At 71.7% G+C, this 113996-nt stretch carries 101 protein-coding genes and 1 pseudogene (1 of these 102 running past the window's edge); 46 read left to right on the forward strand and 56 right to left on the reverse strand.

All coding sequences use genetic code 11. The annotated features are described in order from the left end of the window. A partial coding sequence (locus ACWDXC_RS33470; RefSeq protein WP_449988725.1) for a DNA translocase FtsK 4TM domain-containing protein occupies positions 1-1509 on the reverse strand: 1509 nt, incomplete at its 3' end. A gap of 295 nt (positions 1510-1804) precedes the next feature. Between ACWDXC_RS33470 and ACWDXC_RS33475 the strand changes: the two genes are divergently transcribed. Then, a complete protein-coding gene (locus ACWDXC_RS33475; protein ID WP_449988728.1) occupies positions 1805-4243 on the forward strand; it encodes a SpoIIE family protein phosphatase in 2439 nt (812 codons plus the stop codon). Here ACWDXC_RS33475 and ACWDXC_RS33480 read toward each other — a convergent pair. After that, positions 4225-5166 (reverse strand): aldose epimerase family protein, encoded by a 942-nt coding sequence (locus ACWDXC_RS33480; RefSeq protein ID WP_449988731.1) that lies wholly within the window; start codon positions 5164-5166, stop codon positions 4225-4227. The two genes, ACWDXC_RS33475 and ACWDXC_RS33480, sit on opposite strands and share 19 nt — an antisense overlap. Further along, entirely contained in the window at positions 5163-6134 is a 972-nt protein-coding gene (locus ACWDXC_RS33485) for a LacI family DNA-binding transcriptional regulator (protein ID WP_364175508.1), read from the reverse strand. Before ACWDXC_RS33485 ends, ACWDXC_RS33480 begins: the two co-directional genes overlap by 4 nt. 224 nt (positions 6135-6358) lie before the next feature. On the opposite strand from ACWDXC_RS33485, the gene ACWDXC_RS33490 reads away from it, so the two are divergent. Genes ACWDXC_RS33490 through ACWDXC_RS33505 form a run of 4 tightly spaced genes read left to right on the forward strand, consistent with a single transcriptional unit; the run spans position 6359 to position 11083 of the window. Next, entirely contained in the window at positions 6359-7246 is an 888-nt protein-coding gene (locus ACWDXC_RS33490; RefSeq protein ID WP_449988734.1) for an NAD-dependent epimerase/dehydratase family protein, read from the forward strand. After that, positions 7243-8145: a 5-dehydro-4-deoxyglucarate dehydratase gene (locus ACWDXC_RS33495; protein WP_449988737.1), complete on the forward strand. Its 903-nt coding sequence runs from the start codon at positions 7243-7245 to the stop codon at positions 8143-8145. Before ACWDXC_RS33490 ends, ACWDXC_RS33495 begins: the two co-directional genes overlap by 4 nt. Beyond that, entirely contained in the window at positions 8142-9191 is a 1050-nt protein-coding gene (locus ACWDXC_RS33500) for a mandelate racemase/muconate lactonizing enzyme family protein (RefSeq protein ID WP_449988740.1), read from the forward strand. Before ACWDXC_RS33495 ends, ACWDXC_RS33500 begins: the two co-directional genes overlap by 4 nt. Positions 9192-9196: 5 nt before the next feature. Continuing rightward, entirely contained in the window at positions 9197-11083 is a 1887-nt protein-coding gene (locus ACWDXC_RS33505) for a DUF6807 family protein (RefSeq protein ID WP_449988743.1), read from the forward strand. Here the strand turns inward: ACWDXC_RS33505 and ACWDXC_RS33510 are convergent. The 6 genes from ACWDXC_RS33510 to ACWDXC_RS33535 form a co-directional block, all read right to left on the reverse strand. Then, a complete protein-coding gene (locus ACWDXC_RS33510) occupies positions 11073-12149 on the reverse strand; it encodes a hypothetical protein (RefSeq protein WP_449988745.1) in 1077 nt (358 codons plus the stop codon). The two genes, ACWDXC_RS33505 and ACWDXC_RS33510, sit on opposite strands and share 11 nt — an antisense overlap. Positions 12150-12635: 486 nt before the next feature. After that, positions 12636-13916, reverse strand: coding sequence for a Gfo/Idh/MocA family protein (locus ACWDXC_RS33515; RefSeq protein WP_449988748.1), 1281 nt, complete (start codon positions 13914-13916; stop codon positions 12636-12638). Between the two features lie 63 nt (positions 13917-13979). Next, on the reverse strand, positions 13980-15269 hold the full coding sequence (locus ACWDXC_RS33520) for an ABC transporter substrate-binding protein (protein ID WP_357585269.1): 1290 nt from the start codon (positions 15267-15269) through the stop codon (positions 13980-13982). 42 nt (positions 15270-15311) lie between these two features. Next, on the reverse strand, positions 15312-16181 hold the full coding sequence (locus tag ACWDXC_RS33525) for a carbohydrate ABC transporter permease (protein ID WP_357585271.1): 870 nt from the start codon (positions 16179-16181) through the stop codon (positions 15312-15314). After that, a complete protein-coding gene (locus ACWDXC_RS33530; protein WP_219503367.1) occupies positions 16165-17151 on the reverse strand; it encodes a carbohydrate ABC transporter permease in 987 nt (328 codons plus the stop codon). Before ACWDXC_RS33530 ends, ACWDXC_RS33525 begins: the two co-directional genes overlap by 17 nt. Positions 17152-17425: 274 nt before the next feature. After that, positions 17426-18220, reverse strand: a complete 795-nt coding sequence (locus ACWDXC_RS33535) for an NAD-dependent epimerase/dehydratase family protein (RefSeq protein WP_449988753.1) — start codon at positions 18218-18220, stop codon at positions 17426-17428. A gap of 136 nt (positions 18221-18356) precedes the next feature. On the opposite strand from ACWDXC_RS33535, the gene ACWDXC_RS33540 reads away from it, so the two are divergent. The 5 genes from ACWDXC_RS33540 to ACWDXC_RS33560 all read left to right on the forward strand — a co-directional run bounded on the left by ACWDXC_RS33540 (position 18357) and on the right by ACWDXC_RS33560 (position 23165). Further along, entirely contained in the window at positions 18357-19676 is a 1320-nt protein-coding gene (locus ACWDXC_RS33540; protein WP_449988755.1) for a sugar ABC transporter substrate-binding protein, read from the forward strand. Beyond that, positions 19673-20560 (forward strand): carbohydrate ABC transporter permease, encoded by an 888-nt coding sequence (locus ACWDXC_RS33545; RefSeq protein WP_449988758.1) that lies wholly within the window; start codon positions 19673-19675, stop codon positions 20558-20560. Before ACWDXC_RS33540 ends, ACWDXC_RS33545 begins: the two co-directional genes overlap by 4 nt. Then, entirely contained in the window at positions 20557-21417 is an 861-nt protein-coding gene (locus tag ACWDXC_RS33550) for a carbohydrate ABC transporter permease (RefSeq protein ID WP_357585279.1), read from the forward strand. The genes ACWDXC_RS33545 and ACWDXC_RS33550 overlap by 4 nt, the downstream gene beginning before the upstream one ends. A gap of 67 nt (positions 21418-21484) precedes the next feature. Continuing rightward, complete coding sequence (locus ACWDXC_RS33555; RefSeq protein WP_219503377.1) at positions 21485-22246, forward strand: IclR family transcriptional regulator; 762 nt, start codon at positions 21485-21487, stop codon at positions 22244-22246. A 13-nt stretch (positions 22247-22259) separates the two neighbouring features. Beyond that, on the forward strand, positions 22260-23165 hold the full coding sequence (locus ACWDXC_RS33560; RefSeq protein ID WP_449988763.1) for a 5-dehydro-4-deoxyglucarate dehydratase: 906 nt from the start codon (positions 22260-22262) through the stop codon (positions 23163-23165). A 496-nt stretch (positions 23166-23661) separates the two neighbouring features. On the opposite strand, the gene ACWDXC_RS33565 is transcribed toward ACWDXC_RS33560, so the two are convergent. Beyond that, on the reverse strand, positions 23662-25131 hold the full coding sequence (locus tag ACWDXC_RS33565) for an aldehyde dehydrogenase (NADP(+)) (protein ID WP_449988766.1): 1470 nt from the start codon (positions 25129-25131) through the stop codon (positions 23662-23664). A gap of 86 nt (positions 25132-25217) precedes the next feature. Between ACWDXC_RS33565 and ACWDXC_RS33570 the strand changes: the two genes are divergently transcribed. Further along, positions 25218-26489: a glucarate dehydratase family protein gene (locus ACWDXC_RS33570; protein WP_449988768.1), complete on the forward strand. Its 1272-nt coding sequence runs from the start codon at positions 25218-25220 to the stop codon at positions 26487-26489. Positions 26490-27185: 696 nt separating this feature from the next. Further along, positions 27186-28334 (forward strand): hypothetical protein, encoded by a 1149-nt coding sequence (locus tag ACWDXC_RS33575; RefSeq protein ID WP_449988771.1) that lies wholly within the window; start codon positions 27186-27188, stop codon positions 28332-28334. A 109-nt stretch (positions 28335-28443) separates the two neighbouring features. Here the strand turns inward: ACWDXC_RS33575 and ACWDXC_RS33580 are convergent, their stop codons facing one another. From ACWDXC_RS33580 to ACWDXC_RS33590, 3 genes are all read right to left on the reverse strand, one after another. Next, complete coding sequence (locus ACWDXC_RS33580) at positions 28444-28932, reverse strand: DUF402 domain-containing protein (protein ID WP_449988774.1); 489 nt, start codon at positions 28930-28932, stop codon at positions 28444-28446. Between the two features lie 205 nt (positions 28933-29137). Continuing rightward, the gene (locus tag ACWDXC_RS33585; RefSeq protein ID WP_219503400.1) at positions 29138-29779 is read right to left on the reverse strand and encodes a response regulator; all 642 of its coding nucleotides are present in this window, start codon (positions 29777-29779) and stop codon (positions 29138-29140) included. Next, positions 29776-31194 (reverse strand): sensor histidine kinase, encoded by a 1419-nt coding sequence (locus ACWDXC_RS33590; RefSeq protein ID WP_449988777.1) that lies wholly within the window; start codon positions 31192-31194, stop codon positions 29776-29778. The genes ACWDXC_RS33585 and ACWDXC_RS33590 overlap by 4 nt, the downstream gene beginning before the upstream one ends. A gap of 878 nt (positions 31195-32072) precedes the next feature. Between ACWDXC_RS33590 and ACWDXC_RS33595 the strand changes: the two genes are divergently transcribed. From ACWDXC_RS33595 to ACWDXC_RS33610, 4 genes are all read left to right on the forward strand, one after another. After that, positions 32073-32978: a SagB/ThcOx family dehydrogenase gene (locus tag ACWDXC_RS33595; RefSeq protein WP_449988780.1), complete on the forward strand. Its 906-nt coding sequence runs from the start codon at positions 32073-32075 to the stop codon at positions 32976-32978. Then, the gene (locus ACWDXC_RS33600) at positions 32975-34006 is read left to right on the forward strand and encodes a TOMM precursor leader peptide-binding protein (RefSeq protein ID WP_449988783.1); all 1032 of its coding nucleotides are present in this window, start codon (positions 32975-32977) and stop codon (positions 34004-34006) included. The genes ACWDXC_RS33595 and ACWDXC_RS33600 overlap by 4 nt, the downstream gene beginning before the upstream one ends. Then, positions 33999-35351 (forward strand): YcaO-like family protein, encoded by a 1353-nt coding sequence (locus ACWDXC_RS33605; protein WP_449988785.1) that lies wholly within the window; start codon positions 33999-34001, stop codon positions 35349-35351. Before ACWDXC_RS33600 ends, ACWDXC_RS33605 begins: the two co-directional genes overlap by 8 nt. Before the next feature lie 725 nt (positions 35352-36076). After that, complete coding sequence (locus ACWDXC_RS33610) at positions 36077-37213, forward strand: NAD(P)/FAD-dependent oxidoreductase (RefSeq protein WP_449988788.1); 1137 nt, start codon at positions 36077-36079, stop codon at positions 37211-37213. Positions 37214-37411: 198 nt separating this feature from the next. Here ACWDXC_RS33610 and ACWDXC_RS33615 read toward each other — a convergent pair whose 3' ends face one another. After that, a complete protein-coding gene (locus ACWDXC_RS33615; RefSeq protein WP_219503416.1) occupies positions 37412-39097 on the reverse strand; it encodes a ribonuclease J in 1686 nt (561 codons plus the stop codon). Between the two features lie 65 nt (positions 39098-39162). Next, positions 39163-40080 carry a 4-hydroxy-tetrahydrodipicolinate synthase gene (dapA, locus tag ACWDXC_RS33620; RefSeq protein ID WP_449988790.1) on the reverse strand — a complete coding sequence of 306 codons (918 nt, stop codon included), beginning with the start codon at positions 40078-40080 and terminating at the stop codon, positions 39163-39165. A 534-nt stretch (positions 40081-40614) separates the two neighbouring features. Between dapA and ACWDXC_RS33625 the strand changes: the two genes are divergently transcribed. Next, on the forward strand, positions 40615-41331 hold the full coding sequence (locus tag ACWDXC_RS33625; protein ID WP_219503420.1) for a GntR family transcriptional regulator: 717 nt from the start codon (positions 40615-40617) through the stop codon (positions 41329-41331). Between the two features lie 159 nt (positions 41332-41490). Beyond that, positions 41491-42189: a JAB domain-containing protein gene (locus ACWDXC_RS33630; RefSeq protein ID WP_449988793.1), complete on the forward strand. Its 699-nt coding sequence runs from the start codon at positions 41491-41493 to the stop codon at positions 42187-42189. Positions 42190-42514: 325 nt separating this feature from the next. Here ACWDXC_RS33630 and ACWDXC_RS33635 read toward each other — a convergent pair whose 3' ends face one another. Both ACWDXC_RS33635 and ACWDXC_RS33640 read right to left on the reverse strand, forming a co-directional pair. Beyond that, positions 42515-43333: an NmrA family NAD(P)-binding protein gene (locus ACWDXC_RS33635; RefSeq protein ID WP_449988795.1), complete on the reverse strand. Its 819-nt coding sequence runs from the start codon at positions 43331-43333 to the stop codon at positions 42515-42517. A 256-nt stretch (positions 43334-43589) separates the two neighbouring features. After that, a complete protein-coding gene (locus tag ACWDXC_RS33640; RefSeq protein ID WP_357585303.1) occupies positions 43590-43892 on the reverse strand; it encodes a hypothetical protein in 303 nt (100 codons plus the stop codon). A gap of 110 nt (positions 43893-44002) precedes the next feature. Here ACWDXC_RS33640 and ACWDXC_RS33645 point away from each other — a divergent pair, with 110 nt between their 5' ends. Beyond that, positions 44003-44479: a GntR family transcriptional regulator gene (locus tag ACWDXC_RS33645; RefSeq protein WP_449988799.1), complete on the forward strand. Its 477-nt coding sequence runs from the start codon at positions 44003-44005 to the stop codon at positions 44477-44479. 43 nt (positions 44480-44522) lie between these two features. After that, positions 44523-45011 carry a GntR family transcriptional regulator gene (locus tag ACWDXC_RS33650; protein WP_449988801.1) on the forward strand — a complete coding sequence of 163 codons (489 nt, stop codon included), beginning with the start codon at positions 44523-44525 and terminating at the stop codon, positions 45009-45011. Between the two features lie 156 nt (positions 45012-45167). Here the strand turns inward: ACWDXC_RS33650 and ACWDXC_RS33655 are convergent, their stop codons facing one another. The 3 genes from ACWDXC_RS33655 to ACWDXC_RS33665 are packed head-to-tail and all read right to left on the reverse strand — an operon-like array spanning position 45168 to position 47566. After that, entirely contained in the window at positions 45168-45566 is a 399-nt protein-coding gene (locus ACWDXC_RS33655; protein WP_449988803.1) for an ASCH domain-containing protein, read from the reverse strand. Between the two features lie 23 nt (positions 45567-45589). Next, positions 45590-46612: a hypothetical protein gene (locus tag ACWDXC_RS33660; RefSeq protein WP_219503440.1), complete on the reverse strand. Its 1023-nt coding sequence runs from the start codon at positions 46610-46612 to the stop codon at positions 45590-45592. Positions 46613-46654: 42 nt separating this feature from the next. Next, positions 46655-47566, reverse strand: a complete 912-nt coding sequence (locus tag ACWDXC_RS33665) for a DMT family transporter (RefSeq protein ID WP_449988806.1) — start codon at positions 47564-47566, stop codon at positions 46655-46657. Here ACWDXC_RS33665 and ACWDXC_RS33670 point away from each other — a divergent pair. The 5 genes from ACWDXC_RS33670 (at position 47565) to ACWDXC_RS33690 (ending at position 51672) form a co-directional block, all read left to right on the forward strand. Continuing rightward, entirely contained in the window at positions 47565-48962 is a 1398-nt protein-coding gene (locus tag ACWDXC_RS33670) for an aminotransferase-like domain-containing protein (protein ID WP_449988809.1), read from the forward strand. The genes ACWDXC_RS33665 and ACWDXC_RS33670 overlap by 2 nt on opposite strands. A 24-nt stretch (positions 48963-48986) precedes the next feature. Continuing rightward, complete coding sequence (locus tag ACWDXC_RS33675) at positions 48987-49508, forward strand: CGNR zinc finger domain-containing protein (protein WP_219503450.1); 522 nt, start codon at positions 48987-48989, stop codon at positions 49506-49508. A 92-nt stretch (positions 49509-49600) separates the two neighbouring features. Then, positions 49601-50161, forward strand: a complete 561-nt coding sequence (locus tag ACWDXC_RS33680; RefSeq protein WP_308125698.1) for a GNAT family N-acetyltransferase — start codon at positions 49601-49603, stop codon at positions 50159-50161. Then, positions 50161-51036: a 1,4-dihydroxy-2-naphthoate polyprenyltransferase gene (locus ACWDXC_RS33685; RefSeq protein WP_449988813.1), complete on the forward strand. Its 876-nt coding sequence runs from the start codon at positions 50161-50163 to the stop codon at positions 51034-51036. The genes ACWDXC_RS33680 and ACWDXC_RS33685 overlap by 1 nt, the downstream gene beginning before the upstream one ends. Positions 51037-51078: 42 nt before the next feature. Next, the gene (locus ACWDXC_RS33690; RefSeq protein ID WP_364175593.1) at positions 51079-51672 is read left to right on the forward strand and encodes an XRE family transcriptional regulator; all 594 of its coding nucleotides are present in this window, start codon (positions 51079-51081) and stop codon (positions 51670-51672) included. A 37-nt stretch (positions 51673-51709) separates the two neighbouring features. Here the strand turns inward: ACWDXC_RS33690 and ACWDXC_RS33695 are convergent, their stop codons facing one another. Genes ACWDXC_RS33695 through ACWDXC_RS33715 form a run of 5 tightly spaced genes read right to left on the reverse strand, consistent with a single transcriptional unit; the run spans position 51710 to position 58664 of the window. Beyond that, positions 51710-53455, reverse strand: a complete 1746-nt coding sequence (locus tag ACWDXC_RS33695) for an ABC transporter ATP-binding protein (protein WP_449988815.1) — start codon at positions 53453-53455, stop codon at positions 51710-51712. A gap of 1 nt (position 53456) precedes the next feature. After that, positions 53457-54269, reverse strand: coding sequence for an ABC transporter permease (locus tag ACWDXC_RS33700; RefSeq protein WP_449988817.1), 813 nt, complete (start codon positions 54267-54269; stop codon positions 53457-53459). Next, entirely contained in the window at positions 54266-55219 is a 954-nt protein-coding gene (locus ACWDXC_RS33705; RefSeq protein ID WP_449988820.1) for an ABC transporter permease, read from the reverse strand. Before ACWDXC_RS33705 ends, ACWDXC_RS33700 begins: the two co-directional genes overlap by 4 nt. Beyond that, on the reverse strand, positions 55219-57078 hold the full coding sequence (locus tag ACWDXC_RS33710) for an alpha/beta hydrolase family protein (RefSeq protein ID WP_449988823.1): 1860 nt from the start codon (positions 57076-57078) through the stop codon (positions 55219-55221). The genes ACWDXC_RS33705 and ACWDXC_RS33710 overlap by 1 nt, the downstream gene beginning before the upstream one ends. After that, the gene (locus ACWDXC_RS33715) at positions 57051-58664 is read right to left on the reverse strand and encodes an ABC transporter substrate-binding protein (RefSeq protein ID WP_449988825.1); all 1614 of its coding nucleotides are present in this window, start codon (positions 58662-58664) and stop codon (positions 57051-57053) included. The genes ACWDXC_RS33710 and ACWDXC_RS33715 overlap by 28 nt, the downstream gene beginning before the upstream one ends. Positions 58665-58794: 130 nt before the next feature. Between ACWDXC_RS33715 and ACWDXC_RS33720 the strand changes: the two genes are divergently transcribed. From ACWDXC_RS33720 to ACWDXC_RS33745, 6 genes are all read left to right on the forward strand, one after another. After that, positions 58795-59031 carry a glutaredoxin domain-containing protein gene (locus ACWDXC_RS33720; RefSeq protein WP_449988827.1) on the forward strand — a complete coding sequence of 79 codons (237 nt, stop codon included), beginning with the start codon at positions 58795-58797 and terminating at the stop codon, positions 59029-59031. 65 nt (positions 59032-59096) lie between these two features. Next, positions 59097-60338 (forward strand): KAP family P-loop NTPase fold protein, encoded by a 1242-nt coding sequence (locus tag ACWDXC_RS33725; protein ID WP_246644500.1) that lies wholly within the window; start codon positions 59097-59099, stop codon positions 60336-60338. A 3-nt stretch (positions 60339-60341) separates the two neighbouring features. Then, positions 60342-61310, forward strand: coding sequence for a hypothetical protein (locus tag ACWDXC_RS33730; protein ID WP_449988828.1), 969 nt, complete (start codon positions 60342-60344; stop codon positions 61308-61310). A 9-nt stretch (positions 61311-61319) separates the two neighbouring features. Beyond that, positions 61320-63995, forward strand: a complete 2676-nt coding sequence (locus tag ACWDXC_RS33735; RefSeq protein WP_449988830.1) for a hypothetical protein — start codon at positions 61320-61322, stop codon at positions 63993-63995. A 111-nt stretch (positions 63996-64106) separates the two neighbouring features. Further along, positions 64107-65339, forward strand: coding sequence for an FxsB family cyclophane-forming radical SAM/SPASM peptide maturase (locus ACWDXC_RS33740; protein WP_449988833.1), 1233 nt, complete (start codon positions 64107-64109; stop codon positions 65337-65339). Continuing rightward, complete coding sequence (locus ACWDXC_RS33745) at positions 65336-66616, forward strand: HEXXH motif domain-containing protein (protein WP_449988836.1); 1281 nt, start codon at positions 65336-65338, stop codon at positions 66614-66616. The genes ACWDXC_RS33740 and ACWDXC_RS33745 overlap by 4 nt, the downstream gene beginning before the upstream one ends. Positions 66617-66642: 26 nt before the next feature. Here ACWDXC_RS33745 and fxsT read toward each other — a convergent pair whose 3' ends face one another. Next, the gene (gene fxsT, locus ACWDXC_RS33750; RefSeq protein WP_449988839.1) at positions 66643-69156 is read right to left on the reverse strand and encodes an FxSxx-COOH system tetratricopeptide repeat protein; all 2514 of its coding nucleotides are present in this window, start codon (positions 69154-69156) and stop codon (positions 66643-66645) included. Positions 69157-69323: 167 nt separating this feature from the next. Here fxsT and fxsA point away from each other — a divergent pair, with 167 nt between their 5' ends. Beyond that, positions 69324-69482 (forward strand): FxSxx-COOH cyclophane-containing RiPP peptide, encoded by a 159-nt coding sequence (gene fxsA, locus ACWDXC_RS33755; RefSeq protein ID WP_219503507.1) that lies wholly within the window; start codon positions 69324-69326, stop codon positions 69480-69482. Between the two features lie 165 nt (positions 69483-69647). Beyond that, on the forward strand, positions 69648-71627 hold the full coding sequence (locus tag ACWDXC_RS33760) for an nSTAND1 domain-containing NTPase (RefSeq protein ID WP_449988842.1): 1980 nt from the start codon (positions 69648-69650) through the stop codon (positions 71625-71627). Between the two features lie 3 nt (positions 71628-71630). Here ACWDXC_RS33760 and ACWDXC_RS33765 read toward each other — a convergent pair whose 3' ends face one another. Then, complete coding sequence (locus ACWDXC_RS33765; protein WP_219503515.1) at positions 71631-72920, reverse strand: MFS transporter; 1290 nt, start codon at positions 72918-72920, stop codon at positions 71631-71633. Between the two features lie 271 nt (positions 72921-73191). Here ACWDXC_RS33765 and ACWDXC_RS33770 point away from each other — a divergent pair, with 271 nt between their 5' ends. Continuing rightward, positions 73192-73971 carry an aminoglycoside N(3)-acetyltransferase gene (locus ACWDXC_RS33770; RefSeq protein WP_219503519.1) on the forward strand — a complete coding sequence of 260 codons (780 nt, stop codon included), beginning with the start codon at positions 73192-73194 and terminating at the stop codon, positions 73969-73971. 42 nt (positions 73972-74013) lie between these two features. On the opposite strand, the gene ACWDXC_RS33775 is transcribed toward ACWDXC_RS33770, so the two are convergent. The 6 genes from ACWDXC_RS33775 to ACWDXC_RS33800 form a co-directional block, all read right to left on the reverse strand. Beyond that, on the reverse strand, positions 74014-74493 hold the full coding sequence (locus ACWDXC_RS33775) for a GNAT family N-acetyltransferase (protein ID WP_449988846.1): 480 nt from the start codon (positions 74491-74493) through the stop codon (positions 74014-74016). 140 nt (positions 74494-74633) lie between these two features. Then, a complete protein-coding gene (dapB, locus tag ACWDXC_RS33780) occupies positions 74634-75371 on the reverse strand; it encodes a 4-hydroxy-tetrahydrodipicolinate reductase (protein WP_219503524.1) in 738 nt (245 codons plus the stop codon). Between the two features lie 19 nt (positions 75372-75390). Beyond that, positions 75391-76698 (reverse strand): M16 family metallopeptidase, encoded by a 1308-nt coding sequence (locus ACWDXC_RS33785; RefSeq protein WP_357585426.1) that lies wholly within the window; start codon positions 76696-76698, stop codon positions 75391-75393. Then, positions 76698-79028 carry a polyribonucleotide nucleotidyltransferase gene (locus ACWDXC_RS33790; RefSeq protein WP_449988849.1) on the reverse strand — a complete coding sequence of 777 codons (2331 nt, stop codon included), beginning with the start codon at positions 79026-79028 and terminating at the stop codon, positions 76698-76700. The genes ACWDXC_RS33785 and ACWDXC_RS33790 overlap by 1 nt, the downstream gene beginning before the upstream one ends. A gap of 276 nt (positions 79029-79304) precedes the next feature. Further along, the gene (rpsO, locus tag ACWDXC_RS33795) at positions 79305-79574 is read right to left on the reverse strand and encodes a 30S ribosomal protein S15 (protein ID WP_049573881.1); all 270 of its coding nucleotides are present in this window, start codon (positions 79572-79574) and stop codon (positions 79305-79307) included. 139 nt (positions 79575-79713) lie between these two features. Continuing rightward, positions 79714-80115, reverse strand: coding sequence for a VOC family protein (locus ACWDXC_RS33800; RefSeq protein ID WP_449988852.1), 402 nt, complete (start codon positions 80113-80115; stop codon positions 79714-79716). Positions 80116-80185: 70 nt separating this feature from the next. Between ACWDXC_RS33800 and ACWDXC_RS33805 the strand changes: the two genes are divergently transcribed. Continuing rightward, a complete protein-coding gene (locus ACWDXC_RS33805; RefSeq protein WP_219503532.1) occupies positions 80186-80761 on the forward strand; it encodes a TetR/AcrR family transcriptional regulator in 576 nt (191 codons plus the stop codon). An 8-nt stretch (positions 80762-80769) separates the two neighbouring features. On the opposite strand, the gene ACWDXC_RS33810 is transcribed toward ACWDXC_RS33805, so the two are convergent. Further along, on the reverse strand, positions 80770-81696 hold the full coding sequence (locus ACWDXC_RS33810; RefSeq protein WP_219503535.1) for a bifunctional riboflavin kinase/FAD synthetase: 927 nt from the start codon (positions 81694-81696) through the stop codon (positions 80770-80772). A gap of 85 nt (positions 81697-81781) precedes the next feature. Between ACWDXC_RS33810 and ACWDXC_RS33815 the strand changes: the two genes are divergently transcribed. Continuing rightward, complete coding sequence (locus ACWDXC_RS33815) at positions 81782-82801, forward strand: TRM11 family SAM-dependent methyltransferase (RefSeq protein ID WP_449988856.1); 1020 nt, start codon at positions 81782-81784, stop codon at positions 82799-82801. On the opposite strand, the gene truB is transcribed toward ACWDXC_RS33815, so the two are convergent. The 8 genes from truB to rimP all read right to left on the reverse strand — a co-directional run bounded on the left by truB (position 82798) and on the right by rimP (position 90634). After that, the gene (truB, locus tag ACWDXC_RS33820; protein WP_449988859.1) at positions 82798-83670 is read right to left on the reverse strand and encodes a tRNA pseudouridine(55) synthase TruB; all 873 of its coding nucleotides are present in this window, start codon (positions 83668-83670) and stop codon (positions 82798-82800) included. The two genes, ACWDXC_RS33815 and truB, sit on opposite strands and share 4 nt — an antisense overlap. Further along, positions 83670-84713 (reverse strand): DHH family phosphoesterase, encoded by a 1044-nt coding sequence (locus tag ACWDXC_RS33825; RefSeq protein WP_219503545.1) that lies wholly within the window; start codon positions 84711-84713, stop codon positions 83670-83672. Before ACWDXC_RS33825 ends, truB begins: the two co-directional genes overlap by 1 nt. After that, positions 84710-85162: a 30S ribosome-binding factor RbfA gene (gene rbfA / locus ACWDXC_RS33830; protein WP_219503564.1), complete on the reverse strand. Its 453-nt coding sequence runs from the start codon at positions 85160-85162 to the stop codon at positions 84710-84712. The genes ACWDXC_RS33825 and rbfA overlap by 4 nt, the downstream gene beginning before the upstream one ends. Positions 85163-85208: 46 nt before the next feature. Then, positions 85209-85505: a DUF503 domain-containing protein gene (locus tag ACWDXC_RS33835; RefSeq protein ID WP_219503616.1), complete on the reverse strand. Its 297-nt coding sequence runs from the start codon at positions 85503-85505 to the stop codon at positions 85209-85211. A gap of 118 nt (positions 85506-85623) precedes the next feature. Next, a complete protein-coding gene (gene infB, locus ACWDXC_RS33840) occupies positions 85624-88725 on the reverse strand; it encodes a translation initiation factor IF-2 (protein WP_449988862.1) in 3102 nt (1033 codons plus the stop codon). A gap of 126 nt (positions 88726-88851) precedes the next feature. Beyond that, entirely contained in the window at positions 88852-89148 is a 297-nt protein-coding gene (locus ACWDXC_RS33845; protein ID WP_219503585.1) for a YlxR family protein, read from the reverse strand. After that, a complete protein-coding gene (gene nusA / locus ACWDXC_RS33850; RefSeq protein ID WP_308125700.1) occupies positions 89132-90136 on the reverse strand; it encodes a transcription termination factor NusA in 1005 nt (334 codons plus the stop codon). The genes ACWDXC_RS33845 and nusA overlap by 17 nt, the downstream gene beginning before the upstream one ends. Positions 90137-90148: 12 nt before the next feature. Further along, positions 90149-90634: a ribosome maturation factor RimP gene (gene rimP, locus ACWDXC_RS33855; protein ID WP_449988866.1), complete on the reverse strand. Its 486-nt coding sequence runs from the start codon at positions 90632-90634 to the stop codon at positions 90149-90151. Positions 90635-90846: 212 nt separating this feature from the next. Between rimP and ACWDXC_RS33860 the strand changes: the two genes are divergently transcribed. Further along, the gene (locus tag ACWDXC_RS33860; protein ID WP_449988869.1) at positions 90847-91830 is read left to right on the forward strand and encodes a ferritin-like domain-containing protein; all 984 of its coding nucleotides are present in this window, start codon (positions 90847-90849) and stop codon (positions 91828-91830) included. A 434-nt stretch (positions 91831-92264) separates the two neighbouring features. On the opposite strand, the gene ACWDXC_RS33865 is transcribed toward ACWDXC_RS33860, so the two are convergent. The 4 genes from ACWDXC_RS33865 to ACWDXC_RS33880 all read right to left on the reverse strand — a co-directional run bounded on the left by ACWDXC_RS33865 (position 92265) and on the right by ACWDXC_RS33880 (position 96158). Further along, positions 92265-93056 (reverse strand): class I SAM-dependent DNA methyltransferase, encoded by a 792-nt coding sequence (locus tag ACWDXC_RS33865; RefSeq protein WP_449988872.1) that lies wholly within the window; start codon positions 93054-93056, stop codon positions 92265-92267. A 75-nt stretch (positions 93057-93131) separates the two neighbouring features. Then, complete coding sequence (locus ACWDXC_RS33870) at positions 93132-94877, reverse strand: proline--tRNA ligase (protein ID WP_219519150.1); 1746 nt, start codon at positions 94875-94877, stop codon at positions 93132-93134. Positions 94878-94946: 69 nt separating this feature from the next. Further along, the gene (locus ACWDXC_RS33875) at positions 94947-95618 is read right to left on the reverse strand and encodes a hypothetical protein (RefSeq protein ID WP_449988875.1); all 672 of its coding nucleotides are present in this window, start codon (positions 95616-95618) and stop codon (positions 94947-94949) included. A gap of 138 nt (positions 95619-95756) precedes the next feature. Continuing rightward, positions 95757-96158: a hypothetical protein gene (locus tag ACWDXC_RS33880; RefSeq protein WP_449988878.1), complete on the reverse strand. Its 402-nt coding sequence runs from the start codon at positions 96156-96158 to the stop codon at positions 95757-95759. 138 nt (positions 96159-96296) lie between these two features. Here ACWDXC_RS33880 and ACWDXC_RS33885 point away from each other — a divergent pair, with 138 nt between their 5' ends. Then, positions 96297-97598, forward strand: coding sequence for an FAD-dependent oxidoreductase (locus ACWDXC_RS33885; protein ID WP_449988881.1), 1302 nt, complete (start codon positions 96297-96299; stop codon positions 97596-97598). Between the two features lie 44 nt (positions 97599-97642). Then, positions 97643-98773, forward strand: coding sequence for a DUF6986 family protein (locus ACWDXC_RS33890; RefSeq protein WP_449988883.1), 1131 nt, complete (start codon positions 97643-97645; stop codon positions 98771-98773). 16 nt (positions 98774-98789) lie between these two features. Here ACWDXC_RS33890 and ACWDXC_RS33895 read toward each other — a convergent pair whose 3' ends face one another. The 4 genes and pseudogenes from ACWDXC_RS33895 to ACWDXC_RS33910 all read right to left on the reverse strand — a co-directional run. Further along, on the reverse strand, positions 98790-99470 hold the full coding sequence (locus ACWDXC_RS33895; RefSeq protein ID WP_449988885.1) for a copper homeostasis protein CutC: 681 nt from the start codon (positions 99468-99470) through the stop codon (positions 98790-98792). 87 nt (positions 99471-99557) lie between these two features. Further along, entirely contained in the window at positions 99558-100160 is a 603-nt protein-coding gene (locus tag ACWDXC_RS33900; RefSeq protein ID WP_357585345.1) for a GNAT family N-acetyltransferase, read from the reverse strand. A gap of 199 nt (positions 100161-100359) precedes the next feature. After that, positions 100360-100908 carry a GntR family transcriptional regulator gene (locus tag ACWDXC_RS33905; protein ID WP_308126254.1) on the reverse strand — a complete coding sequence of 183 codons (549 nt, stop codon included), beginning with the start codon at positions 100906-100908 and terminating at the stop codon, positions 100360-100362. Between the two features lie 6 nt (positions 100909-100914). Continuing rightward, positions 100915-101115: pseudogene (locus ACWDXC_RS33910) on the reverse strand (GntR family transcriptional regulator); the annotation flags it as partial. Between the two features lie 691 nt (positions 101116-101806). On the opposite strand from ACWDXC_RS33910, the gene ACWDXC_RS33915 reads away from it, so the two are divergent. From ACWDXC_RS33915 to ACWDXC_RS33925, 3 genes are read left to right on the forward strand one after another with little or no spacing between them, the layout of a single operon-like run. Beyond that, the gene (locus ACWDXC_RS33915) at positions 101807-102436 is read left to right on the forward strand and encodes a flavin reductase family protein (RefSeq protein WP_449988888.1); all 630 of its coding nucleotides are present in this window, start codon (positions 101807-101809) and stop codon (positions 102434-102436) included. A gap of 33 nt (positions 102437-102469) precedes the next feature. Beyond that, positions 102470-103774: a DUF2252 domain-containing protein gene (locus ACWDXC_RS33920; RefSeq protein ID WP_449988891.1), complete on the forward strand. Its 1305-nt coding sequence runs from the start codon at positions 102470-102472 to the stop codon at positions 103772-103774. Between the two features lie 49 nt (positions 103775-103823). After that, positions 103824-104555, forward strand: coding sequence for an SDR family oxidoreductase (locus ACWDXC_RS33925; protein WP_449988894.1), 732 nt, complete (start codon positions 103824-103826; stop codon positions 104553-104555). Positions 104556-104565: 10 nt separating this feature from the next. Here the strand turns inward: ACWDXC_RS33925 and ACWDXC_RS33930 are convergent, their stop codons facing one another. The 3 genes from ACWDXC_RS33930 to ACWDXC_RS33940 form a co-directional block, all read right to left on the reverse strand. Beyond that, complete coding sequence (locus ACWDXC_RS33930) at positions 104566-105381, reverse strand: ATP-grasp domain-containing protein (protein ID WP_449988896.1); 816 nt, start codon at positions 105379-105381, stop codon at positions 104566-104568. Between the two features lie 238 nt (positions 105382-105619). Then, a complete protein-coding gene (locus ACWDXC_RS33935; RefSeq protein ID WP_219510191.1) occupies positions 105620-105880 on the reverse strand; it encodes a hypothetical protein in 261 nt (86 codons plus the stop codon). A gap of 77 nt (positions 105881-105957) precedes the next feature. After that, on the reverse strand, positions 105958-106215 hold the full coding sequence (locus ACWDXC_RS33940; RefSeq protein ID WP_219510201.1) for a hypothetical protein: 258 nt from the start codon (positions 106213-106215) through the stop codon (positions 105958-105960). A 216-nt stretch (positions 106216-106431) separates the two neighbouring features. Between ACWDXC_RS33940 and ACWDXC_RS33945 the strand changes: the two genes are divergently transcribed. Further along, positions 106432-107085, forward strand: a complete 654-nt coding sequence (locus ACWDXC_RS33945; RefSeq protein WP_449988898.1) for an NIPSNAP family protein — start codon at positions 106432-106434, stop codon at positions 107083-107085. Positions 107086-107820: 735 nt separating this feature from the next. Here the strand turns inward: ACWDXC_RS33945 and ACWDXC_RS33950 are convergent. Together ACWDXC_RS33950 and ACWDXC_RS33955 are read right to left on the reverse strand one after the other, a co-directional pair. Continuing rightward, entirely contained in the window at positions 107821-108492 is a 672-nt protein-coding gene (locus ACWDXC_RS33950) for a pentapeptide repeat-containing protein (protein ID WP_219510189.1), read from the reverse strand. Between the two features lie 4 nt (positions 108493-108496). Beyond that, a complete protein-coding gene (locus ACWDXC_RS33955; RefSeq protein ID WP_449988902.1) occupies positions 108497-110032 on the reverse strand; it encodes a glycoside hydrolase family 3 protein in 1536 nt (511 codons plus the stop codon). Positions 110033-110245: 213 nt separating this feature from the next. Here ACWDXC_RS33955 and ACWDXC_RS33960 point away from each other — a divergent pair, with 213 nt between their 5' ends. Beyond that, entirely contained in the window at positions 110246-110917 is a 672-nt protein-coding gene (locus ACWDXC_RS33960) for a TetR/AcrR family transcriptional regulator (protein ID WP_219510187.1), read from the forward strand. Then, positions 110914-111594, forward strand: coding sequence for a DNA alkylation repair protein (locus ACWDXC_RS33965; protein WP_219510186.1), 681 nt, complete (start codon positions 110914-110916; stop codon positions 111592-111594). Before ACWDXC_RS33960 ends, ACWDXC_RS33965 begins: the two co-directional genes overlap by 4 nt. Positions 111595-111607: 13 nt before the next feature. Here ACWDXC_RS33965 and ACWDXC_RS33970 read toward each other — a convergent pair whose 3' ends face one another. Next, positions 111608-112447 (reverse strand): LysR family transcriptional regulator, encoded by an 840-nt coding sequence (locus ACWDXC_RS33970; RefSeq protein ID WP_449989090.1) that lies wholly within the window; start codon positions 112445-112447, stop codon positions 111608-111610. 88 nt (positions 112448-112535) lie between these two features. Here ACWDXC_RS33970 and metE point away from each other — a divergent pair, with 88 nt between their 5' ends. Beyond that, on the forward strand, positions 112536-113996 hold the 5' portion of the coding sequence (metE, locus tag ACWDXC_RS33975; protein WP_449988905.1) for a 5-methyltetrahydropteroyltriglutamate--homocysteine S-methyltransferase. 717 nt of this gene lie beyond the right edge of the window; the window shows 1461 of its 2178 coding nt (coding positions 1-1461); its start codon is at positions 112536-112538; the stop codon falls past the right edge of the window.

Below are 113996 nucleotides of genomic sequence, written 5' to 3' on the forward strand. Positions count from 1 at the left end.
GATCAGGTGGGGGATGCCCTCGTACACGCTGAGCTCGACCCGCTTGGGGTCGACGAGCACCATGCGCACCTCGTCCGGGGTGGCCCGCATCAGGATCGACGTGATGAGGCCGTTGACGCAGACGGACTTGCCCGCGCCGGTGGCGCCCGCGATGAGCAGGTGGGGCATCTTGGCGAGGTTGGCGACGATCGTGCGGCCTTCGACGTCCTTGCCGAGCCCGACGATCATCGGGTGGTGGTCGGCCTGCGCCACCTGCGAGCGCAGCACGTCGCCCAGGGCCACCAGGTCCTTGTCGGCGTTGGGGATCTCCACGCCGATCGCCGACTTGCCGGGGATCGGCGACAGGATGCGCACGTCGGCGGACTTGACGGCGTAGGCGATGTTCTTGGTGAGCGCGGTGACCTTCTCGACCTTGACCGCCGGGCCCAGCTCGATCTCGTAGCGGGTCACGGTCGGGCCGCGGGTGAAGCCGATCACCTGGGCGTCGATGGCGAACTGCTCCAGCACGCTGGTCAGCGCGTTGACGACGACGGTGTTGGCCTTGGTCTGCGGCTTGGGCGCGCTGCCCGGCTTGAGGAACTTGAGGTCGGGCAGATGGTAGGGGCCCGCCTGCGGGGAGAGCACGAGCTGCTCGACCTTGCGCGGCGCGGGCGTCGGCTCCGGCGGCTCGGGCTGCTTCCTGGCCGGGGCCGGCGGCTCCTCGTCCTCCTCCGTGAGGCCGGGCACGATCTCCGGCGAGTGCTCGCCCCGCTTGTCCTTCTCCGCGATGACGGGCGTGTCGTACGGCTTGACGAGGTCTTCCGGGTTGGCGGCGGGCTTCTTGACGCGCTTCTTCGGCGCCGTGGCGGGGGCGCCCTCGCCGCCCTGCCGCTCGAACAGCATGTGCCGCAGCTCGGCCAGCCGCTCGGGGATGCGGTGCACCGGCGTCGCCGTGATCACCAGCACGCCGAACCCCGACAGGAGCAGCAGCAGCGGGATCGTGATCCACGACGGCAGGATGCTCATCGGCGGCGCCGACACGATGAAGCCGACCATGCCGCCCGCCTGCGACACCTTGTCCATCGTGTTGTTCGCGTCGCCCGCCGGGTACGGGGTGCCGTTGGCGACGTGGATGACGCCGAGGATGCCGACGAGCAGCGCGCTCCAGCCGATCACCATGCGGCCGGTGTCGGCGTTCTGGTCGGGGTGGCGCAGGTAGCGCCAGGCCAGCAGGCCGAGCAGCAGCGGCATGGCCCACGCCAGCGACCCGAACACCGCGTGGACCACGGTGTTGACCGCCTGGGAGACGCCGCTGCCGGTGTCGCGCCAGGTCATCGCGGCCAGCACGATCGCGCCCGCCAGCACGGCCAGGCCCACGCCGTCGCGCCGGTGCGCCGGGTCGAGCTCGCGGGCGTTCTTGCCGAGCGCCCGCGCGGTGCTGCCGATGCCGTTGGCCAGCAGCATCCACAGCCCGACCACGAGCTTGCCGATCATGGTGAAGACCCAGCTGATCGGGTCCTGGTGGGTCATCGAGCCCTTGCGGGCCGGCGTCGAAGCCTTGGCCCGGGACCGTCCCGCCGAACCTGCGCTCCGCTTGGCGGGGGTCGAGCGAGACGGGGCCGACCGCTTCGCCGGTCCCTTCGATGCGCTTTTCGGCGTACGGGTGGCCATGATGCCAAAGGTACGTCGGAGCCCCGGCGAAATCACCGTGACTCGCCGGTGTCCCCGCGAAACCCTTCTTCGTAACTCGCCGTTCCCGAGCCGTTCAGTCTGCCACTCTGAGAGTGACCGAACTGCCACATCGAGTGATGTTCTAGGACGCACAGTGGACGCGACGCAGGTGTCGAGCACTTCCTTCGACGGCACTCCCCATGCCCCGGCAGCCGCGCGGCGGTTCGTTCGCCAGGTGCTCGGCGAGTGGCGCCTGACCCATCTGACCGAGGACGCCGTGCTGCTGACCAGCGAGCTCGTCACGAACGCCGTGGTGCACGCGGGCACCGGCATCGAGCTCACCTGCCGGCTCGACGCCGACGCCGCGCCGGCCAAGCTGGAGATCGAGGTCGACGACCACGACCCCGGGCGGGCGATCCTGGCCGAGCGTCCGCCGTCGGAGCCGATGTCCACGCACGGCCGCGGGCTCGCGCTGGCGGGCATGCTGGCCGACGCCTGGGGCGTCACCTACACCCGCACGGCCAAGCGCGTGTGGGTGCGCATGGAGTTCGCGGGCGCGTCCGACAGCCCGGCGCCCGCTCCCCCGCCGCCGGGGGCCGGGCTCGACCGGCTGCGCGTCGCCGTGCTCGTCGCCGACGCCACAGGCCGCGTCATCGCGTGGAACTCCGACGCCCGCACCCTGCTCGGCTGGACCGCCGAGCAGGCGATCGGCAGGCGCCTGGCCGACCTGGTCGCCTGGCGCGGCTCCGGCCCGTACGCGCTGCCGCTGGCCGACACGCTGGCGCTGGGCCGCTGGCGGGGCGAGGCCCGGATGCGGCACCGCGACGGCCGCACGGTCCGCGTGTACGTGTCGCACCTGCGCACGGGCGGGCGCGCCGAGGACCGGCGGTCGATCTGGATGGTGACGGGCTGGGAGCACGGGTTCGTGCTGGCCGCGCCGCCCGCGCCGGTGCGCCGGGAGGCGGGCAGGCGGATCAAGGACCTGCTCGACCGCGACCGTCCGCTGGCCGAGCTGCTCGACACGATCGCGCAGATCGTGCACCTGTCGAGCGGCGGCGAGGCCACGTACGTGCTGCTGCGCGCCGAGAGCGGCAACCGGTTGGGGGTCGCGGCGGGCGTGGGCGACACGGCCGGGGTGGTGGGCGTCCCGGCGGCGGGCGTGTTCGCGCCCGACCGCACGGCCCCGGCGGTGCTGGAGGACCTGCTGGCGGTCGACGTGGAGCTGGCCCAGCAGTTGCGGGCCAGGTCGCTGGCGTGCGCGCCGCTGGTGGCCGGGGGCGAGGTGATCGGGCACCTCGCGGTGACCTCGGCCGCGCCCGGCCGCTTCGACCACGACCTGACCGTCAGCCTGCGCCACATCGCCGACCAGGTGGCGGTCACCGTGCAGCGCGAGCGGCTGGCCGAACAGGACCGGGCGCACCGGGGCCGGCTCGCCTTCCTGGCCGAGGCGGGCGAGCTGCTGGCGGGCGTGCACGACGAGGAGGTGATCGCGGCGCTGTCCGCGCAGCTCGTGGTGCCGAAGATCGCCAGCTGGGCGGCGGTCTACCTGACCGACCTGGCCGGGATGACACGGCTGGCCCACGTGTGGCACAGCGAGGAGCGGCACAACGCCGGCCTGCGCAAGTCGCTCCCGGCCATTCCCGGCACGCCGCTGGACGAGGTGGCCTGGCCGGTCGGGCAGGAGGCGGTGCTGTCGTTCCCGCTGATGACGCAGGGCAACGCGCACGGCGCGCTGGTGATCGGGCGCCAGGAGCCGACGCTGCCGCTGGAGCTGGCCGACCTGCTGGCCGACCTGTGCCGGCTGATCGCGCTCAACCTGCACACGGCCATGCTCTACACCCGGCAGGCGACCACGTCGCGGGTGCTGCAGCGCAGCCTGCTGCCGATGCGGGTGGCGCCGATGCCGGGCCTGGAGTCGGCGATCGTCTACGAGCCCGCCGGGGAGGGCGCGGACGTCGGCGGCGACTTCTACGACCTGTTCACGGTGGCCGGTCACTGGTGCTTCGCGCTGGGCGACGTGTGCGGCAGCGGGCCGGAGGCCGCCGCGGTGACGGGGCTGGCCCGGCACGCGGTGCGGCTGCTGGCCAAGGAGAACTACACGGTGGCCGACATCCTCGACCGGCTCAACCAGCGGGTGCTGGAGGAGGGCGAGGACGGCCGCTTCCTCAGCCTGCTGTGCGGCGAGCTGACACCGTTGCCGGGCGGCGGCGCGCTGTGCACGGTCGCCTCGGCCGGGCACGTGCCGCCGCTGCTGCTGCGCGCCGACGGCCGGGTCGAGACGGTGGCGACGCCGCAGCTCCTGCTGGGGGTCGAGGACGGCGCCCGGTTCAGCGTGGAGTCGTTCGAGCTGGCGCCCGGCGAGGTGCTGCTGTGCGTCACCGACGGCGTGACCGAGCGGCGCAGCGGCCTGCGGCTGCTGGACGACGACGACGGGCTGGCACGGCTGCTGGCGGGCTGCGCGGGGCTGAGCGCGCACGCGGTGGCCGACCGGGTGCGGCAGGCGGTCGAGTCCTTCGCCGACCACCCGTCGCGCGACGACGTGGCGCTGCTCGTGCTGCGGGCGCTGCCCGCGCGTCAGGCGGGGAAGGCGTAGGTGGTGGAGGAGGCGTGGCGCTCGCCCGGCCGGAGCACGGTCGAGGGGAAGCCCGGCTGGTTGGGCGAGTCGGGGAAGTGCTGGGTCTCCAGGCACAGCCCGGCGTGCGGGCCGAACGGGGTGGCGACGCCGTCGAGCATGCCGCCCGCGTAGAACTGCACGCCCGGCTCGGTGGTCGTGACCTCCATCGTGCGCCCGCTGACCGGCTCGACCACGGTGACGCCGCCGTCGAGGACGTAGCAGTGGTCGTACGCGCCGCCGAACCGCTCCCCCACCGCGTGGGGGGTGGTGAAGTCGAAGACGGTGCCCTTGACCGGGGCCCGCTCGCCGGTGGGGATCTTGCTGTCGTCGACCGGCAGGTAGTGGTCCGCGGCGATGCGCACCACGTGGCCGAGCACGTCGCCGCCGCCCGCGAGGTTGAAGTAGGAGTGGTTGGTCAGGTTGAGCACCGTGGGGGCGTCGGTCTCGGCCGCGTAGTCGAGGCGGAGCGCGTCGCCGTCGAGCGTGTAGGTGACCGAGGCGGTCAGCGTGCCGGGGTAGCCCTGGTCGCCGTCGGGGCTGGTCAGCGTGAGCGTGATGGACGAGCCTGTGACGTCGGCCACGGTCCAGGCCCGGCGGTCGAAGCCGTCGACGCCGCCGTGCAGGCTGTTGGGGCCGTTGTTGACGGGCAGCGTGTGCTCGGTGCCGTCGAGGGTGAACCGGCCGCGGGCGATGCGGTTGCCGTAGCGGCCGACGACGGCGCCGAAGTAGCGGCTGCGGGTCAGGTAGTCGTCGAGCGTCGGGAGGCCGAGCACCACGTTGACGCCCGCCACCTCAAGCGTTTGCAGGATCGCGCCGTAGCTGAGCACCGCCGCGCGCAGGCGCCCCGACGACAGCTCGTGGCGCTCGACGGGCTCCCCCGACGGCAGCGTTCCGAAGATCATGAGTGGGTCTCTCCCGTTGACTCGCGGACGATCAGGCTGGTCTCCAGCACGGTGACGCCGCCGGTCGCGTCGGAGTCGACCGACTGGAGCAGCATGTCCACGGCGATCCGGCCCGCTGCGGCGGTGGGCATGGCGATCGTGGTGAGCTTGGGGCGGCTCAGCCGGCCGGGGACGATGTCGTCGACGCCGATCACGCTGATGTCGCCCGGCACGTCGATCCCGCGCTCGGCCAGGCCCTCCATGAGCCCGATCGCGACCAGGTCGTTGTAGGCGAGCACGCCGGTCGCGCCGGAGGCGATCACGTCGGTGACCGCGGCGAGGCCGCCGAGCTCGGTGGGCGGGTTGGGGCCGAGGAAGGTGACGTCGGCCTCGCTCATCGCGGCCGCCGCGGACTGCATCTCCTTGCTGGTCCACGACCCGCTCGGCCCGGTGACCAGGGCGAGCCTGCGGTGGCCGAGGCCGGTCAGGTGCTCGACGGCCAGCCGGACGCCGCGCCCGACGTCCATCAGGACCGTCGGCATGCCCTTGACCCGCCGGTTGACCACGACGAACGGCACCTCTTCGCGCAGCCGCTCGATCGTCCGGTTGGTCAGGCGGGGGCTGCACAGCAGGACGCCGTCGACCTGCTTGGTCAGGGTCTGGATGAGCTCTTCCTCGACCTGCGGGTCCTCGTCGGTGTCGGCGACGAACACGTGGTAGTCGCGGAGCCTGGCCTGCGCCTGCGCGGCCTTGATCAGCGGCGGGAAGAACGGGTTGGCGATGTCGGCCACGATGAGGCCGATGTTGTGGGTGCGCCCGGTGGTCAGCGCCCGCGCGGCCCGGTTGGGCCGGTAGCCGAGGTCCTCGGCGATGGCGAGCACCCGGGTGCGCGTCGCGGGGTTGACCAGATGGGGCGCGGAGAATGCGCGCGACACCGTGGAGACGTGCACGCCCGACGCCTCCGCCACGTCACGAATCGTCACCGCCACGCTAGGCCTCCGTGCATGCCCTGTACATTAATGCAAGCGCTTGTATCGCTGTCAATGGACTTCGAGAGCCTCTGCCAGAGCGCCAATGCCCACCATACCGGTTATGCGGGCATCGGCGCCCGCGTGAGCGGGGACCGTGCGGCTTGACGTTCTCCCCACCCCGCCTCGATACTTTTTGCAACCGGTTGCGGTATTCGAGCCCCTTGCGGGAAGGTGAGCGAGCGATGACACGAACACTGGTGACGGGCAGCGCCGGAAGGCTCGGCCGCAGCCTCGTCACCACCCTGGCGCAGGCCGGTCACGAGGTGATCGGCGTCGACGTCACCGCCGGCACGCCCGACGAGGCCGCCGCCGTCCTGCCCGCCGACCTGACCGACCTGGGCGAGGCCTACGACGTGCTCACGCGCTTCCGGCCCGACGTCGTCGTGCACCTGGCGGCCATCGCGACCCCGTTCAGCCGCACCGACGGCGTCACCTTCCGCACGAACACCGAGCTGGCGTTCAACGTGTGCGCGGCGGCGAGCGCCACCGGCGTGGGCCGGGTCGTGGTGGCCAGCAGCCCCACCGTGATCGGCTACGGCGCCCCCGCCGGCTGGACGCCCGACTACCTGCCGATCGACGAGGACCACCCGCCCCGGCCGTGGAACTCCTACAGCCTGTCCAAGCTGGTCGCCGAGCAGACGATGGCGGCCTTCGCGCGCTGCTCCGACACCCGCTTCGCGGCGGTGCGGCCCTGCTTCGTCGTCGCCCCCGAGGAGTGGGCGGGCGCGCCGACCCAGTCGGGCCACACGATCGCCGAACGCCTCGACCGGCCGGAGATCGCCGGCGTCTCCCTGTTCAACTACATCGACGCCAGGGACGCCTCCGACATGATCTCGGTGCTCGTCGACAAGCTGCCCGGCCTGCCCAACGGCGAGGTGTTCTTCGCGGGCGCCGCCGACGCGCTGGCCCGCGACCCCCTCGCCGACCTGCTTCCCGCCGTCATGCCCGCCACCAGGGCCGCGGCGATCCACCTGACCGGCACCCGTCCCGCCTTCACCTCGGCCAAGGCCGAACGCATGCTCGGCTGGACGGCCAAGCGCAGCTGGCGCACCGAACTGGAGATCGGATGAACCTCACCGGAGTCCTCTTCTTCCCCGTCACCCCGTTCACCGAGGCCGGGGAGCTGGCCGAGGACGTGCTGGCCGAGCACATCGGCCGGGGCCTCGAACACCATCCGGGGGCGGTGTTCGCGGCCTGCGGCACGGGCGAGTTCCCGGCCCTGTCGGAGGCCGAGCACGCGGCGGCCGTCCGGGTGGCGGTCAAGACCGCGCGCGGCCGGGTCCCGGTGTTCGCGGGCGCGGGCGGCCCGCTCGGCTCGGCGCTCGCCCAGGCCAGGGCGGCCCGCGACGCCGGCGCCGACGGCCTGCTGCTCATGCCGCCGTACCTGATGAAGGGCACGCCCGAGGGCTTCCTCGCCTACGTGCGCGAGGTCGCGGCGATCCTGCCGACGGTGATCTACCAGCGCGGCTCGGTCGTCCCGACGCCCGAGCAGGCGGTCGAGCTGGCGCGCGTCCCCGGCGTGATCGGGCTCAAGGACGGCCTGGGCGACATCGACCTCATCCAGCGCACGGTCCTGGCCGTGCGCCGGGAGGTGGGCGACGGCTTCATGTTCTTCAACGGCCTGCCGACCGCCGAGCTGACCATGGGCGCCTACCGCGGCATCGGCGTCGAGCTCTACTCCTCCGCCGTGTTCGCGTTCGCGCCCGACATCGCCACCGCGTTCCTGAACGGCGCCGACCGGCTGCTCACCGAGTTCTACGAGCCTCTGGTACGGCTGCGGTCCAAGGCCCCCGGTTACGCGGTGTCCCTGGTCAAGGCCGGGGTGCGGCTCGGCGGGCTGGACGCCGGGCCGGTGCGCCCGCCGCTGACCGACGCCGCGCCCGAGGACGTGGCCGAGCTGGCCAGGCTGATCGAGCACGCGCGGTCGATCCAGCAGGGACGGTCGATCGAGCAAGGGCGGGCGCTGTGATCCGCGACCTCAGGGTCACCCCGCGGACGGTCGCGCTGCGCCGGCCGTGGGGTCCGGACGTGCCCGCCAACCACGTCCTGGTCGTCGAGGTGACGCTGGCCGACGGCCGGACCGGCACCGGGTTCTCCTGGACGCCGCAGATCGGCGCGAAGGCCGTCCAGGCCCTGCTGGAGCACGACGTCCGCGACGCGCTCATCGGCCTGGACCCGCACCCGGAGGTGGTGTGGGACCGGCTCTGGCGGCACCTGCGCGAGGCCGGGCCCGGCGGCGTCACCACGGTGGCGCTGGCCGGGGTGGACCTGGCGCTGTGGGACCTGCGGTGCGGCGAGCGCGGCCTGGTCGACGTGCTGGGCCGGCGGCGCGACAGCGTGCCCGTCTACGGCAGCGGCGTCAACCTGCACTACACGCTGGACGAGCTGGTCGCCCAGGCCGAACGCTGGAAGGCGGCCGGGCACCCCGGCGTCAAGATCAAGGTGGGCCGCCCCGACCTGCGCGAGGACGTCGAACGGGTGGCGGCGGTCCGCGAGGTCGTCGGGCCGGACACGCTGCTCATGATCGACGCCAACCAGCGCTGGGACCTGCACCGGGCCAGGCGCGCCGCCGACGCGCTGGCCCCGTACGGGCTGCACTGGCTGGAGGAGCCGCTGCCCGCCGACGACGTGGCCGCGCACGTGGAGCTGCGCCGGTCCGTCGGCGTGCCGATCGCCGTGGGCGAGAACGTCTACACCGTCTACGGCTTCCGCGACCTGCTCGCGGCCGGGGCCTGCGACGTCGTGCAGCCGAACGTCGTCCGGGTGGGCGGCATCACGCCGTTCCTGCGCATCGCGGAGCTGGCGCGCGCCTACGACGTGCCCGTCCACCCGCACCTGCTGCCCGACCTGTCCGGGCAGCTCGCGCTCGCGCTGCCGCTGCCGTGCATGGCCGAGGTCGTCGAGGACGCCTCGTTCGCCGCGCTCGGGTTGCTGGCCGAGCCGTACCCTGTCGAGGTGTCCGGCGCGGAGCTGCGCGCCGGCGGGCACCGGGGGCTCGGCCTCCGCTGGAGGTGACGATCGTGCGTGTCGTGCTGGCCGGAGCCCACGGGTTCGGCTCCCACTACCTCGACCGGCTGCGCCGGATGCCCGGGATCGAGCTGGCCGGCGTGTGCGACGTGCGGCCGGTCGCGCCGGAGCTGCTCGACGGGCTGGGCGAGCCGGAGGTGTCCGCCGACCTGCCCGGCCTGATCAAACGGACCGGGGCGGAGATCGCCATCCTCGCCACGCCCATCCCGACGCACGCCGACCTGGCGCTGGCCGCGTTCGGCGCGGGCGCGCACGTGCTGGTGGAGAAGCCGACGGCGGCCACGCTGCGCGACTTCGAACGCATGCGCGCCGCCGCCGACGCCGCCGGGCTGGCCTGCCAGGTGGGCTTCCAGAGCCTCGGCTCGGCCGCCGTGCCCGCCGTCCGCGAGCTCGTCGCGAGCGGCGCCGTCGGCCGCGTCACCGGGATCGGCGTGGCCGGCTCGTGGCCGCGCCCGGCCGCCTACTTCACCCGCAGCCCGTGGGCCGGCCGCCGGGTGCTCGACGGCGTCGACGTGGTCGACGGGGCGCTCACCAACCCGTTCGCGCACGCCCTGGCCACCGCCCTGGCCGTCGCCGGGGCCGAGGAGCGCGGAGCCGTCGCCTCCGTCACCGCGGAGCTGTTCCACGCCAACCCCATCGAGTCCGACGACACCTCCGCGATCCGGATCGACCTCGCCTCCGGGGTGCCCGTGGTCGCGGCCGTGACGCTCTGCGCCGCCACGCGCGACGAGCCGTACGTGCTCGTCCACGGCACCAAGGGCCGCGTGCGGCTCACGTACACGACGGACCAGGTCCAGGTGGACGACGGGCCCGCGCGCTCCTACGAGCGGGCCGACCTGCTGGCCAACCTCGTCGAGCACGTCCGCTCCGGCGCCGAGCTGCTCGTGCCCGTGCACCGGACCGGGGCGTTCATGGAGGTCATGGAGGCCATCCGGCTCGCGCCCGACCCGCTGCCGATCGACGACGCCCACCAGGACCTGTCCGGCGAGGGGCGGGTGCTGCCCGGCATCGCCGGCGTCGTCGACGCCTGCGCCGACCGGCTGGCGCTCTTCTCCGAGCTCGGCGTGAGCTGGGCGACCCCGCTGACCGTCTCCGGAACCGTCGTGGCCGAGTACACCACCGTGAGCGACCTGCCGCTGGAAGCCGCCCCCCGGCCGTTCCTGCATCCCGTACGGACGCTCGGCGGGACCGTCGTGACCGAGATACGGCCCGACGACCATCCGCACCACCTCGGCGCCGGAGTGGCCGTCACCGACCTCGGCGGACGCAACTTCTGGGGCGGCCGCACGTACGTCCGCGACCGGGGGCCCGCCTGGCTGGACGACCACGGCACGCAGCGGCACCTGTCGTTCCCCGTGCGGGAGGCGTCCGGGTTCGCCGAGCGGCTGGTGTGGGAGCGGCCCGGCGAGCAGCCGATCGTGCGCGAGGAGCGCACCGTGCGCGCCGCGCCGCTGTCGCGCGGGTGGGCGCTCGACTTCGCGTTCACGCTGCACAACCTGACCGATCGGCCGCTGACCGTGCGCAGCTCGGCCACCAAGGGCCGGGCCGGGGCCGGCTACGGCGGCTTCTTCTGGCGGGCGCCCGCCGGATCGCCTGGACTGCACGCGTTCACGGCCGCCGAGGAGGGCGAGGCTCGGGTGCACGGCTCGCGGGCGCCGTGGCTGGCGCTCGCCTCCGACGATTGGACGCTGGTGTTCGCGCAGGACGACGACCCGTGGTTCGTGCGCGTCGCCGAATACCCCGGCGTCGGCACCGCGCTCGCCTGGGACACGCCGCTGGAGTTCGGCCCCGTGCTGGCCCGGCGGGTCGCCGTCGTCGTCGCCGACGGGCGGCTGACCCGCGCGGAGGCCGCCGGGCTGGTCGCCGAGCTCAGGTCCTGAGCCGCTTCGCCAGCCAGGCGAAGGCGGCCTCCTGCATCGGGACGTCGAAGGAGTGCGGGGCGTCGTGGAAGACGCCCTCGTAGCCGCCCCCGGGGTAGCGGCGGGCGATCGCCTCGTGCGCCCGCCGCATCCCCTCCAGCGGGAACAGCGCGTCCCGCTCGGCGTACTGCACCAGCAGCGGACGCGGCGCCCGCGCCGCCACCAGCGCCGGCCAGTCGCACAGGCGGGACAGGCCCGGCGGGTAGAGCATCCACGTGTGCGAGGCCACGTACCCGTCCAGCAGATCCGCGTACGCCGACACCATCGCCACCACCGCCACCGCGCGCACCTCCGGGTCGAACGCGCCCAGCAGCGCCGCCCGCAGGCCGCCGCCCGACACCCCCACGCAGCCCACCTCGCCGACGTCCGGACGGCCCCGCAGGTACGCCGCCGCCGCCAGGTCCTCGCCCGCCACCACGCCCGCCATCGACGTGCCCAGCAGCGTGCAGTACTTCTCCAGCACGTGCTCGTGGTGGCCCGCCGCCGCGTCGTAGCGGTCCGCCTCCGACAGCGCCGGATCACCGGCGTACGCGGCCACCCGGTCCGGCATGTCCGCCAGCGGGAACCGGCGGCTGCCCCAGCCGAACACGTCCGGCACCAGCACCGCGAGCCCGCGCCCGGCCAGCTCCCCCGCGTAGGCGCGGCCGCCGTAGATCTCCTCCCGCAGCCGCCGCACCTCCGCCGACGGACCCTCCGGGCCGTCGGCGACCTTCTCCTTGCCCGCCCACTTCATCCCGGCATGGCAGTGCAGCGCCACCACCCCCGGCAGCCTGCCGCGCTCCCCGCGCGGCCTCAGCAGGTACGCGCGCGTCCGCGGGCCGAAGCCCACGTCCCACGACAGCTCCTCCCCCGCCAGGTCACCCGCCTCCCAGGTGCGCTCCGTCCTGACGTCGGCCGCCACCAGGTCCAGCGTCCCGATCGTCTCCCGCGCCGCCTCCGCCAGCGCCGCCCCGGGCACCGCATCCGCGAACAGCCCCCGCCGCCCGGCCACCTCCACCAGCCCCGAGAACACCCCAAGATGCCGCACTACCCGTCCTTTCGCTCCGCCTGATCGCCCCTTTCGGGGCCCGCCCTTCAGCCCTCCACCGGCCAGCCACCCCGCGGAGCCCCAGGACGGGCACCCTTCCCAGGCCCGCCCTTCCTGGGAGGCACCGGATCCTCCCGAGCAACCCTGTGAGGGCGCGGCCCCCCGGCGAGCGCGCGCCTCCCCGGGGAGCCGCAGCCCCTCAGAGGCGGACGACCAGCCCGAGGGCCCGCACCGCCTTCCGTGAACGACCAGCCCGGGGATGGCCCGCACCTCCCGGAGCGCCCAGCCCGGGGATGGCCCCTGCCTCTCGGAGGCGGCCAGCCCGGAGGCCTGCGCCTCCAGGGCGCCAGTCCGGGGGCCCGTGCCTCGTGGGGGCGGGGTGCCCCTCACGGGCATCGGCCTCCCGAGCAAGCCCCCAAGGCGCAGCCCTTCGTGTGCGCGGCTTCTCGGAAGGGGCGGGGCGCTCATGGGGGTGGGGCGCGGGGTTCAGGGGGTCAGGAGGGCGGTGCCGTCGGGGGTGAGGGGGACGGGGTGGCCGGTGGCGGCGGCGCGGGTGGCGGCGACGCCGACGAGGACGCTACGGATGCCGTCGCGGTAGCCGGCCGGGCGGCCGAGGGGGTCGTCGCCGGGCCCGCGGAAGACGTCGTCGAGCAGCAGCCGGTCGCCGCCGCCGTGCCCGCCGGCGCCCTGCTCGATGGGCACCTGTTCGGGCTGCTCCCAGTGACGGTGCAGGGTGAGGCGGTCCCAGGCGCCGGCGGCGTGTTCCTTGCTCGCGGCGCTGGGGTCGACGGCGGCGTGCGGCGGCGTCCAGGCCCGCTCGCACACCTCCAGCTCGATCCGCCCGCGCGTGCCGTTGAAGGCGACCCGGTAGCCCTCGAAGGGCGCGTGGGCGGTGAGCGAGTAGGTGAGGACGGCCCGGTTGGCGTAGCGGACCATGACGGCCATGGTGTCGTCGATGGTCACGCCGGGCGCGAAGACGTCCTGGTCGCGGATGTAGCCGTCCTCGTGTTCGGCGTCCAGGTAGAGCCGCTTGAGCCGCTCGTCGGCGGAGATGTCCAGGATGTACGGGTCGCTGCCCAGCCCGGGTGCGCCCTGGCCGCGGGCGGGGCGCTCGCCCCGGGGCAGCGCGTCGCCGTAGAAGCGCAGGTCGGTCTGGGCGAAGACGAGCTGCGGGGCGGCGTCGAGCCACCAGTTGACCAGGTCGAAGTGGTGGGTCGACTTGTGCACGAGCAGCCCGCCGGAGCTTGCGCGGTCGCGGTGCCAGCGGCGGAAGTAGTCGGCGCCGTGGATGGTGTCGAGCGCCCATTCGAAGTGGACGGAGGTGACGTCGCCGATGGCGCCCTCGCTAAGCAGCCGTTTGACGGCGGAGTTGCGCGGCGAGTAGCGGTAGTTGAACGTCACGACGAGCTTGCCGGTGCTGCGCTCGGCGGCCTCGGCGATGGCGGCGCAGCTCTCGGCGTCGACGGTGAGCGGCTTCTCGACGATCACGTCTCGGCCGGCGTCGAGGGCGGCGATCACGTACTGGGCGTGGGTGGCGTCGACCGTGCAGACGATCACGGCGTCGGCGAGGTCCAGGAGCTTGCCGTACTCCTGGGGGCCGAAGCAGGGCACCGGGCGGCCGATGCGCTCGGCGTAGTAGTCCATGCGGGTCCGGTTGGTGTCGCACAGGCCGGCGATCGTCCCGGTGTCCTGCCAGTCGCCCAGCAGAGCGTCGACGTACATCTGCGCCCGGTGGCCGAGGCCGACGAAGGCGTACTTGGTGCTCAACTGCTCTTCTCCCCGAGTCGAGGTGGCGGCCGGGGGCCAGGCCGGCCCCCGGCGGTGATCGCGTCAGCCGGCGATCGCGGCGTTGGCCTCCGTCAGGAACTTCTGCGCGGCGGCGTCGGGGGTGGCCCGGCCGAACATGACCTCTTCGGAGTTGCGCTTGAGGATGTCCTCCATCTCCAGGGCGCCCTTCGGCGGGACCTGGATGGGGCTCAGCTCGCTCCTGACCTCGTCGATGAAGGCGAGGGTCTTCTGGTCGGTTTCGGGGAGCTTGGTCTTGACGGCGTCGAGCACCTTGGTGTTGGTGGGCAGGCCGCGGTCGCTGAGCAGGATGGCGGCGGCGTCCGGGTCGTTGACGAGGAAGTCGATGAGCTTGGCGCCCTCGGCGGAGTGCTCGGACTTGGCGGAGGCGGCGTAGAACATGGCGGGCTGCAGGAACATGCCGCCGGTGGTGGCGCCTTCGAGCTTGGGCATGCGCAGCAGCGTCATCTCGGAGCCGGACGACTTGGTCAGCGCGTTGAGCTGGTTGCTCCACCACATGCCCATGGCGCCGGCGTTGGTGCCGAGCAGCGACTGTTCGGGGCCGGTGGCGCCGATCTCGGCGCTCTTGGCGGCGTCGGGCGAGCCCTTGGTCTCGATGAGCTTCTGGTGGATGGCCCACCAGGACTTGAGCGTGTCGGGCGAGACGCCGATCTTGTTGCCGTCGTAGAACTTCTCGCCGCGCTGGGCGGCGTAGATCTGCAGGAAGGCCGGGTTGAAGTTGTACTCGGCGCCGGTGACGCCGCCCGCGCCGGAGATCTCCTGGGCGAGGGCCATCCACTGGTCCCAGGTCCAGTCGGTGTCCTTGGGCAGCTCCTTCTTGGCCTTCTCCAGCGCCGCGGTGTTGGCGACCATGGAGAAGGCGTTGACGCCGGTCGGGATCGCGTACTGCTTGCCGTCGATCTGGCCGCTGGCGAGGACCTGCTGGTCGAGGTCGGCGGTGGGCACCTTGCCGGCGAGGTCGGCGAGCGCGCCGCGGCCCGCGTACTCGCTCAGGCCGCGGATCTCGATGCTGAGCACGTCGGGGGCGTCGTTGGCGGCGACCTTGGTGGCGAGCTTCTCGTAGTAGCTGTCCCAGTTGGAGAAGTCGCCTTCGACGTCGATCGTCGGGTTCTTCTCCTCGAACTTGGCGATGACCTGCTCGGTCAGCTTCTGGCGGGCGTCGCTGCCCCAGTAGGCGAAGGTGATGGTGGTCTTGCCGCCTTCGCCGCCACCGCCTTCGCCGCTGTCGCCGCTGCCGCAGGCGGTGACCGCCGTGAGCACGGCCACCGAGAGCGCGGCGACCTTCCACATGGTCTTGCGAGAGCTGAGGTTCACAGCTCTACCTCCTCTTGGAGAGTTGCAGGGGGTGAAGAGGAACTACTTCAAACCGGTCGTCGCCACGCCCCGGATCAGGTACTTCTGCCCCGCCAGGAAGAACCCGAAGATCGGTCCCAGCGACACGATCGACATCGCGAACATCGGCCCCCACGAGGACTCGCCGCTGGAGTCGAGGAACTGGCGCAGCGCCACGGCCACCGTGAGGTTGTCGGAGTTGGTGAGATAGAGGTTCTGGCTGAAGAAGTCGTTCCACGTCCAGATGAAGGTGAAGATGCCGGTGGTGGCCAGGGCGGGCATGCACAGCGGCAGGATGACCTGGAGGAACACCCGCCAGTAGCCGGCTCCGTCGATGGCGGCTGCCTCGTCCAGCTCCCTGGGCAGGGTCCTGATGAACTGCACCATCAGGAAGATGAAGAACGCGTCGGTGGCCAGGAACTTGGGCACGACCAGCGGCCAGATCGTGTTGATCCAGTCGAGTTCGGCGAACACGATGTACTGCGGCACGACGGTCACGTGGTGCGGCAGCATGATCGAGCCCAGCATGACCGTGAACCACAGCTTCTTCAGCGGGAAGTTCAGCCGGGCGAACGCGTAGGCGGCCAGTGAGCAGGCCACCAGGTTCGCCAGCACCGACAGGCCGGTGATCACGGCGGAGTTCCACAGGTAGTAGCCGAAGGAGTGCTTGAGCGCGGTCCAGCCGTCGCCGTAGTTGTCCAGCGTCACCTCGCTGGGCCACAGTCCGGGCTCCCGGAAGATGAGCTCCTCCGGCTTGAGCGAGCTGGAGATCATCCAGAGCAGCGGGTAGAGCATGACCAGCCCGAAGGCGATCAGCAGCAGGTGCTTGAGCAGGCGGCTCCCTCGCGGCATCGGCCGGAACAGGAGCGGGACCTGCTTACTTCGAGTCGCCATAGAAGACCCAATACTTCGACGCGAGGAAGTTCACGCCGGTCAGGCCGGCGATGATGAGCAGAAGGACCCACGCCATGGCGGCCGCGTAGCCCATCTCGTAACTCTTGAAGCCCTTCAGGTAGAGGTAGAGCGTGTAGAAGAGCGTGGAGTCGACCGGGCCTCCGCTGCCGCCGCTCACGATGAACGACTGCGTGAAGGACTGGAACGACTTGATCACCTCGAGGACGAGGTTGAAGAAGATGATCGGGGTGAGCAGCGGCAGCGTGATCGAGCGGAACTGGCGCAGCTTGGTGGCGCCGTCGACGGCGGCCGCCTCGTAGTAGCTCTGCGGGATCTGGCGCAGCCCGGCCAGGAAGATCACCATCGGCGCGCCGAACGTCCACACGTGCAGGAGGATCAGCGTGCCGAGCGCCGTGTCGGGGTCGGAGACCCAGCCGGGCCCCTGAATGCCGAAGACCGCGAGCAGGCCGTTGACCAGGCCGTCGGTGCCGAAGATCTTGCGCCACAGGATGGCGATGGCGACGCTGCCGCCGAGCAGTGACGGCAGGTAGTAGACCGAGCGGTAGAACGACAGGCCGCGCAGTCCGCGGTCGAGCGCCAGAGCGAGCCCGAGGGCGAAGGCGAGCTGCAGCGGCACCGAGACGACCACGTAGACGGTGGTGACCTTCAGCGAGGTGATGAAGCGGTCGTCCTCGAAGAACATCTTGGTGTAGTTGTCGGTCCCGACCCACTTGGCCTCCTCCAGGAGGCTGTAGTTGGTGAACGACAGGTAGAGCGAGGCCAGGATCGGGCCGACGGTGATGACGAAGAGGCCGATGAACCACGGCGCGAGGAAGACGTAGGCCGCGCGGGCCTCACGCCGCCTGTGAACGTTAACGTGGGGGGTCCTCCTGCGGCGTCCTGGTGGCTGATCGGGCGCACGCTTCGGGGCGAGTGCTCGCTCCGGCGTCACAGAGATTGATTCGGACATACATCCCTCTTCCAGGCCCTGCCCGGCACGGCGGGATCGGATAGCGCCTTCCTATAGGCAGGCGAAAAGTTTCGTCAACCCTTTGCAGGTGTTACAAAGCCGTTACCGATATATCGTCAACGCCGTCGTCGCAGGTCAGATGGCCAGGATCCCAGATGACGGAATCACAACATTTTGCCGTTGGCTCAGATCCACTACAACCGGTTGCATCATGGGAGGGCAACAGAAAGCCGCCCCGTCCTGTCCGGCCGGGGCGGCTACCGAGCGGTAACGCTCACCAGGATCCGCCGAGCTCCTTCATCGTGAACACCCCGCCGGCGCGGTCGTGCACCGGGTCGCTCAGGTCCGGCTCGCCCAGCTCGGCGACCAGGGGACCGGCGAACACCTCGGAGTCGTCGCGGGAGACGTACCCGATGGCCTCGGCCTCGCGCAGCGACCACCAGCGGCGCGCGTTGTCCGAGACGCCCCAGACGACGTGGAAGCCGGGCGCGACGAGCGCGGCCTCGACCAGGCGCGCCAGGTCGTCCGGCGAGATCCAGGTGGCCAGGCCGCGCGTGTCGGCCGGGCCCTCGTTGCAGGTGCCGAGCCTGATCACGGTCACGTTCATGCCGAACCTGTCGTGGTAGAGGCTGCCGAGCCCTTCCATGACGACCTTGCTGACCCCGTAGAAGGTGTCGGGGCGGGGAAAGGCGTAGTCGGGCAGGTCCTCGCCGGACGGCGGCCTGGTCTGGAACCCGGCCGCGTGATGGCTGCCCATCAGCACCAGCTGCCGTACGCCCTCCCGCCGCGCGGCCTCCATCAGCACCTGGGTGCCGTCGATGTTGGCCCGGACGATGTCCGCCCACGGGTGCTCGCGGCTCTGCCCGCCGAGGTGGAGCACCGCGTCGACGCCCGCCATCGCCTTGGCCATGGCGGACTCGTCGGCCAGATCGGCGACGGCAGCCTCCTCGCCGGGCCCCGGCTCCAGCGGGAGCAGGTCGGACAGGCGCAGGGTCCGGCCCTCGCGGGCGAGACGGGGACGGAGCAGCGTGCCGACCTTGCCGGCGGCGCCGGTCATGAGAATGCGCATGACTTCTGTTGTACACAAGCCTGGCTTGAATTCACATTCTTGAATATTGACCGTGATGTGCGTCACTCGTTACGTTCGCAGGTACCAAATTCACGTCCGCGATAGATGTCCACATATGTGAACAGGAGGCGGTCTGATGTCACGTCATCTGCTCGGGGTCGCGATCGCGACGGCCCTGACCGTAACGCTGACGGGCTGCGGCTCCGGATCATCGGGTTCGGGTTCCGGTTCGGACGAGGCTCTGGAGATCTGGATCAGGCAGACGCCCGACTCCGACTCCGCCAAGACGGCCCAGCGCCTGGCCGAGGCCTTCACCAAGGCCGCGGGCGTGCCGACCAAGGTCGTCGCGCTCTTCGACGACTTCGAGACCAAGCTGCAGCAGCAGGCGGCCCAGCGCAAACTGCCCGACATCGTCATCAACGACACCGCCCAGATCGGCAACATGCACACCCAGGGCTGGCTCACCGAGGTCGACCGGGCCTCGCTCGCGGGCGGGGACAAGCTGTCCGACCTGGCCTGGAAGGCGGCCACGGCCGCCGACGGCAAGACGTGGGCGGCGCCGTTCTCCGCCCAGGCGTTCGCGATCATCGCGCGAAAGGACTGGCGCGAGAAGCTCGGCATGGACGTCCCCCGCACCTGGGCGGACCTGGCCGCGCTGGCCAAGGCGTTCACCGAGAAGGACCCCGACGGCAACGGCGAGAACGACACCTCCGGCTTCGTGATCCCGGCCGGCACCAAGCGCGGCTACGCCTCCTGGTACGCCTCCTCGTTCATCTACGCCAACGGCGGCGACTTCCTCAGGACCACGGGCAGCGGCACGTTCGCCGCCATGACGAGCGACCCCAGGACCGTGGAGGCCGTGCGGTTCCTCCAGGACCAGTTCTGCACCGCCAAGACCGTCAACCCGGGCGCGGTCAGCAACGACACCACCGTCACCCACGAGGTGTTCGAGAAGGGCCAGGGCGGCCTCTACCTGACCGGTCCGTACGTGCTCGCCCGGTTCGTGGAGAGCATCGGCACCGACAAGATCGAGGTCTTCCCGGTGCCCAAGGGCCCCTCCGGCGGCCCCGGCACGCTCGGCGAGGGCGAGAACGTCTACCTGATGGCCGGGTCCGGGAACCCCGAGGGCCAGAAGAAGTTCGCCGAGTTCGCGATCTCCGCAGAGGGCCAGCGGATCGGCATGAACAAGGACAACAACGGCGCCATCGTCCGCCTGCCGGTCAACTCCGAGGTGGACCTGGCCGCCGAGCGGAAGGACCCGCGCTGGAAGGTGTTCCAGGACGCCTACCCCGACGCCGTCTACGCCCCGCCCGTGCCGAACTGGGCGCCGATCCGCCAGACCTCGGCCGACTCCATCAACTCCGCGTGGGCCGACTGCGGCATGGACGTCCAGGCCGAGATGGACACCCTCAACACCGAACTCACGCGGGAACTGCAGGGCCAGAAGGCATCATGACGCCCACGCCCACCCGGGCGCGGCGGCGGGGCGCGCTGATCGCCTGGGCCTTCCTGGCGCCCGCCCTGCTGCTGTTCCTGTACTTCAAGTTCATCCCGATGTTCACCGGGCTGACGATGAGCTTCCAGGAGATCCGCTACGTCGACAGCCGGTGGGTCGGGCTGGACAACTACCGCACGATCCTCACCGACGACGCCTTCGCCTCGGCCATCTGGCACAGCCTGGTGCTGGCGCTGGGCACCACGGCCGGGTCGCTGGTGCTGGGCCTGGGCTTCGCGCTGCTCATCGAGGGGCCCGCGCGTTACCTGTGGTTCGTCAGGACCGCGGCGTTCCTGCCGGTCGTGACCACGATGGCGGCCGTGGCCGAGGTGTGGCGGATCATGTATCACCCGGGCGACACCGGCATGCTCAACAGCATCCTCGGCTGGGTGGCGCTGGACCCGCAGCCGTTCCTGGCCAGTGAGGACTCCTCCCTGCTGTCGATCATGGGCATGAGCATCTGGCGCGGGACCCCGTACGACATGATGATCTTCCTGGCCGGTCTGGTCGGGGTGGACCGGACGCTGTACGAGGCCGCCGCGGTCGACGGGGCGTCCACCTGGCGGCGGCTGCGGCACATCACGCTGCCGGCGCTGCGGCCGGTGTTCTGGATCCTGTTCACGCTCGCCGCCATCCGCGGCCTGCGGGTGTTCGTCGAGGTGTACGTGCTCACGAACGGCGGGCCGAACGGGTCGTCCGAGGTGCTCATGACACTGATCTACAAGCTCGGCTTCCAGACGGGCGAGCTGGGCATCGCGTCGGCGGGCGGGATCGTGCTGTTCGCGGCCACGCTGCTGCTGACCGTGCTCGTCCAGCTCATGCGCAGAAGGCAGGCGGCATCATGAGGTTCGACAGCGCGCTGGGGCTGGAGGCCAGGCGCGGGCCGGTGGCCGTGGCCGTGAAGGTCCTGCTCTACTCCGGCATGGTGCTGATCTTCACCGGGCCGCTGGTCGCGTTGCTGATCAGCGCGTTCAACGAGACGCTCGACCCGACCGCGTTCACGCTGTGGCCGGACTCCTTCACGTTCGAGAACTTCGTCCAGGCGGGCGAGCGCAACGTCTACCTCTATCTGTTCAACTCCTTCGTGGTCGTCGGGTTCGGGCTGCTGCTCCAGGTGATCGTGAGCGTGTTCGCCGCGTACGCGCTGGCGCGCAAGAAGTTCCGCGGCATGTCGATCGTCATGCTGATCATGCTGACCACGATGATGCTGCCCGAGGAGATCATCGCGATCCCGCTGTCGCTCGTGCTCGCCGACCTGCCGGTGCTGCACCTCGACCTCATCGGCACGTACGCGGGCATGATCCTTCCGGTGGGCGCCTGGGGGTTCTCCATCCTGGTCATGACCGAGTTCATGAAGGAGGTGCCGGTCGAGCTGGAGGAGGCCGCGCGCATCGACGGCGCGGGCGAGCTGCGCACGTTCTTCACGATCATCCTGCCGCTGTGCCGGCCGGCGCTCGGGGTCATCGGCGTCTTCGGCTTCACCATGATCTGGGACCAGTACCTGCTGCCGCTCATCGTGGCTCCGGAGTCGAGCATGTGGACGCTGCCCATCGCGCTGCGCTCGCTCCGCTCGGACGAGGAGGTGGGCATCGGCGTGGTGCTCGCGGCCTCGCTGCTGGCCCTGCTCCCGTCGATCATCGCGTTCCTCGCCTTCCAGCGTCAGTTCATGCGTGGCCTGACAAGCGGCGCCATCAAGGGGTAGGTGTCCATGTATCTGAACGCCATCCCGTATGCTGACTGGTCGAAGCCGCCGTCGAGATGGGATGATCATGGAGCCGCAGCTGGTCAAGTCCGCCGAGCGGACGGTTCGCATCCTGGAGGCCCTGGCCGCGTCCCCCACCACACTGACGCTGTCGGAGCTCCAGCAGGCGACCGGGTTCCCGCGCAGCAGCCTGCACGCGCTGATGCGCACGCTCGTCGAGCTCAACTGGGTCGAGACCGACACCGCCAGATCCGCGTTCGGCATCGGGCCCCACGCGCTGCTCACCGGCACCGCGTACCTGGACAAGGACCCCGCACTGCCGTTCGCGCAGGAGACGCTCGAAGACCTGCGGGAAGAAGTCGGGCAGACCGCTCACTTCGCCCGGCGGGACGACGCGCACGTCCTCTACCTGGCCACCCGCGACTCCCGCGAGGCGCACCACGTGATCCCCAGGGTCGGCAGGCGCCTGCCCGCCCACGTCACGGCACTCGGCCAGGTGCTGCTCGCCCAGCTCACCGACGACGAGGTCGCCGCCCTGCTCCCGACGCCGCTGACCGCCGTCACCGAGCACACGATCGTCGACCTGGAGAAGCTCACCGATGAGCTCGACCAGGTCCGCACCCGAGGCTGGGCCTACGAACGCGAGCAGGGCACGCCCGGCGTCGCCTGCGTGGCGGTCGCGGTCGACTACCGGATCCCGGCCACGGACGCGATCAGCTGCTCGATGCCGGTGGGCCTGCCGCCCGCCGAGATCGAGCGGGTCACCCAAGCGGTGATCAGACACACCCGAAAGCTGGCTGCCACTCTCCGCCGAGAGGGCATCCGCTGACATGGAGGCATAGATGCGGCTAGATGGTGTTCTCTTCTTCCCGGTGACCCCGTTCACGCCCGACGGCGGCGTGTCCGAGGAGCTCCTGAGGCGGCACGTCGCCCAGGGAGTCGAAGCCGGGGCCGGAGGCGTGTTCGCCGCATGCGGCACCGGCGAGTTCAACGCCCTCGACCCGGACGAGTACACCCAGGTGGTGACCACCGCCGTCACCGCCACGGCCGGCCGCGTCCCGGTGTTCGGCGGCGCCGGAGGCGCGCTGCCCGCCGCCCGGTCCGTCGCCAGGGCGGCCGCCGCCGCCGGGGCCGACGGGCTGCTCCTCATGCCGCCGTACCTGGTCAGCGGGCCCCCCAGCGGGCTCGTCGCCTACGTGCGCGACGTGGCGGAGGCCGGCGGGCTGCCCGTGATCGTCTACCAGCGCGGCACCGCCCGCTTCACCCCCGAGGCCGTCGCCGAACTCGCCCAGGACCCGGCGGTGATCGGCTTCAAGGACGGGCTCGGCGACCTCGACCTGCTCCAGCGCATCATCCTGCGCGTACGCGAGGCGGGCGCCGCCGGCTTCACGTTCTTCAACGGGCTGCCCACGGCCGAGTTCACCGTGCCCGCCTACCGGGGGCTGGGCGTGGACCTCTACTCCAGCGCGGCGTTCGCGTTCGCGCCCGAGGTCGCGCTCGCCTTCCACCGGGCCGTCACCAGCGGCGACGACGCGCTGGCGCGGCGGCTGCTGACCGGCTTCTACCTGCCGCTCGTCGAACTGCGCGACCTGGTGCCCGGGTACGCGGTCTCGCTGGTGAAGGCTGGAGTGCGGCTGCGCGGGCTCGAGGTGGGCGGCGTCCGCGCCCCGCTGGCGGACCCGGCGCCGGAGCACGTGGCCGAGCTGGAGAAGATCATCGCAGCGGGCTTGGAAATCGTCGGCTCCTGACCAGGCAGCGAACGGGCCCCCGGTCTGCCGGGGGCCCGTCTCGTGCGTGCGGGGGGGCCGTTCCGTCCGCTCTGGGTCTGGGGGCCGCCCGGCCCCTGCGGGCCGCCCGGCCCCTGCGGGCCGCCCGGCCCCTGCGGGCCGCCCGATCCCTGCGGCCCCCTCGGCCTCTGGGGCCCGCCGCCCGTTCCGGCTCCGGCCGTTCGGCCGATTGGCCCGTTCCGCCCGCTCGAGCGTTTGGCCCGCTCGGCCGCTGAGCCGTTCGGCCCGTTCCGCCCATACGGGCGTTTAGCCGTCTGGCCCGTTGGTCCGTTTGCGCCGCTCGGACGCAGGGACCGTTCGGCCGCTGCGGCCCGCCCGGCCGTTCGGTCCACTGGGCCCGTCGGACCCGTCCGGACCGCTAGCCGTGCGGGCCGTTTGGCCCGCACAGCCGTTTGGCCCGCACAGCCGTTTGGTCGCGTTGGGCCGGTCCCCTTTATCAACCCTTGCCCCTACGCCGCTAGGCCCGGAGGGTACCGTCCTCGCGGCGGGGGATGCCCAGCGGGTTGCCGTCCTTCAGCTCGTCGGGCAGCAGCTCGGCAGGCCAGTCCTGGTACGCCACAGGCGCCAGCCACCGCTCGATGGCCGTGGCCCCGACCGAGGTGGTCGCCGACGTGGACGCCGGCCACGGCCCCCCGTGGTGCATCGCCCAGGTCACGGCCACCCCGGTGGGCCAGCCGTTCCAGATCAGCCGCCCGGCCTTGCGCGAGAGCACCTCGGCGACCTGCGTCGCCTCGTCGGGGTCGGTGCCGTGGATGGTGGCGGTCAGCGACCCGTCGAGCCGCTCCAGCACGGGCCGCAGCTCCGACACCTCGCGGTAGGTCACCACGACCGAGGCGGGCCCGAAGCACTCCTCCGCGACCCCCGGCAGCTTGTCGGCGAACGACTTCACGTCGGTGGTGAACACCTTGGGCGTCACCGCCCAGCCGCCCTCCCCCGGCTTGCCCTCGGCTAGCAGCGTCAGCTCACCCAGCCGCTCGACCCCGCCCAGGTAGCCGTCCCTGATGCGCTCACCCAGCATCGCGCCGCCGCTCGTGCCCTCCACGGCCGAGACCAGGGCCGTACGCAGCTCCTCGTCCTCGGGCACGAACATCAGCCCCGGGTTCGTGCAGAACTGCCCCACGCCGAGCGTCAGCGATGCCGCGAACCCGCTCGCCACCTCCCCCTTCGCCGCCGACGGCAGCACCACGACGGGGTTGACACTGCCCAGCTCGCCGTAGAACGGGATCGGCGTCTCGCGCTGGTCGATGAGCCCCTGGATCGCCTTGCCTCCGGCGATGGACCCGGTGAACCCGGCCGCCACCACCCCCGGGTGCTGAACCAGGTTCACACCCGCCTGCATGCCCTGCACCAGCCCGAGCAGATCCGGATACGGCAGCGCGTCCCGGACGATCCTGGCCACCCGCGCGGAGGTGCCCGGGTGCCCCGGGTGCGCCTTGACCACGACGGGACAGCCCGCGGCCAGCGCCGACGCGGTGTCGCCACCGGCCACCGAGAAGGCGAACGGGAAGTTGCTCGCCGCGAACACCGCCACCACCCCGGCCAGCGGCTGCTTCATCCGCCGCACGTCGGGCCGGGGCGGCGTGGCCGAGGCGTCGGCGTGGTCGACGATCGCCTCGAGGTAGCCGCCGTCCCGGATCACCTGGGCGAACAGGCGGAACTGCCCCGCCGTGCGCGCGACCTCGCCGCGCAGCCGGACCTCACCGAGCGCGGTCTCCCGGTCGGCGAGCTGCCAGAGCTCGTCGACGTGGGCGGTGAGCGCGTCGGCGACGGCTTCGAGCGCCTCGGCACGCTCGGCGGCCGGTGTCGCACGCCACGCCGAACCGGCGGCGGCCGCGGCGGAGACGATCAAGTCGACCCCGGCACGATCCGTCTCAGGAACCGCGTCACCCACGGTCTCGCCGGTCCTGGGGTCGTATCCATAGATCATCGAATGGTCCTTCGGTCTTGACACCTTCTCCGGCTCATTCTTACAGTTGCCAGAACTGTCCACAATCCTGACCATCGTTCACATACATGGACGGCGAACATATGATCATCACGCAGGTCCACGTCACCCCCGTCGCGTTCCGGGACCCGCCCCTGCTGAACGCCGCAGGGGTGCACGAGCCGTGGGCCCTGCGCACCGTGGTCGAGATCGTCACCGACGAGGGCCTCAGCGGCCTCGGCGAGACGTACGGCGACCTGGGACATCTGTCGAAAGTACGCGAGTGCGCCCAGGCCCTCGTCGGCCTGGACGTGCACGCGACCAACGAGATGTACCGGCGGATCGCCGCCACCGTCGGCGACGCGGTAACCGACCTGCACGGCCTGACCGGCGTCGCGACCAAGGAGAAGAGCGTCGACCGGGTGTTCGCCGCTTTTGAGGTCGCCTGCCTGGACATCCGCGGCAAGGCAGCGGGCGCGCCCGTGGTCGACCTGCTCGGCGGCCGGGTCCGCGACGCCGTCCCGTACAGCGCCTACCTCTTCTACAAGTGGGCCGGCCACCCCGGCGCCGAACCGGACCGCTTCGGCGAGGCCCTCGACCCGGCGGGCGTGGTCGAACAGGCAGCGCTGCTCATCAAGGAGTACGGGTTCCGCTCGATCAAACTCAAGGGCGGCGTCTTCCCCCCGGCCGACGAGGTCGCGGCGATCCGGGCACTGCACGAGGCGTTCCCCGGGGTGCCGCTGCGCCTCGACCCGAACGCCGCCTGGACGGTGGAGACCTCCACCTGGGTCGGCCGCGAACTGGACGGCATCCTCCAGTACCTGGAAGACCCCACCCCGGACATTCCCGGAATGTCGGAGGTAGCAGCCCAGGTCTCCATGCCGCTCGCCACCAACATGTGCGTCGTCACCCCCGAACACCTCCCCCCTGCCATCGCCTCCCGCGCCATCGGCGTCCTCCTGCTCGACCACCACTACTGGGGCGGCCTCGTCCGCTCCTCCCACATCGCCGCGCTGTGCGAGACGTTCGGGCTGGAGCTGTCCATGCACTCCAACTCCCACCTGGGCATCAGCCTCGCCGCCATGACCCACCTCGCCGCCGCCACCCCCAACCTCACCCACGCCTGCGACACCCACACCCCCTGGCAGGACGGGCAGGACGTGGTCGCCCCCGGCGCCCTGCGCTTCGTCGACGGCGCCGTCCCGGTGCCCACCGCCCCCGGCCTCGGCGTCGAACTCGACCGCGACGCCCTCGCACGGATGCACGAGCAGTACGTGAAGTGCGGCATCACAGCCCGGGACGACACCACGTACATGCAACGCTTCAACCCGGACTACACCGCCCAACGCCCCCGCTGGTAACCCCGGCAGCCCCCGTTGCCCACACCCACCACCCCACGCACGGCTGGTGTCCCCTCCTCGCACGGCGACCACCCCGCGTCCTGCCACACCCCCGCCACGGCCACCGCCGTACATACCGTCCCCGCCCTAGGCACAGTCACCACCCCGCCTCCGATCACCGCCCCACGTACGGTCACGGGCCTACGCTCGGTCACCACCCCACATACGGCCCCGGTCCTACGCTCGGTCACCACCCCACATACGGTCCCGGCCCTACGTCCCGTCACCACGCCGCATACGGTCACCACCACGCCCACGCGCGCCGTCACCACGCGCACGGCCACCCCCACCCGCACGGCCACCCCCACGCGAACAGTGACCACCACGCCCACGGCCGCCCCATCGCGCACGCTCACCGCACCGCCGCGTATGGCCACCACCAGCGCTACGGCCCCCGCGCTTGCGTACGGTTACGGAAGTCCGCATGGTTGGCCATGCCCAGCGGTCGCCGACGCCCCACGTCCCGACGCGCCAGCGCGGTTCTCGCCGGAACGGCACGCTGCACTGACCGACGCCCCGCGCCCCAAGCCGTCGATCCCGGTGTCCACGGCCCCACCACCGGGAAGACAAGCATCCGCCCAAGCCGTAGACACCCACCCCAATCCATAAGTCCACCGCATCAAGGAACACCCGCCACACCCTGAGGAGACCAGACCCATGAGGATCGCCTACGCCTACCCCTGGGACATCGCAGGCGACCCCGCCGCCCCTGACCGCCTCGCTGCCCTCGGCGTCGAGGCGGTAGCCCTGGCCGCCTCCTACCACTCCACCCGCGCCGCAACTCCCTTCCACCCCGCACACCGCATCCTCGACGTTGCCCACTCGGCCTTCTACCTGCCGATACGACCGGCCGCCTGGGGCCGCCTGACCCCGGCCGCCCCCTCCTGGACCTCCCCTGACGCGTACCTGGTCGCCCAGGGCGCCCTGCGCCGCGCCGGCCTCCGCGTCCACGCGTGGACCGTCCTGACCCACAACGCCCACCTAGGCGGCGCCCACCCCGACCTGGTGGTGCGCAACGCCTTCGGCGACCCGTACCCGTACGCCCTGTGCCCCGCCTTCGAGGACGTCGTGGACTACTGCTCGCGCCTCGTCCACGAGGTGCTGACGGCCGGCGAACCGGACGGCCTCATCCTCGAAGGCTGCGGCCCCATGGGCTTCTCCCACCAGGGAGTACACGAGAAGACCTCCGGCGCGGACTACGACGCCGACCTGCTGTCCCTCTGCTTCTGCACCGCCTGCACCCCCCGCTACCCCGAAGGCACCCAAGCCAGAATCCGCACCGCCATAGACTCACCCCTCACCCCAGAACGCCCAGCTTCCCCCTCCCCGGAACCCCCCGTCTCGCCCATCGACGCCGCACTCGGCCCGCTCGCCGACGAGGTTCGCGCCGCCCGCGTCTCGTTGTCCGCCTCGCTCCGCACCCGCCTGATCGCCACAGCCCGCGAGGTCGCCCCGAACATCCCCCTCACCCTGCACGCGAACCCGGACCCCTGGGCCACCGGCCCCTTCGCCGCACTCCCCACCGGCGAGCCCGAAGCCGACGTCCTGGTGGGCAACTGCTGGGGCGATGCCACAACGGACGCTGCCCGCCTGTCCCACCTCCGCGACCTCTGCACCCCCGGCCAACGAGTCGGTGCCTACGTCCTGGCCCTCCCCCCTCGCCCCGCCGACGCCACCGCCCTGGCGGAGCTCCTCACCACCTACACCAAGGCAGGCGCCTCCGAAATCCACCTCTACCACGCCGGCCTGGCCGGCCCCGAACGCCTAGCAGCCATGACGGCCGCCCTCCGCCAAACCAACCAGTAACCACCCGGGCCTCCAGCGGCTTCGCGTCAGACCCTCATGCTCTGGCTCACGCCACCAGCCCACCCTCGGCGGCGGCTCCCGCTCCAGCCCTCACCAGATCAGCCCATCCCTAGCCCAGCCAGCGCAGATGCGCGCCCCCGAAGACGCCTTGCCGCCGCCCGACCTCATCCATCAGCCACTTGGCGGTCTCTTCCGCACGACGGATCACATCTTCCGGATATCCCAGTACGACCTGATGCTCGGCGAACTCGTCCTCGTCATCCAGGATCAACCGCCCATCCCGCATCCTGATCACATCGAGATCCAGGTCGATCATGGACACCTCCCCGTCCCGCCACTCGGGAACGGTGGTGACGTCCACATAGACCTCAGTCTTGTGCGGCGGCGAGTGGAAAGTCGCAGCCCACCAGGCATCACGCGGGAACAGCATCAAGCAGTGGTTCTCCCAGACCACCGGCGGCCCCTCCCCTTTACGAGCGACCGTCCCGGCCGGCACCGTCACCCAAAGCCCGTACTCGTCCTCGCCCAGAACCTTCGCCGCATGGTTCCAATGCAACGCGCCGCCGTATTTCCGGTAAACGATCCTCACATCATCCACAAACTGGAACTTATCGCCCCGCCGCATGCCCACCTACAACCACTCAGCCACTACAGCCGACACTCACCCAGCCCCTATAACGCTCCTGCCCTTCACCCCCGCAGCCGACGAATAACCGGCCAGCGGAGAACGCAGGAAGGTGGGCCCCACTCGATCACGTACGACAGCCAGCCCCACCCCAGTGACCGATCCCGCAGGTGCCATCTCACCGTGCCGCGGTCACCAACCCGCTCTCGTACGCCGCAATGACGAGTTGCGCCCGATCACGCGCGTCCAACTTGGCCAGCAGGCGCGTGATATGGGTCTTGACCGTCGCCAGAGTCACCTGGAGATGGTCGGCGATCTCAGCATTGGACAAACCACGCGCGATCAGCGCCAGCACCTCGCGCTCCCTTTCCGTCACCCCGTCCAGCCCGCGAACCGCCGGTAAAGCAGGCGTGCGCGCGAACTCCTCGATCAGCCGTCGCGTTACCGTCGGCGCAAGCAACGCCTCGCCACCGGCCACGACCCGGATGGCGGCGAGCAGGTCCGTCGGCGGCGTGTCCTTGAGCATGAACCCGCTCGCCCCGGCCCGCAGCGCATCGTAGACGTAAGCGTCGATATCGAACATCGTCACGATGAGGATCCGCGACACATCCTTGATACGCCTGGTCGCCTCGATGCCGTCCATCTCCGGCATCCGCACATCCATCAGGACGACGTCAGGCTGCGTCTCCTGGACGACCGCAATGGCCTCGACTCCCGTGGCCGCCTCACCCACGACCTCAAGATCGGGCTCGGAGTTGACCAGCACCCTGAAGCTGCCTCGGAGCAGCGCCTGATCGTCGACGATCACGACCCGGATCATGACGCGGCCCCGTACGGCAGGTGGGCCGCCACCCGGAACCCGCGCCGCGGAAGCCCGCCGGCCTCGAACGCGCCCCCGTACATCGTGACCCGCTCCCGCATCCCGATCAGCCCATGCCCCGGCACCACAGCGCTCCCCTGCCCCACCCGCGGCCCCGGACCGTCATCCCGAACCTCGATGCGTACCGCCCTCCCATCGTCGATCACCGACACCCAGCAGCGAGCAGGTGCCGCATGCTTCACCACATTGGTGAGCGCTTCTTGAACGATCCGGTACACGGACAGCTCAACGCCTTCTGGGAGCCTTCGCCCTTCGGCTGGATCGGCTCCGCCACCGCCATGTCCCGACCCGCTCGGAACCCCATCCCTAGCACGCCTCTCCCCCGCGCCGTCTGCAGAATCGTCGCCTTCCACGGCATCGTCATCGCCCCGCCTGCCACGAACTCCACTGGCAACATCCACGTCTCGAAGATCGCCCACAGCCTCAGGCCGGCCCGCCTGCCCAGCAGGCCGCTGACGATCTCTCGCACTCACGCGGTCAGGGCGACCGGCCTCACGAGACCTGACGCGTACGTCGAGATCCACGTCCACCCCCGAGAGTCGTGCCTGGTCCGCCAACTCGCCCAGGCCGCTGAGGCCCGGCGTGGGTCCACGCGCGGGCGGGTCGGCCGAGCGCAGGACTGCCAGCAAATGCCGCATCTCCCGCAGCGCGCTTCTGCTGGCTCTCTCGATCACGCGCAGGGCGTCATGCGCTTCGTCCGGATCGGAGGTGAAGACGTGGTTGGCTACACCGGCCTTCACGGCGATCAGCCCCACATTGTGTGTGACGACGTCGTGCAGCTCGCGGGCGATGCGCAGGCGCTCGTCCGCCACCGCCTGAGCCGCGATCCGCTCCGCGTCGTGCGCCATGTAGATCCTCCGCTCGCGCACGGCGCGCCCCACCGTCCAGGCTCCTCCCAGCGCCGCGACGCCGAACAGCAACGTGTCACTGCGCAACAGCCACTCCGGCACCCCTGGCTGAGGCACGCCCCCGACCATCACGAGGGCTGCCCCGGTGATCGCCGCGAGCATCCCGATGGCCGAGGTCGGGAACCAGGCGCCGCGGTTCTCCGACACGGCGACCAGGTAGATCGCATACGCGGGAGCAACGTACGCGATGCTCACGACGTCGACCACGACGGCCACCATTGCGATCGACAGCGTGACAAGGAAGACCGGGACAGGCCACAGCCTCCGCACGGCCAGCGGGAGACCCAGGCCGAGCGGAAGGACGATCCGGGCCCACGGCGGCAGCACCGCGGCGGAGGCCGTCAGCGTGAAGAACACGAACGAGAGGCCAAGCCCGGCAGCCAGATCCAGCATGATCAGCTGCCGGCGGGCCAGGCGCCTGGCGAAAAGAGGGTGCGACTCGTTCACGCGATGAAGGTAGCCGGTAGGCCGGACTTCGCACGTCAACCCGGGGTCTGATGTTGAGGTTCGGACTGTGGTCCGATGTGGCGAAGGCCTCGCATGCCGCACCCTTTACGGCGTGATCGAACTCCAGCGCCCGACGAAACGCCACGGCGGCACCCTGGCCGTCTGCGACCTCTCCTTCAAGGTCATGCTCGCCCGGTCGGTTGGGCTCGGGAGGGAGAGGCCACGCTATAGCTTCCTACCAGCGAGGACTACGATGAGTAACTTAAAGTAACGATAGGTAATCTATAGGTGGGCGATAAATCTGGTGTCGGACTGAACAGCCACTACAAGGAGGCTGCCACCGCGCCTGAGCCACACGTTCACCACACCGGGGGCCGACAGATCCCGCCTCGCTCATGAAGTGGCCGTTCATGAAGTGGCCGAGGCGCTCGCCATGCCGGCACTCCGCTTCGTAACACCTCACGTCATGCCGCCGTCGTCCGCGCCGGCTTCTGCCGTTGCCCGGGTCGAGCTGGGCGAGACAGGGCGGCAGGGCGGCCCGAGTCGTGCCGATGGCAAGCCCGTCCGGATCGGCCATGCCTGATCCGGGCGCACGTGTCCGGCCGCCGACCCCCTCGAGCGGCTGGATCAGGGCCGGTGCAGCGCACCTGCTTCCGGCCGCGTCCACCACTATCACCGAGAGGAGGCAAGGATGTTCTCCACCATCACGGCGAAGGAAGACCTGAGCGCCCGCCCGATCAAGGCGGACGACGACAGGCTGCTGGTCGCCCCGCTCAGCACCACCACCATCGCCCTCACCAGTGAGGACTAGCACGAGAGACGGTGCCGCCCCGGCCAGGGGCGGCACCGGCCGGACCACCTCGCGAAGGGAGGCGTCAGTGGAGCCGTCGCCAGGGCTGGGCCCTGCGCTCAGCGCCAACTTCTACCGTGCGGTCAGCGCCTGGCCGGACAGCACGGCGTTCCACACCCACCAGGCGCGCCACGCCCAGCTCGGACTCGCCCGACAGGTGTCCGCGGCCGAGCAGTTCCTGTACGAGACCCGGATCAGGCGTCACGACCGTGAGCTGCAACGTTCGGTGGCCGACTATCTTCGCCCCGAGATCATGCAGGTGCTGAGCCACACCGACGAGGAAACCATTCCCGCCGCGCACCGCGTCGAGCTGCCCGCGTCGGCGCCCGCCCGGGCAGCGCTGGACGACGTGTTCGCGGCACGGCGCAGCATCCGATCCTTCAGCGGCGCGCCCGTGACCCTGCCGGAAGCGGCGGCGGTGCTGCGGGCGGCCGGAGCGCACCACGAGCACGAGGCCGGGCGGCCGCATCGGGCCGTGGCCAGCGGTGGCGGCCTGTATCCGGTCGAACTGCACCTGGCCGCGCGGAGCGTGACGGGTCTCGACTCCGGTTTGTACCGGTATGCGCCCCGTCTGGATGCGCTGGACCGGTACGGCGGCCCGGCGGAGGTGACCGCGCTGCTGGCCTGCGGTCCAGGCGAGCACCCGGACCTGCTGGCCATCGACCGCGCGGCACTGCTGGTGCTGTTCGTCGCCCGGCCGTGGCGTTCCATGCGCAAGTACGGGCCGCGCGGCCTGCGGTTGGTGCTGCACGAGGTGGGCGCCATGGCACAGCACGTGCACCTGACCGCGACCGCGCTCGGTCTGGCCGGCACCGACTGGTCCACCTACTACGACGAGGAGGCGCACGCCGTGCTCGGCATCGACGGGCTGCGTACTGCTCTGCTGCACCTGATCGTCCTGGGCCGCCCGCGAATCGCGAGGAGCGCAACGTGACGGCCGGACCGACGCCCCGGGTCAAACGCTCCTTCGCGATCATCGGTCATGATCCGGACACCGTCGAGCTCAGGTCCGGCGTGTGGAACGCCACCTCGCACACCATCACCGACGAGGCCCGGCGCGGCTGGCTGTTCTCCGCCGTCAACGGGCTGGACGGGTCCCGCGACATGACCGAGCTGGCCGCCGACATCGGCGTCGGCACGCAGGAGATGTCGGAGCTGGTCTCCCATCTGCGCGAGCTCGACGCCTTGGAAGATCGCGCCACAACCGCGCTCGATCACTACCTCGACCACTACGCGGGCGTGCTGGCCGGGCCGCCATCCCCTGCCCGGCCCGTACGAGTGATCGGCGAGCCCGTGATGGCCGCGCAGGTGACGCGGCTGGTCGCGGCCAGCGATCCGCACCTCGACGTGGCCGACGCCAGCGCCGATCCCGTCCTCGGCGTGCTGGACGATCCCGACACCGGCTGGACCACCCACGGGCTGCGGCTGCACGAGGTGGCCGAGGCGTTCGCCGCCTGGCGCGAGGACATCGTCGTGTGGGCCGGCTCGCGAATGGATCCGCCCGCGGTGAGCTTGTTCAACAGGATCGCCCTGCAGGCCGGCATGACATGGCTGCACGGCGCGATCGACGGACCCTTCCTGTTCGTGGGGCCGACCTTCCATCCCGGCGTGGGCCCCTGCTACGCCTGCCTGGAGACGCGTGTCACCATGAACCTCACCGACGGCGCGGCCTACCACCGCTACAAGAACGCGCTCACCAAGGCCAAGGCGTCCGGCGGTCAGGCGCCCATCCTGCCCGCGCTGTCGGCGCTGCTGTGCTCCCACCTTGCCCTGGAAGCCATCAATCTGGCTCGGACCGGCGCCTCGTTCACCGGCGGCAAGATGTTCGGCACATACCTGCCGACGTGGGAGACCACCGTCAGCGAGGTCCTGCAGGTGCCCGGCTGCCAAGCCTGCTCGCCCGTCGCCCACCGCGACGAGCCCGAGCTCTACTTCCAGGCCAAGGAATGGCTCCATGGCTGAGACGCGGCTGAGCCGCCGGACCCTGCCGTTCGACGCGACCACCCGGAAGCTGATGCGCCGGATGCTGAACCCCGTGTGCGGCCTGACCCCACGGCTGAAGTTCAGCGTCCGCTCTCGCGGCGAGCCGCGCGTCGCCATCGCCGGCACCGAACTGACCGGCGTGCACGTTCTGAACGGCGGTCCCCCGATCCCCGCCGAGCGGCACCACCTCGGCGGCGCCGGCATCCTCCTCGACGAGCCCCTCATCAAGTCGCTGGGAGAATCGGCCGAACGCTATTGCCACCACTCCTACCTCGCTCACCATCCCGAGCGGCTGCGCTACGACAGCTACCGGACGGTCAGCCGCGAGCGTGCCACGCTGCCGCCCGAACAGTGCCTGACCTTCTTCTCCGGCGAACAACTCGACCGCGACGGCTTCCTCTTCGGGCGGTTCGACGCTGACACCCCGATGAGCTGGCTGCCAGCCGACTCACTCACGACGGACACCCCGTACTGGCTGCCAGCGCAACTCGCCCTCGTCGGCTACCGGCCACGGCGCCGGGACGGCGAACGGTGGATCAACTCCGCCGTGACGACCGGCACCGCCGCCCACAGCGACCCGGGCAAGGCCCTCCTCGGCGCCCTGGAAGAGCTCGTTCAGCTCGATTGCGTCGTCGGCCACTGGTACGGAGCGCTGCCGTCGGTCAAGATACGGCTCGACCGCCGCCTGCGCGTACTCGACCGGCTGATCGAGCACCACTGGACCCGTGGCACCCCGCCCCCGGAGTTTCACCTGCTGCCGAGTCCTGACCTGCCCGGTTTCACCATCGCCTGCCTGTACCGTCACGGTAATCCGGCCATCGCGCCCGTCGTCGCCGGTCTGGGCAGCGACCAGCGTCTGGCGTACGCGATGTACAAGGCGCTGCTCGAAGCCGTGGCCGTGTTCCGCTACGCGACCTGGATGACCGTCAAGACGGCCATCGACGAGACCGGCCACGCCGACAAGACGCGATTCTTCGACCTGGACGACAACGTCGCCTACTACACCGCCCCGGCCAATGCCGCGCTGATCGAGAAGCGCTTCGCCGCCCATACCGTGACCGCCGCGGCCGATCTGCCACCCGACGGCCCCGCCGACTCCCGGAGCTGCGCGCGCCGGCTGGTCGACGCCTTCGCCGCGACCGGCAAGCAGCTTGCCTACCTTGACCTCACCACGCCCGACATCCGCCATCTGGGGCTCACCGTCTGCCGTGTCTGGTCGCCCGACACGCTGAGCCTGTGCCTTCCCAGCGCACCGCCGCTGCTGCATCCCCGCTTCGCCGCCTATGGAGGAGCCGTCAACCCTGAACCCCATCCCTACCCTTGATCACCGGTGTGCCCCAAGCCCCGGCCCGGTCGCCCCGCGCGACCGTTGCCCTCCGCGCGACCACCACGCTCTGCGCACGGCCACGCCCCTCCGCACGCGGCCCCGACCTCGGCGCGCTGGCTCGGCCCTGCGAGCTGGCTCGACTCCGCGCGCGCTCTCGCCCTCAGCGCGGTCCTGGCCCGCCGGGCGCGACCCACGGCCCTCGGCGCGACCAGATCTTCCGCGTGCGACCACGACCGTCCGCATGCGACCTCGCCTCAGCGCGGTCTTGGTCCTCCGTGCGCGGCCACGGTCCTCTACACGATCTCGCCCCCCGGCGAGGTCCCGGCGCTCCGCGCGCGGCCACTGTTCTCGCACGATCGCTCCCTCGGCGCGGCCTTGACCCGCTGCGCGCGACTTCGGGCGTCCTGCACGGCCTCGGCCCTCGGCGCGGTCCTGGCCCGCCGGGCGCGCCCTCGGCCGTCGGCGCGGCCCTCGCCTACTGCGCGTGACTTCGGCCCGCAGAGCGGCGCTCGCTTGCCGCGCGCCCTCGGCCCTCAGCGCGGCACTGGCCTGCCGCACGCGGCTTCGGCCCTCGGCGCGCCCCCTCGCCTACCGGGCGCGACTTCGGCCCTCGGCGCGGCATCTGCTCTCGGCGTGGCCTCTGCCCTCTGCGCGACCTCGGGTCTCTGCATGGCACCGGGCTTCTGCTTCGGCTGGCGGGTCGGTTTCGGAAAGGACGCGGCATGTATGACGTGATCATTGTCGGTGCGCGCTGCGCGGGAGCGGCCACCGCGATGCTGCTGGCACGTGCCGGGCACAAGGTTCTGCTGCTGGATCGCATGTCCTTCCCCAGCGACACCCTGTCCACCCTCTACATTCACCAGCCAGGCGTGGCCCGGCTGGACCGGTGGGGAGTGCTGGACCAGGTCCTCGCCACCGGCTGCCCGTTGATCACCCGCATCACCTTTCACCTGCCCGGCGCCTGCCTGTCCGGCCCGGCACCGGCATTCGGCTCGATCAGGGGCGGGTGCGCTCCCCGCCGCAGGACGCTGGATCACCTCCTGGTGCAGGCCGCCGTCGCCGCCGGTGCCGAGTTCCGGCCGCGGACGACCGTACTGGACCTGGTGTGGAAGGACGGGGCCGTAGCAGGCGTCCGCCACGGCAGCCGGCGCGGCGGCCAGGTGGTGGAGCGCGCGCGGCTGACCGTGGGCGCGGACGGGCGCCACTCCACCGTGGCTCGCCTGGTCCGGGCCCCGTACGTGCGTCAGGACCCTGCGCTCACCTGCTTCTACTACACCTACTGGAGCGGCATCCCCGATCGGGGCCTGCGGCTGCACTTCCTCCACGGGGCCGGCACCGCCTGCGTTCCCACCCAGGACGGGCTGACGCTGATCGCCCTGCAGTTCCGCCCGGACGGGCCTGTCGCGCCTCAGGACCGGGAGCGTCTCTACCAGGGACGGCTACGGCGCAACGGCGAGCAGTTTTGGCGGCAACTGGCCGACGGCCGCCAGGAGGACCGCCTGTACTGCTGCGCCGATCAGCCCAACTTCTTCCGCCGCGCCCACGGCCCGGGCTGGGCTCTCGTGGGTGACGCCGCGCACAACAAGGATCCCATCACCGCCCGCGGGATCACCGACGCCTTCCTCCAGGCCGAGATGCTCGCCGACCGGCTGTCCATCCCTCTCGACGATCCCCGCGAGGTGGAGGCGGCACTGTCCCGCTACGGTCGGGACCTTCTGTGTCAGTTCACCCCGCCGTACGAGTCGGCACTGCGCACGGCCCGGCTCGATGCCGACGAACTCCCGCCGGACCTCGTCCGGCACCAGCACGACCCCGGATACGTCGACCGCTTCCTCCGCCGCTACGGAGGCATCCCCTGACGCCGGCGTCGAGGCGGAGGCGCGAGGACCATGCGATCTGGGCAATGCTTCAGCACCGTGGCCCCACGGGACGTGCTGCGCTGCGGCCGTCGCGGCCCCGGGTGAGGGCGGGCTCTCCCGGGGCCCCGCTGAGGGGTTGGGATGCGCCCGCCACACCTTTCGTTCGAGCCGGATCTGCCGGCTGCGGCGACCCTCGGGTCAGACCTCGACCACCACTGGGATGATCATCGGGCGTCGGCGGTAGGTGTCGCTCACCCAGCGCCCCACCGTACGGCGGACCACGCGGCGGATCTCCTGCATGTCGATCACCCCGTCGGCGGCCTTCTCCTCGAGGGCCTTCTCGATCTGCGGGATGAACTGCTCGAACTGCGCAGGGTCTATTCCCGAACCGCGGGCGTGTATCTCCGGTCCGGCCGTGAGCTTGCCCGTGGTGGAGTCCACGACCACGACCACGGAGATGAAGCCCTCGTCACCCAGTATGCGCCGGTCCTTCAGCGAGACGTCGGTGATCTCTCCCACCGACGACCCGTCGACGTACACGTACCCGGCGTGGACCGCACCGACGATCTTCGCTCGGCCGTCGACCAGGTCGACCACGACGCCGTCTTCGGCGATGACGATGTGATCGTCCGGCACGCCGGTGAGCGCGGCGAGCTTGGCGTGCGCCCGCAGGTGCCGCCACTCGCCGTGCACCGGCATGAAGTTGGACGGCCGGGTGAGGTTGAGCACGTAGAGCAGCTCGCCGGCCGCAGCGTGGCCGGACACGTGCACCTTGGCGTTGCCCTTGTGCACCACGCGGGCGCCCCAGCGGGACAGGCCGTTGATCACCTTGTTGACCGCGGTCTCGTTGCCCGGCACCAGCGACGAGGCGAGCAGGACCGTGTCGCCCTTCGCGATGCGGATCGGGTGGTCGCGGTTGGCCATCCTCGACAGCGCGGCCATGGGCTCGCCCTGCGAACCGGTGCAGATCAGCACCACGTCCTGCGGCGGCCACGCCTCGATGTCGCGGGAGTCGACGATGAGCTCCGGGGGCACCTTGAGGTAGCCGAGATCGCGGGCCACCCCCATGTTGCGCACCATCGAGCGGCCGACGAGGGCGACCTTGCGGCCGTGCTTGGCCGCCGCGTCCATGACCTGCTGGATGCGGTGTACGTGAGAGGCGAAGCTGGCCACGATGACGCGCTGCTCCGACGTACGGATGACCTCGTCGATGACCGGCGCGATCTCACGCTCGCTGGTGACGAACCCCGGCACCTCGGCGTTGGTCGAGTCGGACATCAGCAGGTCGACGCCCTCGCTGCCGAGCCGGGCGAATCCGCCCAGGTCGGTGAGGCGGCCGTCGCTCGGCAGCTGGTCCATGCGGAAGTCGCCGGTGTGCAGCACTATGCCGGCGGGCGTCCTGATGGCGACCGCCAGGGCGTCGGGGATCGAGTGGTTGACCGCCAGGAATTCGCAGTCGAACGGCCCGAAGGAGTGTCGTTCGCCTTCCGTGACCTGGACCTTGGTCGGCTGGATTCGGTGCTCGCTGAGCTTGGCCTCGATCAGGGCAAGCGTCAGCTTGGAGCCGATGAGCGGAATGTCGCGCCGCTCGCGCAGGAGGTACGGGACCGCTCCGATGTGGTCTTCGTGCGCATGCGTCAGCACCACGGCCTCGACCTGGTCGAGCCGATCTCTGATGTACTCGAAGTCCGGCAGGATCAGGTCCACGCCAGGCTGGTCGGGCTCGGGGAAGAGCACCCCGCAGTCGACGATCAGCAGGCGGCTGTCGTATTCGAAGACGGCCATGTTGCGGCCGATCTCGCCGAGCCCGCCGAGTGCGACGATGCGCAGGCCGCCTTCCGGCAGCACCGGAGGAGGGCCAAGATCAGGATGCGGATGGCTCATACCCGGCTCCCAAGGTCGACCCCATGGTCAAATCGTGTTCTCAAACTCCCGGATCCTCCCCGTTCCTATACGTCTGTCAACTTCACCCCGCCGGCCACCAGGCAAGCACGCAGCTCGGCGATTTGCTTCTCAGTCGCGGGCACGAGCGGCAGGCGTACCGGACCGACCGGTATTCCCACCATGCTCAGCGCCGCCTTTGCCATGATCGCGCCACCCGCGCTCATCATGATCCCCTCGACGACCGGCGCCACCTGGCGGTGGATCGCGCGCGCGCCGTCGATGTCACCGTTCGCGTGGAGCCTGATCATGTTGGCGAGGTCGCTGCCGACCACGTGCCCGACCACGCTCACGAACCCCGCCGCGCCAAGCGAGAGCCAGGCCATGTTGAGCAGGTCGTCGCCGGAGTAGTAGGCGAGATCGGTCACCGTCATCATCGTGTTGCCGGCGAACAGGTCTCCCTTGGCGTCCTTCACCGCCACGATGCGCTCGTGCTGGGCCAGCCGGATCAGGGTCTCAGTCTTGATCGGCACGCCGCTGCGACCGGGGATGTCATAGAGCATAACCGGCAGTTCCGTCGCGTCTGCCACGGCGGTGAAATGCCGGTAGAGCCCTTCCTGCGGGGGCTTGCTGTAATAAGGGGTCACGACGAGCAGGCCGTGGGCGCCCTCGCGGGCTGCGCGCTTGGCCAGTTCGACGCTGTGACGCGTGTCGTTGGTGCCGGCTCCGGCCACCACGGTCGCCCGGTCGCCCACCGCTTCGAGCACCGTGCCGAGGACGCGGGCCTTCTCCTCGTCGGTGGTGGTGGGCGACTCGCCGGTGGTGCCGCTGACGACCAGCCCGTCGTTGTGCTGCTCGTCCACCAGGTAGGTCGCGAGGCGTCGCACGGTCTTGTAGTCGACCTCGCCGTCGGCGGTGAACGGCGTGACCATGGCGGTCAGCATGCGGCCGAAGGGCGCGTCCGTGGTTCCAGTTGGCGATGCCATAGTGCGAACGCTACCTGGATTCCGAAATCCGTTGGACGCCGCCACCCCGAATTGCCTGCCTGGAGCCGCTTTTTGTCACACCGTTCTCCGGCATCTCAGGGCACATCCGACTACGCTCCACCGTTGTCGATCGCTCCCCCATCCATGCCCGCCCTCCACGGGCCCACTCCTGGCACCCGTGACGACTTCCGGGGGATCAGAGCCCGTTCACGGGAGCCGGCGGTCGTCGCTTCGCTCCGGGGGCGATCACGGAGGGTCGCGGCCGGGGATCGCCCGCGCGCCCGGCGGGCAGGCGCGGACAGGGCCTGTACCAGGGGCGGGCAATGGAAGAGGTCGCCGATATGTGCTCGGGGGTACACACATCGACGACCTCTACCGGAGAATCGGCGGGCCTTACGCCCGCGTTACAGGGTTTCTCCGATAATTTTCCGCTATCGCAAAGTTGGGGCTCCAGCGGTCCTCGATGACGGTCGGTTACCTGCCGAATACGGCAACATGGGGCAACGCCTCACACGAACCCCCAGGGATGGACTAGTGACGACCTCAGATCCGGTCTACCTGCGTGTCGTTGAAGACATTCGACGGCAGATCAACGACGGTACCCTTCCTCCTGGCGCGCCCATTCCTTCGCGGGCGCAGCTGACCCGCAAGTATCAGGTCGGCGAGACCGCGGCTCGTCACGCTCTGCGTGTGCTGGCGGGTGAAGGTCTCATCATCGGCCGCGTGGGTTCGGGCCATTACGTCAAGGAACGGCCTGATCTCTCATCGCTGCACCGATGGCGGTTCCTTGATCACCCTACGCCCTTCGCAGCGGATCTCCAGTCCCAGGGGCGGCGCGTGACGTGGGATTGGTACAGCGAACCCGCCGAGGCGGGGCCCGACCTCGCCCGGCGGCTCCGGGTGGATCGGACGGCCACCTTGACCAAGACGCGTTACGTCTTCCGGGGCGACGGGCGGCCGCTCCAACTCGCGACCGCGTACGAGCCGCTGGAGTTCGCGCCGCACACCGAGGAGGAGCGGCGCAGTCTGGCCGCCAGGCTGGACGCGCACGGGATAAAGATCACCGAAGTCGTCGAGAGCATCCACACCCGGGTTCCCGAGCCCCGGGAGAGCGAGGTTCTGGACCTGTCGGCCGGTGTCCACGTCCTGCATGTCGAGCGGACCCACTGGGCGGGCGACCGGCCGGTGGAGACGAGCGACATCATCATCCCGGGCGACCGGTTCAAGATGGTGTACAGCATGCCCGTCTGAGGCACCCTGGGCCACTGCCGTGTCCCGACATCTCCGCCTATCCGCCGCTGCCCGCCACACCGGCACGTCCCCGAACGCTGGCGCCGGCCGGCCAGCAGGCAGACGCCCGCCCAGAGGTTGTCGGTGGTCGTTGATAGAACCGTGCAGGAGGTGGGGGATGTGCGCGTCAAAGACCTGCCGCGGCGGGAGCGGCCCCGTGAGCGGCTCATGGACAGCGGCGCCGGGGCGCTGGCCGACCGCGAGTTGCTGGCGGTGCTGCTCGGCTCGGGGTTTCGCGGGATGAGCGCGATGGACCTGGCCGCGCGGGTCATCGCACACTGTGGCGACCTCGACGGGCTGGCCAGGTCGGAGCCGCATCGGCTGCTGGCCGTTCCGGGGGTGGGGCCGGCGAAGGCGGCGCGGGTGGCGGCGGCGTTCCATCTCGTACGGCGGGCCGACGCCGAGCCCGAGCGGGTGCGCATCACGGGCACACCCGACCTGGCGGCGGTCGCGGCGCCGCTGCTGCGCGGGCACGCGTACGAGAGGCTGGTGCTGGTCGTGTGCGACGGCCGGGGGGCGGTGCTGCGACGGACGGTGATGAGCGAGGGCGGCACCGACCACACGATGGTGCCGGTACGGGAGATCGTCACGGCGGTGCTGACGGCGGGTGGCGCGGCGTTCGGGATCGCGCACAACCATCCGAGCGGCTGCCTGGAGCCGAGCGACGACGACGTGGTGGCCACGGGGCGGCTGAGGGATGCCGCCGAGACGGTGGGGCTGCGGTTCCTCGACCACCTCGTCATCACGGACACGGCCTGGCGGCGCGTGGCGGGTCCAGCAAGTCCAGCAAGTCCGGCGGGGGACGTGATGGCGGCATGACGGGACCACCGCCCGGTGGGGCGGCTGACGTCCGGGGGTTGCGCACGCGGGTGATGAAGGCGGGTCATTGCCGCAGGTCACCCGATAGCGCGCGATCCCTACGAAAGCGCTGAAGCCCCGTCGGCCCGCATACCCCCGTGGCATCCTGAGTCCGCGGGTCGGCCGTTGAGGACGTCAGGCGGCCGATTACTCGTAGTGTGTGGCCGCACGGCCTCCCGGAAGGACGTGCGGCCATGTTGCCTGCTGCCGGGCACCCATCAGCCGCATCCGAAGGCAACCGGCCCGGTTGATGGTGACGGGCCAGTCGGCCCGGCGGCAGGCATTCCTACGCGAACCGCTCGGCATGCCTGCTGACCCAGTCGGCGAACGTACCGGGCGGCCTCCCGGTGAGCTCCGCCACGGTCGGCACCACCGTGTACGCCTCGGGCGGCGGGTTGCCCTGCCAGGCGGCGAGCAGGTCGATGAGCTCCTCCGCGTGCCCGGCCCGCCGCCAGCGCTCACGGGCCTCAGCCTCGGTGAGCTCGGCGAACTCCAGGTCCCGGCCGATCGTCCTGGCGATCACCGCCAGCCGTTCGCGCGGGGTCAGCGCCTCCGGGCCGGTCAGCGTGTAGACCTTGCCGGCGTGCCCGGGCTCGGCGAGCGTCACCGCGGCGACGGCCCCGACGTCGGCCTCGTCGACCATCGCCGCCGGCACGTCGCCGAACGGTTCACGTACAGTGCCCTCCTTTCGGATGGCATCTGCCCATCCGAGGGTGTTGCCCATGAAGTCGACGGGCTGGAGGCGGGTCCATTCGAGCGCGCTCGACTCGACGGCCTCCTCCACCGGGCCGAGCCGGCCGTTCCACAGCACGGTGGCGCGTCGTACGCCGGCCTTCAGCGCCAGCTCGACGATCTCGGGGCCGGTGGTGAGCGTGGCGTAGTCGTCGCCGCCGACGGTCAGCAGGTGTACGCCGACGACGCCGGCCAACGCGGGGCCCAGGGTCTCGGGTCTGGTGAGGTCACCGGCCACCACGTCCACCTCTGGCGGCAGATCGGCCGTGGCCGGGTTCCTGGTCAGGGCGCGGACCTGGTGTCCGGCTCGGAGCAAGTGGCTGACGACGTGGCGGCCGGCCTTACCGGTGGCGCCTGTCACAAGGTAGGTCATGAGCATTCTCCATCTCGTCGGTCGATGTGACCGTAGAACCCCGACCTAACTTGAGGTCAACTGTGTCTTCTGTGGTTCGGAGGGGGCTCCGGCGGACAGAGCGATGGAGGCGCCGGAGCCCCCCAAGGCCCTCGTGAGGCCCGGGCCCGTATCCAGACCTCACGAGGGCGATGGACCCGGCAGGTGCTGACGCGTTGGGATGACACCTGCCGGGGGAATGGACAAGCCTGGACCTGAGCTTGCCCGGCGGTCATGGTCAACGTGCTGCCCCGAGCAGCAGCCGAGCCCACAGGTCGTCGATCTCCGCGGCCCTGCCTGGCAGGCACTCGTCGGAGATCAAGCCGCTTCGTCTGATGCGGATCCAGCGGATGAACCGCATGCCGCCGATCTGGCACAACTCGTAGTACGTCTTCTCGCAGTCGCAGGTGAAGTCACGCACCCGCACCGACGTGATCAGCGGACGCCCGGGCCACCATTCGATGGCCACGCAGTCAGCCCGCACGGGGGCCGGATGAGGGCTGAGGCACCTGTCGTTCAGGTGGACCCATGGATCGATCACGCGAGAAGCATACGTCTAGTTGTATCGCTCTGCCTATTCATAACGGAAACTCGGGCTCAACAGACGAAGCGTTATGGGAGGCCTCGTACACCTTCGTCTATCTTTCGACTGTGCTCGACTACGATGGGGACACCCACATCTATCTGCAGATCGCCGAGATCCTCCGGCATCGGGTCGCCGGGCTCTCGTCGGGGCATCCCGTGCCGAGCGAGGCCGATCTCCAGAGCGAGTTCGGGGTCGCCAGGACCACCGCGCGGCGGGCGATCCACGTTCTGCGCGAGGAAGGTCTCATCTACACCGTCCAGGGCGAGGGCACGTTCGTCGGAGCTCCGGACGCGGCGCCCCGCAAACAGCGGAAGATCCCGCTCTATCAGCAGATAGCGCTGGACGTCGCGGAGGAGATCAAGGCCGGGCGCTACCAGCCTCGCCGGCCGATCCCGGGCGAGACCGCGCTGGTCCAGCAGTACGACGTCGCCCGCGAGACGGTGCGCCGCGCCATGGCCCTGCTGCGCGAGCAAGGCTGGATCTACACCGTCCCCCAGCGCGGCAGCTACGTCTCCCCCAAGGAATCGTGGCCCCAGGATTAGCATCCGGCCCGCCTAGCCCTGTGCGCACGCCTAGGCTCCTCCCATGCTGGATCGCGAGGGCCCCGTCCCCATCTACCGCCAGATCGCGGATGTCATCGCGGGTCGCGTCAACCGGGGAGAGCTGCTTCCGGGCGAGCCGGTGCCGAGCGAGGCGCTCATGGAGACGGAGTTCCGGGTTTCCAGGAGCACGGCCCGCCGGGTGGCACGTGAACTCAGAGAGCGCGGCGTCGCGTACACGATCCAGGGCGAGGGGACGTTCATCGGCCTGCCCGACACACCCCGCAGGTCGAGAAAAGGCCCGATTTACCGAGAAATAGCAGCCGACATTTCGCGGCAGATTACTCAAGGCGGCATCGCGCCGAACAGGGCCATTCCCGGCGAGAAGGCGATGATGCGGAAGTACGGCGTCGCGAAGGCGACGGCACGCTCGGCGGTCTCGCTGCTCAGGGAGCAGGGCTGGGTGTTCACGGTCCCGCAGCGGGGCACCTTCGTGTCGGCCCAGGAGCGGTGGCCTGCCGGCGGCGAGGACTAATCACCCGCATTGAGGACGATCCAGCCCGGCGAAGAAGTCTTCTCCGGTGAATGCCTGCGCGAGGTGGCGGGCAGGGAGGACAATCTTTTGCGCGGCCATCGGTCCGGTCCCCTGTTGTACTGCGCCTTTCGAGGGGGGATCGCGATGGCCGCGCCGCTATTCGGAAATTAGGCGGAACGACAAACACACCACCGTCGTGTCGTCGTTCACCTCGTAACCCTCGGCGCGCCAATAGCGGCGGTGCGATTCCCGCCAGCCGTCGATCGACGTGTAGCCCTCGCCTTCCGATTCGGCGAATTCCCAGGAGACCTCGGCGAAGGGGACCTGGGTGACGGCGGTGACCTCGACGGTGGCGACCTGGGCGCCGGCGTCGCCGACCAGGGCCAGGCGCTCGCCGACGTGTTCCAGGGGCTCGTTCTCGGCGTGGTAGTCGAGTTCGAGCAGGCCGGCCGTGCCCTGCTTGGCGCCGGACAGGGCAAGGCCGGTCAGCCAGGTGCGCATCTCGCCGGGCGTGCCCAGCTCCAGCACCCGCAGGCCGTTCATACGTCCCCACATGCGCGGCATCGTACGCCACGAGGTCAGAACACCGGGATGATCTCCTCGGGGTCGACGAAGTCGACGGGGACGCCTTCCAGGTCGAGCTCGGGGATGGCGGGGAAGGCGATGCCCCAGCGTTCGACGATGGCGCGGACGCGGGCCATCGCCACGCGCCAGTTCTCCGCCTGCTCGTCGTAGGACAGCAGGCCGAGGCCGGCGTCGCGGGCGTGGTCCATCAGGACGCGGTGGTTGGCCAGGAAGTACGGAGGCAGCTCCCAGAACCCCTCGGGCGGCTCCCAGAGGATCATGGACAGGAAGACGAACCCGGCGCGCAACTGGCGGGTGATGAGGACGCGGGTGTCGTCGGTGAGGCCGGGCCATTCGTTCTCCAGGATCGTCATGCAGATCTGGAGGTGACGGGATTCGTCACGCCCGATGCGCTGGAACATCTCCTCGAACACCGGGTGCCGGGTGCCGGACGCCATTCCGCGGAACAATGTGGAGGCGGCCATCTCCCCCATCATGAAACTGGTGAACAGCACGGGCAGCGAGTATTTGCCGACGGCGCTGTTGTAGCCGTTCCAGTAGCGGCCGCCGTTGTGGTAAAGCCAGCCGATGTTGTTGTGGGCGGCCTTTTCCAGGTCGTCGGACGGGGTCCAGTCGAGGGGGCCGCCGGGCCAGAGCTTGGCGATGGCGCGCTGGCAGCATTCCTCGTGGTTCATCTCGTCACGGGTGATCGAGAAGAAGCATTTCCTGACCGGGTCCTCCTCGTGCTTCTCGAACGCCTGGATGGTGGCGCGGGCGAAGACCGCCGGCCCCGAGGCGTCGAAGTTCGCCAGGACCGCGAACCAGTACATGATGCCGAGCCGCTGCTCACGGGTGAAGTCGGCCGGGTCGAGCTCGTCCCAGGGCAGGTCGGCCGGGTTCCAGAGCATGCGCTTGGACTTCTCGTAGATGGCGGCGAGCTTCTCGGTCTCGACGCGCCATTCCATCGGGTAGATGTTCGGTTGCGGGATTTCCGGCGCGGGCCAGAAGCCGCCTTCGGGGATCGTGAGGTCCGCCATGTGACACCTCCACCCCCATCCTGCGGCCAGGCGTCACGGCTTTCAAGTACGGGCGCGCTGCGTGATGGCGACGCACACGAGCACGGCCAGCGCCGCGGCCACGGTGGCGAGGCCGAACCGCTCCCCCATGAGGAACCACGCCCACACGAGCGTGAGCAGCGGCTGGGTGAGCTGGGTCTGTCCGGCTCTGGCGATGCCGCCCCTGGCGAGGCCCGCGTACCAGGGGAAGAAGCCGAGGAACATCGAGACGAGGCCGACGTAGGCGAGCCCGGCGAGGGAGACGGGGGTGGGTGCGACGGGGGTGGTGAGGGCCAGCACGGCGGTGACGGGCGCGGTGACGGGGAGGGACAGGACGAGCGCGTACGAGATCACCTGCCAGCCGGGGGTGGTGCGGGAGAGCGTGCCGCCCTCGGTGTAGCCGACGGCGGCGGAGAGCAGTGCGCCCACCAGGAGGAGGTCGGGCCAGACGGCGCCGGAGCCACCCTGGGTGAGGGTGAAGACGGTGATGGCGACGGCGCCGGCGGCGCAGGCGGCCCAGAAGAGCGGGCGGGGGCGCTCGCCGGCGCGCAGGACGGCGCAGGCGGCGGTGGCGGCGGGCAGCAGGCCGATCACGACGGCGGCGTGGGCGGTGCCGGCCCCGAGGTCGAGGGCCAGGCCGCTGAGGACGGGGAAGCCGAAGACGACGCCGAGGGAGATGAGCAGGTACGGGCGCGGGTTCGGCGGGATGAGGGGCAGGCGGGCGGCCTTGAGGCAGATCACGGCGACGACGCCGGCGATGAGGGCGCGGCCGATGGCGACGAGCCAGGGGTCGAAGCCTTCCATCGCGTAGACGGTGGCGGGGAAGGAGCCGGAGAAGGCCAGGACGCCGAGGAAGGCCAGTGCGGTGCCCCGGCGGGCGTCGGGGGCGGGGACCGCTACTGCGGTCGTGGCGATAGCGCTATCCTGTTCCTTCATGGACAACGATAGCAGTATCGCCACGATCGCCGCGATCCTGCGGGAGGAGGCGGGGCGGCTGCGGCCCGGCGATCGGCTGACGCCGAGCCGGGAGATCGTGCGGCGGCACGGCGTGAGCCCGGTGACGGTGTCGCGGGCGCTGGGGCAGCTCGCGGCCGAGGGCACGGTGGTGACCCGGCCGGGCAGCGGGGCGTTCGTGGCGGCCCGGCGAGAGTGGGCGCCCGACGCGGCCGACTTCTCCTGGCAGACGGTGGCGCTCGGCGACCGGGCGGTGTCCGGGGAGCCGGTGGAGGCGCTGCTGGGGGCCGCGCCGGAGGGGGTGGTGCCGCTGACGGGCGGCTACCTGCATCCGGGCATCCGGCCGGACCGTCAGCTCGCGGCCGCGGCGGCGCGGGCGGTGCGCAGGCCGGACGCGTGGGCGATGCCGCCGCTGAGCGGGCTGGCGGAGCTGCGCGGCTGGTTCGCCAAGCAGGCGGGCGGCGACGTGACGGCCGCCGACGCGCTGATCGTGAGCGGCGGGCAGGCGGCGCTCACCCACGCGCTGCGGGCGCTGGCCGCGCCGGGCACACAGGTGCTGGTGGAGACGCCCACCTATCCGGGCGCGCTGGCGGCGGCGAAGGCGGCCGGGCTGCGGGCCACCGGCGTGCCGATCGACCGCGACGGGGTCCGGCCCGACCTGCTGGCGGAGGCGTTCGCGGTGTCGGGGGCGCGGGTGTTCCTGTGCCAGCCGACCCTGCACAACCCGACGGGCGCGACGCTGACGGAGGAGCGCCGCCGGCAGGTGCTGGAGGTGGCCAGGGCGGCCGGGGCGTTCGTGATCGAGGACGACTACGCCCGCTACCTGACCGCGTCCGCGCCGCCATCCCTGGTGTCGGCGGACGCGCACGGGACCGTGGTGCATATCCACTCGCTGACCAAGATCCTGTCGCCGAGCATGCGGGTGGCGGCGCTCGTCGCCCGGGGCCCCGCGGCGCACCGGCTGCGGGCCGGGCAGCTCGTGGAGTCGTTCTTCGTGGCGCGGCCGTTGCAGGAGACGGCGCTGGAGTTCGTCGGCTCGCCGGCCTGGCGGCGGCACCTCGGCGCGGTGCACGCCGAGATCGCGGCCCGGCGTGACGCGCTCGCCGCCGCGCTGGCCGCGCGGATGCCGCAGGCGCCGCCGTTCCTGGTGCCGGGCGGCGGCATGCACCTGTGGCTGCGGCTGCCGCCGGAGACGGACGAGCACGCCCTGGTGGAGGCCGCCAAGCGCCACGGCGTGCTGGTGAGCCCGGGGCGCATGTACTACCCGGCCGAGCCGCCCGGCCCGCGCGTGCGCGTCACCCACATGGCGCCGGCGAACCTGCCGGAGCTCGCCGAGGGCGTGAGCCGGCTGGCACGGGCCCTGCGCGCGCTCGGCTGATCACTCGGCGAGTAGAGTGGCCCCATGCTGGTGGCGGCGGAGTTGGTGCGTGACTTCGTGAACACCTATGACGTCGAGTCCGACGCCGACGATCTGGGCACTCCCTCCGAGCTGGGCGTCTGGCTGCGCGAGCGCGCGCTGGCCGGGCCCCGCGACCGCGCCACCGACGACGACCTGGCGACCGCGATCGCGCTGCGCGAAGGGTTGCGCGCGGCGCTGCGGCGGCTGCCCGGCGCCGGCCCGCCCGAGCTGCCGCGCCTGCCGCTCACCGTGGTGATCGGCTCGCGGCCCGGCCTGGCCCCGGTGGCGGGCGGCGTGCCCGGCGCGCTGGCCAGGATCGCCGCCGCGGCGACCGACGCCTCGTGGGACCGGCTCAAGGTGTGCGCGGAGGACACCTGCCAGTGGGCGTTTATCGACGCCTCCAAGAACCGTTCCCGCTCGTGGTGTTCGATGAGGGTCTGCGGTAACCGCACCAAAACGCGCGCATACCGGGCCAGGAAGCAGGGTTCGCGTCGTCTCCAACCTTCAAACACCGATACGGTGTAACTCGTGCCTCGTGGCATGAACAGCAGTCGAAGGAGCGGGCCGAGATGGCAGACGTAGGCGTCCGGGCGGCCCGGCGCGAGGATGTTCTCCAAGTGGCGAATGTTCAGGTCCGCGCCTGGCGCTACGGCTACCGGGACTTCCTGCCCGAGGGTCCCCTCGAGCAGATGACCGGCCCGGCGGCCGAGAAGATGTGGCTGCGCCAGTGGGACGAGGCGATCGTCGCCCCGCCGACCTCACGGCATCGCGTGCTGGTGGCGGTGGAGACCATCCTCGACACCGAGGGCTTCCCCGCGCTGGGCGCCGGCGGCAACGCCGCCCCGGCCACGCCGCGCGGCGGCGAGCGGGTGGTTGGCCTGGCCTCCCACGCGCCGGCCGAGGACCCCGACCTCGACCCGACGGTCGTGGCCGAGATGCTGACGCTGCTGGTCGACCCCGACTTCGTCCGGCGCGGCCACGGCAGCCGCCTGCTCAACGCCACCGTCGACCACCTGCGTGAGGACGGCTACCGCCAGATCGTCACCTGGGTGTTCGCCGACAACTACGCGGTCCTCGGCTTCCTGGAGTCGGCGGGCTGGGGCGAGGACATGGCCGAGCGGGTGCTCGACATGGGCCGCCCGATCCGCATGGTCAGGCTCACGACGGACATCAGCTGATGCCCACCCCCGCACAATGGCTGGCCGGCGCACGCCCGCGCACGCTGCCGAACGCCGTCGTCCCCGTCATGGCGGGCACCGGCGTGGCGATCGGCGAGGGCGGCTTCGTCTGGTGGCGCGCGATCCTGGCGCTGCTCGTCGCGCTGCTCCTGCAGATCGGCGTCAACTACGCCAACGACTACAGCGACGGCATCCGCGGCACCGACGACCAGCGGGTCGGGCCGATGCGCCTGGTGGGCTCGCGGGTGGCCACGCCGCCGCAGGTGCTCGCCGCCGCGCTCGGCAGCTTCGCCGCCGCGGCGGTGTTCGGGCTGGTGCTGGTGCTGGTCACGCAGGCGTGGTGGGTGCTCCTGGTGGGCGCCGCCGCCATCGCCGCGGGCTGGTTCTACACCGGGGGCAAGAGGCCGTACGGCTACCGCGCGCTGGGCGAGTTGTCGGTGTTCGTGTTCTTCGGGGTGGTGCCGGTGGTCGGCACCGCGTTCGTGCAGACCGAGCAGCTCACCTGGGCGGCGCTGGTGGCGTCGGTGCCGGTCGGGCTGCTGTCGTGCTCGATGCTCGTGGTCAACAACCTGCGTGACGTGGGCACCGACGCGGACTCGGGCAAGCGGACGCTCGCGGTCGTGCTCGGCGCGCCGCGCACCCGTCACCTGTACGCGGCCTGTCTCATCCTGCCGTTCGCGGTGGCGCTGGCGATGACGCCGGTCGCGCCGGCCGCCGCGCTCGCGGTGCTGGCCGCCCCGCTGGCGATCGCGCCCGTGCGCGCGGTGCTCGGCGGCGCCGCCGGCCCGGCGCTGATCACGGTGCTGCAGCAGACCGGCAAGCTCCAGCTCGCCTACGGGCTGCTCCTCGCGATCGGCCTGGCCCTGACGCTGTAGCCGTCCGGCATGATGGAGTCAGTATCCAGGGAGGGGAGCCACGTGCGCCACGACAAGACCCCCGATCTGGGCGTGACCGCGGGGCCCGGCGCCGGGGTGCGAGGGGCGATCGCGGGCAACCTGCGCCGCACCCGGCTGGCGCGCGGCCACAGCGTGCGGGAGCTGGCCGACCTGACCGGGGTGAGCAAGGCGCTCATCTCGCAGATCGAGCGCGGGGTGGCCAATCCGACGATCGAGGTGCTGACCCGGCTGGCGGCGGCGCTGCGGCTGACGTTCGCCGAGCTGACCCGTACGCATCCGGCGGGGCCCGAGGTGATCCGGCGCGGTGAGGGCGAGGCGGTGATGACCGGCGACACGGCGGTGCGCAGCCTGTTCGACGCGCCGGACCGGCGGCGGTTCGAGCTGGCGGAGGGGCTGCTGCCGCCGGCGACGCGCAGCGCCAAGAGCGCGCACGGGCGCGGCTCGATGGAGCACGCGTACGTGGTGTCGGGCGAGGTGACGGTGGCGACCGACGCGTGGTCGGTGACGCTCGGCGAGGGTGACGCGCTGCGCTTCGCCGCCGAGTACGACCACGTCTACGCCACCGGCGAGCTGGCCTGCCGGGTGCTGACGCTGATCTCCTTCTCCGACGACTGACGACTGACGACTGATGGCTGACGACTGAGCTCCGGGATCAGCCGGGCCAGCGGCTGGTCCCGTCGGGCACGCTGGCCAGCAGGTCGCGCGTGTAGGGGTGGGCGGGCTCGTCCAGCACCCGGTCGACGGGGCCGCTCTCGACGCACTCCCCCGCCTTCAGCACGTACAGCCGGTCGGCGAGCTGGCGGACCACGGCGAGGTCGTGGGTGATGAACAGCATGCCGGTCGACAGCCGCTCGCGCAGGCCGGCGAGCAGGCCGAGGACCTGCGCCTGGACGGAGACGTCGAGGGCGGAGACGGGTTCGTCGCAGACGAGCAGCGCGGGCTCGCCCGCCACGGCGCGGGCGATCGCGACGCGCTGGCGCTCGCCGCCGGACAGGTTGGTGGGGCGCAGGGCGGCCAGGGCGGGGTCGAGGCCGACGAGCTCCATGAGCGCGGCCACGTCGGCGGGGCGGCCGTCGGCGACGAGCGCCTCCTTGAGCGTGGCGCCGACCGTGCGGGCGGGGTTGAGGGTCGAGTACGGGTCCTGGAAGATCATTTGTGCGGTGCGGCGGGCCTGGCGGACGGCCTCGCGCGACATGCGGGCGTAGTCGGAGCAGTCGCGTCCGCCCAGCAGGATCGTCCCGGCGTCGGGGCGTTCGAGGCCGGTCACGCAGCGGGCCAGCGTGGTCTTGCCGGAGCCCGACTCGCCGACGACGGCGACGATCTCGCCCGGGGCGACGGTCAGGCTCACCCCGGCCAGCGCGGGCCTGGTCGAGCCGGGGAAGGTCTTGCGCAGATCGCGCAGGTCGAGCACCGGCTCTGCGGCGGCCCGTACGGGCGCGGCCACGCCGAGCGGGGGCGCGGGGGCGGCGGGCAGGTCGCCGGCCCGCACGCAGGCCGACAGGCGGCCGGCGTCCCCGGCCGGGCGGAGCGGCGGGACGCCCGCGCGGCACTCGGCCAGGGCGAGCGAGCAGCGGTCGGTGAAGGCGCACTGCCCGGCGACCGCGTCGTGGGCGGGGACCGAGCCGGGGACGGCCGGGATGGCGGCCAGGCGGCGGTCGGCGGGCGGCTCGGCGGCCAGCAGCGCCCGCGTGTAGGGGTGGCGCTGCTCGCGTCGCAGGTCGGCGGCCCGGCCCACCTCCATGACGCGCCCGGCGTACATGACCACGACGCGGTCGCACATGCTGAACGCCAGCCGCAGGTCGTGCGTGATGAGCAGGAACGTCATGTCCCGCTCCCGCTGCACGCGCCGGATGAGGGCCAGCACCTCCCGCTGCGTGGTGGCGTCCAGGGCGGTGGTCGGCTCGTCGGCGAGCAGCACGCGGGGCGCGGCGGCGAGCGCGGCGGCCAGCCCGACACGCTGGCGCATGCCTCCGGAGAGCTGGAACGGGTAGCGCCCGGCCACGTCGGCGGGCAGCCCCACCTCGGCCAGCAGCCGGGGCACCTCGGTCTTCGGGTCGGCGCCGCGCGGCAGCCCGTCGGCGATCTGCTTGCCGGCCTTGCGCAGCGGGTTGAGCAGCGTGAACGGGTCCTGCATGAGCAGGGAGACGGTGGAGCCGCGCTGCCGCCGCTGGGCGCGCGGGTCGTCGTCGACGCGCCGCCCGCCGACCTCCACCAGCCCGGACGCCTCCAGCCCGGCGGGCAGCAGGCCGAGCACGGCCCGCGCGGTGAGCGACTTGCCCGATCCGGACTCGCCCACGATCGCCACCGACTCCCCCGGTGCGACGTCGAAGGACACCTCGGAGAGCAGGGTCCGGCCGGTGGCGGGCTGGCGTACCGACAGTCCCTCGACGCGCAGCATGTCAGCGTGCCCTTCCGCGCCGGTCGACGCGCTCGTGCAGCCAGTCGCCCACGATGTTGAGCGCGGCGGCGGTGGCGATGACGGCCAGGCCGGGGGCGATGACGGCCCACGGGTTGGCCAGGAGCTGGGTGCGGTTGTCGGCCAGCGTGCGCCCCCAGTCGGGCGACCCGGCGGCCACGCCGAGGCCCAGGAAGGACAGCGACGACAGCGACACCAGGGCGTAGGCGAAGTTGAGGAAGGCGTTGGCCAGGGCGACGGAGGCGATGTTGGGCCAGATGTGGCGGGTCATGATGCGCCAGGAGGACAGGTTCTTGAGCACGGCGGCCTCGATGTAGGGCCGGTGACGCTGTTCCAGCACGGCGCCGCGCACCACCCGGGTGTCGGTGGGCGCGAACAGGACGACGAGCACGGCGATGGCCAGGCCGTAGCCGCCGCCGAGCACGCCCGCGACGACGATGGCGACGAGCAGCGCGGGCAGCGAGAACATCAGGTCGGCCCAGCGCATGGCCAGGGTGTCGGCCCAGCCGCCGAAGTAGCCGGCGGCCAGCCCGATCAGGTTGCCGATGAGCATCGACCCGGCGGCGACGGCGAACGCGCCGGGCACGGCCGTGCGCGCCCCGGCGATGAGCAGGTCGAGCACGTCGCGGCCGAGGTCGTCGGTGCCGAGCGGGTGGCCGGGTCCGGGGCCGGTGATGCCGGTCATCAGGTCCTGGTCGGTGGCGCCGGGCACGAGCCAGGGCGCGAACGCGGCGGCGGCGGTGACGGCGGCGAGCACGGCCAGGGCGGCCCACACGCTGACCGGGGTCCGCTTCACGACGCGCCTCCGCCGAGCCGTACGCGGGGGTCGGCGAGCGCGTACCCGATGTCGACGAGCAGGTTGACGGCGGCGATCAGCAGGGTGAGCAGGAGCGCGAGCGCCTGCACGACGGGCACGTCCTTGAACGTGACCGAGTCGACGAGCAGCGATCCGAGGCCGGGCAGCGCGAAGACGACCTCCACGAGCACGGTGCCGGCCAGCATGCCGGTGACGACGAGCCCGGCGGCGGTGAGCATCGGCACGATCGAGTTGCGCAGCGCGTAGCCGAGCACGACGGGCGCGGCCAGGCCGCGGGCGCGGGCGAAGACCACGTAGTCCTGGTCGAGCTCGCCGACGAGGGCGGCGCGGCTGAAGCGCAGCAGCATGCCGACGGCGCCGACGGCCAGCGCGGCGGCCGGCAGCGTGAGGTGCCAGAGCTGGTCGGCGAGCCCTTCTCCGGTGCCGTAGCCGGGGAACCAGCCGAGCCACCCGGCGAACACGACGAGCAGCAGCAGCCCGACGGCGAACGGCGGCGCGCTCAGCCCGGCGACGCCGGCCGTCACCACGAGCCGGTCGGCGGCCCGGCCGCGCCGCAGTGCGCCGAGCACGCCGAGCGGGATGCCGGCGAGCGCGGCCAGCAGCGTGCCGTAGGCGGTGAGGGCGAGCGTGAGCGGCACCCGGTCGGCGAGCATGCCGGAGACGGGGGCGCCGGTCCTGATGGAGGTGCCGAGGTCGCCGCGCAGCACGCCGCCGAACCAGCGCAGGTACTGCACGGTGACGGGGTCGCCGAGGTGGTAGCGGGCCTGGATCGCGGCGATGGTCTCGGCGGTGGCGGGCCGGGTGCCGAGGAGCGTCTGCTGGACGGAGCCCGGCGCGAGGTAGAGCAGCCCGAACACCCCCGCCGACAGGAGCAGCACCACGACGGCGGTGCCCGCGAGCCTGCGCAGGGCGAAGCGGCCCCACCCCATCACAACACCCCGCCCCCGGTCAGCCAGCCGATCACGCGCTTGGCCGCGTCCGCGCGGTGCGCGTCTTCCACCAGCTCGTGACCCTCCCGAGGGTAGACGACGAGCTGGGTGCTCACTCCGGCCACCGACCAGGCGCGATAGAGCTGTTCGGCCTGGCCGACGGGGGTGGTCCGGTCCTGGTCGCCGTGCAGGACGAGCGTCGGGGTGGTGACGTTCGCGGCGTGGTGGACGGGCGAGCGGGCGGCCAGGAACTCGCGGCCCTCGGGGGTGGCCGGGTCGGCGCCCGCGTGGTAGAGCGGGTCGAAGCCGCCGCCCAGGTTGCTGCCGGTGGAGAAGCTCAGCCAGTCGCTCACGCCCGACAGCACGACCGCCGCGCGGAAGCGCCGGGTCCGGGTGACCGCCCAGGCGGTGAGGTAGCCGCCGTAGCTCAGGCCCATGATCGCCATCCGGTCCGGGTCGGCGACGCCGGTCGCGGTCAGGTGGTCGACCCCGGCGAGCACGTCGGCCAGGTCCGCCTCGCCGAACCGGCCGATGACGGCGCGGGCGTAGTCCTGGCCGCGCCCGCTGCTGCCGCGCGGGTTGGGCAGCAGCACCGCCGCGCCGGCGTGCGCGAGCGGCACGGCGAGCTGGTTGGACTCGGCCGGCGCGAACGAGCTGGACCACAGCCAGGTGGGCCCGCCGTGCGCGATGACGACCAGCGGCCGGGGCCCGTCGCCCGGCGTGGTGAGCAGCAGGCCGGAGACCGGCAGGCCGTCGTGGCCGGTCCAGGTGATCTCCTCCTGGCTCACCGCGAGCCGGGCCAGGGCGGCGTTGAGCGCGGTGACCGGCTTCCAGTCGCCGTCGGCCAGCGCGGCGACGGCGACCTCGGGCGGCTGCCCGGGGCTCTCCCAGCAGGCCGCCACCAGCGTGCCTGACCGGTCGGGCGACAGGGACGGCTGGCCGTCGCGCCCGCCGATCGTGCCCCGGGCGGTCCAGCGGTGGATCACGCGGCCGCCGGTGTCGAGCACGCCGCCGTGCACGCCGGTGCCGTCCCAGCCGGTGAACCAGAGCGTCCGCTCGTCCAGCCAGCCGAGGTCGGTCACGTCGTCGATCTCGCCCAGACGGCTCACGCCGCCGCCGTCCAGGTCCACGTACAGGACGCGCCCGGAGACGATCGACAGGCCCTCGACCACGACGGCGGCGCGCCCGCCCGGGGCCAGCCTGGGCCTGCTGAGCTGCCACGCGGTGCGGTGCAGGGTGCGGAGGCCGGTGTCGTCGATCAGGTCGAGGCGGGGCCGGTAGTAGCCCGCGGGGGTCTCGTCGGCGGAGGTGACCGCGAGCGCGCGGCCGTCGCGCCAGTCGGCGTCCCACACCGTGGGGGCCGGCAGCGGCCGGGGCGTGGCGTCGCCGACGCGGAACCGGACCAGCCGCCGCAGCCGCCCGCCCGGCACCCGCACGAACGGGTCGCCCGGGTCGGGCACGCGCAGGCCGAGGTGGCTGCCGTCGCGCTCGCTGCCGGGATCGGCCAGGCGGACGAGCACGGTGCCGTCGCCGCCGGGGATCAGGTCCTCGATCTCGCCGGTGACCCGCGCCTGCCAGAGCGGCTCCAGCGTGATGCCGTGCCTGACCTCGACCCGGTCGCCACCGGCCGCCAGCAGCAGCCGTCCGTCGGGCAGCCAGCGGGTCAGCGCCTGCGGCTCGCCGCCGGGCACCGGCCGCCGCTCGCCGTCGAGGGCCAGCATGTACGCGCGCGTCCCCAGCACGCAGGCCACGCGGTCGCCGTCCGGGTGCAGCGCCACCGACTCCGGGTAGCGCAGCCCGGCCAGCTCCCGGTGGACGTCGAGCGGCCCCATCAGCGGGCGGTCAGGTTCGCGGCCCACGGGCCGACGAAGAAGTACGGGCCGAACTCCCCGGTGGTGACGGCCGGGCCGAACGCGGTCGCGGCCTCGCCCCACCACAGCGGCTGGTACGGGACGCCGGCGGCGGCCTTGACCAGGGCCTGGCCGAGCAGCTTGCCCCGGGCGGCGTCGTCGGTGCTCGCCTTGGCCGCGTCCAGGAGCCTGCTCACCTCGGCGTCGTCGTACTCGGCGATGTTGGTGCCGTTCTCGCCGCGGGCCGAGCGGTGCAGGAGCTGCTGGGCGTACTCGGCGGGGTCGCCGGTGGTGGCGAAGTACCAGCCGAGGTAGATGCCGGAGGCGTGCTTGCCGAGGTCGGCGATCCACTGCTCCAGCGGCACCTCCTTGACCTCCAGCGTGATGCCGAGGCTCTTGAGGTTCTGCGCCAGGGTGAGGGCGGCGCGGCCGAGCTGGGGGCCGCTGCTGGGGTAGGAGAGCACGTCGGTGAAGCCCTGCGGGGTGGCCGACCGCGCCAGCTCGGCCTTGGCCGCGGCCAGGTCGAACCCGTACTGGGGGATGCTCGCGTACAGGGCGGTCACCTCGTCGGGCGGCAGCACGCCGCCCCACTGGGCCGGGTCGGGGATGGTGGCGGCGACCTGGGCGTGGCCGCGCAGCACGCTCCTGACGACGCCCTCGCGGTCGATGGCGTGGGCGACGGCCTTGCGGACGTGAATGTCGTCCCACGGCGCCTTGGCGGTGTTGAAGGCGAGCGTGACGAGGGAGCGGTCGGCGGCCGTCCTGAGCTCGACGCCGGAGATCGTCTTCCACTGGTCGATCTGCTCGGCGGGCACGTTGAGCGCGACGTCGAGCTCGGCGCCGCGCATGGCGAGCAGCCGGGTCGACTCCTCGGGGATGAAGTCGATCCTGATCTGTCGGAACGGCGCCTTGCCGCCCCACCAGCCGTCGTTGCGCTCCAGCGTCACGTGGGAGTCGGGGGCGAACTCGGCCACCTTGTACGGGCCGGTGCCGAGCAGTTTGCCCTCGGGGGTGCCGATGCGCTCGCCGGTGGCCTGGATGAACTTCTCGCTCGTCACCAGGAGCGTGCCGGGCGAGGGCGTCCAGGCGAACGACGCGTCGGGGTTCTTGAGCCTGATGGTGATCTCGGCGTCGCCGGTGGCCTCGATCGTCTCGACGCCCGCGTACGCGTAGGCGAAGCCGCTGGTGGAGCCCTTCTTGGCGTGCAGGTCGAGGCTGGCCAGGACGTCGGCGGCGGTCATCGGGCTGCCGTCGGAGAACGTCACGCCCTTGCGCAGCGTGTAGACGTAGGTGGTGGCGTCCTTCCTGGTCCGGGATTCGGCCAGGGAGGGCTGGAGGCTGCCGTCGCGGCCGACGCCGACCAGGGACTCCTGGACGAGCAGGGCGACGACGTAGTTCATGATGCCCGACTCCTTGGCGGCGTCGAGCGAGCCGATGGACGACGGCAGCGCGACGCGGAGCACGTCCCGGCTCTGCCGCTGCGGCTCGGCGCCGCCGGGGGCGTCGTCGCTGCCGCAGGCGGCCAGGGCCGCAAGACCGCCCACAAGGGCGGCCGCCCGCAACAGAGAGCGCCGGGAGAGGGGGAGTTCGGTCACCGGTGGACCCTACTTTCACGTGTCCGGTCAACCCGCCTAGCTGCAGTGTCTACCGGTAACATCCAATTGGCACATGAGAGTATTCGCTGCCTCGCCCGCGGGTCAAACCCACCGTTCGAATGGGGAATACATGATCACCATCTACAGCGCCCCCTGGTGCGGCCACTGCCAGCGCCTCAAGGGACAGCTCGGCCGCGCCGGCATCCCCTACACCGAGGTCGACGTGGACGAGACGCCCGGCGCCATCGAGCTGATCACCGAGCTGGGTGGCGGCTCCTGGCTCATCCCCACCGTCGTGCTCCCGGACGGCTCCGCCCTCGTGAACCCCTCGATCCAGGAGATCCAGGACGCGATCACAGTTCGATAACACGCGGTATTGGGCCTCCGGAACGATGCATCCTCGTTTCTGGAGGGACAATGCCCGATATCGCAATGCTCTCGGACGCTCCCGCCAATTGGCGCGGCGACCTTCTCCAGTTTCGGCGTTACGTCGATCCGCTCGTTTCGGTCATCACCAATCCCCAGACGGAAACACCCTTTACGATCGGTGTTTACGGCGCGTGGGGCAGCGGGAAATCCACCCTGCTCGACATGGTGAACGAACGGCTGCTCGACCGGCACGGCGACGCCTTCGTCCGGGTGCACTTCAACCCCTGGGTCCACCGGCGCGAGCCCGAGATGCTGCTCCCCCTCCTCAACGCGCTGCACGACGAACTCGACAAGGACCCCGCCCGCCGCTTCGCCGGCACCGTCAAACGCCTCGGCCTCATCATGCTCAACCTCGCCGCCGACGAAATGCTGAAGAAACTCAGCCTGACCTCGGTCAGCGTCGAGAAGATCGGCAACCTGGCCCGGCAGTACGCCGAGATGCGCGGCCGCGTCGACAGCCAGACCGGCCGCCTGCGCGGACTGCTCCAGGAGGAGGCCGACCGCCTCGCCGCCCAGGGCAAGAAGATCGTGTTCTTCGTCGACGACCTCGACCGCTGCGAACCCGACCAGATCATCGACGTGCTGGAGTCCATCAAGCTCTTCCTCGACCTCAAACACGTCTTCGTCCTGATCGCCCTGGCCAAGGACGTCGTCAACCGCGGCATCTCGGTCAAGTATCAGCCGTTCGGCTTCCCCGAGGCCGACCACGCCGCCATCGGCGACGACTACCTCGACAAGATGATCCAGCTCCCGCTGCACCTCTACCCGCTCGGCCCCGCCGAGGTCGGCCGCTTCATCCACGCCTCAGGCCCCGGCGCCCTCGCCGCCAGGCACGCCGCCACCCTGGAGAAGATCGTCACCCCGAACCCTCGCAAGATCAAACGGGTGCTCAACCTCCTGCGCGTGACCGAGGCGGTCATCGAGGCCACCCCCGGCCTCGCCGCCCTCCACACCGACCTCATCGTCCGCCTCGTCGTGCTCCGCGTGCAGAGCCCCGACCTGTTCGCCGACGTCGTCCGCCACCCCGACCTCCTCGTCGCGCTCGAACTCGTCCACCAGGACCGGCTCGTCCTCGACGTCGCCCAGGGCTTCCAGACCCGCTTCCGCGGCCGGGCCGACCAGATCCAGCACCTGGCCAGGGCCTACCACGGCAAGCACGACTTCTACCCGCACCTGTTCACCGGCTCCGCCTTCGAGGCGTCGGCCGCCGACCTGCCGGCCTACCTCACGATGATCGGCGGCTGAGGCATGGACATCGGCGAGGTCCGCTACGAGCTGTACGGCCTCCGGTCCGGCAACCCGTACGTCTGCCGCCCGCTGGACGCCGTCAGCCTGGACGCCGACCACGAGCTGTTGCTGCCGCTGGCCGGGTTCATCCAGCTGCCCGCGATCGAGACGGCCGTGCGGGAGGCCGCCGACGCCGGGCGCCCGGCCTTCTTCCTCATCACCGGGGTCGGCAAGAGCGGGCGGACCTCGCTGGCCAACCACATCATGCACCTGTACCGGAAGGCCACCTCGACGGGCCCCGGGCACACGTTCGTCACCCACCGCGCCGGGCGCACCGACATGACGCACGACGCCTACGCCATGATGTGCTCCACCCTGCTCTCGCTGCGCAACAAGATGAACGCCGCGGCCATCAGCGTCCCGCCCGACCTGCGCGCCCGCTTCACCGAGCTGAGCCGGCGCACCACCGCCGACCGGATGGACGACTACGACCTCCAGGACATCGCCGGTTCGATCGGCGCCACGTTCGCGGGCCGCGAGGCGGGCTTCGGGGTCTGCTACGAGGACGTGCCCACCAAGAAGCTGATCACCCTGGCGACCCGGGTCTTCGAGGGCACGGCCTGCGTCGTCGTGTTCACCGTCGAGACGTACGACCACGCCAACACCGTCCAGCTCACCAAGGCGGACCGGGAGCAGTTCGCCGGCCATGTCGTCGACCTCGGCACGCTGACCCCGGAGCAGATCTGCGAGCTGGCCACGGGCCGCTGGAACGGCCGGCCGCCCGCTCCCTTCCAGCCGGAGGGCGTCAAGAGCGCCTTCAGCGGACGCCCGTACACGATCGGCCAGGCCATGCGGCACCTGCAGCTGCTGCTCGACTTCCGGCTCAGCGAGTACGACAAGGACGATCCCTGGCCCACCGAGGGGCTGCACATGAGCGAGAGCTGGTTGCGGCTCAGGATGTGGCAGGGCGAGAAATGGAAAGCGGGCTAGGAGGCTCCCATGGCCGGTCACCCCACGAGGAACCCGTTCCCCGCGCGCGGCACCTCCAGCGCGGAGGAGACCTCACGACGCGACTTCCGTGACGACTGGGCGCGGCACACCCCGACCGCGCTGCTGCCCGGCGTGCGCGGCGCGGTCCGTCTGTCCGGCGAGTACCTGCGCGCCTTCCGCGGCGGGGCCGCCGGCGAGGGCGGCCTCGGCTGCCTGTACGGGGCGCACGGGGTGGGCAAGACGCACGCCGCCCGGCACATGATGGCGCAGGCCGGGCGGGAGGCTCCCGAGGCGGTCCAGCTCTACCTGCGGTTCCAGGAGGACGACTTCGTCGCCGCCTACCGCCGGCTGGTATCGCAGCTTCCGCAGACTCTGCTGACGGATCTGAACGAGCGCTACCTCGACCGGGTGTGGGAGGACCTGGTGGCCCGGGCCGGCGACCCGGATCTGGTCCCGTCCGGGCAGGTGCTGGAGGAGCAGGCCAAGGAGATCTCCGCGGTCGCGGGCAACGGGGCCGAGTTCCAGCGGGCGCTGTCGTTCCTGGCCAATCCCGGCTTCTCCGAGGCCGCCTACGACTGGCTGTGCGGCAGGCCGATCAGCACGGAGGCGGCCCTGGCCATCGGGGTGCGCGGGCAGCTCGACGACCCGGTGATGTGCCGCTACGGCGTGCAGTTGCTGACGGCGCTGATGACCGGGAGCGGCCGCCCTTTCATGGTGGTCCTGGACCAGTGCGAGAAGTTCCTCCTGGAGGACGGCGACCCGATCCCGGCGAACGTGGGCCTCCTGCAGAGCCTGGTCGAGGCGATCCCCCGGGCCGGCGGGATGCTGCTCCTGGTGACCAGCGAGGCGGGCTGGGACTGCGTGCCGCCCGACTTCCGCCAGCGGATCGGCGCCGGCGCCGTGCGGCTGCTGCCGCTCACCCCGGACGAGGCCAGGCTGGTGCTGTCGGCGTATCTCGCGACCCCGGCGCCGGACATCCGGCCGTTCACCGACTCCGGCCTGCTGGCGCTGCTGCGCCACAGCGGCGGCAACCTCCGCCTGTTGCTGCAGCTGAGCTGGGCGAGCTTCGAGGACGCCGAGCCCGGCGCGGCCGTCGGCGCCACGGCGGTCGACGCCGCGGCGGCCCGGCACGGCCGCTCGCCCGACCTCCCGGGGCTGGAGATGCTCGTGGAGGCGAAGCTGCTGGCCGCCGGGCTCACGGCGGAACGCGGCAGGACCGACGGCGGGACGACCGAGTTCTGCTTCCCCGGCGGGCGCGCTCCCCGCGCCGTGATCAGGCTGAGCGAGGCCATCTTCTTCGACGACGAGGCGGCGCGCGCGACCGAGCTGGTCCGCCTGAGCAGGAAGGCCAGGTCGGGCGGCAACCCCGTCTTCACCGCGCTCGTCGTCACCGGCTACGTCAGCCCCGCCGTGCTGGACCATCTGCGCAAGGCCGTGCACCGGGTGCTGGTGGCCGACGGCTCGGCCGTGTTCTCGCGCGGGCTGGACGCGGTCCTGGCGGAGATCGGCCACGTGCTCGCCGGCGACGAGCAGCCCGTACGGGATCCCGGTGAGCTCGACGAGACCCTGCGAGCACTGACGGCCTCGCTGGAACAGCTGAACTCCGTACGCCGCGAGGAGGCCGTCACGCTGCAGCGGAGCCTGGCCGAGGTGGCCGATCGGCTCGAACGCGGCGAGGAGAAGCCGGCGTCCGGCTGGCCGGCCAGGCGGGCGGAGCTGGCGGCGGCGATCGCCGAGGCCAGGCGGCGGCGCGCGACGTCCGACTGGGAGGAGTTCCGCAAGATCCGCGACGCGGTCGTCCTGTTGCGGCTGAACCGGATCAGGTGGCTGGCCGGGGCCTTGACCGCGGCCGTGGCGCTGGCCTTCGTGACGCTCGCGACCGCGTCGCAGCACCCCGGCCTGCTCGGGGCCGGTCTGGGGGCGGCGCTCGTCGCGGCGGCCGTGGCCGCCTACCACGGGAGCCGGTTGATCACCTCGCGCATCCGTCTCGCCGCCGTGCCGCTGGAGTCCAGGCGCGAGCTCGACCTGGTCGCCCGGGAGCTGCGGCGGTACGCGGACCCGCGCTCCGCCGATCCCGTCTGCCGCTACGCCTACGCGCTCACCGAGGACCCGGACGACAACTACCGGCGGCTGGCGGCGGCCATGCTGGGCGAACCTCTCGCCCTCGTCCGGCAGGCCATCGGCCACCGGATGGCGGTGACCGAACGCTCCCCCGCGGACTGCGTGCCGGAGGTGCAGCGCGGGCTGCGCGAGCGGACCCCCGAGGTGCTGCTGCTCCTGGCGCGTGCCCAGCGGCACAGCGAGGTGGACCGGCCGCCGCGGGTGCTGCGCGACCTGCCTCCCGAGCTGCGCGTGCTGGTGGCGCTGGCCAACCCGGGCGCGCCCGACCTGGCCGACGGCGCGATCTCCCGGCATCCGGCGGAGCTGGTGCTGGCCGCGCTGGGCGTACGGGGCCCCGGGCACCCGCTGGCCAGGGCGCGCGGCGGGCCGCCCGGCAGCGTGCCGATCGAGATCCCGCGCAACGAGCTGAGAGCGGCGGCGCATCTCCTGTCGCCCCTGGAGCCCGACGGGCTGGGCACCTACGACTGGCTCCCGCTCGTCGCCGAAATCGACGGCCTGTACCTATTCTTCGAGGAATTGCTCTACCACCAGGAAGAAATGACTTCCAACCGGCCCAAATCTTGACTTGTCTTCCCTGTCGTGAGAGATAGGGAGGGGCGTAGCGCACAATCCGCGAAAGCGGAAGTCCTTGTCAGAAGGGCACAATGGCGTGCACGACGCATAATGAGGTAGCCGTTGCTGGGAAGGCCTGATTCGGAGCCACTGCTCACGCGGAGGTTCCCGGAATTCCTCGACGTTGACGCACTGCTGGCCGGCGGCTGGACCCCGCTGGCCTTTCAGCAGTTCATCCTGAAGATCCACAGCCGCTGCGATCTGGCCTGCCGCCACTGCTACGTGTACGAGATGGCCGACCAGAGCTGGCGCGGCCAGCCCCGGCGCATGTCCGACGCCATCGCCGACCGCGCGATCGAGCGGATCGGCGAGCACACCGCCCGCTACGACCTCCCGGAGATCGACGTCATCCTGCACGGCGGCGAACCCCTGCTGGCAGGCCCCGACCTCATCTCCCGCCTGGTCCTGGGCGTCCGCGGCGCGGTGGGCACCGGCACGCGGGTCAACGTCACCGTCCAGACCAACGGCGTCCGGCTCGGCCCGGCCTTCCTGGAGCTGTTCGACTCGCTGGAGGTGCACGTCGGCGTGAGCCTCGACGGCGACGCCGAGGGGCAGGACCGGCACCGGCGCTTCGCCGACGGGCGCGGCAGTCACGCGCTGGTCAGCGAGTCGCTGCGCAGGCTGACCTCGGGCCCCTACCACCATCTGTTCAACGGCATCCTGTGCACGATCGACGTCCGCAACGACCCGCTGCGCACCTATGAGGCGCTGCTGGAGTTCGACCCGCCGGCGGTCGACTTCCTGCTGCCGCACGGCAACTGGGCCACCCCGCCGCCGTTCCGCACCCCGGGCTCGCCGGCGACACCGTACGCCGACTGGCTGATCCCGATCTTCGACCGCTGGTACGACAGCCCGGTCCTGCAGACGGAGATCCGCCTGTTCCGGGAGATCATGCGGCTGCTGATGGGCGGGGCCTCGCGTGCGGAGGCGGTGGGCCTGTCGCCGGTGCGCATGGTGGTGATCGAGACGAACGGCGGCATCGAACAGTCGGACATCCTGAAGAGCGCCTTCGAGGGCGCCACCGCCACCAGCCTGCACGTGCTCACCGACCCGCTGGACAAGGCGCTCCTGCAGCCGCCGATCGTGGCCCGGCAGATCGGCGAGCTGGCGCTGTCCGGCACCTGCCGCGCCTGCGACCTCGTGAACGTCTGCGGCGGCGGCCAGTACGCGCACCGCTACAGCCCGGACACCGGGTTCGCCGAGCCTTCCGTCTACTGCCCGGACCTGTACCGGTTGATCAGCCACATCTCGGCCAGGTGCGAGCGGGACATGGCGCGCCTGAGAGGAGCCGGGTGAGCGCGGCAGGCCATCGGATCTCGGCCGCGGCGTTCGCGACGCTCGCCACGGGGACGGGCACGGGCGGAGCGGCGGCGGTCGCGGAGTTGTGCGCCGCCCAGGCGAGCAAGCACCGCCTGCTGGCGCGCTTCCTCGTGGACGAGACCCGCCGGATCGGCCACCGCGACGCGGCACTGGTGGCGGCCGCCTACGAGACGCTGTCGGAGCTGGAGGAGCGCTTCCCCGAGCAGGTCGACCGCTGCCTGCGCTATCCGGTGACCGGCGCGTGGCTGCTGCGCACCTGCCGGGCGCTGCCCGGCGGGTCCCCCGGCGAACTGGCGGCGCTCGCGCTCGCGGCGGCCGTGCGGGCGGGCGCGCCGTGCCGCCTGCGCGTCCCGGCGTCCGACGGCACGCTCATGCTGCCCACGCTGGGCCTGGTGACGCTGCCCGGCGGCCTGCCCGAGGTCACGGAGGTGGCCGTGGAGCCGGCGTCCGGCGGCGCCGAGCTGCGGGCCGGCAGGCACAAGATCGAGATCTCCCCGGTACGTGACGGTCCCGGCTGGCAGGTGCTGCACCAGGTGCCGGGGACCCCCGGGCTGTCGCTGACGATCGACGACCTGGACCCGTGCCGCTGGCCGGGCGACGACGTCGACGGGCGGCTGACGGACGAGCGGCGGGAGCGGTGGTTCGCCTGCGCGCGCGGCGCCTGGGAGGTGCTCACCAGCCGGCACCCGGCGGTCGCGGCGGAACTCGGAGCCGCCGTCTCGGTCCTCACCCCCGTGCTGGCGGGCGAGCGCGACCAGCACAGCGCCTCCGCACGCGACGCCTTCGGCGCGATCGCGCTGTCCGACCCGCTGGACGGGATCGGCATGGCCGTCACGCTGGCGCACGAGTTGCAGCACGCCAAGCTGAACGCGCTGAGCGAGGTGGTGGAGCTGGTCCGTCCCGACGACGGCCGCCGCTACTACGCGCCCTGGCGCCCGGATCCGCGTCCGCTGTTCGGCCTGCTGCACGGCGCGTACGCGCACGCCGCAGTCGCCGGGTTCTGGCGGGTGCACGCCGCCGACGCCGGGATCGGCCCGCGGGCCCAGGTGGAGTTCGCCCGCTGGCGCGAGGCCTCCTACCAGGTCTGCGCGACGCTGCTCGGCAGCGGCGGCCTGACCCCGGCCGGGGAGGAGCTCGTCGGCGAGCTGCGCGGCCTGCTCGGCCGCTGGCGGGCCGAGCCGGTCACCCCGGCCGCGGCCGCCCGCGCGGGCCTGCTCTCCGAACGCCACCGCCGGCAGACCCGCCTCCGCTGAGACGCCGGGGTCAGAGGGGCGGCGGGTCAGAGGGGCGGCGGGTCGAAGTCCGTGTCGATGCGCAGGCCGGACGCCGCCGCCAGGCTGTCGGGATGGTCCTGCCCCATGTGCAGGGCGAAGCGCTTCATCGTCTCGGCGTGCAGCCGGTCGGCCTCTTCCGTCGCCCCCGTCTCGCGCAGGTCGATGCTCAGGTTGGCGGCGCAGATCATGCTCAGGTAGTGATCCTCGCTGAAGTGTGTACGGATCGCCCGGTAATTCTCCTCTCCGAGCTGCCGGGCCCTGTCGTGCTCACCGAGCGCGGCCAGGTCGTTCTGCAGGTTGACGGCGCAGGAGACGGTGTAGTCGTGCGCGCGGCCGACCCGCTCGGTGAGACCGGCCAGCGCGCGCTGGTTCATCTGACGCGCCGTGGTCACGTCGCCGCTCAGCCGCAGGAGCAGAGCCTGGTTGATCCGTACGGCGTGGGTGAAGGGGTGGTCGTCGCCGAACACCGACGGATAGTAGGTCAGCGCCTCCTCGGCCAGTTGCCCGGCCGCCTCTAGGTCGCCCGCGGCGCGCAACGCGTTGGACAGGCCCAGCGCCGCCGCCATCGTGTCGCCGTGCCGGTCGCCGTACAGCCGCTGCAGGCGCTTGTAGGTGTCACGCATGAGCTCCACGGCCTCGCCCACCTGTCCCGTCCTGCGCAGCGAGATCGCGTAGTCCTTGGCCGCCAGCAGCGTGTTGGGATGGTCCTCGCCAAGGTGGGTGCCGCCGTAGGTGTGCAGGTCCTCGCCCATGTCGGCAGCCGCCTGGAACCGCCCGCTCAACCGGACCGCCCGGTTGAGGTTGCTCCAGATCTGCAGGAAGAACCGGCTGCCCATGTTCTCCTCGACGCTCACCTTCCGGTAGACCTTCTGCAGGATCTCGCGCGCCTGGTCGTAGTCGCTGGTGAGCGCGTAGTCGACGGCCAGGTTGTTGCGGGAGCGCAGCGTCAGGATATCGTCCTCGCCGTGCAGCCGCTCGTAGGCCTCCACCGCCTCCTGGTCGACCTCCCGCGCCCGGCTGAACTCGCCGCGGCCCCGCAGGGTGGCGGCGTAGCTGCTGGTGGCCCAGATCGTGTCGGCGTGGTCGTGGCGCAGGGACTCCCGCATCAGCTCCCAGGTCACCGAGTCGAGGTCGTAGGCCTTGTCGTAGAGGGCCAGCGCCCGGTAGACGTTGCCGAGATGGACGCGCGCCGACAGCACGTTGGGATGGCGAGCCCCGCTCTTCTCGGTCCACTTCTCGATGTACTCGTCGAGCAGTGCCTGGGCCTGGGTGTAGCTGCCGCGCACGTACATGTAGCGCACCAGGTCGAGGGCGAACTTGCGCACCCCGGGATCCACGCAGTCGATCAGCCCGGAGGGCCGCAGGTGCGCGGCCAGCTCCTCGAAACTGGCCCACTTGCTCGTGTCGTCCGGGTTGTCCGGCGCGCTGCCGGCCAGGAGCAGGTGCACCTCGTGGCGGAACTCGCCGCGTTCCTTCTCCGGCGTCTCGTCGCGCAGCAACGCCTGGTTCAGCCGGTGGACCTGGAGGGTGCGGGTGTTGGGCTCGGCCTTGACGAGCGCGTAGCGTTCGAGGTTGCTCAGGGCGCTGGCCAGCAGGATCGGGTCCGACAGGATGGGCGCCAGCCGCGGGCCGACCGACCGGTTGCCGCCGCGCCGGAAGACGTCGCGCGGGATGGGCTCAGGGCCGAAGAACGCGCAGCAGCGCAGCACCTCGACCGCCTCGGGCACCCGGTCCTCCAGCTGCGACACCGACAACTGCCAGGCGGCCGTCATCGACTGCGGATACATCGGCGCCTTCTCCAGGCTGAGCAGCCGGCTGGTCTGCTCGTCCAGCAGCGCCACGTACTCCTCCACCGGCATGAGCGTCCTGGCCAGCAGGGCGCCCGCCTGCTCCAACGCCAGCGGGAGGTCGCCGAGCTTCTCGGCGATCAGGTCCGCGTCCGCCTCCCCGACCGTGCCCCTGAGACGCTTGCGCAGGAAGTCGACGCTCTCCTGGCGCTCGAAGACGTCCACCTGGATGGTCGGCTCGTGGTCGCTCCAGCGCGAGTTTCGCGAGGTGATGAGGACGTGGCCGGGACCTCGCGGGATGAAGTCCTTGATGTACTCGGGCTCCTCCGCGTTGTCGAAGATCACCAGCCAGCTCCGGTACGGCGTGCCGCTCTCCAGCGTGCGCAGCACCGCCTGGGTCGCCTGCTCCACCCCGGTGGCCGGGGGCAGGCCGAGCGCCGGGCCCATCGCGGCGAGCGCTGACGGCACGAGCACGGGCTGGTCGGCGGAGATCCACCAGACGAACTCGTAGTGGGCGCGGTACTGCCACGCGTACTCGATCGCGAGCTGGGTCTTGCCCACGCCGCCGAGCCCCTGCAGGGCCTGCGGCTGCGCCACGACGGCGGTGACGGTGTTGATGCTCTTGCGAAGAGCGGTCAGAAGATCGTTGCGGCCGGTGAAGTTCGGATTCCGTTTGGGCACCTTTTCCCAGACCTTCGGTCCCTGCGCCATGGAGTACGAATTCTCCGTCACGTCGATCCTCCGCTCCGCACCCGGACGCGCCGGGCAATCATATGGCTCATCCTAGAGCTTGATTACTCGACCCGCTTATCACAGAATCATAATCAGAAGTATCACGCACGCTCATAATTGCCATCGCGCCAATCGGTATTCGGGCAGGCCGAAACAGAGGAGTGCACATGCGTGACCGGCAGTACGGATCAGGTCAGCTGATCGACGTCACCTCCGTGTCGCTACGCAACCTGGAGGACCTGGAGAGCGCGGCCCTGCGTGCGGCGGTGGCCTCCTGCCTGGGCGACGACAAGGAGCAGGTCGCCGCATTCTCGAATTCGATCTGACACGCCTCCCCGGAGGGGCGGTAAAACCGCGTTCCGGAGAACACTTTGTCCCCGCGGGCAGGTGTGCCGGTCCGACCGCACGTGCGAGGATATCGCGCACCATTACACCGGGGACCTGTGCGGTGAAACGCGGCTGCGGATGGGATCGACATGGTGACTTCCGGCATGAGAACGCGGCGGGCGGCGGGACCGTACAAAGGTTTACGCCCCTATCACGCCGAGGATCACCACGCCTTTTTCGGACGCGACGGCGAAGCCCGTGACATCCGCGAGCTCTGGGAGAGCCGGCCGCTGACGGTCCTGTACGGCGCGTCGGGCACGGGCAAGACGTCCCTGCTCCAGGCGGGGGTCATCCCGCTGCTCAGCCCCAACCGGACCGACGTGCTTCCTGTCGGCCGGGTCACGTACGGCTCGGCCTATCCACAGGCCGCGCTGCCCGACCACGATCCGTACGTGCTGGCCCTTCTGCTGTCGTGGTCGCCGATGGCGCCGCCCACGCGGCTGGCCGGTCTGACGATCCGCGCGTTCCTGCGGTCCCGTCCGGTCAAGCGCGACGTCCACGGGGAGCGCACGCTCACCATGCTGAGCATCGACCAGGCCGAGGAGCTGTTCACCGCCGACGGGCGGGACCAGCCCTACCGCGACTGGTTCTTCGGCCAGCTCGCCGAGGCGCTCCAGGCCGATCCGGGCCTGCGCGTCCTGCTCTCCGTCCGCGCCGACCACCTCGCCGACGTCGAACCGTACGAGCGGGCGCTGGCCGGCTCCGCAGCGGCACGTTACGAGCTGGGGCCCCTCGGGCCCGACGCCGCGCTGGAAGCGGTCACACGGCCGATGGCCGGCACCGGCCGCGCCCTGTCCGAGGCCGCCGCCGAGCAGCTGGTGAACGACCTGGCCGACATCAGGGCCCGTTCGGACATCGCGCGCCACGGGGAGGGCGTGGAGCCGGTCCAGCTCCAGGTGGTCTGCGAGGCGCTGTGGAAGGCGCTGCCGCCGCACGGCGGGACGATCTCGGTACGCGACGTGCTCCGGCACGGCGACGCGGACTCGGTGCTCGCCCGCCACTACGACCGGCTGATCGCCGACCTGGCCGCCGAGCGGTTCGACGGCGACGAGCACGGGCTGCGCACCTGGCTGCGGCTGACCTTCGGCGCCTCGCCTGCGGGCGGGCGGCCGGTCGGCCAGGGCCTGGCCGGGGTCACCGGGATCGGCGAGCCCGCGTTCGAGCTGCTCGTCAAGCGCCACCTGCTGCGAGCCGGCCGGCACAAGGGCGAGGGATGGTACGAGCTCGCCTACGACCGGCTGCCGCGCCCTCAGGACGTCCAGCCCGTGCACGCCCCTCCCAGGGCGCCGTCACCGCCCGAGGACTGCCTGCGGGCCGCCGAGGGGGCCCTGCGGGAGGGCGACCTGGCCCTGGCCGCCAGGCGCGGCGAGGAGGCGCTGGCGCGTTCCCAGGACGACGAGCTGGAGCTGCGCGCCGAGATCGAATCGCTGCTGGGCAACGTCGACCACCGGCGCGGCAACCTGGCCGCCGCCGTCTCCCGCTACAGCAGAGCCGCCAAGGGCTTCGAGAGCGCCGGGGTGGCGACCGCCGTCGGGCCGCTGCTCACGGCCATCGGCCGGCTGCGGCTGGCTCAGGGCTCGCCCGAGGAGGCGGTCCGCGACCTGCGCGCGGCGATGATCCGCCTGCCCGCCGACCTCGCCGTCCAGACCGAGCTGGCCTGGGCGCTGTGGCACGGCGGCCATCCCGAGGCCGCCCTCGGGGTGCTCGACGGCGTGCTCGACCGCGAGGGCAACAACCTCGACGCGCTGCTCGGCCGGGGGCAGATCCTGGCCGGGATGGGCCGGGGCCGCGACGCGCTGCGGGACCTGGAGCGGGCCCGGCCGCTCCGCCGGCCGTTCGCCCGGGTGGCGCACGCGCTCGCGCTGGCTCAGGTCGACAGCCTCGCCGAGGCCGAGCGGGAGATGGCCGACGCGCTGGCCGAGGTCGCCGACCACGGTCCGCTGCTGCTCTACGCGGCCAAGGTAAAGGAGCTCGCGGGGCAGACCACGTCCGCTGCCGACCTGGCGCGGCGGGCCATCTCCGCCTCGGCGCCGCCCCTGCCCGGCCACATGGAGAAGGACGCCAGACGGCTCGTCAGCGTGTAGCGGTCACACGGCCTGTGCGGGGGTGTGCTGCTCGTACAGCCTGCTCGGCAGGGGTGGGGTCAGCCAGTTCCGCACGCCCGGCAGGTAGGTCGCCGCGAGCGCCAGGACCAGCATCAGCACGAACAGCACGATCGACCCGCCCTCGATGCCGCACCAGGTGACGAGCAGGCCGCCGAGCGGCGCGGCGAAGCAGAGGGCGCCGTAGGACGACAGTCGGGAGACGCCGATCACCCGCGCCAGCTCGCGGGGCGCGATGTGCTCGACCTCCGTCACCCTGATCGCCACGTTGCTCATCGCGCCGCCGTAGCCGGTGGTGATGAAGGCGAGGGCGAAGAAGATCGGCCACAACTGCCAGGTGGTGCCCAGCACCGCCTGCAGCAGCGCGCCGACCATCGCCAGGAACATCGCTCCGGCCCAGATCCACGCGTGGACCAGCAGGGTGGAGCCGCTCGGCTTCCTGTAGTGGGCCCGCAGGGCGCCCAGCGCCCCGCCCACGCCGCCCACGGCCAGCACCAGCCCGATGGTCAGCGGCGACATGCCTTCGGAGCCCGCGATGAAGATCATCACGAGCGTGTTGACGAGCAGGTTGGTCAGCGTCACCAGCGTGATCGCGCCCCGCAGGAAGACCTGCCTGCGCAGCACGCGGAACCCTCCCGACAGGTCGTGCAGCAGCGACGCGCGGGGCGGCCGGGGGCCGGAGCGGCGCAGCAGCGGAAGCGTCAGCAGCGAGGAGAGGAAGAACAGGACGGCGTTCAGCACGAACGGGACCATCGCCCCCAGCCCGAACAGGTAGCCGCCGAGCGGCCGGCCCGCCAGCGAGGCCAGATGTCCCGCCCCCTCGCTCTTGGCCAGCGCGCTGCGTACTTTCACCGGCTCCACCAGCGACGGCAGGAGCGACGTCTCCGCGAGGTTGTACATCACCCAGAGCGTGCCCTCCAGGAGGGCGGCCAGGATGAGATGCACCAGATGGGGCTCGCCGAACGCCAGCGAGGCCAGCACCGACAGCACGGTGAGGAAACGGCCCAGCTCGGCGACGAACATGATCGTCCGTGGTGACAGGCGATCGACGACGAGGCCACCCGGGACGTAGAAGACCAGAATGGGAATGGTCAGGGCGAACCCGGTCCAACCGGCGGCGGTGGGCGAGCCGGTCTGCGCGAGGGCGAGGAGCGGGTAGGCGACGTGGAGCGTCCGGGTGCCGACCGTGGACAGGGCGGAGCTGGTCCAGGCGACCGGAAATTCCAGCCGCTTGGGCAGACGCGGGCGGCCGCGTGCCCCACCCGTACTCCTCAATCCCCTCGCCTCACCCCGTTCTTTCCCGGAGTTGACCTTAGGCTCACAGGAGGCGATTGCCACGGCGACGACCCGCCTCAGTGGGGAGTGGATACAGGATTTTGGCCGCGTACGGCCCGTCGAATTATATGGGAGCGATCAGGACCCGTCAGCCGTCTCTCACCCCGGAAAGCACGCCTCACCAGCACGAAATATGGCCATTTGCTTGCGAAAGATCATTTATTCGACTCTCGTGTATAGAAAGCGCCATTGAGCAGGAATGAGGTGTTAGATGCCCAATTATCACCATTTAAGGCACGCTTTCGCGGCACTGGGCGTCGCGCCCGGACAGGTCGTCCTGGTGCACTCCTCGCTCAGTGCCATCGGCCGGGTTCACGGCGGTGCTCCGGCCGTCGTCGCCGCGCTGCGTGACCTGCTGGGTCCCGGCGGCACGCTCGTGGTCCCCACCGGGACCCCGGCCAACTCCGACACCTCCTCCTGCTATCGCGCCCTCGTCGCCGGGATGAGCGCCGAGGAGGTCGCCCGGCATCGGGCCGCCATGCCCGCGTACGACCCGGCGACGACGCCGACGGCGCTGATGGGACGCATACCCGAGCACGTCCGGCAGCTTCCCGGAGCGCGGCGCAGCGCCCACCCGCACACCTCGTTCGCCGCCGTGGGGCCGCACGCCGCCGCCGTCATCGACGGTCACGCGCGTGACTGCCTGCTCGGCGAGCGTTCGCCGCTCGGCAGGCTGTACGACGCCGGGGCGCTCGTGCTGCTGCTCGGCGTCGGCTACGACCGGTGCACGGCCTTCCATCTGGCCGAGTACCGCTTCCGTGACGATCCGCCGCGCCGGTCGTACCGGGGGGTGGTGGACGACGGGCGGGGGCGGGAGTGGTGCGAGTTCGAGGACGTGGACCTCGACGCGGGCGACTTCGCCGCGCTGGGCGCCGCGTTCGAGCGGGCCTGCCGGGTGCGGCGCGGGCCGGTGGGGGACGCTACCGCGCGGCTGTTCCCGCTGAGGACGGCCGTGGACTTCGCCGTCGCCTGGCTCACCGCCAACCGCTAGAAGCACCCCACCGTTGCCGGAAGCTCGGAAGCACCACCGCCGTCAGGGGATGGCGCTCATGACGACGCGGGGGGCCACGTCGAGGCCCAGGGTGCGCTCGTGCTCCACCAGGGCATGCAGCTCCGGGCCCCAGTCCTCGGCGGGCAGGACGTGGAAGCCGTGGCGCTCGTACCAGGGGGCGTTCCAGGGCACGTCGCGGAAGGTGGTCAGCGTCACGGCGGGGGCGCCCGTGGCGCGGGCGTAGTCGAGGACGGCGGCGACGAGGCGGCCGCCGATGCCCCGGCGCATCCGCTCGGGGCGTACGGCGAGCTGTTCGAGGTGGAGGTTGCCGTCGACGTGGCCGACGAGGGCGAAGCCGTCGGGCGGGTCGCCCTCCACCAGCACCGGGCCGGGGTCGGTGACCTCCTCGATCATCGTCGTGCCCGGCGGGAACGTGATGCCCACCTGCTCGAACAGCCCGTCGGCGGCCAGCTCCACAGCCGTCAGGCCGGGAAGATCCGCGGATTCAGCCCATCGCACCATGCCGACACGGTCTCATGATTGCCGACGCGGACGCCCGCGAATATTAGTGTGATGATCGTAGGCTCGGCTGTGCGGAGCCGGGAACCCCTCCTTCACCCGTGCCCGCGACCTCGTCCCGAGGTGGCGGGCACGGCCTCCGTCTAGAGGTCGAGCAGGGGCTCCAGGCCGACGGTGAGGCCGGGCAGCTCGCGCACCCGGCGCACGCCGAGCAGCACGCCGGGGGCGAACGCGGAGCGGCTCATGGTGTCGTGGCGGATCGTGAGCGTCTCGCCGTCGCCGCCGAGCAGCACCTCCTGGTGGGCGATCAGCCCGGCCAGGCGCACCGCGTGCACCCTGACCCCGTCGACGTCGGCGCCGCGCGCGCCGTCGAGCTCGGTGGTGGTGGCGTCGGGCATGGCGGGGGACCCGGCCTTGGCGCGCGACTCGGCCACCAGCTCGGCGGTGCGCCGGGCGGTGCCCGACGGGGCGTCGGCCTTGCCGGGGTGGTGCAGCTCGACGATCTCGACCGACTCGAAGTGACGCGCCGCCTGGGCGGCGAAGTGCATCATGAGCACGGCGGCGATGCCGAAGTTGGGGGCGATGAGGCAGTTGGTGCCCGGGGAGGCGGCCAGCCAGCCGCGCACGGTGTCGAGCCGCCCGGCGTCGAACCCGGTGGTGCCCACCACCGGGTGCACGCCGTGCGCGATGGCCCACTCCAGGTTGCCCATGACCACGTCGGGATGGGTGAAGTCGACCACCACCTCCGCGCCGTCGAGGCCCTCGATGGGGTCGTCCTTGTCGAGCGCGGCCACCAGCTCCATGTCGGCGGCCGCCTCGACCGCCCTGCACACTTCGACGCCCACGCGGCCTCGCGCGCCGAGCACACCTACCCTGATCACGGGGTCAACCTTATACCGCTCAGGCGATCGCGCCGGAGAAGTCCTTGTCCCCGTACGGGCCGATGACGGCGAGCGTGAGCGGCCGGTTGAACACGTCGGCGGCCACGCCGGCGATCTCGTCGGCGGTGACGGCCTCGATGCGGGCGAGCACCTCGTCCACGGAGAGCAGCTCCTCGTAGACGAGCTCGTTCTTGCCGATGCGCGACATACGCGAGCCGGTGTCCTCCAGGCCGAGCACGAGCCCGCCGCGCATCTGGCCCTTGCCGCGGACGATCTCGTCCTCGGTCAGGCCGTCGGCCACCACCCTGGCCACCTCGTCCCGGCAGATCTTGAGCACGTCGTCGATCTTCGACGGCAGGCAGCCGACGTAGATGCCGAACTGGCCGGTGTCGGCGTAGGCCGAGGTGTAGCTGTAGGCGGAGTAGGCCAGGCCGCGCTTCTCCCGGATCTCCTGGAACAGCCGCGACGACATGCCGCCGCCGAGCGCGGCGTTGAGCACGCCGAGCGCGAAGCGGCGGTCGTCGGTGCGCGACATGCCGGTGGTGCCGAGGACGAGGTTGGCCTGTTCGGTCGGCCGGTCGAGGACGCGGACGCCGGAGCGGGCCGGGGCGCCGGGGCCGCTGGTGCGCGGCGGGGCGTAGTCGGCCGGGCCCGTCAGGGCGCCCGAGCGCTCGTAGGCCCGCATGACCAGCTCCACGACCTCCTCGTGGCGCACGTTGCCCGCCACCGAGACGACCGTGCGCAGCGGCCGGTAGTAGCGATGGTAGTACTCGGCGATGCGGTCGCGGCCGAGCGCGTTGATCGACTCGACCGTGCCGAGGATGGGCCGCCCGATCGGCGAGTCGCCGTAGAGGGCGGCCGCGAACTGCTCGTGCACCACGTCGGACGGGTCGTCGTCGTGCATGGCGATCTCCTCCAGGATCACGCCCCGCTCCGACTCGACGTCGTCCTCGGTGACGAGCGAGCTGGTCACCACGTCGGCGAGCACGTCGACGGCGATCGGCAGATCCTCGTCGAGCACCCGCGCGTAGTAGCAGGTGTACTCCTTGGCGGTGAAGGCGTTGATCTCCCCGCCGATGCCCTCGACGGACGCCGAGATCTCCATGGCGTCACGGGTGGGCGTGCCCTTGAACAGCAGGTGTTCGAGGAAGTGGGTGGCCCCCATGTGCTCGGGGGCCTCATCACGCGAGCCGATGCCGACCCACATGCCGACCGCGACACTGCGCACGGTCGGCATGGTCTCGGTCACCACGCGCAGCCCACCGGGGAGGACGGTGCGCTTGACGACCCCGGCCCCGTCCCGGCCGGGATGCAGCGTGGTTGTGATCACGAGTTGCGGTCGTCCCCGTCGTCGGCGCGGGGCGCGCGGACCCGGGTGCGGGTGCGGCGCGGACGCTCCTCGCGCGGCTTGTCGTCGGCTGCCGGGGCCGCGGCCTCGGGCTCGGCGTCGCCGCCGGCCTCGGCCTTGGCCTCCTTCTCGGCCGCCTCCTTCTCGATGACCTCGACGGGCACCAGGGAGAGCTTGCCGCGCTGGTCGATCTCGGCGATCTCCACCTGGATCTTCTCGCCGACGCTCATCACGTCCTCGACGTTCTCGATGCGCTTGCCGCCGTGCAGCTTGCGGATCTGCGAGACGTGCAGGAGGCCGTCCTTGCCGGGCATCAGCGAGATGAACGCGCCGAAGGCGGCGATCTTGACGACCGTGCCCAGGTAGCGCTCGCCGACCTCCGGCATGTGCGGGTTGGCGATGGCGTTGATCGCCGACCGGGCCGCCTCGGCCGAGGGGCCGTCGGTGGCGCCGATGTAGATCGTGCCGTCGTCCTCGATGGTGATCTCGGCGCCCGTGTCGTCCTGGATCTGGTTGATCATCTTGCCCTTCGGGCCGATGACCTCGCCGATCTTGTCCACCGGGACCTTGATCGTGATGATGCGCGGCGCCGTCGGGTTCATCTCCGCCGGGGAGGCGATGGCCTCCTGCATGACGTCGAGGATCGCCAGGCGGGCGCCCTTGGCCTGCTTGAGCGCGCCGGCCAGCACCGAGGCGGGGATGCCGTCGAGCTTGGTGTCGAGCTGGAGCGCGGTGATGACGTCACGGGTGCCGGCGACCTTGAAGTCCATGTCGCCCATGGCGTCCTCGGCGCCGAGGATGTCGGTCAGCGTGACGTAGTCGTCACCCTCGCCGATCAGGCCCATCGCGATGCCCGCGACCATCTCCTTGAGCGGCACACCGGCGTCGAGCAGCGCCATCGTGGAGGCGCAGACCGAGCCCATCGAGGTGGAGCCGTTGGAGCCGAGCGCCTCGGAGACCTGGCGGATGGCGTACGGGAACTCCTCGCGCGAGGGGAGGACCGGGATGAGCGCCCGCTCGGCGAGCGCGCCGTGGCCGATCTCGCGGCGCTTGGGCGAGCCCACGCGGCCAGTCTCACCGGTGGAGTAGGGCGGGAAGTTGTAGTTGTGCATGTAGCGCTTGGTCCGCTCGGGGTTGAGCGTGTCGATGACCTGCTCCATGCGCAGCATGTTCAGCGTGGTGATGCCCAGGATCTGGGTCTCGCCGCGCTCGAACAGGGCCGAGCCGTGCACCCGGGGCACCACGTGGACCTCGGCCGACAGGGCGCGGATGTCCTTGGTGCCGCGGCCGTCGATGCGCACGCCCTCCTTGACGACGCGCTCGCGCATGAGCTTCTTCATCACCGAGCGGTAGGCGGCGGAGATCTCCTTCTCGCGCCCCTCGAACTCCGGCAGCAGCTTCTCGGCGGCGACCGCCTTGATGCGGTCGAGCTCGTTCTCGCGCTCCTGCTTGCCCGCGATGGTGAGGGCGGCGGCCAGCTCGGTCTTCACCGCGGCCTCGACCGCGGCGTAGACGTCCTCCTGGTAGTCGGGGAAGACCGGGTATTCGGCCGTCTCCTTGGCGGCGACCTGGGCGATGCGGCCCTGGGCCTCGCACAGCACCTTGATGAACGGCTTGGCGGCCTCCAGGCCCTCGGCGACCGTCTCCTCGGTGGGGGCGACGGCGCCCTCGGCGACCAGCTTGAGTGTGTCGCGGGTGGACTCGGCCTCGACCATCATGATCGCGACGTCGCCGTCGTCGAGCAGGCGGCCGGCCACGACCATGTCGAACGTGGCGCGCTCCAGCTCGGGGTGGGTCGGGAAGGCGACCCACTGGCCGTCGATCAGCGCGACGCGCACGCCGCCGATCGGGCCGGAGAAGGGCAGCCCGGCGAGCTGGGTGGACAGCGACGCGGCGTTGATGGCGACCACGTCGTAGAGGTGCTCGGGGTTGAGCGCCATGATCGTCGCGACGACCTGGATCTCGTTGCGCAGGCCCTTGACGAACGAGGGGCGCAGCGGCCGGTCGATCAGGCGGCAGGTGAGGATGGCGTCCTCGGAGGGACGGCCCTCACGGCGGAAGAACGAGCCGGGGATGCGGCCCGCGGCGTACATGCGCTCCTCGACGTCGACCGTGAGCGGGAAGAAGTCGAAGTTTTCCTTGGGGTTCTTGGACGCGGTGGTCGCGGACAGGACCATCGTGTCGTTGTCGAGATAGGCGACGGCGCTGCCGGCCGCCTGACGCGCGAGCCTGCCGGTCTCGAACCGGACCGTGCGCGTGCCGAATGAGCCGTTGTCGATGACGGCTTCAGCAGTGTGGACACCCTCCACGGGGGACCTCCTTGGTCAGTCGGTCTCCCGCGCCCATTTCACCGGCACCCTCGTTAGGTGCAGCGCCGGTCTTCGATCGAAGCGCCCGGTCTTGGTTACCGGAAGCCACTACCGAGGACCGGCCCGCAGGCGTCGCGGGTCGCATGGTGCTGAGCGGACGCGGGGGCTCTCAGTGTCTCGGATATTCAGTTGTACGTCAGGCGCGTGCGGCGGTGCCGCTCGACGCGCCGGACCATATGAGAAGGGAGCGGCGAGGCACGCCGCTCCCTTTCCATGTTATCGGCGCAGGCCGAGCCGCTCGATGAGCGAACGGTAACGCGCGATGTCGACCTTCTGCAGGTACTTCAGCAGGCGACGACGGCGACCGACGAGCAGCAGCAGGCCACGACGGCTGTGGTGGTCGTGCTTGTGGGTCTTCAGGTGCTCGGTGAGCTCGCTGATGCGCTTGCTGAGCAGCGCGATCTGCACCTCAGGCGACCCGGTGTCACCGTCGACGGTCGCGTACTCCGCGATGATGGTCTTCTTGGCAGCGGTGTCGAGGGACACGGCTCTCCTTCTTCTACGGGCACGCGTGAATGAAACAGAAATGTTGCGAACGACCGTGCGTGCCTACAGTCGCCGCGCGAAGGCCGTCAGGGCAGCGCACAGCACCGCCGTTACAGAGCCGACATGCAAGGTTACCACCTCATGCGTACTGCGCGGCGTACTCCTCCGTCGGCTCGATGTTGGTGATCACGTCGATGAGCACGCCCGTGGGGTCGGCGACGATGAAGTGGCGCTGGCCGAAGTCCTCGCTGCGCAGCTCCAGCTCGGGCTTCAGGCCGCCGTCGACGACGAGCCGCCGCCATTCGGCGTCGACGTCGGCGACCTCGAAGTTGAGCAGCACGCCGGCGGCCCTCTTCCGGTACGCCTCGGGCAGCGTCGGGTGCGTGTGGTCGAGCAACGCCAGCTCGTACGCGCCCCGGCGCAGGCTCACGTACCAGTCTGCCTCGAACGTCACCTCGAACCCGAACCGCTCGACGTAGAAGTCACGCGACTCGGCCACCTTGTCGGTGCAGATGACCGGATAGTAACTGCTGAGCTCCATGCCCAACTCCTTTCACATACCGATGGTACGCTAATTGGCATACCGACGGTATGTCAAAGAGGAGCGCAGGATGACCAGGGCAGAGCAGCGCGAACGCACCAGGAAGACGCTGATCAGCGTGGCCAGGCGGCTGTTCGCCGGGCACGGCTACGCGGCGGTGGGGCTGGCCGAGATCGTGCGCGAGTCCGGCGTCACCAAGGGCGCCCTCTACCACCACTTCGACGGCAAGGCCGAGCTGTTCAGGGCCGTGCTGGAGGAGGTGCAGCAGGAGGTCGCGGCCCGGGTGGCGGCCGCCGCCGACGCCGAGTCCGGCGCGTGGGCGCAGCTCAAGGCGGGCTGTGCCGCGTTCCTGGCGGCGGGCGCGGACCCCGAGGTGCAGCGCATCATGCTGGTCGACGGGCCCGCCGTGCTGGGCTGGAGCGAGTGGCGGGCGATGGACGAGGCCGCCTCGGCCCGCCACCTGGCCGAGGCGCTGACCGCGCTGATCGACGAGGGCGTGATCGCGCCCCAGCCGGTCGCCCCGCTGACCCACCTGCTGTCAGGGGCGATGAACGAGGCCGCGCTCTGGCTGGCCGGATCGGCGCGGCCCGGCGACCTGGCCGACACCCAGGCCGCGCTGTCGAGGCTGCTCGACTCCCTGCGTTGAGGAGCGCGTCAGGAGGTCAGCCGCCTGGCCTCGTCGACGTCGGCGTGGATCTGCGCGACGAGCTCCTCGATCGAGTCGAAGCGGGTGTTGCCGCGCAGCCGCGCCGCGAACTCCACCGCCACGTGCACGCCGTACAGCTCCAGGTCGTCGCGGTCGAGCGCGTACGCCTCGACGGTGCGCGGCACCCCCTCGAACGTGGGGTTGGTGCCGACGGAGATGGCGGCGGGCCAGCGCTCGCCCTCGTAGAGGGCCGGCAGGTTGGCCACGGGCACGCACTCCAGCCAGCCGGCGTAGACGCCGTCGGCGGGGATGGCCGTCTGCGGCGGGGTCTCGACGTTGGCCGTCGGGAAGCCGAGCTGACGGCCGCGCTGGTAGCCGCGCACCACGACGCCCTCCACCCGGTGCGGGCGGCCCAGGTCGGCGGCGGCGCCCGCGACGTCGCCGTCGGCCACCCGCCTGCGGATCTCCGTCGAGGAGACCGCGTCGAGCAGCGGCACCTCCTCGACCGTGAAGTCGAACTTGTCGCCCAGCGCGCGCAGCACCTCGGCGTCACCGGCGGCGCGGTGGCCGAACGCGAAGTCCTCCCCCACCACGACCACGGCCGCGCGCAGGTCGTCGGCGAGCACCTCCTGGGCGAACTCGGCCGGGCTCAGCTCCGACATCTCCACCGTGAACCCGAGCACCCGCACCTCCTGCACGCCCAGCCCGGCCAGCAGGCCGGCCCGGCGGCGCGCCGCCGTCAGCCGCAGCGGCCGGTAGCCGGGCCGCACGACCTCCTCCGGATGCGGCTCGAACGTGAGCGCCACGGACCGCATCCCGCGCTCGCGGGCGATCTCCACGGCCCGCCCGGCCACCCGCTGGTGACCCCGGTGCACCCCGTCGAACACGCCGATCGTGACGACAGACCTCTCCGAATCCCGCACGCCCGGCCCCATTCGCTTCGTGGCGGATCAATCCCTGAACAAGCCTGCCATGCGCGGCCCCGTTACCCGCAATCGGGCGGGTACGATCGTCCCCACCATGCCTCAGTACGCCTTTCTCATCCTGCCTGCCTTCAACCGCGTCTACGGGGAGAGCGCGCCCCGGCTCACCCGCTCCGAGCTGGCGGTCTTCGCCGGACGGGCGCTGCCGGGCGGCGTCTCGGGCATCGAGGAACAGCTGATCGGCGGCCTGCCCTACGTCACGTTCGAGACGGCCGGGCCGCTCGGCGCGGACGAGGTCGCGCGCCTGTCCAACCTGTCGTCGGTCTACGCGCTGTTCGAGCGGGAGGGCGAGCTGCTGCGCCCGCTGACGATGCGCCCGCTCGACCGGCTGAGCAGCGACCTGATCACGATCCAGAAGTACGCCGGCAAGACGAACGAGCACTTCACCAAGCTGCTGCTCAACGTCACGGCGCTGGCCACCGACTTCCCGATGGACGACCGGCTGTCCGTGTTCGACCCGATGTGCGGGCGCGGCACGACGCTCAACCAGGCCCTCATGTACGGATATGACGCCTATGGCGTCGACGTCGACGCCAAGGACTTCGAAGCCTACTCCGGCTTCATCAAGAAGTGGCTGCGCGACAAGCGGCTCAAGCACACCGCCGAGACCGTCCCCGTCCGGCGCGAGCGCGCCCTGGTCGGGCGGCGGCTGCAGGTGACGTTCGGGCTCACCAAGGAGGCGTTCAAGGCGGGCGACACCCAGCACGTCTCGGTGGTCAACGCCGACACCCTGCGCTCACGCGAGTTCTTCAGGCCGGGCACGTTCCACCTCATCGCCACCGACGCCCCCTACGGCGTGCAGCACGGCAGCAAGGGCGGCAGCGGGCTGTCCCGCAGCCCGCTGGAGCTGATCGCCAAGGCCGCGCCCGTCTGGGCCGGCCTGCTGCGCCCCGGCGGCGCCCTCGGCATCTCCTGGAACACCTACGGCGGCACCCGCGACGACCTCGCCGCGATCCTCGCCTCCGCCGGCCTCGACGTGGTCGCCTACCCCGACTTCGAGCACTGGGTCGACCAGGCGATCGTGCGCGACATCATGGTCGCCCGCAAACCCGCCTAGGAGACGAACACCGCGAGCGGCTTGGCCAGCCTGCCCTGCTCCTCCACCAGCGCCAGCAGCTCCCCGTCGGGCCCGAACATGCCGATCGGCCCCTTGCCCAGGCCCGCCGCCGGCAGCCGGCCGCCGTGCCGCACCACGCGCGCCTCCTCGGGCGTCACGTCCCGGCGCGGAAACGCCGCCGCGACCGCCTCGCCGATCGGCAGCACCACGCACTCCTCCGTGAGCTGCTCGATCGTCCTGGCCCCGCTCAGGTCGTACGGGCCCACCCGGGTGCGGCGCAGCGCCGTCAGGTGGCCGCCGACGCCGAGCCCGGCGCCCAGGTCACGGGCCAGCGCCCGGATGTACGTGCCGGACGAGCAGCGGATCGTGGCGTCCACGTCCACCAGGTCGTCCTTCACCCGGACGTCGGTGACGTCGAAGCCGTGCACCGTCACCGGCCGCGCCTTCAGCTCCACGTCCTCACCGGCGCGCGCCAGCTTGTAGGCGCGCTGCCCGTCCACCTTGATCGCGCTCACCTGGGGCGGGATCTGCATGATCTCCCCCGTGAGGGCGGCGACGCCCTTGTGGACGGCCTCCGGCGTCACGCCCGACGCCGAAGCCGTCGCCGTCACCAGCCCCTCGGCGTCGTCGGTGTTGGTGGTGACGCCCAGCCGGATCGTGGCCTCGTACACCTTCTCCGTCAGCGCCAGGTGCCCGAGCAGACGGGTCGCCTTCTCCACGCCCACCACCAGCACGCCCGTCGCCATCGGGTCGAGCGTGCCCGCGTGGCCGACGCGGCGGGTGCCCGCCAGGCGGCGCAGCTTGGCCACCACGTCGTGCGACGTCCACTCGGCCGGCTTGTCCACGATGATCAGGCCACTTTCGGCCATCACGCCTCTCTCAGCAGTTCCCGGAACTTCGCCACGGTCTCCTCGACACTGTCGTGCGAGGTGAACCCTGCCGCGTTGTGATGACCGCCGCCGCCCAGCGCGGCGCAGACCGCCGCCACGTCGACGCGGCCCTTCGACCTCGTCGACACCTGCCAGGCGCCCTGGTCGTCCTCTTTCAGCACCGCCGCCACCTCCGCCTCGTCGGTGCGGCGGATCACGTCGATCAGCCCTTCGAGCTCGGAGTACGGCAGGCCGCGGGCGGCCCGGTCGACCCGGGTGACGTACGTCCACACCAGGCCGTCGTCGAGCACCACCCGGTCGAGCGCGGCGGCCATCACCTTGAGATAGCCGAACGGGGAGCGGTCCCACAGCTCCCTGGCGATCTCGTCGGTGTGCAGCCCGGTCGCCACCAGCCGCGCCGCCATCTCGTGCGCGGCGGGCGTGGTCGAGGAGTGCCGGAACGACCCGGTGTCGGTCACCAGCCCCGTGTAGAGGCAGGTGGCGATGTCACGGTCGAGCGAGCCGCCCAAGCGGTAGATCAGCTGCTCGGCCAGCATCGCCGTCGCCGGGGCGCCCGGGTCGATCAGGTCGAGGGTGCCGAACCCGTCGTTGGACGGATGGTGGTCGACCACGATGAGCTGGTGCGCCCGCCTGACGCTCTCGCCGAGCAGCCCCAGCCGGGCGACCGACGGCGAGTCGAAGGTGATCATCAGCTCGGGCTCGGCCGGGTAGTCCGCCGGCGGCACCAGCATCTCCTGCCCCGGCACGAACCGCAGCAGCCTCGGCACCGTGAAGTCGTGGTCGCCGAACGAGGCCGCCACGCGCTTGCCCATCGACCGCAGCACGAAGCCCACGGCCAGCATCGACCCGAGCGCGTCACCGTCGGGCGACACATGGCAGGCCAGCGCGATGTCCTCGGTCTGCGAGATGAGCTGGACGGCGCGCCGCCACGCCGACTCGGGCACCGGCGAGCTCGCCGGCTGCGCCGTATCGGCGTAGACGCGGGGCGGGCGGTCCAGCCTGTCGCGCACGTCGGGTGTCACGCCGCGGGTCCCGCCTGCTCGTCGTCCTCCTCATCGGGCTTGCGATAGGGGTCGGCCTCGCCCGCGTAGGCGGCGCCCGCCGCCTTCGCCGCCACCTCGGCGTCCCGCGCCCGCGCGGCGTTGATCAGGTCGTCGAGCTGGCGGGCGCTGTCGGGCAGCGGGTCGTGCCGGAACGTGAGCGTCGGGGTGAAGCGGACGCCCGTCTGGCGGCCCACCTCGGAGCGGATGATGCCCTTGGCGCTCTCCAGCGCGGCCGCGCTGTCGGCACGCTCGGCGTCGGAGCCGAACACCGTGTAGAACACCGTCGCCTCACGCAGGTCGGCGGTGATCCGCGTGTCGGTCACGGTGACGAAGCCCAGGCGCGGGTCCTTGATCCGGCGCTCCAGCATCTCGGCGACGATCTGCTGGATGCGATCGGCGAGCTTGCGCGCTCGTGCGGCATCCACCATGTTCGCTCCCCCCTCACGCACGACGGGGCGGCCGTCGTGCTGTCGTTCACTCTTCGTCGTTGTAGAGCCGCTGCCTGGCCGACAGCAGCTCGATCTCGGGGCGGAAGGCCACCAGCCGCTCGCAGGAGTCCATCACCTCTTTGCAGTTACCCGCTGAGGCGGAGACCACCGCTATGCCGACCTCGGCCCTGCGGTGCAGGTCGTGATGGCCGGTCTCGGCCACGGCGACACCAGGAAAGCGCCGCTGGAGCTCGGCGACCAGAGGCCGCACGACAGATCGCTTCTGCTTCAGCGAATGCACGTCGCCGAGCAGGATGTCCAGGGTAAGGGCACCCACATACATCGTTGGCAAGCGCCGCTTGTGCTGGTGTCCTGAGCACGCCCGGCCTGGTGCGGCGGCAACCCTGCCCAGGCGTGCGGAAGGCGCCCGGCGGATGGTCCGCCGGGCGCCCGGCCACGGGTCAGGCCCGCGGCTTCTCCCGCATCTCGAACGTCTCGATGACGTCGTCGACCCTGATGTCGTTGTAGCCGACCCCGATGCCGCACTCGAAGCCCTCACGGACCTCGGTCGCGTCATCCTTGAAGCGGCGCAGCGACGACACGGTCAGGTTGTCCGCGACGACGACGCCGTCGCGGATGATCCGGGCCTTGCTGTTGCGCACGATCAGACCGGAGCGGACCAGCGAACCGGCGACGTTGCCGATCTTCGGCACCTTGAAGACCTCGCGGACTTCGGCGGTGCCCATCTGGACCTCTTCGAACTCGGGCTTGAGCATGCCCTTGAGGGCCGCCTCGATCTCCTCGATCGCCTGGTAGATGACCGAGTAGTAGCGGATGTCGACGCCCTCGCGCTCGGCCAGGTCGCGGGCCCGGGGCTCGGGCCGGACGTTGAAGCCGATGATGACCGCGTTGTCGTCGGCGACGGCCAGGTTGACGTCGTACTCGGTGATCGCGCCGACCGCGCGGTGCAGGACACGGAGCCTGACCTCGTCGCCGACGTCGATCTTGAGCAGGGCGTCTTCCAGGGCCTCCACCGAACCGGACACGTCACCCTTGATGATGAGCTTGAGCTCGTCGACACGACCCTTCTCAAGGTCGCTGAACAGCTCTTCGAGGGTGCGGCGACGGCTCGACTTGGCCATGTCGGCGCTGCGCTTGCGCGCCGCGCGCTGCTGGGCGATCTGCCGGGCCATCCGGTCGTCGGTGACCACGATGAAGTTGTCACCGGCGCTCGGCACCGCCGTCAGACCCATGACCAGGACCGGACGCGACGGCGTGGCCTCGTCGACCGCGTCGCCGTTGTCGTCGAGCATCGCCCGGACGCGGCCGAAGGCCTCGCCACAGACGATCGAGTCGCCGACGCGCAGCGTGCCGCGCTGGACCAGGACGGTCGCGACAGGGCCGCGGCCCTTGTCGAGGTGAGCCTCGATCGCGATGCCCTGAGCGTCCATCGTCGGGTTGGCCCGCAGGTCGAGCTCGGCGTCGGCGGTCAGCAGGATCGCCTCGAGCAGAGCCTCGATGCCGGTGCCGTTCTTCGCCGAGATGTCGACGAACATGGTCGAGCCACCGTACTCCTCGGCCACCAGGCCGTACTCGGTGAGCTGGGCACGGACCTTGTTCGGGTCGGCGCCCTCCTTGTCGACCTTGTTCACCGCGACCACGATCGGCACGTCGGCCGCCTGGGCGTGGTTGAGAGCCTCGATCGTCTGAGGCTTCACACCGTCGTCGGCCGCGACCACCAGCACCGCGATGTCGGTGGACTTGGCGCCTCGGGCACGCATGGCGGTGAACGCCTCGTGACCCGGGGTGTCGATGAAGGTGACCCGGCGCTCTTCGCCCTCGTGCTCGGTGGAGACCTGGTAGGCACCGATGTGCTGGGTGATGCCGCCGGCCTCGCGCGCCGCCACGTTGGTCTTGCGGATGGCGTCGAGCAGCTTCGTCTTACCGTGGTCGACGTGACCCATGACGGTCACGACCGGCGGACGCGGGGCCAGGTCGGCCTCGTCGCCCTCGTCCTCACCGAACTCGATGTCGAAGGCCTCGAGAAGCTCGCGGTCCTCCTCCTCCGGGCTGACGACCTGGATGTTGTAGTCGAGCTCGGCGCCGAGGAGCTGCAGCGTCTCCTCGTTGACCGACTGGGTCGCCGTCACCATCTCGCCGAGGTGCAGCATGATCTGCACGAGCGAGGCGGGGTTGGCGCCGATGCGGTCGGCGAAGTCGGACAGCGAGGCGCCGCGCGGCAGCCTGATCGTCGCGCCGTTGCCACGGGCGACCTGCACACCGCCGATCGCCGGAGCCGACATGTTGTCGAACTCCTGGCGCCTCTGACGCTTGGACTTGCGGCCACGCGCCGGACGGCCACCGGGACGCCCGAAGGCTCCCGCCGTGCCGCCGCCACGACCACGGCCACCGCCGCCGGGACGACCGCCGAAGCCGCCGCCACCGGGACCGCCGGTGCCCGTGCGCTGACCGGTGCCGCCGCCACCCGGGCGACCGGCGAAACCGCCGCCGCCACCCGGACGGCCACCGCCGCCACCCGGGCGGCCACCGCCGCCACCGGGACGGCCGCCGCCACCGCCACCGCCACCCGGACGGCCACCGCCGCCGGGACCGGCAGGACGGCCCTGCGGCATCATCATCGGGTTGGGACGCGGCCCACCCGGACGCGGGCCACCGGCGCCGGGACCCGGACGCGGACCCGCCGCACCGGGCGGGCCCGGACGGGGGCCGGGCGTCGGCCTGGCGTCGCCGCCCGCGCCGCGGTTCTGCGGCGGACGCGGGATCGCGCCGTCACGCGGCGGACCCTCACGACGCTCACGCGGGCCGCGGTCGCCGCCCTCACGGTTGCCGCCGGGACGCGGCGGACGGGACTGGCCCATGCCGCTGGCGTTCGACGAGAACGGGTTGTTGCCCGGACGCGGGCCACGCGGACCCGGCTTGGGGCCGGGACCGGGGCGCGGCCCGCCACCGGCCGGGGCACCCGGACGCGGGGCCTGACCGCCGCCGCCACCACCGGACGGCGTGCCCGGACGCGGCGCCGGACCGGGCTTGGGACCCGGACGGGCGGCAGGGCCCGGACGCGGGCCCGGAGCCGGCGGACGGGTGCCGCTGTCGAAGCGCGCCTGCGGCGCACCCGACGTCTCGCCGCGCGCGGCCTCAGGCTGCTCCTGCTGCTGCTGCGGCGGCTGTTGCTGCTGCTGAGGCATGGGAACCGACGGACGCGGCGTGCCGCCGCCCGCGGGACCCGGACGGGGACCCGGCTTGGGAGCCGGACCCGGACGCGGACCTGGAGCAGGCGCCTGCGGGGCGCCGTTGCCTGTCTGGCCGTCAGCCGGCCGAGGCGCAGCCTTCGGCGGCTGCGGCCTGTTGGACGGCGAACCGCCGCCTCTGGAGGGCCCACCCTTCGATGCGCCCAGAGCTTCGGTGAGCCTGCGGACGACCGGCGCCTCGATGGTCGAGGACGCCGAACGGACGAACTCTCCCATTTCCTGGAGCTTGGCCATCACGACCTTGCTCTCTACGCCGAACTCCTTAGCGAGCTCGTATACCCGGACCTTCGCCACTGCACTCCCTTACTCGGCCCGGGAGGCTGGCTGTGCCGTCCGGACCGTCGCTACCTTGACGTCTTCATCGCCGCGTGCTCATCAGGCGCTCATAGCAATCTGACTCCGCCCCATCAACTCGGCGTCCTACATGACATGTGGTTCTCCTTCTAGGTGCGCCCGCACTCGCGAGACGTCAAGCGGCCCCAGCACGCGAAACGCGCGCGGGAACGCTCGGCGACGCTCGGCGAGCTCAAGACAGCTCACGGACAGGTGCAGCGATGCGCCCCGGCCGGGAAGCCGTCCTCGCAGGTCAGGGACCACCTGGTCCTCGACCCGCACCAAACGGAGCAGCTCGGACTTTGCCGTGCGAACCCTGCAGCCCACACAGGTGCGCTGTGGGGCCGCGTGGCAACCATATTCCAGCTTACCGTGTCGACGCATCTACGGAACCGGCGGCATCCTCGGCTTGGGTGTCGGGACGGATGTCGATCCGCCAGCCCGTCAGCCGCGCGGCCAGGCGGGCGTTCTGCCCCTCCTTGCCGATGGCCAGCGAGAGCTGGTAGTCGGGCACGATGACCCGCGCCACCCGTCCGTCGAGATCGAGAACCTCGACGTGGGAAACACGGGCGGGAGACAGGGCATTCCCCACGAACTCCCCCGGGTCCTCCGACCAGTCGATGATGTCGATCTTCTCGCCGTGCAGCTCGGTCATCACGTTGCGCACCCGCGACCCCATCGGGCCGATGCAGGCGCCCTTCGCGTTGACCCCCGGCTTGCGGGACCGTACAGCGATCTTGGTGCGGTGGCCGGCCTCGCGCGCCACCGCGGCGATCTCCACGGTGCCGTCGGCGATCTCCGGCACCTCCAGCGCGAACAGCTTCTTCACCAGGCCGGGATGCGTGCGCGACAGCGTGACCGACGGGCCCTTGTGACCCTTCTTCACCTGCACCACGTAGGCGCGGATGCGCTCCCCGTGGCCGTACTCCTCACCCGGGACCTGCTCGTGCGCGGGCAGCACGGCCTCGATCTTGCCGAGGTCGACCAGCACCACGCGCGGGTCCTTGCCCTGCTGGATCACGCCCGAGACCAGCTCGCCCTCACGGCTGGCGAACTCGCCGAAGTTGATCTCGTCCTCGGCGTCACGCAGCTGCTGCAGGATGACCTGCTTCGCGGTGGTCGCCGCGATCCGGCTGAAGTTGCCAGGAGTGTCGTCGAACTCCCGGACGATCTCGCCGTCGTCGTCGAGCTCCGCCGCCCAGATCGTCACGTGACCGCTCGCGCGGTCGAGCTCGGCCCGCGCCTTGGGAGCCGCGCCGTCCGTGCGGAAGTACGCGATCAGCAGCGCGTCCTCGATCGCCTTGACGACCAGGTCGAAGGAGATGTCCTTCTCCCGCTCCAGGCTGCGCAGGACGCTCATGTCGATGTCCACGAGGCTTCCCCCTTAGCCTTCGTCGCCGTCGACGTCGTCGATCCGGCGGAACTCCACCTGCACCCTGCCCCGGGTGAGGTCCTGATAGTCGAGCCTGCGGCCGGCTCCTTCGACATCGAGGTCGACACCGCTGTCGTCGGCGGCTATGACCCTGCCCTCGACCACCGTGCCGTCGCGCAGCTCGGCCTTCACCAGCCGCTTGGCCGCCCGCCGCCAGTGGCGCGGCTCCGTCAGCGGCCGGTCGACGCCCGGCGAGGACACCTCGAGCGTGTAGGCCGACTGGCCCATGGTGTCGTCCTCGTCGAGGGCCGCGGACACCGCCTGGCTCACGTCGGCCACGTCGTCGAGGCTCACGCCGCCGTCACGGTCGACGACCACGCGCAGCAGCTTGCGCTTCCCGGCCTGCGTGACCGTCACGTCCTCGAGATCGAGGCCCTCCGCGCCGACCACGGGCTCCAGGAGCTTCATCAGGTGGTCGCGGGGTGATGCGCTGCCCATATCGACCTCCCCTATTGTCATGTCTCAGCCGGGCGGACCTCGCCCCTGGCTCTCCCGTCGTCTGGCCGCTCAGCCAGCGACGACAGTTGACACCCTATCTGTAGGAAGGGGCGGAGGAAGCGTCACTCGGCACGGCTCGCGCCTGACCGCGAGCGGGGGTACGAGCCCGTACGATGCTTTCTTGCGGTCCGTAACACTGGAGGTCCCTGCCCGTGCGCCAGCCACACCTCTCCCGGCGCACCGCGCTGGCGGCCGGAGCGGTCGTCCTGGCGCTCGCCGGGTGCAGCGCACCGCGCGAGGCCGGCCCGCCGTCGCAGGCGCCGGACACCCCTGACCAAGCACTTGCCCGCGTGCTCATGGCCGAGAAGCAGCAGACGATCTCCCTGTACGCGGCCGTGATCGCCAAGGGGTCCGCCAAGCTCGTCCCGTACCGGCAGCGCCACGAGGCCCACCTGGCCGAGCTCCGCCGCCGCTTCCCCGCCCTCCGCCCGGCCACCACCGGGACCGCTTCACCGGGCCCCACCGCTTCCTCTTCGGCCACGCCGACGCCGCCGAAGGTGACGCTGTCGCAGCTGCGCGGCATCGAACGCAAGGCCGCCGCCGCCCGGCCCCGCCAGATCGCCGGCGTCACGCCGTCGCTCGCCCAGCTCGTCGCCAGCATCGGCGCCTGCGAGGCGCTCCACGCCCGCACCTCCGTCAAGGCCCCCGCCCCGCCGGCCGCCGCCGGCACCACCAGCGCCGCCGACCTCGGCAAGCTCCGCAAGGCACTCGCCGCCGAGCACGCGGCGATCTTCGCGTACGGGGTGCTCGGCGCCCGCACCACCGGCCCCCTGCGCACCCGCCTCGCCGGCAACTTCGACGCCCACCGCGAGCGGCGCGACGAACTGCGCGTCCTCATCACCGCCCGCGGCGACCGGCCCGTCGAGCCCGAGGCCTCGTACGCCCTCCCGTCGGTCCCCTCCAGCGCCACGGCCGCCACCCGGCTCGCCGGGCAGGTGGAGTCCGGCCTCATGGCCGCCTACCTGGAGCTGACGGCCGCCACGGACGCCGGCCTGCGCCAGTACGGGGCCGCGGCCATGCAGGAGGCGGCGGCCCGCGCCCACGCCTTCACCCCGGCCATGACGCCCTTCCCCGGCCTGCCCGCCCCCGCCACCCCGCCCCCACCCGCCACGGCCACAGCCACCCCAAGCGGCTGACCCCCGCCTTTACACCCGCCCTGCCAACCCCACGCCCCCATCCCCCAAGGACGGTGGGCCGGTGCCGCACACGCCCCATCCCTCAAGGGCCGGCAGGCCGATGCCGCACGCGCCCCGAAGCGCCGTACGCGTTGCGCCGGACTCCGCCGTCCCCCTCCTCGCCGCACCGGCGCCGGGGAGGGGCGGACGGGCGCGCGGTCGCCGGCCCCGGCCACGGCGGGCCGGCGCCGTACGCGCCCCATCCCTCAAGGGCGGGCAGGCCGATGCAGCACGCGCCCCGAAGCGCCGTACGCGTTGCGCCGGACTCCGCCGCCCTCCTCCTCGCCGCACCGGCGCTGGGGAGGGGCGCGGTCGCCGGCCCCGGCCACGGCGGGACGGCGCCGGGGCGGGAGTGTCGGGCGGGTCCGGGGCGGCGGGTGGTCAGCGGCGGGTGGTCAGCGGCGGCGGCAGAGCATGAGTTCGGTGGTGGGGCTTTCGCGGAGGACGCGGACGAGGCAGCGTTCGAGGGGGTGGAGGAGGGCGCCGGCGAGCCAGCCGGTGACCTCCGTCAGGGTGACGGCGCGCAGGAGGCCGCCCCAGAGCTTGCGCCAGAGGGGGTGGGCGTCGACCTGGGCGTTCATGAGCACGAGCATGGGGACGCGGCGGATGACGTCGAAGCCGGCCTCGTCGAGGGCGGCGGTGATCCACGGGAGCGTGTGGTTGACCTGGTAGTCGGAGCGCTGCTCGGGCCGGTGGAGGAAGTTCTCCGACAGGACGAAGACGCCGCCCGGCCGGACGGCCTCGCCGATGGAGCGCAGCGCGGCCTTGTAGCGGTCGTCGTCGGTGATGTGGAAGAGCATGTCCATCGCCGACACCACGTCGTAGGAGCCGGGTTCGAGGGCGCCGGCGGGGTCGGCGATGTCGAGGCGGAGGAAGGAGGCGCTGGGGAAGCGTTCGCGGAGCCGGTCGACGGCGGCCTGGGTGAGGTCGCTGCCGGTGATCGTCTCGACGCCGAGGGCGCGCCACTGGCGGATGTAGAAGCCGGTGCCGGAGCCGACGTCGAGGACCCGGGCCTTGGTCAGGTCGAGCGGGATGGCGGCGGCTTCACGGCGGAAGCCTTCGGCGCGCACCCGGTACATCCAGATGTTGAACGCGCGGCCGAGCGCCTTGTAGCCGACTCCGCTCTCGGTCCAGTCCGACTGCAGGCGTGATTCCCAGAAGTCTTTCAGTTCGGCGTGTGGCTTCATCGGATGAGATTTGCAGCACACTCCCGAGCCGTCAAACCGGGACGGCCCCGATGGGGACCGTCCCGGAGGAATGGGTCAGGCGGTGCAGGCGGCGTGGACGCGGTCGGCGGCTTCGGCGAGCGGGATCTCGCTCTTCTCGCCGGTGGCGCGGTCACGCAGCTCGACGACGCCCTGGGCGAGGCCGCGGCCGACGATGAGGATGGTGGGCAGGCCGAGGAGCTCGGCGTCCTTGAACTTGACGCCGGGCGAGACCTGGGGCCGGTCGTCGACGAGGACGCGCAGGCCGCGGGACTCCAGCTCGGCGGCCAGCTCCAGGGCGACTTCGACCTGACGCTCCTTGCCGGTGCCGACGATGTGCACGTCGGCCGGGGCGACCTCGCGGGGCCACACGAGGCCGAGCTGGTCGTGGGCCTGCTCGGCGATGACGGCGACGGCGCGGGAGACGCCGATGCCGTAGGAGCCCATGGTGATGCGGACGGGCTTGCCGTCGGGGCCGAGGGCGTCGAGGCCGGCGGCGTCGGCGTACTTGCGGCCGAGCTGGAAGATGTGGCCGATCTCGATGCCGCGGTCGATGGACAGCCCGGAGCCGCAGCGGGGGCAGGGGTCGCCGGCGCGCACCTCGGCGGCCTCGATGAACCCGTCGGGGGTGAAGTCGCGGCCGGCGACGACGTTGACGGCGTGCTTGCCGGGCTCGTTGGCGCCGGTCACCCAGGAGGTGCCGTCGACGACGCGGGGGTCGACGAGGTAGCGGATGCCGAGGTCGCTCAGCACCTGCGGGCCGATGTAGCCGCGGACGAGGCCGGGGTGCTTGGCGAAGTCGTCGGCTTCGAAGATGGCGGGCTCGCCGGGGGCGAGTGCGGCCTCCAGGCGCTTGAAGTCGACCTCGCGGTCGCCGGGGACGCCGACGACGAGGGTCTCGACCTTGTCGGAGCCGGGGGTGGTGACCTTGACGACGACGTTCTTGAGGGTGTCGGCGGCGGTGACGGACAGGCCGTGGTGCTCGTTGAGGTGGGCGACCAGGGTGTCGATCGTGGGGGTGCCGGGGGTGTCGAGGACCTTGAGCGCGTCGAGGCCGTCGAGGGCCCGGGCGGCGGGCGCGGGGGTGGTGACGGCTTCGGCGTTGGCGGCGTAGCCGCAGGAGTGGCAGGCGACGAAGGTGTCCTCGCCGGTGGGGGTGGGGGCGAGGAACTCCTCGGAGGCGGAGCCGCCCATCGCGCCGGAGGTGGCGAACACGATCTTGTACGTGATGCCGAGGCGGTCGAAGGTGCGGATGTAGGTGTCGCGGTGGGCCTCGTAGGAGCGCTTGAGGCCGTCGTCGTCGAGGTCGAAGGAGTAGGAGTCCTTCATGATGAACTCGCGGCCGCGCAGGATGCCGGCCCGGGGCCGCGCCTCGTCGCGATATTTCGTCTGGATTTGGTAAAGGGTGACCGGATAGTCCTTGTAGGAGGAATATTCGCCCTTCACCAGATCGGTGAACAGCTCCTCGTGCGTGGGGCCGAGCAGATAGTCGGCGCCCTTGCGGTCCTTGAGCCGGAAGAGCGTGTCGCCGTATTCGGTCCAGCGGCCGGTCGCCTCGTAGTATTCGCGGGGCAGCAGGGCGGGGAAGAGCACTTCCTGGCCGCCCATCCGGTTCATCTCCTCGCGGACGACGCGGGCGACGTTCTCCATGACGATCTTGCCGAGCGGGAGCCAGGAGTAGATGCCGGGCGCGACGCGGCGCACGTAACCGGCGCGGACGAGGAGCTTGTGGCTCGGCACTTCCGCGTCTGCCGGGTCGTCCCGCAGGGTGCGAAGAAACAACGACGACATGCGCAGCAACACGGCCACTCCTCGGTCGAGCCTGATGTGAGGGCTACAGGCTATCGACTCCGGGACGCCCGCCGCGCGCGCTCAAACCGCTACGGTGATCCAGCCGCCCATGGCCGCGGCCAGCCCGGTGGCGAACAACCCCGCGAGCCCCACCGCGCACACCAGCGCCCGCGCCCGGCCGCCGGCGCCCCGGCGCAGGGCGAGCACCACCCCGATGGCCCCCGCGCCGATCAGCACGGCGGGGATCGGCCAGAAGGAGCGCTCGTCGCCGATGAACCCGGGCGTCGCCCGGTCCACGACGTCGGCCAGCACGAGCGCGCCGATGACGCCGGCCGCGTAGTCGCCCCACCGGTCCTTCCTGCGGGTCACGTACGCGAGCAGGCCGGTGCCGACGAGCAGGGCGACGGTCCAGTTGAGGCCGGCGGGACTGCCGCCGATGATGTCGAAGTCGAGGTCGCCCCGCAGCGCGCTGCCGCCCATCGCGGCGACCAGCATCGACACGGCGGCCAGGAACGTGGTCAGCAGCGCCCAGCCGAACCCGGACGCGCTCGCCCCGACGGCCAGCGCCATCGCGAGGTAGACGTACGGGTCGTAGACGTGCTCCAGCCAGCCCGGCCCCCGGCCGGCGGAGATCATGCCGATGAAGCCGACGGCCAGTCCGCCCAGGAAGGCCGCCAGCAGATGACGTTCGATGCCCCGCTGCCGCCGGTCGTATTCGGCGAAGTCGGCATACTCGATCGCGGTTTTCTCCATCCCCATTCCCTGGTCATCCCACCCCCGGCGATTCTCCAGGGACGACCACATCCAGATTATGTGATCGTACATAAAAGGCAAATTTCGGTTAACCGTAAGCAATCTTGGCGGCGGAAACCGGCGGGAATGGGAAAAGGATCAACCGCCGAGAAGTTCTTCCCAAGGGTGGCGGGTGTTGGTGCGGCGGGTGGTGTCGAGGGCCTCGGCCAGCCGCCAGAACCCCGGGCGGGCGCGGTCGCGGACGCGGCCCACCGGGTCGACGGCGCGCAGCTCGAAGCGGACGCCCATGACGTCGAGCACCGCGCGCGAGTCGCCGCAGGGGCCCGCCGGGGTGGCGTCGAGCAGGGCGGCGACCTCGGAGGCGTAGGGGCCGTCGCGCCATTCGATGTGCCAGCTGTGGTCGGCCCCCCGCCACCAGGTCAGGTCGCGGGCCGCCTCGATGAACTCCGCCTTGGTCGCCAGCGCGGCCATGACACGGCCGAACGCCTCGAATCTCAGCGATTCGGTCAGATGCCTCCGCGGCCCGTGCTTTCGCCTCACGAACAACCACTCTGATCGCGACCGCACCCATCCCGCAAGCCCTGGCGACCTTGAGGCCCGGGGCCCGGGAGAGGAGGATCGGGGTGAGGCGCCAGCGGATCGGGGATACATCGGATCTGGCGGGCATAGGGAGGCAGCGTGACGTTGCGCGTGGCGGTCATCGGTTCGGGACCCGCCGGGATCTACACGGCCGAGGCGCTGGTCAAGCAGTCGGCCGAGGACGTCGAGGTGGACGTGCTCGAACGGCTGCCGACGCCGTACGGCCTGGTCCGCTACGGCGTCGCGCCCGACCACACCTCGATCAAGTCGATCGCCGGCTACCTGCGCAGGGTGCTGGAGCTGCCGCAGGTGCGCTTCCTGGGCGGCGTCACGCTCGGCGAGCACCTGTCGGTGGCGGACCTGCTGACCTGCTACGACGCGGTCGTCTACGCCACCGGGGCGATGGTCGACCGGCGGCTCGGCATCCCGGGCGAGGACCTGCCGGGCAGCGTGGCGGCCACCGACTTCGTCAACTGGTACTGCGGGCATCCGGACGTCGACCCGTCGCGGTTCACTCTCGACAGCCCCGAGGTCGCGGTGATCGGCGTCGGCAACGTGGCCGTCGACGTGGTGCGGGTGCTGGCCAAGACCGCCGAGGAGCTGAGCGCCACCGACGTGCCGCACGACGTGCTCGAACGGCTCGGCGACAGCCAGGTCAAGGCCATCCACATGATCGGCCGGCGCGGCCCCGAGCACGCCAAGTTCACGCTCAAGGAGCTGCGCGAGCTCGGCGCGCTGGCCAACGCCGACGTGTGCGTGCGCCCGGAGGAGGCCGCCGTGCTCGGCGGCGACTTCCCGCGCCAGGTGCGCGGCAACATCGAGGTGCTCCAGTCGTGGGCGGGCCGCGAGCCCGCCGGCCGGCCGCGCCGCCTGGACGTGCGCTTCTGGCTGCGGCCCGTCGAGATCCTCGGCGCCGAGCGGGTCGAGGGGCTCCGGCTCGAACGGACCCGCCTGTCGGACGAGGGCCGCGTGGTGGGCACCGGCGAGTACGAGACGCTGCCGGTCGGCATGGTGCTGCGCTCGGTCGGCTACCAGAGCGTGCCGCTGCCCGGGGTGCCGTTCTCGCAGGAGACGATGACGGTGCCGAACGTGGCGGGGCGGGTGCGCGAGCGCGAGTACGTCGCGGGCTGGCTCAAGCGCGGCCCGACCGGCGTGATCGGCACGAACAAGTCCGACGCCGCCGAGACCGTCCGCACGCTGCTGTCCGACCTGGCCGGCGCCCGTCCCGGCGGGCTCGCCTCCGTCGACGGCCTGCTGGCCGAGCGGGGCGTCCGCCCGGTCACGTACGCGGAATGGCTGGAGATCGAGGCCGCCGAGGCCGAGCTGGCCAGGACCCTGGGCCGGGGCGAACGGGTCAAGCTGGTCGGCCTGGACGCCATGCTGCGAGCCTGCCGCCCCTGACCGGCCCTGTTCGGCCCTGTTCGGCCCCGTTCGGAAGGCATCGGATGCTCGACTTCGACCAGGTTCACCGCGAGCAGCAGGCGCTCTACCCCGCCACCGAGCCCGGTTGGCAGCCCGGTTGGCAGCCCGTGCACACCGTGTACGTGCCGGCCGACCGGTTCACGGCGGGCACCGTGGCCGCGTGGGGCGAGGAGGCCCTGGGCCTGGTCAAGGCGCATCTGGCCGGGCCGGACGAGCTCGCCGGGGTGTTCGGCGTGCCGGACGGGATCGCGGGTGACGTGCACGGCAGGCTGGTGCGCAAGCTGGCTGTCGAGCCGGTCGAAGATCTGCGGGTGGACTTCGAGGACGGCTACGGCGGCGGGCCGGACGACGAGGACGGGCACGTCGACCAGGCCGTGGAGGCGCTGGCCGCGATGCACGCGGCCGGGACGCTGCCGAGGCGGTGGGGGCTGCGGGTGAAGTCGTTCGCCGACGGCGACCCGGCACGCTCGACGCGGACGCTCGACCGGTTCGTCACCGGGCTGGCGGGGCGGGCCGGCGGGCTTCCGGAGGGTTTCGTGGTGACCTTCCCAAAGGTCCTGATGGAGGCGTACCTGGGGATGTTCGCCGGGTTCCTCCAGGGGCTGGACGACCGGGCGGGGCGGCGGCTGCGGTTCGAGATGCAGGTGGAGGCGCCGCAGACGGTGCGGTTCCTGCGCGCGGGGCTGACCTGCGGCGGGCGGCTGGCCGCGGCGCACTTCGGCGTGTTCGACTACACGGCGGCGATCGGGCTGCCGCCGCACGAGCAGCGGCTCGACCATCCGGCGTGCGACCACGCCAGGCACGTGATGCAGACGGCCTACGCGGGCACCGGCGTGGAGCTGTCGGACGGGTCGCTGGCCGCCTCGCCCGCCTCCGGCTCGGCGCAGGACGTACGGGCGCTGTGGCGGCGGCACGCCGGGCTGGTGCGCCACTCGCTGGCGCACGGCTTCCACCAGGGCTGGGACATGCATCCGTCCCATCTGGTGAGCAGGTTCGCCACGGTCTACTCCTTCCACCTGGCGACCTACGACTCCTACCGCGAGCGGGTGCGGGCCTGGCGGGAGCGGCGGCCGGTCGGCGGCGTCCTGGACGAGCCGGCCACGATCCGCACGCTGGAGTCGGCCCTGCGCAGGGCCGACGCGGCGCTCGGCTGACCGGTTCGGCGGCGGCTCAGTCGCGCTCGACGAGCGCCCGCCAGCGGCGGACCATGTGCGGGTCGACGGGCTCCGACCAGTCGCGGCGCACGGCCGAGCCGACGTGGAAGGCGCGCACGCCGTAGTCGAGCAGGTCGGGCACGTGGTGGGGCTTGAGGCCGCCGCCGGCCAGGATGATGGACCCGTCGCCGGCGTCCGCGCGTCCCTTGAGCACGGGCAGGCCGTCGCCCACGCCGAGCGGCGAGCCCGCGGTGAGCACGGTCGCCAGGTTGGGCAGCAGCCGCACGGCCCGCCAGGCCGCCTGCACGTCGGCGGCGTGGTCGACGGCCCGGTGGAAGGTCCACGGCAGCGGCGAGACGGCGTGGATGAGCGCCTCCGTGGCCGCCAGGTCCACCGCGCCGGCCTCGTCGAGGAACCCGAACACGAACCCGGCGGCGCCGGCCTGCGCCAGTTCCCTGGCGTCCTGGCGCAGGCGTTCCAGCTCCTCGGGGGTCCCGGCGAACCCGGGGCCGCCGCGCAACATCACCATCTGCGGCAGCGGGCACGCGGCGGCGATGGCCGCGACCGTCTCCGGGGCGGGCGTCAGCCCGTCGGCCGCCATGTCGGCGACGACCTCCAGGCGGTCGGCGCCGCCCTCTTCAGCGGCCACGGCGTCGCGCACGTCAAGCGCGATCACCTCAAGGAGGGATCCGGTCATGCAGCAGAGGTTATATGGTGCTCTGCACCTTTTTGCGCGAATAGAGATCCCCGCGTTCGCCCGGCCAAAGAACCCCGGGGACCGGCGTCAGGCGCTGATCAGCTCGGGCAGGGTCAGATCACGGAAGGCCGTGATCGCCGAGTCGGCCGCCGGGCGCTGGAAGAGCGCGCCGGACGCGCGATGCGGCAGGTCCACCGTGCGCACGTGCCGGAAGCCCCGGCCCCGGTAGTAGTCCTGCAGCCGCCGGTTGCCCTTGGCGCAGTCCAGCCGCAGCCACGGCAGCCCCGCCGCGTACGTGGTCGCCCCGGCCCAGTCGAGCAGCGCGTCGCCGAGGCCGCTGCCCGACCAGGGGCGGGCGATGGCCAGCTTGTGCACGTACAGCGCGGCGCCGGGGTCGTCGTCCGGCGCCCAGAACTCGGGGTCGGCGTGGCCGTCCAGGGCGATGGTGGCGACCGGCCGGGCCGAGCCGTCCGGGTCGAAGTAGCGCAGCTCGTCGTCAAGCAGGAACAGCACCCGCTCCTCGATCAGCGGCTCGATGCGCTCGGGGCCGAAGCCCGCCCGGGGCCACTGGCGTACGCCCCGGGTGTGCAGCCACTCGGCGGTGTCGGCGAGGAGCGTGAGCACGCCCGGGAGGTCGGCGGGCTCGGCGCGCCGGAGGGTCAGCGGGTGCAGCAGCGTGTTCGCGTGCATGGGTCTGCCTTTCGTTGCGAGGGGTGGCCGAATCGACACAGAGCGTAATCGCTCAATGGGACACAAACCCGACAGGGCTAGATAACCCGATATATGCGGATAAATCGCTATTAGGGAGCGGTGCACCACTCCCCAACGCTCAGCGAGACGGCAAGCTCACTGGGCCGCGGCCGGCGGGATCACCCCCAAGCGAGGCCGCTCAGCGGCGGTCGAGCTCGTATCTGATCAGATGCTTGTCGGCAGGCAGCACCGACACCGCGACGCGCACCGGCATGTCGCCCTCGTCGTAACCGACCCGGACATAGACCACAACAGGCGTGCCGAGCTCCAGCTGGAGCCGCTCGGCCTCCTCCTGGTTCGGCATGCGGGCCCAGATGTCGTCCACCACGCGCACCTGCGCGTGGCCCAGCTCCTCCAGCACCCGGTTGGCGCCGCGCTCGATGTCCCCGGGCCGGGCGATCTCGGAGTTGGCGACCAGGTCCCGGGGGAAGTAGGAGTCGTTCGTGTTGTACGGCTGGCCGTCCACGAACCGCAGGCGGCGGCGCACCACCGCGAGCTGTCCGTCGGCCAGCTCGAGCCGGCTGGCGATCTCCTCCACGGGGGAGACGGTCAGCACCTCGATGTACTGGCTGGGGGCACGGCCTTCCTGCGTCACGGCGTAGGCGAAGGCTTCACGCAGCTCTCCCGTGGGCTGCGGTTCCAGCTCCCGCTGCGGATAGATGAGCAGCGGCCTGCGGTCTCTGACCACCGTTCCGCGTCGTGGCGTACGCGTGACAAGCCCCTCATTGACCAACTCCCCGAGGGCCAACCTGACGGTGTTGCGGCTCACCCCATGGTCTTCCATGAGCTGCGCCTCAGTCGGCAGCTGCGCTCCGGGGCCGAGTACGCCGGAGTAGATGGCCCTTCGTAGCTCCGAAGCCACCTGCTGATACAGCACCGACCTTGCCACTTTCACCCCTTTTGTTCCAACAATTTAGACGATCTGGTTCTAGCAGGCCATCACCCCTTGACCGGACGGCATCGGGAGCCGCATCATCCATTCGTTGGTACAAATCCATCGAAAGGCCGGTGAGGGGGTGAGGGCCGGTGGTGCCGGTCCACGCGGGTACGCCGTACCTGCCCTGGGACTCCCCCCGTGATGCAACACGTTTACTGCGTTACGCGTTGCCTCGCCAGGGATTCACCCACACCTACCAGAGCAGCGGGTACGGTATGTCCGCACTTTCCGAGTCAGCCGGGCTGAACGTGTGGTGCGAGGACGGGTCCCTCGTCTGGCACGAGGGGAGCGCCCCCGTCCGCCACCCCATCGACGACCCGGCCGGCGCGGCGGATCGCATCGCCGCAGGTTACCGACACCCGGAGTCCTCGCAAGAGGGTCACTCCCCCACCATCTCCGTGCGCGAACCCACGGTCTAGGACTCCATCCCTCGCCGGAGTCCTGGCGCCGCCGCTCACGGGGCAGGAAGCGCGCCCTGGCGGGTCCCCCACGCCCGCCAGGGCGCGCGATCCACTCCAGAGGCCCTAGCAAGCGCTTGGGCCTCTTTCGCGTTACGATGAGGCCGGCGCGGCGGGCGTACCGCTTGACAGTCTTCCGGGGGCGAGCCTAACGTCCAAGCAAGCGCTTGGTTCATACGAGGAGGCGGCCCATGACCCCCCACGCTGCCCGGCCCATCGCGCCGAGCCGGCACCCGGGCCTGGCGATCCCCCGGCCGCGCCGCACCCCGGCCGCCGCCACTCCCCCGGTGCCCGCCGTTCCGATCACTCCCGCGGTCCCGGCGGTTCCCGCGCCCCGGCCCGACAGCGCGCGATTCCGGTCGGTGCTCGGCCGGTTCGCCACCGGCGTCGTCGCCATCACCGCGCTCGACCCGGTCGACGGCAGCCCGTGCGGCCTGGCGGCCAACTCCTTCACCTCGGTGTCGCTGGACCCGCCGCTGGTGGGTTTCTGCGTGGCCCACACCAGCACGAGCTGGCCACGGCTGCGCGCCACCCGCGCCGTGACCGTGAACGTGCTGGCCGAGCACCAGCGCGCGGCCTGCGCCCAGCTCGCCTCGCGGGGCGGCGACAAGTTCGCCGGCCTCGGCTGGACGCCGTCGCCCGCCGGCAACCCGGTGCTCGACGGCGCGCTCGCCTGGTTCGACTGCTCGATCGAGGCCGAGCACCGGGCCGGCGACCACATGATCGTGGTGGCCCGGGTGCACCGGTTCGACACGCTCGGCGACGGCGGGCCGCTGCTGTTCTTCCGAGGCGGTTACGGAGCGTTCACGTCCGCCCCCTAGGCGCGGGACCCGGGCCGCTCTACTGTCCGCAGTATGGGCACACGCTCCTCGTACCTGCTCGACGTCCTGATGACGGAGTTCGGTGAGTCGATCACCACCGATCCGCCCGCATTCAGGCGCAAGTTCCGGAAGATGGCGGCCTCCCCCTTCGCGTTCTACCGGGGCAGCGCCTGCCTGTTCTACGCCGACCTCACCGGGCCGTTCGCCGACGACTCCTACCTGGACGAGGCCACCAGCCGGGTGTGGATCCACGGCGACCTGCACGCGGAGAACTTCGGCACGTACATGAACGCCTCCGGCGTGCTGGTCTTCAACGTCAACGACTTCGACGAGGCGTACGTGGGCCCGTACGTCTGGGACCTCAAGCGGTTCGCCGCCAGCGTCGCCCTGCTCGGCTACGCCAAGGCGCTGTCGGACGCGGCGATCGGCGAGCTGGTCGGCGGGTTCGCGGGGGCGTACCTGACCGAGCTGACGGCGATCGCCCGGGGCGGCGACGACGCGATCGGCTCGCTCACCCTCGACACCACCTCGGGCGTGCTGCACCGGGTGCTGCAGACGGCCCGGCTCAGCACGCGGGTGGCGATGCTGGACGTGGAGACCGTGGTGGAGGACTACGACCGGCGCTTCGCGTTCATGGAGGGGCGCGTGCCGGTGGCCGACGAAATGCGGGCGGCGGTGCGGGCCGCGTTCGAGGACTACCTGACCACGCTGCCCGCCCCGGCCGCCCCGGCGAACCCGGTCGAGCACGTCATCAAGGACATGGCGCTGCGCAAGGGCGTGGGCATCGGCTCGGCCGGACTGCCCTCCTACAACCTGCTGCTGGAGGGCCGTTCGCAGGCCCTGGAGAACGACGTCATCCTCTACATGAAGCAGGCCCAGGTCCCGGCCGTGGCCCGGTATGTCACCGACGAGAAGGTCTCCCGCTACTTCCGCCACCAGGGGCACCGGACCGCCGAGTCGCAGCGCGCCCTCCAGGCGTACGCCGATCCGTGGCTCGGCCACACCACGCTGAACGGCGTCGGCCAGCTCGTCGCCGAGGTGTCCCCGTACTCGGCCGACCTCGACTGGGACGACGTGAACGAGCCCGCCGAGCTGCACGCGATCATGCGGGACCTGGGGCGGGCGGTGGCGCGCATGCACGCGGTCGCCGACGACGACTCCAGCCACGACCTGGTGAGCTTCTCGACGGAGGCGGCGATCGTGGCGGTGGCCGGCGGCGACGCGGGCGGGTTCACCGCGATGCTGGTGGAGTTCGCGCACCGCTACGGGGCGCAGGCCCGCGAGGACCACCGGCGGTTCGTGGACCTGTTCCGCAACGGCCGCCTTCCAGGGGTGTGACGACCGACCGGTCGGTATGGCATGCTTCCGGAATATGACTCTGTTCTCGGTGGAAGGCAAGACAGTCGTCGTCACGGGCGGGTCGCGCGGCATCGGCCGCATGATCGCGGCAGGGTTCGCGGCGGCCGACGCGGAGGTCCACATCACCGCCCGCAAGGCGGCCGAGGTCGAACGGACGGCCGCCGAGCTGGGCTGCTCCTCGGTGGTCGCCGACCTGTCCACCCCCGAAGGGGTGGCCGCGCTGGAGGCGGCCGTGGACGGCCCGGTGCACGTCCTGGTCAACAACGCGGGCGCCACCTGGGGCGCGCCGCTCGCGGACTACCCGGAGAGCGCCTTCGACAAGCTCTGGAACATCAACGTCAAGGGCGTCTTCTACGTCACCCAGCGCCTCCTGCCCCAGCTGCGCGAGGCCGCCACCGCCGACGACCCGGCGCGGGTGATCAACGTCGGGTCCATCGACGGGATCAAGGTGCCGTCGATGGAGACGTTCGCCTACTCGGCCACCAAGTCCGGCGTCCACATGCTGACCCGGCACCTGGCCAAGCAGCTCGCCCGCGAGCACATCACGGTCAACGCGCTGGCCCCCGGGCCGTTCGAGTCCAAGATGATGGCCTTCGCGCTCGACGACCCCGCCACGCGCGACGCCATCTCGGCGAGCGTGCCGCTGGGCCGGATCGGCCGCCCCGACGACATGGCCGGAGCGGCGATCTTCCTGGCGTCGCGGGCCGGGGCCTACCTGACCGGGACCGTCATCCCGGTGGACGGCGGCATCTCCTGCTGACCGGCCCAGGTCAGAGCAGCTCGCGCAGCGCCGTGGCCAGGCTCGCCGCCGCACCCGGCTCGTAGCGCAGATAGAGGTACGGCTCCGTCAGCTCCAGCTCGATGACCGCCGGGCCGCCGTCGGGGAGCCGGACCAGGTCGATCCGGGCGTAAAGAAGGGCCTGGGGGATGGCGGCAAGCACCTTCTCCGCGAGTTCGACCTGGTCCGGGGCCGGGGTGCGCACCTCGGCCCGTGCGTTGTCGGCACCGGTCATGCCGGGCGTGAGCATCGGGGTGCGCCGGACGGCGTGGCTGAGACGGCGGTTGAAGTAGAGGAGCGAGGTCTCGCCCTCGGCCTCGACCATGTCGAGATAGGGCTGGACCATGGGGGTGCGGCCGGCGGCCTCCAGGGCCGCGGCGTGCGCACCGGCCCGGTCGCGGTCGGTGGTCCTGATCGTGTCGCGGGCGCCCGCGGAGATCGCGGGCTTGACGACGTACTCGTCCCAGCGCGGCAGGTCGTGCGCCGACCAGTGCGTCGGCACCGTCGGAACGCCGAGGTCGCGCAGATAGGTCTTGTCGGTGTTGGCCTCGATGACGGAGGCCGGGTTGAGGAGCCGGGAAACCTGCTCCACCCGCCTGGTCCAGGCCAGGAACTCCGCCCTGCGGTCGACGTAGTCCCAGACCGAGCGGACCACGACGGCGTCGTAGGCGCTCCAGTCGACGCCGGGGTCGTCCCAGCGTTCGGTGCGACCTTCGATGCCCTGTTCGCGCCAGGCGGCCAGGGCGAGCTCGCGCTCGTCGTCGTGCGTGTCGGGGTCGTCAAACGTCGCATATGCACAGGTAGCCATCCGCTGATGCTAATAGCGGACAGAACAAATGCCGATTGCGGGCTTGCTGGTTGCGGGGTGGCTGGTTACGGGGTTGGTCGTTGCGCGGTTGGTGATCGCGCGGGTCGGTGATCCGGGATTACTGGTTGCGGGCTTGCTGGTTGCGGGCTTGCTTCTTGCGGGGCTTACTGCGGAGGGGTTGATGCCGGAGAAGGGCCCACGCGCCCGTGCCCAGGCCCGGGCGCGTGGGCGGAGGTCACTAGTCGACCTCGACCTCCTGGCGGGCGGCGCTGTCGTCGGTCGCCACGTTGGCGTTGCCGTTGATGTTGTTGACGTTGGTCGAACCCCAGCCGCCGACGTTGCTGGTGCCGATGTTGGCGAAGTTGTTGCCCGTCTGCGACGACTCCTCGTTCCAGCTCGAGTTGTCGTTACGCGTGTCGGCCTGGGCCGGGGCGGCGAGCAGGGTGGCGCCGGCAGCGGCGGCCACGACGAAACCGGTCACGCAGAGCTTCTTGATCATGTCGATGTTCCTTCCGATGAGTGTTGCTGTTACGGGCCCGCCGGACGGGGCCGGCGGAATCGGGGAAGGCGGATCGCCTAGTAGAAGATGTAGGTCACGGAGATGCTTCCGTCGGAAGCGGTCGTGGCGATGCCGTTGAGGTTGTTGACGTTGACCGAGCGTCCCCACCCTTTGTTGGAGGCGCCGACGTGCGCGAAGTTGTTGCCGGCCTGGGAGGACTCGGAGTTGGTGCTCCAGTTGTCACTCCAGGTGTCCGCGTGAGCCGGGGCGGCCAGCAGCGTTACGCCCGCCGCCGCCGCGACCACGGCACCCGCCGCGCACAGCTTCTTGATCACTACAGCTCCTTCGCCAGAGGATTGGCTTCCAGGGGCAGCAGGCATGGGCCCGAGGTGCACTACCGCCCCTTTGACCTGTCTTGACCCGGAGAGGTCAAGGTCAAAGCGAGCATATAACTATGGGTTGCCAATCGGTAGCTTTGAGTAATTAGAAGATTCTTCTGTGCCATGCTCGCTGACAGGAGGTGTCAGCGAGGGCCGTCTAGCGTCCGGCGCATGATCTACGAGTTGCGCCGCTACACGCTGCGGCCGGGGCGGCGGGAGACTCTGCTGTCGCTGTTCGAGCGGGAGTTCGTCGAGACGCAGGAGGCCGTCGGCATCGACGTCATCGGCCAGTTCCGCGACCTCGACGACCCCGACGCCTTCCCCTGGATCCGGGCGTTTCCCGACATGGAGGCCAGGAAGGCCGCGCTCACCGCGTTCTACACCGGACCGGCGTGGCAGGCGCACCGGGAGGCGGCCAACGCCACCATGATCGACTCGACCGACGTGCTGCTGCTGCGGCCCGCCGGGGGTCGCCTGCCCCGCTGGGACCGGCCTCCCCTGGGTTCCGGGGAGGCGGCTTCGTCACTGTGGGTGGCCACGATCTACCACGTCGGGCCGGGGTTCGAGGCGTTCTTCGCCGACGAGGTGGCGCCGGTGCTGGCGGCCGGCGGGACGCCTCCGGTGGCCTGCTTCGCCACCGAGCACGCGGAGAACACCTACCCCTTGCTGCCCGTCCGTACGGGGGAAGAGGTGTTCGTGTGGTTCGCCCGCTTCGCGAGGGAAGCGGACGAGCGGGTGGTCGACGTCCCGGCGCTCGCCCAGCGGCTCACCGCGCCATCCCGCCGCCTCCGCCTCACCCCCACCCCCCGCTCCACCCTCCGCTGACCCCGGCCCCCCGCACCCCACTGGAACGGCCCCAAGGCGGGGCGCGGACCAAGGCGGGGGCGCGGACCAAGGCGGGGGCGCGGACCAAGGCGGGGGCGCGGACCAAGGCGGGGGCGCGGACCAAGGCGGGGGCGCGGGCCAAGGCGGGGGCGCGGGCCCGAGAGGGAGTAAGCGCCCGTCCGACGGCCCAGCCGCCCACCGGGGCGGGCGCGGAGGCACACCCCCACAGGGCCGCCGAGGGCCGAGACGGGCTGGGGGCGCCCCAGGCAGAGCGGCCCCGGCGCGGGCCCCAACGCGGAGGCGGACGCGAACACGGGCGTCGCGGCGTGTGGCGCCCCCAGGCGGGGGTCGGCGCGGGAGGCGGACGCGGTCGCCGGGCAGACGTGGGGGTCGGGCCGATGTGGGGGGTCGGGCCGATGTGGGGGGTCGGGCCGATGTGGTCGGCTGATGGAGTGAACGCAAGGGCGGGGCGAGGGCCGGGGCGGTGCCGGGGGGCCGCTGCTGACGTGGTCGCCGGCGAGCGGCGGGGGCGGCCGGGGCGGCGGGCAGGAGTTCGGTTTCCACCATTTCGGGCTGTGGTTGTGGCCGGCTGAGCCGGTCGAGTTCGCGGTGGAGTGGCCGGCCGGGGGTGTGGGGCTGACGATCGTCGAGCTCGACGGCGCGGCGATCACGGAGGCCGCCGCCCGGTCGGCGCGTTACTGGCCCGATCACTGCCCCAAGCCCGGGGCTCCGCGGTCAGAGGACGGTGATGCCGCGGGCGGCGAGGATGGCGTCGGCCTGGGCGCGGTTGACGATCGCGCCGCCGAACGCCCGCAGCCGGGCGTCGTCGATCTCGCCCAGGTCGGCGCCGCGCAGGTCGGCCCGGGTGAAGACGGTCTTGAGCAGCTTGGCCTCGCGCAGCCGGCAGTCGGTGAACGTGGCGTCGGTGAAGTCGCAGCCCGACAGGTCGGCCTCGTCGAAGCGGACGCCTTCGATCTCCTCGCCGCGCAGGGAGCAGCCGCCCAGGTTGGCCATGGTCAGGTTGGAGCGGGTGACGCGGAAGCCGGTGCCGCGGCTGCCGGTGAGCGAGGCCCCGATCAGGCGGCAGCCGGTGAACGACGCGTCGGTCATCAGCGCGCCGCCGAACTGCGCGGACGACAGGTCGACGTCGGTGAACACGGCGTCGATGAGGTCGGCGTCGCTGAACCTGACCCGCATCCCGCCGCCGCCCGTGAAGACGGCGCCGTCGAGATCGGCCTTGCGGAAGTCGGCCTGTTCCAGCACGCAGGACTCGAACCGGGCCCCGGCCAGCGAGGCTCCCCACAGGTCGGCCTCGGTGAGGTCGCAGCCGCGGAAGACGTGCGTCTCGTCCGGGGCGAGCCGGTCGGTGAGGGATGTGCCGGAGAGGTCCTCGCCGTCGAAGTTCACGGTGTCACAGGCTACCGGTGATCACCTCGGCGGCGGCCCGGCCGCAGACGGGGGCGGAGCCGTACGTGGCGATGTGCACGGCGCCGAGGTCGGAGCGCTGGGGCAGGCCCATCTCGACCACGACGGCGTCGGGGCGGGCGCTGAGCAGGTGCCGTACGGCCTCGCCCTGCCAGGGGTAGCGGTGCACGTCGCGTACGACGACGACCAGGGGGCGGGAGGCGGCCAGGGCGACGAGGTCCTCGATGGCGGCCCCGGACGCCTCGCCGGCGGCGAAGCGGGTGACGGCGGTGCCGGGCATCAGCTCGGCGAGCGGGCCGGCGACGCCCCACGGGGTGGACTTGTCGATGGCCAGGTTCATCTCGGGGGCGAGTTCGACGACGTGCGGGGGCGTGCGGAGCGGCAGGACGGCGGCTCCGGTGCGGCGGGTGACCCGCACGGCCCGCCGGGCGGCCGCGAGTCCGGCGTGGCCGTTGTGCGTGGCCCGCTCGGTGGTGACCGACATGCCGTCCGCCCCGGCGCCGACCATGTTGTCCGTTGGTGTGCTGCCCGAGGAGGCGGCCCAGACGGCCAGCTCGCGGACCCGGCGTGCGGCGTCGGCCAGTCGCTCCTCGGGCAGCAGTCCATCGGCGACCGCCGTGACGATCGCGTCCCGTACCTCGATCGCCGTGGCCTCGTCGGCGTGCTCGCCGCCGACGCAGATCGCGTCGGCTCCCGCGGCGATGGCGCGGGCGGCGGCGCCGCCGATGCCGTACGCCTCGGAGACGGCGGCCATCTCGATGCCGTCAGTGACGATCATGCCCTCGAAGCCGAGCTCCTCGCGGAGCAGTCCGGTGAGCACCTTGGGGCTGAGGGTGGCGGGCAGGTCGGGGTCGTACACGGGCACCAGCAGGTGGCCGGTCATGACGGACCGGACGCCCGCGTTGATCGCCTCCCGGAAAGGGCGGAGCGCGTCCTCGATCCCGCCGGGGGCGACGACCGGCACGCCGTGGTGGGAGTCGACGGAGGTGTCGCCGTGGCCGGGGAAGTGCTTGGCGCAGGCGGCGACGCCGGCGGACTGCAGGCCGCGTACGAAGGCCCGGGTGTGGCGGGCGACCAGGTCGGGGTCGGCGCCGAAGGCGCGCAGGCCGATGACCGGGTTGTCGGGGTTGGAGTTCACGTCGGCGGAGGGCGCGAAGTCGATCGTGATGCCGCACGCGGCCAGGTCCAGGCCCAGGTCGCGGGCCAGGGTCTCGGTGAGCGCGACGTCGTCGACGACGCCGAGGGCGTAGCCGCCGGGGCGGGTGCTGCCGGTGGCGACCTCCAGGCGGGTCACCTCGCCGGTCTCCTCGTCGGTGCCGACCAGCGCGTACGGGTTCTCGGCCCGCAGCGCCGTGGTCAGCCGGGCCACCTGGGCGGGGCCGGTGATGTTGCGGGAGAACAGCACCACCCCGGCCAGGCCTTCCCCGAGCCGCCGTCGTACCCAGTCTGGAGGGGTGACCCCCTCGAAGCCCGGCAGGAGGACGGCGTCGGCCAGGCGCACAAGGTCACCACTCTTGGACATGACCCGCAATCTAATAGGAAAGTTTCTTATTTGCTAGAGGCATTTTCGAACGTCAGCAGGTTCGGTTGCCGGACGAACTCCGCCGCGATGCGCAACAGGGCGCCCGCCCGGCCGCCGGCCGCCTCAGCGTGGCGCCGGCGGGCCGCCGCTCCCCGTCGTCAGCAGCGGCTTCGGCCGTGAACAAGCGATTGTCCGAGGGCCCATAATGGTCGTGTGACAACGCGAAAGAACTCCGCCGGCACGACCCCGGCTCCGGCCAAGCGCCAGCGCGCGGCCTCGACGGGGGCGGCCTCGGAGCGCCGGGACCATCTCGTCAAGCTCGCGGCGGAGCTCTTCGCGGCCAAGGGCTTCCAGGCGACGACGGTCCGCCAGATCGCCCAGGAGGCCGGCATCCTCTCGGGCAGCCTCTACCACCACTTCGACTCCAAGGAGTCGATCGTCGACGAGGTCCTGTCCACGTTCCTCGATGATCTCATCGCCCGCTACCGGTCCGCGATCGACTCCGGCCCCGACGCCCGCGCGGTGCTGACGGAGATGGTGCGCATCGGCTTCGGCACCCTGGAGCCGCACCGCGCCGCGATCACCGTCATGCAGAACGACTGGAACTACCTGCGCCAGTTCGAGCGCTTCAGCTACCTGGTCAAGGCCGAGGACGAGGTGGAGCAGATCTGGGTCACGCAGATCAAGGCCGGGCAGGCGGCGGGGCTGTTCAGGCCCGACGTCGACCCCAAGCTGACCTACCGGATGATCCGCGACACGATCTGGGTGGCGGTGCGCTGGTTCCGCCCCGACGGCAGGCTCAACACCGCGACGCTGGCCGACCACTACATCACCGTGCTGTTCGACGGCCTGGCGACCGGCGAGCGGACCTCCCAGCAGGGATGAGTCTCGGCAAGGCGGTGCGGCTGGCCCTGCGGGAGGCGGCGGACCCGGACAAGGCCGCCGCGATGCAGTCGTACATGAAGTCCCCGATGCCGTTCCTCGGCGTGCAGGCCGGGCCGCGGCGCACGGTGCTCAGGCGGGTGTTCGCCGAGCACCGGCTCGACACCGCGCCCGAGTGGCGGCGCGCGGTGCTCGACCTGTGGCGCGAGGCCGAATACCGCGAGGAGCGCTACGCCGCCGTGCAGCTCTCCGGGCACCACCTCTACCGCGACTTCCAGACCCTCTACACGGTGCCGATGTACGAGGAGATGATCGTCAGCGGGGCGTGGTGGGACCTGGTGGACGAGCTGGCCACGCACCGGATCGGCGGGCTGCTGGCCGCCTACCCCGACACGATGCGGCCGCTGATGCTGGAGTGGGCGCACGACGCCGACCTGTGGAAGCGGCGCACCGCGATCCTGTGCCAGAACCGGTTCCGGGAGCGCACCGACACCGCGCTGCTGTTCGCGTGCATCGAGCCGAGCCTGTCCGACAACGACTTCTTCGCCCGCAAGGCGATCGGCTGGGCGCTGCGCGAGTACGCCAAGACCAGCCCGCGCGAGGTCGTCCGCTACGTGCGGGCCAAGGGTCTGTCGGGGCTCAGCCGCCGCGAGGCCCTGCGCAACCTGCCGGTCACCTAGCACCCGGTCCCGGTCACCTGGTCCAGAGGGCTTCCTGTACGGCCTGGACGAGGCCGAGGAGTTCCCCGGTGACGCGCTCCTTGGACCAGGCCAGCGCGTAGGTGATGCGCAGCCCGGCGCCGTGCAGCGGGACGAAGCTGACGTCGTCGCGGCGGGTGGCTCGGACCAGGAGCTGCGGCGCGGGCAGCACGCCCGCCCCGGCGGCGACCAGGTCGAGCGCGGCGGCGAAGTCGTCGTCGGCGACCATGCGCGGCTGGCCCGGCAGCCCGGCCCACGGCCTGCTGCCCGGCGTGAGGAGCACGCGGCCGACGAGGTCGGCGGGCTCGACGGCGGAGCGGGAGGACAGGGGGTGCCCGGCGGGCACGGCGAGGTGGTCCACGCTGACGTGGAAGCGGGCGGCGGTGACGAACCGGGCGGGGGCCGGGGTGGCGAGGATCGCCGCCGACACCTCGCCCGACTCAAGCGCCGCCGAGGCGGCGGCCCGGCCGGCCACGCGCAGCTCGACCCCGACGGCGGGGGTGCGGCCGGCCATCCTCCTGGCGATCCGCGCGGCCAGCGGCCCGGCGATCGGTGGATAAGCGAGGTGAATGGTCGGGCGGGCGAGCCGGGCGCCTTCCGCGGCGAACGCCGACACCGACTCCAGCACCTGCTCGGCGTGGGGCAGCAGCGCCTTGCCCGCGGCGGTGAGCCGCACCTCGCGGGCCGTGCGGGTGAACAGCATGACCCCGGTGGCGCGTTCGAGCCGGGTGATGGCCTGGCTCACGGCCGGCTGGGACAGGCCCAGGTCGGCGGCGGCCGTGGAGAAGCTGAGCCTCGCGGCCACCCGCGCGAAACACTGGATCTCCCTGAGCATAAGCAGCACGAATAGATGATGCATCACGCGCGGCGGCCGGTGCACGATGCGAGGCGTTGACGATCGACGCTGAACGCTTGGAGCGCCCATGTCCCGTTTCCCGCAGTCCACCGTGCTCGGATACCCGAGGATCGGCCCGCGAAGGGAGCTGAAGCGGGCACTGGAGTCCTACTGGGACGGCACCGCCACCCGGCAGGACCTGGACCGCGTCGGCGCGGAGCTGCGCGCCGCCACCTGGCGCAGGCTGGCCGAGCTGGGCCTCGACGGCCTGCCGTCCAACACCTTCTCCCTCTACGACCAGGTGCTGGACACGGCCGTGCTGCTCGGCGCGGTGCCGGAGCGGTATCGGGGCGCGGCCGACCCGTACTTCGCCATGGCGCGGGGCACCGACGGGCTGGCGCCGCTGCGGATGACGAAGTGGTTCGACACGAACTACCACTACATCGTGCCCGAGATCGGGCCGGAGACGGTCTTCAAGCTCGACGCGGCCAAGCCGTTGGCCGAGCTGCGGGAGGCGCGGGCGCTGGGCTTCGAGACGCGGCCCGTGGTGGTCGGGCCGGTGACGTTCCTGCTGCTGGCCGCCGATCCTGGGGCGGCGCTGGAGCGGCTGGACGACGTGCTGGCCTGCTACGAGGAGCTGCTGGGCGTGCTGGCCGCCGAGGGCGTGGCCTGGGTGCAGCTCGACGAGCCCGCGCTGGTCCAGGACCGCACGCCCGGGGAGCTGGACGCCGTGCGCGCCGCCTACGACCGGCTCGGCTCGGCGGCGGCGCGGCCGGGGCTGCTGGTGACCGCGCCCTTCGGCCATCTCGGTGAGGCGCTGCCGGTGCTGGCGGCCACGCCGGTGGAGGCGATCGGCGTGGACCTGGTGCGCGGCGGGCTCGACGGCCTCGACGCGCTGGCGGGCAAGACGGTCGTGGCGGGCGTGGTGTCGGGGCGCGACGTGTGGCGGACCTCGCCGGAGCGGGCCGCGCACGCGCTGCGCGCCGTGGCCGAGCACGCCGCCCAGGTGGTCGTGGGCACCTCCTGCTCGCTGCTGCACGTCCCGTACGACCTGGAGGCGGAGCCGGGGCTGGACCCGGCGCTGAAGGCGCGGCTGGCGTTCGCCGAGCAGAAGGTGGCGGAGGTGGTCGCGCTGGCGCGCGGCGGGTTCGACGGCCCGGCGCCCGCCGTGCGGCCCGCGCCCGAGCCCGCGCCCGTCGTCCTCGACGAGCGCGGCCCGTACCCGGTGCGGGCGGCGGCGCAGGCCGCGCACCTGGGACTGCCCGCGCTGCCGATCACCACGATCGGCTCGTTCCCGCAGACCGGCGAGCTGCGCGCGGCCCGCGCCGCGCTGGCCGCGGGCACGCTCCCGGCGCAGGAGTACGAGCGGCGCGTCGAGGCCGAGATCGAGCGGGTGATCCGGCTGCAGGAACGGCTCGGCCTGGACGTGCTCGTGCACGGCGAGCCGGAGCGCAACGACATGGTGCAGTACTTCGCCGAGCACCTGGACGGCTTCGCGGTGACGGCCAATGGCTGGGTCCAGTCGTACGGATCTCGCTGCACCAGGCCC

Source organism: Nonomuraea sp. NPDC003214 (genome assembly GCF_053590035.1).

What these genes read in the sequence shown, in the direction of transcription:
- ACWDXC_RS33480 (WP_449988731.1), bottom strand. Translation starts at nt 5,166, where the DNA reads ATGATCTTCGGAACGCTGCCGTCGGGGGAGCCCGTCGAGCGCCACGAG.
- ACWDXC_RS33490 (WP_449988734.1), top strand. Translation starts at nt 6,359, where the DNA reads ATGACACGAACACTGGTGACGGGCAGCGCCGGAAGGCTCGGCCGCAGC.
- ACWDXC_RS33495 (WP_449988737.1), top strand. Translation starts at nt 7,243, where the DNA reads ATGAACCTCACCGGAGTCCTCTTCTTCCCCGTCACCCCGTTCACCGAG.
- ACWDXC_RS33525 (WP_357585271.1), bottom strand. Translation starts at nt 16,181, where the DNA reads ATGGCGACTCGAAGTAAGCAGGTCCCGCTCCTGTTCCGGCCGATGCCG.
- ACWDXC_RS33530 (WP_219503367.1), bottom strand. Translation starts at nt 17,151, where the DNA reads ATGTCCGAATCAATCTCTGTGACGCCGGAGCGAGCACTCGCCCCGAAG.
- ACWDXC_RS33535 (WP_449988753.1), bottom strand. Translation starts at nt 18,220, where the DNA reads ATGCGCATTCTCATGACCGGCGCCGCCGGCAAGGTCGGCACGCTGCTC.
- ACWDXC_RS33540 (WP_449988755.1), top strand. Translation starts at nt 18,357, where the DNA reads ATGTCACGTCATCTGCTCGGGGTCGCGATCGCGACGGCCCTGACCGTA.
- ACWDXC_RS33545 (WP_449988758.1), top strand. Translation starts at nt 19,673, where the DNA reads ATGACGCCCACGCCCACCCGGGCGCGGCGGCGGGGCGCGCTGATCGCC.
- ACWDXC_RS33550 (WP_357585279.1), top strand. Translation starts at nt 20,557, where the DNA reads ATGAGGTTCGACAGCGCGCTGGGGCTGGAGGCCAGGCGCGGGCCGGTG.
- ACWDXC_RS33555 (WP_219503377.1), top strand. Translation starts at nt 21,485, where the DNA reads ATGGAGCCGCAGCTGGTCAAGTCCGCCGAGCGGACGGTTCGCATCCTG.
- ACWDXC_RS33560 (WP_449988763.1), top strand. Translation starts at nt 22,260, where the DNA reads ATGCGGCTAGATGGTGTTCTCTTCTTCCCGGTGACCCCGTTCACGCCC.
- ACWDXC_RS33565 (WP_449988766.1), bottom strand. Translation starts at nt 25,131, where the DNA reads ATGATCTATGGATACGACCCCAGGACCGGCGAGACCGTGGGTGACGCG.
- ACWDXC_RS33570 (WP_449988768.1), top strand. Translation starts at nt 25,218, where the DNA reads ATGGACGGCGAACATATGATCATCACGCAGGTCCACGTCACCCCCGTC.
- ACWDXC_RS33575 (WP_449988771.1), top strand. Translation starts at nt 27,186, where the DNA reads ATGAGGATCGCCTACGCCTACCCCTGGGACATCGCAGGCGACCCCGCC.
- ACWDXC_RS33585 (WP_219503400.1), bottom strand. Translation starts at nt 29,779, where the DNA reads ATGATCCGGGTCGTGATCGTCGACGATCAGGCGCTGCTCCGAGGCAGC.
- ACWDXC_RS33605 (WP_449988785.1), top strand. Translation starts at nt 33,999, where the DNA reads ATGGCTGAGACGCGGCTGAGCCGCCGGACCCTGCCGTTCGACGCGACC.
- ACWDXC_RS33610 (WP_449988788.1), top strand. Translation starts at nt 36,077, where the DNA reads ATGTATGACGTGATCATTGTCGGTGCGCGCTGCGCGGGAGCGGCCACC.
- ACWDXC_RS33615 (WP_219503416.1), bottom strand. Translation starts at nt 39,097, where the DNA reads ATGAGCCATCCGCATCCTGATCTTGGCCCTCCTCCGGTGCTGCCGGAA.
- dapA (WP_449988790.1), bottom strand. Translation starts at nt 40,080, where the DNA reads ATGGCATCGCCAACTGGAACCACGGACGCGCCCTTCGGCCGCATGCTG.
- ACWDXC_RS33635 (WP_449988795.1), bottom strand. Translation starts at nt 43,333, where the DNA reads ATGACCTACCTTGTGACAGGCGCCACCGGTAAGGCCGGCCGCCACGTC.
- ACWDXC_RS33650 (WP_449988801.1), top strand. Translation starts at nt 44,523, where the DNA reads ATGCTGGATCGCGAGGGCCCCGTCCCCATCTACCGCCAGATCGCGGAT.
- ACWDXC_RS33655 (WP_449988803.1), bottom strand. Translation starts at nt 45,566, where the DNA reads ATGTGGGGACGTATGAACGGCCTGCGGGTGCTGGAGCTGGGCACGCCC.
- ACWDXC_RS33660 (WP_219503440.1), bottom strand. Translation starts at nt 46,612, where the DNA reads ATGGCGGACCTCACGATCCCCGAAGGCGGCTTCTGGCCCGCGCCGGAA.
- ACWDXC_RS33670 (WP_449988809.1), top strand. Translation starts at nt 47,565, where the DNA reads ATGGACAACGATAGCAGTATCGCCACGATCGCCGCGATCCTGCGGGAG.
- ACWDXC_RS33665 (WP_449988806.1), bottom strand. Translation starts at nt 47,566, where the DNA reads ATGAAGGAACAGGATAGCGCTATCGCCACGACCGCAGTAGCGGTCCCC.
- ACWDXC_RS33675 (WP_219503450.1), top strand. Translation starts at nt 48,987, where the DNA reads ATGCTGGTGGCGGCGGAGTTGGTGCGTGACTTCGTGAACACCTATGAC.
- ACWDXC_RS33685 (WP_449988813.1), top strand. Translation starts at nt 50,161, where the DNA reads ATGCCCACCCCCGCACAATGGCTGGCCGGCGCACGCCCGCGCACGCTG.
- ACWDXC_RS33695 (WP_449988815.1), bottom strand. Translation starts at nt 53,455, where the DNA reads ATGCTGCGCGTCGAGGGACTGTCGGTACGCCAGCCCGCCACCGGCCGG.
- ACWDXC_RS33705 (WP_449988820.1), bottom strand. Translation starts at nt 55,219, where the DNA reads ATGGGGTGGGGCCGCTTCGCCCTGCGCAGGCTCGCGGGCACCGCCGTC.
- ACWDXC_RS33720 (WP_449988827.1), top strand. Translation starts at nt 58,795, where the DNA reads ATGATCACCATCTACAGCGCCCCCTGGTGCGGCCACTGCCAGCGCCTC.
- ACWDXC_RS33725 (WP_246644500.1), top strand. Translation starts at nt 59,097, where the DNA reads ATGCTCTCGGACGCTCCCGCCAATTGGCGCGGCGACCTTCTCCAGTTT.
- ACWDXC_RS33730 (WP_449988828.1), top strand. Translation starts at nt 60,342, where the DNA reads ATGGACATCGGCGAGGTCCGCTACGAGCTGTACGGCCTCCGGTCCGGC.
- ACWDXC_RS33735 (WP_449988830.1), top strand. Translation starts at nt 61,320, where the DNA reads ATGGCCGGTCACCCCACGAGGAACCCGTTCCCCGCGCGCGGCACCTCC.
- fxsA (WP_219503507.1), top strand. Translation starts at nt 69,324, where the DNA reads ATGCGTGACCGGCAGTACGGATCAGGTCAGCTGATCGACGTCACCTCC.
- ACWDXC_RS33760 (WP_449988842.1), top strand. Translation starts at nt 69,648, where the DNA reads ATGAGAACGCGGCGGGCGGCGGGACCGTACAAAGGTTTACGCCCCTAT.
- ACWDXC_RS33770 (WP_219503519.1), top strand. Translation starts at nt 73,192, where the DNA reads ATGCCCAATTATCACCATTTAAGGCACGCTTTCGCGGCACTGGGCGTC.
- ACWDXC_RS33775 (WP_449988846.1), bottom strand. Translation starts at nt 74,493, where the DNA reads ATGGTGCGATGGGCTGAATCCGCGGATCTTCCCGGCCTGACGGCTGTG.
- ACWDXC_RS33800 (WP_449988852.1), bottom strand. Translation starts at nt 80,115, where the DNA reads ATGGAGCTCAGCAGTTACTATCCGGTCATCTGCACCGACAAGGTGGCC.
- ACWDXC_RS33805 (WP_219503532.1), top strand. Translation starts at nt 80,186, where the DNA reads ATGACCAGGGCAGAGCAGCGCGAACGCACCAGGAAGACGCTGATCAGC.
- ACWDXC_RS33810 (WP_219503535.1), bottom strand. Translation starts at nt 81,696, where the DNA reads ATGGGGCCGGGCGTGCGGGATTCGGAGAGGTCTGTCGTCACGATCGGC.
- ACWDXC_RS33815 (WP_449988856.1), top strand. Translation starts at nt 81,782, where the DNA reads ATGCCTCAGTACGCCTTTCTCATCCTGCCTGCCTTCAACCGCGTCTAC.
- truB (WP_449988859.1), bottom strand. Translation starts at nt 83,670, where the DNA reads ATGGCCGAAAGTGGCCTGATCATCGTGGACAAGCCGGCCGAGTGGACG.
- rbfA (WP_219503564.1), bottom strand. Translation starts at nt 85,162, where the DNA reads ATGGTGGATGCCGCACGAGCGCGCAAGCTCGCCGATCGCATCCAGCAG.
- ACWDXC_RS33835 (WP_219503616.1), bottom strand. Translation starts at nt 85,505, where the DNA reads ATGTATGTGGGTGCCCTTACCCTGGACATCCTGCTCGGCGACGTGCAT.
- ACWDXC_RS33845 (WP_219503585.1), bottom strand. Translation starts at nt 89,148, where the DNA reads ATGCGTCGACACGGTAAGCTGGAATATGGTTGCCACGCGGCCCCACAG.
- rimP (WP_449988866.1), bottom strand. Translation starts at nt 90,634, where the DNA reads ATGGGCAGCGCATCACCCCGCGACCACCTGATGAAGCTCCTGGAGCCC.
- ACWDXC_RS33865 (WP_449988872.1), bottom strand. Translation starts at nt 93,056, where the DNA reads ATGAAGCCACACGCCGAACTGAAAGACTTCTGGGAATCACGCCTGCAG.
- ACWDXC_RS33875 (WP_449988875.1), bottom strand. Translation starts at nt 95,618, where the DNA reads ATGGAGAAAACCGCGATCGAGTATGCCGACTTCGCCGAATACGACCGG.
- ACWDXC_RS33890 (WP_449988883.1), top strand. Translation starts at nt 97,643, where the DNA reads ATGCTCGACTTCGACCAGGTTCACCGCGAGCAGCAGGCGCTCTACCCC.
- ACWDXC_RS33895 (WP_449988885.1), bottom strand. Translation starts at nt 99,470, where the DNA reads ATGACCGGATCCCTCCTTGAGGTGATCGCGCTTGACGTGCGCGACGCC.
- ACWDXC_RS33900 (WP_357585345.1), bottom strand. Translation starts at nt 100,160, where the DNA reads ATGCACGCGAACACGCTGCTGCACCCGCTGACCCTCCGGCGCGCCGAG.
- ACWDXC_RS33915 (WP_449988888.1), top strand. Translation starts at nt 101,807, where the DNA reads ATGACCCCCCACGCTGCCCGGCCCATCGCGCCGAGCCGGCACCCGGGC.
- ACWDXC_RS33920 (WP_449988891.1), top strand. Translation starts at nt 102,470, where the DNA reads ATGGGCACACGCTCCTCGTACCTGCTCGACGTCCTGATGACGGAGTTC.
- ACWDXC_RS33930 (WP_449988896.1), bottom strand. Translation starts at nt 105,381, where the DNA reads ATGGCTACCTGTGCATATGCGACGTTTGACGACCCCGACACGCACGAC.
- ACWDXC_RS33935 (WP_219510191.1), bottom strand. Translation starts at nt 105,880, where the DNA reads ATGATCAAGAAGCTCTGCGTGACCGGTTTCGTCGTGGCCGCCGCTGCC.
- ACWDXC_RS33945 (WP_449988898.1), top strand. Translation starts at nt 106,432, where the DNA reads ATGATCTACGAGTTGCGCCGCTACACGCTGCGGCCGGGGCGGCGGGAG.
- ACWDXC_RS33955 (WP_449988902.1), bottom strand. Translation starts at nt 110,032, where the DNA reads ATGTCCAAGAGTGGTGACCTTGTGCGCCTGGCCGACGCCGTCCTCCTG.
- ACWDXC_RS33965 (WP_219510186.1), top strand. Translation starts at nt 110,914, where the DNA reads ATGAGTCTCGGCAAGGCGGTGCGGCTGGCCCTGCGGGAGGCGGCGGAC.
- ACWDXC_RS33970 (WP_449989090.1), bottom strand. Translation starts at nt 112,447, where the DNA reads ATGCTCAGGGAGATCCAGTGTTTCGCGCGGGTGGCCGCGAGGCTCAGC.